Raw genomic sequence first — 105,340 nt, 5'->3', positions numbered from 1 at the left:
GCCTTGGGCGGCGTGCGCGTGACATGCTGCATGGGCGGCTTGGGCGGCGGCGGCGTCTCGATTTTGGGCGGCGGAATATAGGGCGGGGGCGGCACCGTCATAACCGGCGGGGGTGGTGGCGGCGGCGGGGGCGGGGGCGGTGGAGGGGGCGGCGGTAGAATGCGCGTCTCAATCGGAGCATGGTGCTGCGGCGGCAGCGAACTGCCCCGCATGCCATACATCAGCCCCATAACTGCAAAAATGTGCAAAAGCACCACCACCAGCCCGGCTACCAGCAGCAGCACAAGCCCGGGACGCAAACCCTTTACCGCGCGCCCACCAAAAGGCACGCGCCATCCATCACGGGTATCGCCCGGTGCAGCGTCAATACTGCTCACAGCCCGCTCCACCCCGACAGGGCATGCGACACAAGCACAGCAACGGACAGGACCGATCCTGTACTACCCGGCCCATGCGGCACAGAAACCGACCACGAAACCGCATGCCGCACCCATGCGGCCTGCCCCGGCTGAACCCCCATGTCTGGCGCTCTCCCTTTTACACTACCAACGGATGGTCGCGCTCCGTGGATCGCGCGCCACCGGAGCGAAGTCGCTCCAAATTATACGTTTTAATTTGGTTGTTTATGCAGCAACCATCAGCGCACTGTATATTTTATACGTCAATTAACAAGTGATATTTTTTTATATAACAGATTGACATCGCATATAATGTTCCAACCACAGCGATGCCGGGGCCAATAATGCCCACCCCGTTCTGATCCGGCATGTGAGAAAAGACAGCCTGACGGCGGCGCACAGGCCGCCGTGCGCAGTCCCTAGACCTGTGGCGTGCGTCGCAGCACAATGATCATCAGAAGGTTCGCAACGTTGCGTGCCAGCATGCTCAGGCTCTGCAGCGGCTTGTCATTGGAATAATTGCTCCAGTGCAACCATGCGTCACTGCGGCCAAAAATCATCTCGATAATCGCGGTTTCATCCTGCGTGTCGCGGCATGCCCATTCAAGCCTGACAAGACCATCGCGCAGGTTGATGATCCGTGCTGGCACATTCATGCTGATCTTGTCACGCCGGTTGGTATAATGCACCTCCACCAGCTTCAGATCAGCCGGTAGGGGGGCGGTCGCCTTGACCGACAATCCACCCTTTGAAAGATCCTGTGTCTGCGCGGGATAACGCTGTTTTCCTTCCGGATCGTACAGGACAATATCAAGCTGCGCCGCAATACGGGGGGCGCGGCGCACCTGCTTGCGTTCATACCCGACTGTAATGGCCGCCAGCACGATCAGGAGATTGCCCGATGTCCACAGCAGGTTCATGCAGTAGGTCTGGAACAGAACCGGGTGGGCGCGCGTCTCGATCATGCCGGTCACCCCGGTAACTGTGGCAAGGATCAGCAGAATGCCCATAATAATATTGGGCCTGACCATGCGGGTATCGAGATAGTCCTTTGTAATAAGGCCACCTTTTGCCGTCACGTTGAACGTACCCCGTTTGGGTGCGAAAAACGCCACCACCACGACAGGTGCTAGAAAAATCGCGATAGCGGTTTCATAAACATAGTTCCAGACCGAGTAACGCCAGCGACCCTGCATACGCGACTGGGTAAGAACAGACTGCAACAGGTGAGGGATAACATAGGTCATGACCGCCAGCGGCGTGGCGTAGATGATATTCTGCCCAAGGAACAAAAACGCCATGGGTGCAAGCAGGAAGATAATACGCGGTATGGGAAAAAAGAAATGCAGCATGGCCGACAGGTAGCAAAACCGCTGCCCCAGGCTGAGCCCGCGCCCTATCAGGGGGTTATCGGTTCTGAAGATCTGCACCATGCCACGCGCCCAACGAATACGCTGACCGACATGCAGCGCCAGACTTTCGGTCGCTAAGCCGCCTGCAAGAGTTTCGCGCAGATAGGCAGATTCCCACCCTTTGCGCTGCATCTTGAGAGAGGTGTGAGCATCTTCTGTCACGGTTTCAATGGCAAACCCATCGATACTGTCCAGAGCCGTGCGACGCAGCACAGCGCAGGAACCACAGAACAATGTAGCATTCCAAAAATCGTTGCCCGGCTGCACCAGACCGTAGAACAGGTTACTTTCCGGCGGGATATGCCCCGATATATCAAGGTTACGCTGGAACGGATCGAGCGAATAGAAATGCTGCGGGGTCTGGATCAGGGATATATTGCGGTTCTGCACCATCCACCCGACAGTGCGGGTCAGGAAACTTTTGACCGGGATATGATCGCAGTCAAAAACAGCCACCAGTTCGCTGCTTGTATGCGCCAGCGCATGATTGAGATTACCCGCCTTGGCGTGCAGGTTGTTCGCGCGAACAATGTAATTGACACCGACTGCATCGGCAAAAACACGAAACTCCTCGCGCCGGCCATCATCAAGTAGGTGGACATGTAGCTTATCGGCAGGCCAGTCCATGGCCTTGGCGGCCAGAACGGTATTCCTGACCACGGACAGATCCTCGTTATACGTCGGGATGAAAACATCAATGCTGGGCCAGAGGCTTTCATCTTTGGGTAGAGGATACTCCTTGCGATTAAGCGGCCATGCCAGCTGCATGTACCCAAGGAACAGAATGATCCATGAATACACCTCGGCAAAAAGCAGCGTCAGCATAAGGAATGCCTGAAACCAGCCATCGAACTCCAGTGTATGGAGCAGGCGCCAGAAAATATAACGCAGCGATATGAAGGTGGATAACCCCATCATCAGCAGCCGCCCCACATGCCCGGACTTGCCACGAACCGCGAGTGTACAGACCAGAATGACAATACTCAGACAGATCTGAGCCGCAGGCGAGATAATGGCCTGACTGGCAAGAAGCAGGAGCAGAATCCCAAGCAGGATCAGGACGTACGGCACCAGACTGCTTATTCTTTCCGGGGCGGGCGGGGACTGTTGCATGGGCTTTCTTCCGCGGGCTGGTAACAGTTTACGGCCGTAAGCCTGATAACATTGCCTGCACGCTTAGGGGTTAAAGCTGTCAAAGGTGTAATGCGCCATAAGGAAAGCTGTCAGCTCAGACCAGTCGCCCGCGCGGCTGTAACCCACCTGCATACCCAGACGCAGCGAAGGCGTTGCCTGATAGACAACCTTACCCATGACATTGCCCGCAATGCCGCTGTCCGACTGACGTCCCTCCGTGGAAGGCGCAACCGCGCTCGCCTGAAGTCCGTCATGCAGGGGATAGTATTCAGACCCATTGCTGGAATAATGCTGGAACCCGCCTTCACCCCGCAGCAGCCATGTCCACATACCCCGATGGCCCGACCACTCAAGCGGGAACATGATGGCGTAGTATTCCTGCGGGGAGAAGTATCCGCCCTGCCCCCAGGTAAACAGATCGCTGTTACGCCGGTAGCCGTAATAGGAAAAATCAACGCCTGCGCGCACACGCTGGCGCTCCTGATCATTCCATAGGGTTGCGATACCCCCGGCATGGGCATCCACCTCCGTGTTGGAGATGACATGCGTGCCATCAAGATAGGCAAAGCCCGCCCCGGCATACAGGCTCCAGAGCTGGCGCACCCATTCGAACATGCCCTGGCCGTATTCACGTGTAACACCGCCCCATGTCCGGCCTGATACCGGGTCTTTTACCCCGGCGTAGGACAGTTCGCTGTTGGTCACCATCTCTCGCCCGCCACGCAGGCGCAGCACCAGATCTTTGGTCAGGTGGGGAGCGAACTCGATATCGCCCAGTATGTTGGCGATAGGGAAACCTAGTGGAGAAGACCCGATATCGGCGCTGAACCAGCGATTGACGTAATTAATGTTCAGCCCCACGCCCTGAGCGTAGTAGTGCCGCCCGCTACCGCCGCAAAGGCCATTCTCGCCGATGGTCGCGCACTGGCCGAACTGATGGTTAGCCGCATTGCTGTTATACGGGTTGCCCGTAAACAGGAAGGTGGGCGCAATCGAGAACGACAGCCGGTGGTTCCATGATTCAAACGGCAATGTACCCGTGATCGGCACCGCCAACTCGGTAAGCTGCCCCAGACCATCAACCCCGGTGCGGTTACGCACATAAAGATTGCCATCAAGCTGGGGGGAGAGGGAATCATGCAGATAAACGATGGAGCGACTATTGGCAGCGGATGCCGTATCTTCGGGCAGGTTGTGATAGGCGGCAGGCAGGGTGGCCCCGCGCAGATCATGATACCCGGCCTCTATAAGCGGCCAGCGGTAATCCGGCTTCAAGACATCATGGCGGTCGCAGGTATCGCTGTCGTCGCTATCGCACTCAAGGCTCTGGATATGCTCCATGGCCGCAAGCTGGCCGCGTGTATCGTCATGGGCTTGTGCGTTTTCCGCAACGGCGGACCATGTGTCACGCTCATCGGGGGCCAAGACCTGTAGCTTCTGTGTCAGGGCGGAGGCTGTCGCGCTGTCATCGGCCATCGTGGCGGCATGGATGGAAGCACGCAGCACGCGGGTGTCATCAGGCTTGCTTTTCAGCACCTCCAGATTTTCGGCCAGAGCCTTTGCGGGCATATTCTTGGATTCATACACGCGCGCCAGAGCCAGCCGGGACTGTATGGCATCGGGGTGTGTTGCGGTAAACTGGCGCAACTGACGCAACGCATCATCCGGCCAACCCTGTTTGACAAGAGCATCCGCCTGAATGGCGGCAAAGCCGTCCTCAACCTGTGCGCGGGTCTGCGTTTCGTGCTCGGTCGGTTCCTGCCCCGGCTCCTGTATTTGGGTGTCATAGGCATTCAGGTTCGCAAGCACACCCTGTTGCGCCCGTCTTTGCAACGAAACAGCGTCCGACATGGCCATGATATGCAGGTAAAGCCCCGCATAGCTCAGCCTTTGCGAAGAAGAGACCTTACCGGCCTGTTCTTCGCCTTTCTTGAGCACATCATAGGCGGCCTGTGGCTCATCATGCCGGAGCAGGGCGCTCGCGACCAGCAATGCCCTCTGCCCTGAAGGATCGGGGCGGTCGGCCAGAGCCTTCAGCCCATTCACGGCCGAGGCGCCAAGGTGCTCGGCGGCACTAATATCGGCCTGTGCCTGCGCGCGTTCCATCACCCGGTGCATGTCGGGGGTTACGGCTGCGGGGGGCATGCGCCTGATCAGGGCTTCGGATGTTGCAAAGTCATTCTGCCCATCGGCATACAGAGCCGCCGCCGCCAGCGCTTCCTGCGAGGGGTGGGGCTGGTCGGTCAGAGCGGCCATAACCGCCTGCCCCTGCGCCGCGCGATGGGTCGCGGCAAGAGCCTGCGCCAGTTTCAGCCGCACCCAAGGGTCGTTGGGCGTGGCCTGTACGGCATCGTTCAGCAGGGAGATACGTTCATCATCATCGGCGGCCTCGCCCGCCTGCTGGATCAGTCTGGCGCTGTGCACGCGTGCGGCAAGGGCGGAGTGCGCATAGCCATTGTTCTGGATAAGGCTTTCGGCGTCCTCTAGGCGGCCATCCTGTAGCAGCATGGTCACGAGCATGGCCACCGCCCCGGCATTGCCCGGTGTGCGCGACACCACACCGCGATAGGCTTCCTCGGCCTCCGCACGGTGGCCTTGCTTCATTTCAAGCTGGGCACGAAACAGCAGCGCAACTGTCTGCTGCCCCGGAACCTGCGCCAGCCGTGCAATATCGCGCCGGGCATCTTCATACCGACCGGCAGCAAGAGCGCGGGCAATCTGCCCGGGCAGCGGGCTGTTACCCGCCATGCTTTTGCGCACGCCCGCCAGAGCCGCATTCCACTGCTCAGCCGTTGCGGGGTCCGCCTCCATGGCCATCCTGAAGTGCTGCTCGGCGCGCTGCCAGTCATGCTGGCGTTCCGCAACAAGTCCAACACCCCCCAGCGCCGCCGCATCCTTGGCGTTATAGGACAGCGCCTGCTGGAAGCCCTTTTCGGCTTCATCCACATGCCCGGTATTAAGCTGGCTGTAACCGTCGATACGAGCAGCATCGGCATCAATCCGCTTTTGCTCCTCCCGCGCTTTCGCCAGCCTGTCCGCTATCTCGGCATCCTTGGGGTGCTGGGAAAGCCACTCGTAATACAGCGGAACAGAGGAACCACGGATGGCTGTCCACAACAGTGCCTGACGCCATGCATCATAAGCCTGACGGCGGATACGCGGCGAGACATCGGCCTGCGCCAGCTTTTTCAGACCATCCAGACCGACAATGCGCGAAGTCTCGCGGTAGGTCAGGATACGGTAGTAGAGAAGTTGCGCGTCCAGATCTGCGGGGTTGCGCTTGAGCCATTCCTGCAGGCGGGCCACGGCCTCCTGATAACCAAGGATGGTCGAACCCAGAACGGTATAATATTCCAGCGCCAGATCCTGCGGAGGCGGACCGTTGCCAAACAGTGCCTTATACGCCATGGCCGCAGGGAGCATCTTGCCCGAAACAGCCAGTGCACGCGCTTGGGCAAGCCGTTCGGGGTCCACCGGGTTGGCCGCGATGACATCACGCAAGGCCGCGCGAATATCTTGCGAAACACCGATACTTTCCATCCGCTCAAGCGTGTTTTCAGCCCCGGCCACATCGCCCTGCCCTTTCTGGGCGGTGCCGAGCAGAAGCAGAGCCTGAGCGTTTTGCGGCTCTATATCCAGCGCACGGTTGGCTGTGTCCTGCGCGTGCTTGAACTGATGCTGGGCTAGCCAGTATTCTGTTTCGGTCACAAGGCGGTAGAAAAGAGCCTTGTCCTGCGTGCCCTCACCTGTAACGGATTGAAGGGCTGTCCTGACAGGGGCTGCCGGAGCAAAAGCACTTGAGGAAAGGGCGGTCGAACCCGCAAGCCCACTGGGATCATCCGCCAGCGCCTGAGCCATGCCCGAGGAAAGCGTGCCGCCCCAGAGCGTTCCGAGCGCGCCCAGCAGCGCCAACCGCTTACCCGCACGCAAAGCCGTATGCTGGTGCGTTGCTTTCAGAACAAGCAGTCTGGGGTATTCCATGATGGGGCCAGGCACGATTTTTACCATTGGACGTATCAATGCACACGCGAGACGGCAGAAAGGCCCGCCAGCGACAGGGCGACCATAGCACACATCATTATCAGAATGATAACACCACGTTGGGCCGCAGCCGGTAGAGCGCGATTTTCGTAATCGAGCATGGGGCGCTCCACGCCAGCATAACTCAGCACCGCAGCAAAGGCACCCCCCAGGAGCACCAGCGCCATGCTCAGCCCCTGTGCGGGAAACGGCAGCAGATAGGCTGCCAGTACAATGGCGGGCCAGTGCCACAGATAGAGCGAGTAGGAAATGACCCCCACCGGCGAGAGGGGTTCGATCAGACGGCGGCTGGCGGCCTGCGGCAGCATGATGATCAGCATGGTGGCCACACACGGCACCAGCGCCATGGCCGATGGGCAGGCATCCGTCAGATCATAAAACACCGCACAGAGCAGCAGCGCCGCAACAGACGCCCCATAGCACAGAGCCGAAAACAGGCGCGATACCGGCAAAGCGGGAAGTACCCATATGACCGTACCCAGCGAGAACTCCCACAGGCGCGAGAGAATACTGTAATAGGCGGCGTGGTTTCCCGCATGGGCCGCATAAAGACTGCACCCGAACGACGCCACCAGCATGGCGTAAAGCAGAACCTGCCTGTAGCGAAGCAGCGGCAGCAACAGCGCAATCAGAAAAATAATGCAGTAGAACTGCATTTCAAGCGAAAGAGACCATGTGTGCAAGAAGGGGTAGGCAATGCTCTGCCCCTCGAAATACCCCACATGGTGACTGGCCCAGATATTGGAAAGATACACCAGAGCATACGCGCCATTCTGGGCAATATCAGAGCGATCACTTTGCAGTACCCACCACAACATGCCCGCAGAAACGACACAGATCATGACCAGCAGGGCTGGCACCAACCGGTAGAGACGCCGCAGCACAAAGCGTTCAGGCTGAAACGGATGCTGCATGAAGGCCGAACGCCCCATGAAGTAACCCGAAATAACGATAAAAATATCGACCCCGATAAACCCGCCGCTGATCCAGCCCGCATGAAAAAACATGACAAGCAGGACAGCCAGACCACGCAGCCCATCAATATCACGCCGCCGACCCGCAGGAAAAAACAGGGCCTGAAGGCTATTCTTCCCTGTTTGTGGCACCGAGAAAGACTGCATGACCCTGATCACCGCGCTATAATGGCCGATACAGCCACAATAAAAAAAGGCGTTACTGCTTACGCAGTTTTTCCAGAACTGGCATGGTCTGCTGTACAATGCCAGCGCCCCACACCCGGTAGCTTTCTCCTGTCAGATGCACACCATCAATCGTCTTGGGGCTGCCAGGCGTCATAAGCTGTGTGCCGTCGATATACGTACAGGGTGCGACTTCACTTTTAAGGAAAGAGGCCATTTCCTGAGCCCGCTTATCGGTTTTTCCATAACGGGGGCTGTATTCCCCCCATGTTGGCCCGATCCATATGCAGGCCGTATTGCCCAGAGTCATGGTCAAGGTCTTGACCTGCTCATCCGCCCAGTTGGTTGAAATTTCCTTCTGCCCATAGGCCGCCATGGTATCGCCCAGCACCACCAGCACAACATCGGGGTGCCATTGCGCGATCAGCGACGTAATAGGGGGCGGTGCTGTCGGCGTCATCGTGGCGGGGCCAATCGGTGCCGTACCCACACGCTGATACGCGCCACAGCCATTATTGCTATTGGGAACAACCCAGTCCGCCGCGGTGGAGGAGCACACGCCATACGTCACAACCTTCGCCCCTGCCTGAGCATAGGCCTCGGGCAGGATCGAAAGCAGCGAATCTTTAAAGGTAACGTGGCTGTCTCCAATAATCAGCAGGGTCAATCCGGCCAGTAGCGCACTCATAAATCAGTTTCCTGTATTCCATTTATCAATCATCGGGCGTTTGAAAATCCCGCCCCCCGCACACATCCAGAGTTCTGGCGGTGTGCGGGGTGTCCTTCCGGCAGCAAACCTCAGCTATCGAGCGGCTTGTTTTCTTTGGCGGCATCGCGCTGCTGCAACCGGCGGCGTGCATGATTGCGCAGCCATTTTGTCGCGCCAATCACCAGCAGCACCGTGCCAAGCAGACCGGCGATAATGAGAAGGGGCACATATTTCTCAAGCACCATTTCAATATGGATCCACTTCGGCAGCGTACCCAGCGTATAGCGATGTGCGTTCCTGTAGTTGGTTATGGAATCGCCATTTTTAATGACCAGATCGCCCTGCACGGCCGGGATACTCTGCCGGTCACGCAGGCTCGCCACCATCTGCTGGAGCTGCGCCGGGTGGTCACCCAGAATAGCTACAACGGAACGGTGCGCGGTATAGGGCGATTCACCGCCTATAAGCAGCGATGCGTTGGCAATCGGGGCATTGAGTACGGGCTGCGCCTTGTTGTGCTGGCCTGCGTCATCCTGATCCTGAAAGAGATACCAAAAGCCATCCAGGAAAGTTCTCTGGCCCAGACGGATGGTCTGCCCGTTGATTTCATACGCGCTGCGGGCCAGAAGCCCCTTGGCTGCGCCAAGCTGGTCAAGCGTGGAAAGCACCACGATATCCTTTGCCTGAGACAGACCAGCCAGACTGGAGCTGGAGGCAAGGTCTATCCCCACGACCGGATACTGGGTTGCGGATCCAAAGAAACCCATCAGATCCAGATACGCGCTGGTCACACCCAGATCTGGCTGCGGAGGCAGCACAATGGCTGTCTGCGAATAGTCCGCCATTCTGGAAAAGGGGAAGGCAGACTCTGCGAAATACGCAAGATTGGGCAACGTCGTGAAATGATAGCTCTTGCGGAAATCGAAGGTGGAGTTCGCATCTACCTCGGCAATGAACAGATCATTCACGCGGCGGCAGGCTCCACGGTCGATAGGCAGCACATTGAAATTGAAGGAAAGCAGGTTACGCCCGCCAAACAGCAGCCAAGGCGGTAGCGTGGCGTTGAACGACAGAGCGCTGTTCTGCCCGCCGGACAGATAGGTTTCAGCTTTCTGCCATATCGGGTTGGAGGCCAGAGGCAGGCTCTGCACGTAATTGCTGTTGAGCAGCAGATCCAGCCGCGCACCCTCGCGCTCGAACGCCACAGCCGCAGGCGTTCTAACCTGCAATTTGAGCGGAAATGCGCGCTGCCGCCAGGTAAACAGATCGGGGGGCAGGCGGAAGGGCAGGTCAATGCTTAGCGGCACGCCACCCTGATGTTGCAGGTCCACCGAGGACACAAGATCACCAAATCGCACGACACGATCTGTCGGCACAAAAGCCGGTGCATCATAAAGCTTGCGCGGATCAAGCGTGATATCCCCCACAACGCGGGCAGGCACATCGCCCAACGTGTCGGAAGAAAACGCCAGAACGCGGGCGGCTACTTCAACATCCTGCGGGTTGCGTCCCGTCACGACCAGAATAGTGCCCCAGCGGTCGTTGGGGTTGGGCATTTCAAACAGTGTCGGCCCGAACGGGGGGCTACCGTTGCGATCTACGGGGATGTTTTCGCCAATTTCGATTGCGTTACCCGTAGCCGGAAACGCAATGGACGCAGGGAAAGACGTACCCCTGAAATCAGCCAGCTTGCCGAACCACGAGGCGACAATGCCCGCAGCTTTCAAGTTGTTCTGCCCGCTGTAATGCGGGAAAACAAACGGCACACGCACGATATCGCGCATGTTCGCATCGAAAAACGGGGCGGGAAGGCGGGAAAGCCGCCGCACAGGCGGTAGCTTGATGGTGGTGATGATGACCTTTGACAGGTCTGAAACACGCGCCCACAGCACACCATTATGAAGGTCGTTACAGTCGCGCCGGTACTCCCCGGCAAACTGGAAGTTCAGATGATTGAGCCGGGTGAAAAACACCGGATCAATATCAAAAACCAGCGGACCGAAATGCGCGTTCTGCGGATCAACCTTGATCGTGCCGACATACTGCTCGTTCAGTGCCACCGTCAGGCTGCTGGCCTCGGGCAGCAGCGAAGGCGACATTGCACCATCAAGCACAATCTGCGCACGGGTTACGACCTCATCGGCCGGGATGGTAATATCCACCCCCTGCAAGGGCGAAAAACCACGCAATGTCATCGGGCCAGTCAGCCCGAGATCACGCAGGCTGAGTGTGCGCGTAATTTCCGGCTGGCTTACACCGACAGACGGCAGAGGAGCGGCCACGCCCGGCTGCGGCATGGGCGCAGCATATCCCGCAGGAGCCGCGTACCCGGCGGGGTATGCCCCCTGCACTGGCTGGGCAGGAGCCGGGATACCGGGAATACCCGGAGCAGCCCCCGGAAACGCCTGCCCCAACGGGGCTGGCGGCATGGGCGGGGGCGTAGGGGCCTGCACGGTATCGGCGGCGGGAATACTGGGCGGCGGCAGATCTGAAGGCGGCAGCCCAGCCACCGGCTGCGCCGGGTACAGGGCCGATGATGGCGCAGGAGACGGCGGCGCAACGGGAGCCGCCACAGGCGGGGGCGGAGGGGCTGGCACAGCCTCGGGCATGGTCGGGAAAACACCATCGCTCTGCCCGGCGGGCTGTGGCTGAACCGGAGCCGCCGCGGCAGGCTGCTGCCTTCTGGCGTTGACCGAAACATCCGTAGGGGCCAGAGGCGCACTCGCCTGCTCTGGCACCTCATACGGAGCAGATTCCTGCGCGGATGCCCCCCATGCAACGGAAACACTTGAAAGCGCCAGCGAACTTGCTGCACCATAAACGCCAGCAAGCCGGATCAGACGGGAACCTGCTTTGAGCACGAACGGTTTTTCCCTTGAATTTGACAAACAAAAAACCCGGCTGATACGCGTAATTTCACGCATAAACTGTTCAGCGGGCCATTATAGTGTACGAGGCTGAAAACACGCGCAAATCCTCTGGACGGAACACAAGCCAGACTACGCCTTCTATAACGACACCCTATTCATAACAATCGCACAACGATACAGCCTGATAGCGTATCACACCCCGAAATCAAAATAATTAAAATATTTTAATAGGAAACCCGGCCCATATTCCACGCCCCAGCGCCACTGCCCAACCCAAAACGGCCCAGATGCAAGCTATAATGCGGCACACACATAGCACCACAATGCCTCCAATACCGATTCGGTATCAGCATTATTATGTGTTTGCAGATATTCTTAATTCTATTAAAATAAGATGAACGCTTAATATAAGTTTTACTTTTTCTTATCCGATTAAACCGCACAGACATCACAAATATGTGATGACAACAGCGGAAGACGCCCCGGATACCAGTGCCCAGACGATGCCTGCCCGAGGCTTTCCGCCTCGGTAAAATACCCTATAAGAAAATCCACCATATTACAGAGCGAGAATTGCGTTGTTTTCTTCTGAAAAAGCAAGAGCAACCTGGTCAGAAGTGCACCTTGACGCACTGCGCGGCCTTGCTGCGTTAATCGTTGTGTTCGGGCATGCACGGGGGCTATTTTTTTCCAGCCTGACCGCCATAGACAACGCCCCACACCCGAAAACTGACGCTTTTGGGCCTTCCATCGTATCAATCAATATCGGCAATGAAGCCGTGATGGTTTTCTTTGCCCTCAGCGGCTATCTCGTCGGGGGCAGCGTTTTGCGGCAGATGAAGCAAAACCGCTGGGAATGGAAAAACTATCTGGTCAGCCGCTTAACCAGATTATGGATTGTGCTCATTCCCGCCATCCTGATCGGCGCGGCCATTGATTATACGGGCTTTGCTTTTTTCTCTCACGCCCACAGCATTTACACAGCCCCGCCCGGACAGGACTACGTTTCGGACAACACGTTCCCCTCCCTTGGAAACGTTTTTGTTTATTTAGGGAACTTTCTTTTTCTCCAGACCATTTTCGTCCCGATTATCGGCACGAACGTACCACTCTGGAGCCTGTCGAACGAGTTTTGGTACTATCTTCTTTTCCCTATGCTACTTTCCACCTTCATGCTGAAAAACAATGTGCTGAAATCATTGTTTTATCTCCTGCTGTGCAGCGCCATCCTTTACTGCAACAATCAGTACAGCAACTTCCTGTTTTCCATCTGGCTCATGGGAGCCGCCGTCTCGCTGCTCCCCATGGTCATCCCCCCGGCTCTTGCTTCGCGCATCGCCATGCTCTGCGCTGTGATGTTTTTCATTTTTTTCGCAGGACTGAAAAAACTCCACCTCCCGCTTTATACGAGCGACCTGCTGATGGGTGTTGCAACCTGCCTTCTGCTCTATTGCCTGACAGGCCATACCGCAAAATGCCAGCCTTCCCTTTACGGCCATGTTTCACGCTATCTGTCAGAAATTTCCTACACACTTTATTTGACACATCTGCCGGTGCTGGTCTTTGTCTGTGCGCTGATCAGCAGCCCGTGGAACATGCACGCCATCAATGCGGCCTCACTGGCAAAGCTCTTTGTCGCGTGTTTTCTTGCCATAGCATGGGCATCGGTTCTGTATAAACTCTTTGAGTCCAGAACAGACGTGCTCCGAAAAAAGCTGCTCGTTCTACTGAATACGAAAAAAGCCCAGAGCACGTCAGAGACAACCGCCCCCCGCACTCCTTCTCCCTGAGCACACGGCACGGCCTCGCGCATTTGCACAAGCACCCGGCACTCTGGTGCTTGGCCTCGGTGCGGGGCCAGGGAGCAAACCCCGCACGCCAACGCCGCCCAGAATAGGGCATCATGTTAGCTTACGGGCCGTGGTTTGCGCGCATCCAAAGCCGCCCCGGCTCGCCGGGGTGCCTGCACGCGTTGCACGCGCCATGCTATATTTAAATGAAAATTGGTGAGCCGGGAGGGACTCGAACCCTCGACCATTCGATTACGTACCACTTCGGCTTTCGCCGCCCCGTAGGTTCGTGGTCTGGACTTTACCTTCACCGTGGGCCGAAGCCTTTAGGTGGACCCTGTCAAGTCTCTACACGTTCCATCTTGCGATGGCTTCGCTCGGTATTGGCACGGCCAACCCAAGGGGTATGACCAGAGCGTTCACCGAATTTAAGGCCTGTTCCACAACCGGTTTCCCGACTGGGCTCCCATTGAAAGTCGAATGCTCTACCGACTGAGCTACCGGCTCTCACCAATGCGGCCCCTCTTACATCAAAGCCCTACACAGGGCAACCCCTCTCTCAACAGCTTATTTCCTGTGCGGGGTCACATCTGCATCCCACCGCCGTACCCGCACACGCAGGTTTTATTTTATGCTATAACAAGAGTGTGGCTCCGCACCGGCCGACTACGGCCCCCTGCCCTGCGGGTCAGCTTTCCCTGTTTGTTTTCACAACCCTGCCCGAGCCCATGAAAAGCCCCTCCCGCTCCCTGCTCCGCCTGAGCCGCAGGCTGCTGACTTTCCTGCCAGCCAACCTCCTGCCAACCGCCCTGCTGCACTGGTTGGGTGCGCGAGCTATTGCGGTCGCACCGGAGCAGATTGCTATCCGCGAGGGCATGCGGGCGGGCGTGGCGGTCGGGTCGGTCATGCTGGTAGCCTGGCGGCTGGATGCCCCGCTTATGGCCTGGGCAGCCTTTGCCGCATTCTGGACCTGTCTGGTTGACCCCGGCGGGCCACTACGCCAGCGCATACAGGCCCTGCTGCGCTTCAGCCTGTCTGGCACGCTCATAACCGGGCTGATTTCCGCCGCAGCCGGGTGGGGGCTGATACCGGGTTTTATTGCACTCGGCCTGTGTATCGCGCTGTGTGGCCTGTCCCGCATGGGGGGAGCCATCGCAACACAGATCAGTGTTCTGGCGGCCATTGTCGCGGTTGTCGCCGTCTGTTACCCGCAGGCGCCGATGGGGGCTTTGCACCTTGCAGGCCTGTTTGCCGCAGGCGCGGTCTGGGCCATCCTGATCTGTATTTTTGCCTGGCCGGTTGATCCTTTTGCACCACAAAAACAGGCCTGTGCCGCCATTTTCCGCGAACTGGCCCATATGGCAGGCAGGTTGCCCCGTGCCACCATGGCGCAAACACGCCTACCCGCTTCGGGCGCGCACCATATTATAAGTGCTTACCGGCGCGACATCCGCACCCGCATTGGGCAGGCCCGCGCAGCACTGGCCCTCCTACCCGCCAATGCCGAGCCACGCCTTACCCTTTCCGCTGCCCTTGATACGGCTGACCGGCTTTTTGCCGCCGTCATGGCGCTGGAACACGCAGCGTTTTCCCATCAGCCCACCCAGACAGGTCGCCGGGTTATCCGCCTGCTGACGCTCACCCTGCACCGTGTTGCGCGGGAAATTCTTACCACCCCACCCCGGCCCGAGCGGTTGGCACGCGATATCGCCCTGCTACGCCGCGCCAGCATGGGCGAGGATGACATCCATACCCGTGCCGCCACATTCTGTACCGATGCCTTGCAGGCTCTACAGGAAGCATGGGCGCTCTCCACCCAGACACCCACCGCACCAGCTGAGGTGGAGCAAACCACGCGCACCAGTTCCCCGGCAGGCCACAGCAAAGAACCCGAAGCCACCTCTCCACCGGCCTCACGCTGGCCGGACATGCTGTTCATCCGCCATGCCGCGCGGCTGGCTGTAGCGGTGCTGGTGGCCTACGCTATTTCTCTCGCACTGAACCTGCCTTACGCCTACTGGGCCATGATGGCCGTTGTGGTGGTGACACAGCCTAGCGTGACCTCCACCCTACCCCGCGCAATCGAACGCGTGGCAGGCAGCATAGCCGGGGGGCTGGTTGCTGCACTCATGGGGGTTTTTCTGCCTCAGGCGGCTATTCTGCTCCTGATCTTTCCGCTAGCAGCGGCCACCATTGCGCTACGCAGCGTCAATTATGCGCTCTGTGTCATGTTCATGTCCCAACTGTTTGTGCTGGTTACAGACCTTGTCAGCACCACGCATGGATGGGACGTGGCCCTATCGCGCGCTGCCAACAACACCATTGGCAGTCTTGTCGGGCTGGTGGCCTGCGTATCGCTCTGGCCCGGCAGGCGGCCACCCCCTCTGGCGGAACTGGTTTCCAGCGCCTTTACCGCCAACCTGCGTTACGCGGCACTGGCAGCCTGCCCGCCCCGTGCCCCCTGGCGCACGCTCGAACCTGCCCGCCGGGCAGCAGGCACCGCTTCCAGCCGTGCTGAAATTCTCTACCAGCAGAAACGTCTGGAAGGGCTGCACGAATCAGACAATGTAAGAGCCTGCGGCGAAATTCTGTTTCTTTTACGCCAGCTTGCCGGGGCCGCCAGCGTATGGTGGCTCGAACAAGCCCAAACCGACACACACAGCACCCCTCCACAGCCACGCGCCGCCATTCTGGCCGCTCTGGCTGGCCGTTACGCACAGCCACACACCCTGCCACCACAGGAAATGCTGGCGGCACTCCGCCAGCCCGCCCTGACAGAAACACAGGATAACACCTAGAAAAAACCGTTAGCGCGAAGGACTATTCTCCGCAGGCAGCCACAGCCTGCGGCTCTACCTCAAAAAGCCGCCACCCCTCGCGCTCATGCCTGAGGCGGACACACAGCGCCGCACCACCAACCCGTACCTGCACCAGTGCTCGGTTGGCAGTCTGCACAATGGTTGTGACCTCAAAAGGCACCTGCCCTACGACATCATCCGCCTTGGCATGCAGAAAATAAGCTGAAAGAGCCATGTTCTTTTGTGAGCAGCCCGCCGGCCCCACACCCTGAAAGCTCGCAAGAAGGGCCGGGCTGACAAACCGGCGCATGGCGGGATCATTCAACATTGTGCTTTGCGCACCTGCGGCACAAAGCCGGGCAGTATGCGCAGCCGCTGAAGCATACCACTGATAGAAAAGGGCTGTTTGCTGCTCCGGCTCACCCTGCGCGGCCGCAGCCGCTTGTGCCAGAACCGGGCGGGAAGCGCCGCACGGAAAACCCCCGCACGGCACAAGGACAATGGCCAGCCATAAAAACATTCGGCGGGCCATGACCTTACTCCCGATTAGCGACCTGTCAGGATCCGTTCGACCAACTGACCAACAGTCGGCACAAAACTATTCGAGTAGAACGGATCAGCCGCAAAACGCCATGCGTTGGTGCCACCAAACATCAGCGTATTGTCCATGACTTTGGTCTCATCAGGCCCGCTGGCATGGGCTGCGGCCTGTAGCGTCTTCTGGATACAGAAGGAGCGCGGGTCTGCTTTATGACCGTTGCTGTAATTCGGCCCGCGCTGGCTCCAGTTGGAGAAACGGCATTCAGACAGACAGCCCATGCAATCAGCCTGATCAGCCAGAATTTCACGTGCACTATCTGGAGTGACAAAAATCAGCGTTGAATCCGGCGTACGCATCGCCTCGACAAAACCCTGATTTTCCCATTCCTGTACATGGGCCAGATCATCCGCCGCCAGAAAAACCTGACGCTTACGCGCACCAACACCATACGGCACGGTCAAGGCACCCAGCGGCTCTGTCGAAAAGGCCACCTGCCTTTCGGAACGCGCCTGCAGGTCTTGCAAAAAGCTGTTATTGACAGCAGAGGAATAAAAACCCGTAGGCGAGAAACGGTTCAGATGCACATCGCCCTTTTTCAGGGTCATCAGCCGCTCTTTCCACGCCTGCGGAATAGGGCTTTCACGCGTAAGCAGCGGACGAGTGCCAAACTGGAAAACAATCGGCCCCAGCTCGGGATTGTCGATCCAGTCTTCCCATTCCTCAAGCCACCACACGCCACCTGCCATGATAATGGGCGTATCGTGCAGGCCAAAACCACGCATGGTCTGGCGCAGGGCCAGCACGCGGGGGTAGGGATCTTCTGGCTTAAGCGGATCTTCCGTGTTGGACAGGCCATTATGCCCGCCCGCACGCCACGGATCTTCATACACCACACCGCCCAGCAGATCGGCGGCCTTGTGGTACGAGCGCTTCCACAGCGCGTTGAACGCCCGCGCGGAACTGACGATGGGATAATAATGCACGCCAAACTGTATGGCGATATCCGCCAGCTTGTACGGCATACCCGCGCCACAGGTCAGGCCATGGATCAGACCCTTCGTGCCTTCGAGCACGCCGGTAATAACCCGTTCGGCCGAACCCATTTCCCACAGGATATTGGCATGAATACGCCCATGCCCACCTGAAACCTCATGCGCGATGCGGGTCTGGGCAATGCCGCCATCAATAGCGTACTGCACCAGTTCCTCATGCCGTTCGCGCCGGGTGCGGCCTTTATAGACCTGCGGTACGGGCTGGCCGTTTTCATCATAACTATCTGCATTAACGATGGACACGGTGCCCGCACCGCCCGCCGCTGCCCACGCGCCAGCCGAGGCTCCGTTGGAAACGGAAATCCCCTTGCCGCCTTCGACCAGAGGCAGAACATCCACCCCTCCCATGCGCAGCGTGTTGATCGCCTTCATGATCGTCCTATCGTTCCTGCAACTGCTCACAGACAGTACGGGCGGGCTTGCCCGCCCGAAAAGGGTGGGCCGTTATGGCCCGGCTTTTTTATACCGAAAAACCCGACACCGGAGCAGGCATGCGCCCGCTCCTGCCCAGCCGGATGTTACTCAGCGTCCCGACGAGGGGCGCGCGCAGGCTTTTCGCCCACGGTTTCGGTAATGTCGGCACCAGTCGCCTGATCCACAACGCGCATGGACAGCTTGACCTTGCCGCGGTCATCGAAGCCGATAACCTTTACCTTCACGGTATCGCCGTCCTTCACCACATCGCTGGTGCGGCCAACGCGACCCTGAGCCAGTTCGGAAATATGAACCAGCCCGTCACGTGCGCCAAGGAAGTTCACGAACGCGCCGAAATCGGCGGTCTTCACAACCTTACCGTCGTAAATCCGGCCCAGTTCCGGCTCGGCCACAATGCCGTTGATCCGGTCCATGGCCTTCTTGGTCTGCTCTTCAGAGGTGGAGGCGATGGTGATCGTGCCATCATCACCGATATCCACCTTGGCGCCGGAATATTCGACGATTTCGCGAATAACCTTACCGCCTGAACCAATGACGTCACGGATCTTTTCACGCGGCACCTTCATGGTGGTGATACGCGGCGCGGTGGAGGAAACATCCGTACGGGTTTCCGTCAGCGCACGGGACATTTCGCCCAGAATGTGCATCCGGCCTTCACGGGCCTGACCCAGCGCGATCTTCATGATCTCGGGGGTGATCGAGGTGATCTTGATGTCCATCTGCAGGGCGGTCACGCCGGATTCCGTGCCAGCCACCTTGAAGTCCATGTCGCCCAGGTGATCTTCATCACCAAGGATGTCGGACAGAACGGCGAACTTTTCGCCTTCCTTGATCAGGCCCATGGCAATACCGGCCACGGGGCGCTTGAGCGGCACGCCCGCATCCATCAGCGCCAGCGAACCGCCGCACACGCTTGCCATGGAGGAGGAGCCGTTGCTTTCCGTGATTTCGGACACAACGCGCACGGTGTAGGGGAAATCCTTGCGCGAGGGCATCAGCGGGTGAATGGCGCGCCATGCCAGCTTGCCATGACCCACTTCACGACGACCGGGGGAACCGATACGCCCGCACTCACCCACCGAGTAGGGAGGGAAGTTGTAGTGCAGCATGAAGTTGGTGCGGTATTCGCCTTCAAGCGCGTCGATCACCTGCTCGTCCTGACCGGTGCCCAGCGTGGTCACAACCAGCGCCTGGGTTTCGCCACGGGTAAACAGGGCGGAACCATGCACGCGGGGCAGCACGCCCACTTCCGGCACGATCGGGCGCACCGTTACCAGATCACGACCATCAATACGCTTGCCGGTCTTGAGCACGGAGGTGCGCACCACGTCGGCTTCGAGATCCTTGATGAAGGGCTTGGCAGCGGAGGCATCGGCTTCGGCTGCAACCAGCTTCTCGACAATGGCAGCGCGGGCGGCTTCGAGCTTTTCGTAGCGGACCTGCTTCTGCTTTTCCTTGTAGGCATCGGCAATCAGCTTGCGGCCCAGCTTGTCCACCTGCTTGCGCAGAGCGGCTTCTTCCTTGCTTTCTTCCGGCAGCGCCCAAGGTTCCTTGGCGGCGTGTTCGGCCAGAGAAATGATGGCGTCCAGCACGGGCTGGAAAGCGTTGTGGCCAAAGGTCACGGCATCGAGCATCACGTCTTCGGACAGCTCGGAGGCTTCGGATTCAACCATCAGCACGCCTTCGGCGGTGCCAGCCACAACCAGATCCAGAGCCGCATCGGTCATCTGCTCACGGGTGGGGTTGAGGATGAACGCGCCATCCTGAAAACCAACGCGAGCAGCACCCACGGGGCCAAAGAACGGAATGCCCGACAGCGTCAGCGCGGCGGAGCAGCCGATCAGCGCGGCGATATCGGGGCTGTTTTCCATATCGTGGGTCAGCACCGTGGCGATGACCTGCACTTCGTTACGGAAACCCTCGGGGAACAGCGGGCGGATGGGGCGATCAATCAGGCGCGAAACCAGCGTTTCGTTCTCGGAAGGACGGCCTTCACGCTTGAAGAAGCCACCGGGGATCTTACCCGCAGCGTAGGCTTTTTCCTGATAGTTAACGGTCAGGGGAAAGAAGTCCTGCCCGGCCTTGACGTTGCGCGCACCTACGGCGGTACACAGCACAACGGTTTCGCCATAGGTCACCAGCACGGCGCCATCGGCCTGACGGGCGATCTTGCCGGTTTCGAGAACCAGCGGGCGGCCGCCCCATTCGATTTCTTTACGGTAATAATTGAACATTCTGTTACTGCCTCATCAAAAACAAAAAACGCCAAGGCAGACAGAACGGAACCGGCGGGCGGACAGCGCCTCGGACGGCATGGAGACTGACGGCAACACCGCCCAGACGCCATGTGGTCGGAAACGCCGTGGCCGAACCGGCGCGCATGGCATCCGCGCCTGACCTGTGGCTAGCCCAGCATAAGGGGTTGTCGCACGCTTGACCAGTCCATCCGCTCAGGGCGGGGGCCTATGGCCGGCCAGCCAGCACGTGCACCGATCATAATCGCGCCAGAGCGGGGCTGCCTGCCCCACCCGCCCATTTGGCCGGGAAAAGGCAGGACAGCCCCGTCGAGCCAGAAGACTCAGCGGCGCGTAAAAATCAGCGACGCAGGCCCAGACGGGCGATCAGGCTTTCATAGCGCGTCTGGCTCTTGCCACGCAGGTAGTCCAGCAGGCTGCGGCGGCGGCCAACCAGAATGAGCAGACCACGGCGGGAGTGGAAGTCCTTCGCGTGGGTCTTGAGGTGCTCGGTCAGGTTGTTGATGCGCTCGGTCAGGATCGCGACCTGCACTTCCGGCGAACCGGTGTCCGTCGGGGTGGTCTGGTATTCAGCAATCAGCGCCGTACGGCGTTCAGCGGTAATCGACATCACATGTCTCCATAAACAGATTAATATTTAGAGAATCCGTACCGGCTTCAGCCATCCGTCTTCCAGACGGCCTATGCCCAGCACGCGCTCCCCTTCCATGACACGGAGCGTTCCCTGGTCATCGGTCGGGGGTATGCGCCCCTCAAGCCCGAAAAGTCCCAGTTTCTGCCCGTGCCGCAGAAGAACCGCCTCATCCGTGGTCAGGGCCAGCGCCGGGATGTCGGCCAGCGCGGTCTCAACCGGACAGAGAAGGTCTGCGGAAGCAGGGGCGTTGTCGTCGTTTGGCGCCAGTTTGTCCAGCATAATCGCATCGGACTCAAGAAAAGGCCCGACCCGCAGACGGCGCAATACGGTGATATGCCCAACCGTGCCCGCCGCCAGCGCCACATCACGCGCGAGGGCACGCATATACACCCCCTTGCCGGACTCCACCTCAAACACCGCCGTATCGGCATCCGGGCGGTCGATCAGCTCAAAACGATCCACTCGGGCCGGGCGGGGCGGCAGTTCGGGCGGGCGGCCATCACGCGCCATATCATAGGCGCGTTCACCAGCAACCTTGAGCGCCGAAAACACCGGGGGCACCTGCATGATATTGCCTGTCAGCGCAGGCAGGGCCGCGCGCAACTGGTCATCGGTCGGGCGCACATCGGATGTGGCGATGGGCGTTCCGTCCGCATCGTCGCTATCACGCGCCTCGCCCAACCGCAGGGTAAAGCGGTAAACCTTGGTGCCGTCCATAACATAAGGCACGGTTTTGGTGGCGGTGCCGAACGCCAGCGGCAGAAGCCCTGTCGCCAGCGGGTCGAGCGTGCCGCCATGACCCACTTTCTGGGCATCGAACACCCGACGCGCATACCCTACCACCTGCGTGGAGGTCATGCCCGAGGGCTTGTCCACAATAAGCCAGCCATTCAGCGGCCGACCGCGTCTGCGTCGCATACGGAGCTTCCTTTTGATCAGGCTGTGCGTCTAGCCGTTCACGCGCGCGGGGGCAATGCTCCACCACCCGGCATACGCCCCCGCGCGCGCAAACCGGAAAACCGCAAGCCCACACGCGCAACTCCGCCCCACCCCCGCAGGTCTGGGCTACCAAAACGGTCTGCCTCGCCCCCATCGGGGCCATGAAAGCCGGTTTTCCGCCGCGCTCACCCCCACCCACCCCTTCGCGCATGCGTGGCGGACGGGTCTAGCCAGTGCGGTCAGCTTGCCTTAGTGTTGCCATCACTTATGACAGAAGCCCTCTCCCCTTCCGCCGCGCCACCGGACGCGGGCACCCAGGCCCCGGTCTGGTCCATTGTCCCCACCGAGCAGGGCGGGCGCCTTGTGCTGGAAGGCACATGGACCGTACCCAAAGGGGGCGTTCCCACCTTTGACGCCAACGCGCTGAAAAACCTGCAAAACGGGCAAAGCCTACAGGTGGACGCCAAGGGCGTAGGCGAGTGGGATTCGGCTCTGATCTCCTTCCTGTGGAATGTGGAACAGGCCAGCACCGCTGCCGGGCTGACCTTTGATACCTCCATCCTGCCCGACCCCACCCAGCGGCTGCTTGCCCTGCTGCCCCCGACACCGCCTGCGGCCACGCCTTCGCAGTTTGTGCGGCAGAACCTGTTTGCCCGCACCGGACAGGCAACACTGGACGTGCTGGAAGAAACCGGGGTTCTGACAGACATGATGGCGCAGAGCTCCTTGGGGGCTGTGCGCGCCATCACCACCAAAAGCTTCATGCGCGGCAAAGACCTGCTGAGCGACATCTGGCGCGCTGGCCCCAATGCGCTGCTGATCGTGGGGGTGGTGAACTTCCTGCTGGGCGCCATTCTGGCCTTTGTGGGGCTGGTGGAACTGCGCCGCTTCGCCGCTGAAATCTATGTAACCGACCTTGTGGGCATTGCCTGCGCACGCGAGATTTCGGCCATTATGACCGCCATCATCATGGCGGGTCGTACGGGCGGAGCCTATGCCGCACGCATTTCCACCATGCTGGGCAATGAGGAAATAGACGCCCTTCAGGTGTTTGGCATTCCCATTTCCAGCTATATCCTGCTGCCTTCCATCATCTCGCTCTCGGTCATGATGCCGCTGCTGTATCTCTACGGCACGCTTATCGGCATTTTTGGCGGGTTCGTGGTGGCCATGAGCATGATGGACGTTTCCGCCACCGGGTACTGGATTGCCACCTTCAATGGGGTGGAGCTGAAAGAGTTCATTTTCGGCTTCATCAAATCCTATTTCTTCGCCAGCTTCATCGCTCTGGCTGCCTGCCGCGTAGGGCTTAAGGCTGGCCGGAGTGCGGCAGATGTGGGTGTGGCCGCCACCCGCGCCGTGGTGATCGGCATTGTTGGCATTATCGCCATGGATGCGGTGTTTGCCGTGCTGGCCAACGCGCTGGGGATCTGAACATGAGCGAACCCACAGCCCAGCTTACGGATGACACGCTGATTGCCGTGCGCGATCTCACCCTGTCCTTTGGCCCCAAGATCATCCAGCAAAGGGTGTCTTTCGACGTCAAACGCGGCTCTGTCTTTGCCGTCATGGGCGGGTCGGGCTGCGGCAAAAGCACCATGCTCAAGAGCATGATCGGACTTTTGCGCCCCACCACCGGCCAGATTCTGGTGGGTGGAGAAGACTACTGGGCACAGAACGAGCGCCGCCGCACCGACATCAACCACCGCTTTGGCGTGCTGTTCCAGAGCGGTGCTCTGTGGTCTTCCATGACGGTGGGCGAAAACGTGGCGCTGCCCATGGAAATGTTTACCGACCTCAAGCCCGCTGTCATCCGCCGCCTGGTGGAACTCAAGCTCGGGCTTGTGGGCATGGAACATGCCATAGACCTGTATCCGTCAGAAATTTCAGGTGGAATGCGCAAGCGTGCGGGCCTTGCCCGCGCCATGGCGCTCGACCCCGATATCCTGTTTTTTGACGAACCCTCCGCCGGTCTCGACCCCATTACCTCCGCCCGGCTGGATGACCTGATCCTGACCCTGCGCGATGGGCTTGGGGCTACGGTCATTATCGTCAGCCACGAACTGCCGAGCCTGTTCGCCATTGCGGATGACGGCATTTTCCTTGACGCCACGACCCATACCGCCATCGCACATGGCGCACCGCGCTCCCTGCGCGACAACAGCGATATTCCAGAGGTGCGGGCCTTTATGAACCGCGTCTCCTCTCTTTCATCCCCCACCACGACGGAAGGCTGAACGGCAATGTCTGAAAGCACAAACCGCAAGACAGTGCTGGGTGCCTTCGTCATTTTTGGCGGGGTGCTGGCGCTGGCCATTGTCATGGCCTTCGGGCACATGCGGCTCTTTACCCCCTCGCGCGAGGCGGCGGTGGTGTTCCAGAACTCCATCACCGGGCTGGCCGTGGGCGCACCCGTCAACTTCCGTGGCGTGAAGGTGGGCACGGTCAAAAGCATTACCCTGCGTTTCGACCCCATGGACCATAAGGCCTATATCCCTGTGGTGCTGACCCTCGACCCCGACCAGATTCATGTGGTGCGTGACGGGCCGGGCGGCACCAATATCAGCATCCAGCAGCTCATTTCCAGCGGGCTGCGGGCGGAGCTGAACCTGCAAAGCTTTGTAACCGGGCAGTCGAACATCGAACTCGATTTCGACAAGGCCGTGCCGCCGGAACTACACCCGCGCATTACCGACCTGCCCGAAATTCCCGTGCGCCTGTCCGCCATGGAAAAGCTCAAGGATTCGCTGGGCCAGATTCCGGTCAAGGATATCAGCCGCCATGTGGATACGGCCCTGCTGTCCATTACCGACCTGAGCAACAGCCTCCAGCATGACCTGCCGCCACTGGTGGCCAGCATGAAGGCGACCTCGGACCAGTCGCGTGAAGCGGTGGATGCCGCGGCCCAAGCCATTCATACCCTTCAGGAAAAGCTGGTGGTAACGCTCAACAAGATGGACACCATGCTTGATTCGGGCACCAACCAGCTTAACGCCCGTGGGGCAGACCTGCACGCCACTCTGGCCTCCACCACCAAAACGCTGGATTCGTTGCAGGGTATCCTGTCGCCACGTTCCACCGACCGCGCCAATCTGGACGCCGCCCTGCGCGACATCGCGGCCACCGCCGCAGCCCTGCGCGGCTTTGCCAACGATGTTGAACGCAACCCGCAACTGCTGCTGATGGGACGCCGCCCATGATCCGCCTGCCTCTGCCCCGCCTCTCCGCTTTTGCGGAACGCGCCCGCCACCCGGTACTGCGCGCCCTGCTGCTTACGGGCCTGACGGCTGGCACGGCCTTTGGCCTTGTCGGGTGTGCTGCCCCGCCCCTGCGCCTGTACACGCTGGGCATGCCCTCGGATGAAAACATCCGCCCCACCAACCAGCCCAGCCTGTCCAGCCGGGCAGCCACGGTGGCGGTCAGCACGGTGGTTATTCCTGACTATCTGGATTCGCAGGACATGGTGGTGCGCCGGGGCGAAGAAATCGTCCGTAGCCCGCGCTCACGCTGGGCCACGCGCCTGTCTATCGGCATTACCGATCTGATGACCAATGAAATGGCCAGCTTCCACCCCTCCATGCTGATTACGGATCAGCCACTGGCTGATGCCGCCATGCTGCGCGTGCAGGTGGATATTTCGCGCTTTGATGTGGATATGAACGGTCAGGCCACACTGGATGCTCACTGGGCCATCCTGCCCGCCGACCCCAATAAGCCTCTGATCCGCAACCGCGTACACCTGACCATGACCGGCCCCGTTACAACCGATGCGGATGTAGCAGCCCTTATGCGTAAAATGGTGATCATGCTGGCAGACAAGGTCAATGCCGACCTGCCGGTTGTCAGTGCCACCCCGAAATAAGCTCAGACCTGCCTGAGTGAACGCTTACGGCGGCGCTTGCGCCGCCGTTTTTTTGTGCCCACCCCCATACCCAACCCACGCGCATACGGCGCAAAGGGGGCATGGAGAACGTGGGCACCTCCTAAAAGTTGCGACTGATTTGCAACACCTACCCGCTCATCCTCCCGGTCATTTCATCCCACCCGTTGGCAAAAAGGCGCGAAAAACCGTGGTGTGGCCTGCCATCAGGGATCTCCAAAAAAATTTACTAATTCTTATTCGCATTGACGCATCCTTAATGCACCCAGTAGTTGCGATTAACTCTCACTCCTATCGCACTCCGAGGTTTCATGTCTTCGCGTTCCCCACACCGCAGAACCTACTCTGCGCTGCTCATGGCATCCGCCGTTTCCTTTGTGGGGTCTTCGACCGCTCTCGCCGCAGCCGCCAGCACAGGCCCCAAACAGGGCGTGGCCAGCCCGGCCAAAACTGCTCCCGACACCAGCGCAGCCCCCCACGCACAGGCCGCAAAACCCGCGCCAGCCGACACCACCCACGCCACCGCCGTAAACAGCGCCACCACCAGTGGCGCCAATAATGTGGAGAAGGTGACAGTCGTGGGGGAACGTTCAGCGATCATCACCAAATCGCTCAATCCGAAAATGACCGCATCCCTGCTCGATACACCACGCTCCATTACGATGGTAACGCAGGAGCAGATGAAGCTGGTCAACGCGACCTCGTTTGAAGATGCGGTGCGCACTGTGCCGGGCATCAGCTTTCGCGGGGGGGATGCCTATGCCGTGCCGGGGGGAAACTACCCGGTTATTCGCGGCTTTGGCTCCTACAGCAATATGTATATCGACGGCATGCGCGACAGCGGCATTTCCTCGCGCGAAGTGTTCGATGTGGAAGACATTGAAATTCTCAAAGGCCCCGGCTCCGTCTATGGCGGGCGCGGCGGACTGGGTGGGCAGATCAATATCACCACCAAAAAGGCCAAGCTGGGCAACTTTCTCAACGCGCAGCTTGGTTTTGGCACGGCCGATTACAAGCGCGGCACGGTGGACATCAACCGCCAGATCGGCAGCCATACGGCATTTCGTATGAACGCCATGGGGGATGACGCCAGCGTGGCCGGGCGTGGCCCCATCGGGGGCTATAAATGGGGTGTAGCCCCCTCGCTGTCTTTCGGTCTGGGCACTCCCACCCGCCTGACACTGGGCTATTACCATATGTATTCGTCCGATCTGCCGGACTATTCCGCTCCGTACAGCGCGACCACGCATCAGCCGTTGGCCATTCCGCGCAATACGGTGTTTGCGTTGCAGAACCGTGATTTCGAGCACAGCACAACGGATATGGGGCAGGTTATTCTGGAGCGCGATCTGTGGAAGAGCTTTGTCTTCCGCAACACGCTGCAATGGACGTCCACCCAGTACAACTTCATCGCCACCAACCCGCAATGGAAGAGTGGCAGCACCGACACCATTCTGATGGAGGCAAAATCCGGCCTGTTCCACACGGATAACTTTCAGGAACAGGCGATGGTTTCGGGCAAGTTCAATACCCCCTTCATCCACCACAGCGTCAATTTCGGCATCGAGCTCTCGCGGGAGCGTTCGACCCGCAACGAATATTATGTGCGTGACGCGCAGGGCAACAACCTGCGTAACGGTGGCCCCTGCTCAGTGGCCTATAACTGCGTTTCCACCGGCAATCTGGGTGCGTGGTCGCCTTACGCGCCGTGGAATGGCTCCATTAGCATTGGCGAGCCGGGTATCCCCAACCTCAACACCAACCTGACCACTGGCTCGGCCTATGCGTTTGACACCATGAGCATGCTGAACGACCGCGTGCTGATTAATGGCGGCGTGCGCTTTGACCGCTTCATGAACTCCACCGTGCAGGGCGATTACGGCATTTCCAACAACCAGAGCTTCATTAACTATCAGGCGGGGATCGTGTACAAGCCCATCCACCCGGTGAGCCTGTATTTTTCCTATGCCACGGCCTCCAACCCGGTTGGGGTAAACGGCGTTGCCAATGGTCTGGGCTCGGTTTCGAGCAAGAACTACAACACCGCCCCCGAAAACGGCCAGAATATCGAAGTCGGCGCCAAGGCCGATCTGCTGCATGAGCGGCTGTCCGTTACCGGAGCGCTCTTCATGGGCCGCCTGACCAACGCGCAGGTTTCAGACGGGTTTGGCAATACGGTTAATGCGGGTACGCAGCGCGTGCGCGGGGCTGAAATCAACATTGCCGGTGCGCTGACCAAAAAATGGGACGTGTTCGGCGGCTGGACCTATCTGGACAGCACCATCACCAATGGTGGCCCCACCAATGCCAATGTGGGCAAGCGCTTTCCCTATACTCCGGCCAACTCCGTCACGCTGTGGACAACCTACCGCATTCTGCCGCAATTGCGCGTGGGTGGGGGGCTGACCTTCATGAGCCAGCGCTATGTCAACGCAGCCAACACGGCATGGGTGCCGAGCTATACCCGCTTTGATCTGGTGGCCAATTACCAGATTACCCCTTCGCTTGACCTCCAGGCCAATCTGCAAAACCTGACTGACAAGCTCTATTACGACCGCATCTACACCAATTATTCACGCATTGCGGCAGGCCGTACGCTCACCTTCCAGCTCTCTTTGCATATGTAAGAGCGCACCCTTTCAAACCGGGGCGGGTTCCAGACTGTAAAAGGCCGCAAGCAGGCCGGAACCCTGCACCAGACCGCGCACCGGCTCCGCCATGCCCGCCGGGCACAGCACTACAAGGGCATGAAAAGCCGGGCCGGTGCCACGTACATGCTCCTGTGCGCGGGCCAGAAGAAAACGATCCAGCCCGCCCACACCCACACAACAGGCACAGCCGGGCGGGTTTGCCGCCAAAGCGCTGCCCTGAACGCCCCCGGCCTGAGGCGGCAGGCTTTCAGCCACCAGCCCGCGTGACAAGGCCCGGCCTGCATCGCGCCTGCGGCCTGTGGCCAATGCGCCCACAGCCGCCGATGTCGCGGCGGCGGGTGGGGCAAAATCAGTCTGCAACGGGGCGTGCCATGTCCATACCCCCGCCCAGCCGGGGGGCGTTTCATCACAGACCTGCCCCCCATAGGGTAGCACGCGCACCAGTGCTACGCCGCTCTCTGGCAGTAAGGAGGCAGCGGGCTGATCCGTCACGCACAGGGACAGGCGGCCATCCCGCCGGGGGTGCGGGGGAACATAAACGCTTTTTGTCATTCCCGGATGCTGGCCCCGCGGGTGCGGGCTGTCCAGCCCCACCGCCACACACCCCGCCCCCTGTTTGTGCCGCGCGAATGCTGGACAGCCCTGCGTGTCTCTGAAATAAGAAGCGAGCGTGACCCGGCAGGCCGCCAAGGCCAGCCCGGCGTCCGGCCCTTTCAACGCCCTTTACCTCAGGGCGTGTCCTTCTTCTTTCCTTCTGTCTGGCTGCATGGTGCCCATGTCCTCTCGTCCGCCCCTTCTCGACGCCCTGCGTGAACACGTTCTGCTCTGTGACGGGGGCATGGGCTCACGTATCCAGATGCTCGATCTGGATGTGCAGCGCGACTACTGGGGACAGGAAAACTGCACCGAAGTGCTGACCCTCTCCCGCCCGGAGCTGATCCGCGAGATCCATCGCGGGTATTACGAGGCCGGGGCCGACATGGTGGAAACCAACACCTTCGGCGCTTCGCCCATTACGCTGGCGGAATTCGGCCTGACCGACCGCACGCGCGAGATCAACCGCGCCTCCGCCATTCTGGCGCGCGAAGCGGCTGAAAGCTTTGCCGATGGTCGCCACCGCTATGTGGTGGGCTCCATGGGGCCGGGCACCAAGCTGCCGTCTTTGGGCAATATTGATTACGACACGCTGGAAGACGCCCTGACCGAGCAGACACGCGGCCTGATCGAAGGTGGGGTAGACGCGGTTCTGATCGAAACCTGTCAGGACACGCTCCAGATCAAGGCGGCGGTCAACGGTGTCAAACGCGCCCGTGCCGAAGCAGGCGTGGTGCTGCCCGTTTTCGTGCAGGTTACGGTCGAAACCACCGGCACCCTGCTGGTTGGCCCCGATATTGCGGCGGCCGCCACGGTCATTCACGCGCTTGAAGCCGATCTGATCGGCCTGAACTGCGCCACCGGCCCGCAGGAAATGGCCGAGCATGTCAAATGGCTGGCCGAAAACTGGCCGCGCCTGATTTCGGCCCAGCCCAATGCGGGCCTGCCCGAACTGGTGGACGGCAAGACCCATTACCCCCTTTCCCCGCAGGAAATGGCCACATGGGTCGAGCGCTTCATTACCGAAGACGGGCTTAATCTCATTGGCGGGTGCTGCGGTACCTCCACCCCCCATATTCAGGCACTCGACGCCATGCTGCGCCGCCGGGCGGAAGGCACGGGCTACCATCGCCCGGCCCCCGTACGGCGCATTGCGCACTGGGTGCCTTCGGTGGCCAGCCTGTACGGTCAGGTGCCGCTGCGGCAGGAAAATGCCTATTTCTCCATTGGCGAACGCTGCAACGCCAACGGTTCCAAGAAATGGCGCGAACTGCAAGAAAGCCACGACTGGGATGGCTGCGTGGCCCTTGGCCGCGACCAGCTGCGTGAAGGCTCGAACGCGCTCGACATCTGCACCGCCTTTGTAGGCCGCAACGAACGCGCGGAAATGGATGAGGTGATCACGCGCTTCACCTCCTCCGTCAACGCCCCGCTGGTGATCGATTCGACCGAAACCCCGGTGATCGAAGCCGCCCTTAAGCTGCATGGCGGCAAGCCCATTATCAACTCGATCAACTTCGAGGATGGTGAAGGCCCGGCCAACGACCGTCTGGTTCTGGCCCGGCGCTTTGGCGCCGCCGTGGTGGCGCTGACCATTGATGAAGTGGGCATGGCCCGCAAACCCGAAGACAAGCTGCGGATTGCGGCGCGGCTGGTGGACTATGCGTGCAACACGCACGGCCTGCCCCAGTCTGACCTGATGATCGATCCGCTGACCTTCACGATTGCCACAGGCGCGGAAGACGACCGCAAGCTGGGCCAGTGGACACTTGAAGGCATTCGCATGATCCGCGATGCCTTCCCCGATATCCAGATCGTGCTGGGGCTGTCGAACATCTCCTTCGGGCTGAACCCGGCCGCACGCGCGGTGCTGAACTCGGTCTATCTCGATCACGCCGTGCGCGCGGGCATGACGGCGGCCATTGTGCATGTCTCCAAAATCCGCCCGCTGCACCTGATCGCCCCAGAGGAAGTCAAGGTTGCGGAAGACCTGATCTTCGACCGCCGCAGCGAAGGCTATGACCCGCTGGCCACCATGCTGGCCATGTTTGCTGACCGCAAAGCCTCCGAGGCCGTGGTGCGCCAGCGCGCCGAAACCGCCACCGGCCGCCTGAAAGACCGCATTGTGGACGGCGACCGCAAGGGACTGGAAGCTGATCTGGAAGAAGCCATGCAGACCATGGCGCCGCTGGACATCATCAACACCGTGCTGCTGGACGGCATGAAGGTGGTGGGCGAGCTGTTCGGCTCGGGCAAGATGCAGCTCCCCTTCGTGCTGCAATCGGCTGAAACCATGAAAGCCGCCGTTGCCTGGCTGGAGCCGCACATGGAGCGGACAGAAGGCCAGAGCCGTGGCACCATCGTGCTGGCAACGGTCAAGGGCGATGTGCACGATATCGGCAAGAACCTTGTGGACATCATCCTGACCAATAACGGTTACCGGGTGGTCAATCTGGGGATCAAGGTGCCGGTGGCCGACATGATCGAGGCCGCGCGCATGCAAAAGGCCGATGCCATTGGCATGTCCGGCCTTTTGGTGAAATCCACCGTGATCATGCGCGAAAACCTTGAGGAAATTGCCCGCTCCGGGCTTGAAACCCCCGTGCTGCTGGGCGGTGCCGCCCTGACCCGCAACTATGTCGAAGAAGACTGCGTGGCCGCCTACGCCCCCACCGGGCGCGTGGCCTATGCGCGGGACGCCTTTGACGGGCTGACCCTGATGGATCAGATCGCCAGCGGCGGGTTTGAAGGCTATCTGGCCGCCATACAGACACGCCGTGCCGGCAAGGCCACCCGCACCCGCGCACCCGAAACCGCCGAAACACGCGGCTACGGCCCGGTGGATGCCCAAGCCGCGCGCGAACGCCGTGCACGCCTGTGCGCCGACGAGCCACGCAGTGCGCCGCCTTTCTGGGGCGCACGCGTGGTAGAAGCCACACCCGAGGCGGTGCTGCCGTTCCTGAACGAGCGTGCGCTGTATCAGTTCCAGTGGGGCTTTCGTAAACAGGGCCGCTCGCTGGATGAGTTCCTTATCTGGGCGCGGCAGGAACTGCGGCCTATCCTGCGCCGTATGCTCGACCTTGCCGCAAAGGATAACATCCTGCGCCCGCAGGCCTGCTACGGCTATTGGAAAGCAGCGGGCGACGGCAATGATCTGGTGCTGTTCGAGGAAGACGGCACCACCGAGGCCGCCCGCTTCAGCCTGCCCCGCCAGCCCCGCTCGGATGGCGAATGCATTGCCGATTTCGTGCGTGACATTGCCGACCCCGAGCGCGATGTCGTGGGCCTTCAGGTTGTTACCGTAGGGCAGAAAGCCTCGGACATCGCCCGCGACTGGTTCGAGGAAAACCGCTATCAGGACTACCTGTACCTGCACGGCCTGTCGGTAGAAATGGCAGAAGCCATGGCCGAATACACGCACAAGCGTATCCGCGCGGAGCTGGGCTTCTCGGCTGAAGATTCGCGCGAAATGGATACCCTGCTGCAACAGGGCTATCGGGGTTCGCGCTATTCCTTCGGGTATCCGGCCTGCCCACGGCTGGAAGATCAGGCGCCGCTGCTGCGCCTGCTGGGAGCCGAGCGCATTGGTGTCTCCCTGACCGATGGCGATCAGCTCCACCCTGAACAGTCCACCTCGGCGCTGGTGGTTCTCAACCGCCACGCCAAGTATTTTACGGTCTGAAGCCCACCCCCGCACGGCGGGTCACACACAGGTTACGGGGGCAGATTTGCCTTTGGCGGCAAATTTGCCCACCATGCTCCCTCAGCAAACGCCGAGAAGGAGCTGTGGACATGACCACTCCCCCCATCCCGAACGTCGCTCTCAATGACGGCGCTACCATGCCCGCCATTGGTTTTGGCACCTATCTTCTGAACGGCTCACAGGGTGTGAGCGACATGGTCAGCGCGCTGCATGTTGGCTACACCCTGCTCGATTCCGCTTTCAATTACGAAAACGAAGGGGCCGTAGGCGAGGCCATCCGCAAGGCGGGCCTGCCACGCGAGACCCTGCGCGTGACCTCCAAGCTGCCGGGGCGGCACCACCATTACAAGGAAGCCATCGCCACGGTGGAGGAATCGCTCTACCGCGCGCAGCTTGACTATTACGACCAGTATCTCATCCACTGGCCCAACCCCTCCAAGGGGCTGTATGTCGAGGCATGGACCGCACTGGTGGAAGCCCAGAAACGCGGCCTGATCCGCTCCATCGGGGTGTGCAACTTCCTGCCTGAGCATCTTGAGGCCATCATCAGCGCCACAGGGGTTACGCCTGCGGTCAACCAGATCGAACTGCACCCCTATTTTCCGCAGGACGCCCAGCGCGCCTTCAATGCCAAACAGGGCATTGCCACCCAGTCATGGAGTCCGCTGGGCCGCGCCAGCCACATGCTGCAAGACCCTGTGCTGCAGGAAATCGCCACCCGCATCGGGCGCAGCATCGTACAGGTTATCCTGCGCTGGCATGTGCAGCTTGGCGCAGTGCCGTTGCCCAAGGCCTCCAGCCCGGAACGGCAGGCGCAGAACCTCAATATCTTCGATTTCGAACTGGCGGCGGATGACATGGCCAAAATCGCCACGCTGGCCCGCCCCGATGGCCGCACCTTCGATCAGGACCCCGCCCGTTACGAGGAGTTCTGAACCGTGCGGCAAATGCCGCCAACAGCCCGCGCCCGTGCGCCACGTCCGGACAAAACCGGCGTGCGGGCAGCGCAGGCCCGACAAACCCGCATGAAAGGTGCCTCCCCTCTCATTTGAGTGATTGACCCACCGGCTCAATAAGACGCATCATGAGATAATGGTACCAACCCGACCCGCGCAGCCCTCCACCGCCCCCGGCGGTAGCCCCAAACCCGCCACCATGCGGGTGTGCCAGAAGGCAGGACTGCACGCCACCAACTGCACGGCGGCCTTTATTGCAGGGCGGCGGCAGGACATCATCCGTGAAAGCGCTCAGTTCCTGCTCGCTCTTGAAGAAATCTGGCGTACACAGGACATGCCACCCGGCGAGGTCTGGACTGAATTGCTGCGCAGGCTGGAAGTCTCTGAACTCCTGCACCGGCTCAACCAGCCCCCGCACCGCCGCAAATCTGTCGGGCGGCGGGCGCGGGCGTGGCGTATCACCACCAGCAAGCTGCCCTGACCCATTTGGGGCGGATACAGGCAGACAGCCCGACCGCAGACAGGCCAGATCTGCCCTGCGCACGGCAGGCCACAAGCCCGCCGCCTTGACAGGCTCCCTGCGGCCCGCCACCAGAGTATCCACCCTCCAGAACACGGTAGTCCTATGGCGGCCATAGACGGTATCGCGCTTGCTCTCATCACCCTGTCAGTCCTGCATGGTCTGTGGCGCGGGCTGACGCGCGCGGCACTGGGCATTGTGGTGTGGACACTCGCCGGGCTTGCCGCACTCCGGTTCAACCCGCCCCTAACCCACTGGGCGCAGACCTATATCAGCTCACCCACAGGTGCGCGGGCTGCGGCTTTTCTGGGTGTGCTGCTGGTTGCGGCCCTTGCGGGGGGGCTGTTATCCGCCCGGATCGTGCAGGTGGTGCGCGCAACCCCGCTCGATGGCCCCGACCGCCTGCTGGGCGGGGTGTTCGGGCTTGTGCGCGGCGGGCTTATTGTCGTGGTCGGCTACATGCTCGCGCACTGGCTTTTGCAACCACAGGACATGCGGGCACTGGAAAAAGACAGCAGGCTCACCCCATATATACAGGCAGCCGCTCATGGCCTGCAGACCTATATGGCCGATTTCAGCGCAAAAGGGGTTGCGCCTTCGTCACCAACAGGTCATGACGCGAACTTGTAATCCCCTACCGGCTCCTGCCAGCCCATTGCGGAGGCCCTGCGCGTTCCATGCCCGTCCGTTCCTGCCTGTCTGATCCTTCCTGTGCTACCCTACCCGAGCCCGGCCCCGCCCGGCCCGTCCTGACCGCAGACCCGAGCACCTCCGCCTGTGGCCTGGAAGACGACCACCTGCATGAGGAATGCGCGGTCTTTGGTATCTGGAATGCCCGCGACGCCGCGCCGCTGACCACCCTTGGCCTGCATGCGCTCCAGCATCGTGGGCAGGAAGCGGCAGGCATTGTCTCCTTCGACCCCACGACCGAGCGTTTTCACTCGCATCGCGGGCTGGGCCTTGTGGGCGATGTCTTTGCAGACTCGCGCGTTCTGGCCACGCTGGAAGGCACACGCGCCATCGGCCATAACCGCTACGCGACATCCGGCGCGACCCTGCTGCGCAACGTGCAGCCGCTGTTCGCCGAATTCGCCTTTGGCGGGCTGGCGGTGGCCCATAACGGCAACCTGACCAACGCCAACATGCTGCGCCGCGAGCTGATCCGCCGGGGTTGCCTGTTCCAGTCCACTACGGACTCGGAAGTGTTTGTCCACCTGATTGCCATTTCGCTCTACGCCACGGTGGAAGACAGGCTGATTGACGCACTCAAGCGGGTTGAAGGCGCTTACTCGCTGGTGGTGCTGTCGCAGGATGCGCTCATTGGCGTGCGCGACCCCATGGGCGTGCGCCCGCTGGTTCTGGGCCGTATGCCCAAGGACGAAAGCGGCTCTGGCGATGCCAATGGCGGCGCATGGGTGCTGGCCTCCGAAACCTGCGGTCTGGACATTATTGGCGCGGAATTCGTGCGCGATGTAGAGCCGGGCGAGCTGGTCATCATCGACGATTCCGGCGTGCGTTCGCTCCGCCCCTTCGGCCAGACACAGCCGCATTTTTGCGTGTTTGAATATATCTACTTCGCCCGCCCTGATTCCGTGCTGGAAGGGCTGCCGGTTTACGGCGTGCGTAAGCAGATCGGGCGCGAACTCGCCCATGAAAGCGGCGTGGAAGCCGATGTAGTCGTACCCGTACCCGATTCCGGCGTGCCATCGGCCATTGGTTATGCGGAGGCCAGCGGCATTCCGTTTGAACTCGGGATCATCCGCAACCATTATGTGGGCCGTACCTTTATCGAACCCACCGACCAGGTGCGGCATCTGGGCGTTAAAATGAAGCATTCGCCCAACCGGCAGATGCTCGATGGCAAGCGCGTGGTGCTGGTGGACGATTCGATCGTGCGCGGCACAACCTCACGCAAGATCGTGGATATGGTGCGCGCCGCCGGGGCCAAGGAAGTGCATATGCGCATTTCCTCTCCGCCCACCCAGCATTCGTGCTTTTACGGGATTGATACGCCCGAACGCAGCAAGCTGCTGGCCGCCCAGCACGACCTGAAAACCATGGCCGAGCTGATCGGGGTGGATAGTCTGGCCTTTATCTCGCTTGATGGGCTGTATCGCGCCATGGGCCATGAAAGCCGCACCGCCAGCCCCAGCCGCTACTGCGATGCCTGCTTTACCGGCGACTACCCCATACCGCTGACGGATAACGACGCCGAAAACGGCCCCGGCAGCGCCTGAGCACCAGCCCTGTGGCGGCAAAGGCAAGCCCCTGCCGCCACAGGACATTTTTTCTCCGATTTGCGGTTGCGCCCACCGGGCCTGCGTGATAGTCACCGCTTCGGAAATATTCCAAGCCCGCTTAGCTCAGTTGGTAGAGCACGTCATTCGTAATGATGGGGCCGGTGGTTCGAATCCGCCAGCGGGCACCATTTTCCTCTCCCCTTCCATCGCTATCAAACAGACACCCTGAGCACAGGGCTGTTTCGCCATGCCCTGTCAGGACGGCCGCATATCCTCTCCCTCCAGCGGGGAGCGCCCGGCCATGCGTGAGACGATAGTGCGCGTCATAAGCGAAGCCGCCGTGCCTTCTGGCGTGTCCGTGCGGGTGATCATGTAAATGGAATAGCGTGGCAGCAGATCATCCGGCAGCAGCGGCACCAGCCGCCCTGCCGCTACGTCCGGCCGGGCAAAATCAACGGGCAGAAAACCGATCCCTACCCCCAGCAACACCAGACGCCGGGCCTCGCTCAACGTATCGACCTGACCGGATACGGTCTCACCCAGCCCGTAGCGGGCGCGCAGGTCGCGCAGTTCACGCGGCTCGTCACTCCCTGTCAGGATAAAGCTCTCGCCCGTCAGGCGACCGGGTTCAAAACGGGTCTGCCCTTCCAATGCTCCCGGCCCACAGGCAGCCAGCCGGGAGAGCACGGGCGCCCTCTCCGCACAGTAAAGCTGCTGTGTCTCCTGCCCTATGCCCACATAGCGCAGGCTCCTGCGCCGGATGTCGTCGCAGGTAATGCCAATATCCGCATCGCCCCGCTCCACCGCCTCAATGGTCTGCCGCCATGGAGCGATGTCGATATGCAGCGAAACCGCCGGATAGGCGCTGTTAAACTGCATGATGGCCTCATCCACCGCTGGCACCGCCACATCGGGGATCATGCACAGCCGCAGCGTGCCTTCCACCCGCCCGGCAGCGGCGGCGGCATGGAGCGGAATGGCCATGGCGCTGCCCGCCATATCACGGCACAGGGCCAGAACCGCCACCCCCATAGGGGTCAGCACCACGCCCTTGCTGGAACGATCGCAGAGTGTGTAGCCCACATGCGCCTCAAACCGGCGCAGGGCGGCACTCAGGCTGGGTTGCCGCCGCCCGGTGGCACGGGCCGCAGCACCCACGCCGCCATGCTGGGCAATAGCCAGAAAGTCGCGGCACAGGTTCCAGTCCACCTTGCGCACAAAGGCATGCAGGTTCTGATCGGTCCACTCAGGGGCTGTCTCCCTTTTCATGAACCGTCCCCCCGTGCCTGCGTCTATGGCCCCTGCCTTGCGGAGCCTACTCCTTCAAAGCGGATAGCAACCCGCCATCAAGATATTTGGACACAGGCTGGGGCGTTTTGTAAACGCCTTCCCTGACATTGAAAGCATCCGCCAGCCGTGTCGATTCATACAAAGACATAATATCGTGCGAATCCACAAAGCTCCTGCGGTTGTCTGCCAGCGTCATAAGCCGTGTGCCATCGAGCAGCTTTCTGTAGGTCGCCACATCAACGCCCACCCGTGCTGACATGATCCGCAGGGCGTCATCCTGTGTTGCGGGGTCGTTTATGTAGCGCACGACACGTTCCCAGATTCGCATAATATCGAGCCATTGCGCCCGGTGTGCCGCAAGGCTTTCCGGCCCCACGGCAATCACATCGCAGAGCAGGCCGGGGGCTGCACGCGAGGTAAAGACAGGGTGCGCCCCTACCGCAAGCCGGAGTACCTGTCCTGCCGTAGGCTGCCACACACTGACGGCATCCACCCCGCCCGAAGCCAGCACCTGCGGGGCTTCGTTGGTTTTGATATTAACGAGCGTGACATCATTTTCGCTCAGCCCCACACCCTTGAGGGCGTAATCGAGCATGAAATCGTCCACCAGACCTTTTTCCACCGCCACCTTACGGCCCTTGAGGTCTTTAAGGTCATGCACATCGGCCGTGGCAATAATCATGTCATTGCCGTTGGAATAGTCGCTTTGCAGGATGATAGCGCTCTTGCGCCCCGTTGCCCCGATTGTCAGGACATCCCCTGCCGCAGCGGCAATGGCATCAAGCCTGCCCGCCGCGAACGCATCAAGCGACGCGCCGTAATCAAACCACTGGAACGCGACATCAAGCCCAGCCTCGCGAAACCAATTTTTGTCGATCGCCACCTGCCAGGCCACATAGCCGGGGTAGTCGCTATAGCCGATCCGCAGCGGCTCGGCCCGCACCCGCGCGCTGCCCCCCACGCTCAGAAACACCGCAAAAAGCATAAAGGACAGCAAAAACGCGGCAAAAGACGCACACCGCGATGCGGCTCGCATGACATGGTTCATGATGTTTCCTTCCAGAGCTATGCGGCCCCGGCACGAACCGAGGCCTGCGGGTTGCCTCAGTCCTGCAGGGCAGCGCCCCTGCGCCCATGCCGGGCCTCCTGCCCGAAAACCGACAGGCCGACATGACTTTCAGGCAGGCTGATACGGCCTTCAGCCACGCGCTGCTTGAGATAGGTGAAGGTCTGCATGGTCTGGGCGGCCAGATGCTCGCCCGCCACAAGGCTTTGCGCGGGCAGGCCATCGGCCATCGGCACGACAGGCTGCACCCGCACATGATAATCGAGCGAGAAAAACAGCGGGAAGGAATAGCGCTCCTCTGCCACCTTACGTACCCGGTGCGATGTGGCGACAAAGCGCCCGCCGCTTAACAATTCGAGCATATCGCCCGTATTCACCACAAAGGCGTTTTCAACCGGGGGCGCATCCACCCACACACCTTTCTGGTTCATGACCTCCAGCCCCGGCGCTGTGGAGCGCAGCAGGGTAAAGCACTCGTAATCGGTATGCGCGCCAATACCCGCCACGTCATGCGCATCCGGGTCGAACGGGTAATGGATGAGCCGGAGCTGGCTGGGGGGGCGTGTCAGGCTGGATTCGAAGGCATTTTCCTCCAACCCGAGGGCAAGGGCAAAAGCCCCCATAAGCCTGCACCCGATCTGAAAGGCGGCATCGTAATACTGGTTCACGACCTGCCTGAACGTCTCATTATCCGGCCACTGGTTAGGCCCAAGCAAAGGATTGCCCGCAAGGTATTCGGGATCGTTGGCGGGCAGGTCGCGCGACAGATCGTAGGCTTCCTTAAGATCCTTGCTGCCGGCGCTGAACACTTCCTCCCCCTGAGGCACGTAGCCACGATGGTTGGTGGAATTGCCGATATAAACTTTCATTTTCTCGTCCAGAGACTGTGCGAAAAAATGCTTTGTCTGCGCCAGCAGAGCATCGAACAGGGCCGGATCAAGCCCATGCCCTGTTATATGCATGAAGCCTACATCCTGTGCTGCGGTCGCCAGAGCTTTTACCACAGCGGCTTTTTCTTCCGCCGTACCAGAAAGACCCGCGATATCGACAACGGGGATGGAGGTAAAATCCGTGTTCATGAACGCAGTCCTTCTGTTGACCGTCATACCCTGTGCAGATCAGGCGGCGTGGGGAAGTGAGGGACATATGTCCCATAGTTGGGTGCAGGGGCGGCCATCTGCCTCCTGCCCCGGTGTTGCCAGCGCACCATCAGCCATCGCAGACAGATGAAAGGAACACCCCACCCGCCACGGCAGGGTGGAACGCATGATAACGGGCAACCCGTCAGGCCCATGCAGATGCCCAAAGGAAATTTCGCACGCGACCAGCGCACGCGCCGCAGCCAGTGTATCGGCCCGGGCTACGGCTTCGGCCAGTGTCTGGGGCAAAGCAGGCGTTATGGGCAGCTCCGCCATCGCTCCGGGCGTGAAAGAAGCAGCCTGTGCAAACATGAAATACGGCCCCACGCGCAGGGCCATGCCACCGCCCCTGACGCCCCGCTCACGCAGGCGCAACAGCACCCCATCGGGGGCCTGCCAGCCACGCGGCGGCACAATACCTGTGGCGGGCTGGGTGGTCTCGCGGTGCCAGTGTTCCACATAGGGCTGATGCCGCCCTGTCTCCACCAGCATGCCGTCCTTCCAGGCCAGAAACCCGGAATCCGGCGTGGGTTCAGCAGGCTGGTAGTCCAGCTCACGCTCCCACACAAAAGCCGCGCCATCGCTCTGCAGCGTACCGGCAAACCCCTGCTGTTGCGCCAGCGCCTTACAGTTGTCCCATGTCAGATCATTCAGGCAGCGTACGGTGGCAAAACCCGGCAGATCGGCTGGTTGGCGCAGGTCTATATACCCGCCCGCCCCCTGCAGCCAGACAACGCGGGTTGTCGTATCCTGCCGTCCGTCAGGCCATGCAATGAGAGAGCGTGTCCACAACCCCTGCAGATCGGCCAGAGCGGGCGTTGCCTGTTCAGGCGCCAGAGCCACGCTGGGGGCGGGTGCAAAACCTGTCATGTCCCTGACTTTCCATTCGTCCTGTTACAGAACGAACTGTCTCACAGACCATAACGGATACGGAACGTCTAAAAAAGCGATGGAGAGCATAGATATAATCTATGGGCCGCACAGAAAAGCGGCTCACTCAGGGCGTGCCGGTTGCCGCCGGTGATGGTGATGACGATGCCGGTGCCGCGGCTTCGGGGGCCAGCGTGTACAGGCTGATATCGAGCGTGCGCCCGTTAGAGTAATTCATGCCCTGTACCTGCCCATGTGCGCGCAAGCGATTTTTCTGCGCGCCCAGTGCATCAAGCAGCAAAGGCCGATCCCGCGTGGCCAGCAGCACGGCCGCGCAGGCAGGATCAGTCAGCAACCCGCCAGCCGCGCCCACCGGAGAAGACAGGACAACCTGCCCACCAAGCAGAAAAACCAGACTGGGTTCGGAAAAAGACACGGAATAAACCCGCGTAACCGGGCAGGGTTTTTCCTGCTCCACCAAAGCCGCCAGCCGGGGGGCAAGCCAGATGGTGTTCAGGTTGGGTATGACAAACGTAAACAGCTCAACATAAAGTAATCCCGCCGCCACAAGCACGCAAAGCAGCGCCCGCTGTAGTTCCAGCCGCCAGATCAGCACCATCGACAGACCTATCAGCGGCAGGGCACCACCAGCCAGCACCAGCGCCTGCGCCGAAATCTGGTGCTCCAGCCGCCAGAGCAGCACGGGGCCCGCCAGCACCAGCAGACACCCCACCAGACACCACGCAACGCCATAGCCCCCCAGCAGCACCCGGCCCCAGCGACTTTGTGGCCCATTGCGCCATGTCGCCCCACCACGGAACAGCAGCCCCGCAATCAGTATGGCGATGGCAGGATAGGTAGGCAGCACATAATGTGGCAGTTTGGTTGCAATGGCCTCAAACACCAGCCAGTGCGGGATAATCCAGCACAGCAGGTAACGCACGGCCGGTGCGGTGCGCTGCCGCCAGACCTGCGAGGCGACCGCTGCCGCAAAATACGAACCCGGCCAGAATGCCAGCACAAACACCAAAAGATGGTAGCCCGGCGGCAAGCCATGCGCTTCCTGCCCGGACGCAACCTTGCCCAGAAAATTATGCCCCACCGCACGGCGGAAAAATTCACCGTGGCTGACAATACCAATGGCAATGAACCAGGGCATCGCCACGGCTATGGCCACAAGCCAGCCCCAGGCGGGGCGCATCCTGCGCCACAGATCAGCCCGGCGTTCCACCAGCGCCAGCGCCAGTGGCGTGCCTAATGCCGGAACCAGCACCACCGGCCCCTTGAGCATCAGCCCACACCCTATAGCGCCCCAGTACAGCAGGGCCACACGCAGCGCGGTCGGGCGGTCAGCCTCACGATCCTTCAGTGCGCGGGTCAGGGCAAGCTGGGTCAGCAGAATGCTGAGCAACAAACACGAATCAATGGTGGCCATGCGGCCTTCGGCCATAACCAGCACGCTGGCCAGCAGGATCGCCCCCGCCCAGAGCCCCGCCAGTTCACCAAACAACGCTCCGCCAATAACGGCGGTCAGCACCACGGAGGCTGTCATGGCCAGCAGCGACGGAATACGATACGGCCAGACCGCACGCTCCTGAGACTGCCCCGTTAGGGCAGAAGCCAGTGCGGTGGAGGCGGATTCCAGCCAGTAAATTCCTGCGGGCTGAAGATAGCGCGGCGCATCCTGAAAGCGCACATCTATGAAATCATGCGACCGCAGCATTTGTGCGGACGCTTCCATATAACGGGGTTCATCCCGGTCAAACGGTGGAATGGAAGCCCGGCCAAACAGCAGCATGACAAAAGCTGCAAGCCCGAGAAAACTCAGCCTGAGCAAACGCGCGTGTTTTTTCAGCATTCCCGAACCGAGGCAGGCAGGCGCGTACGGTTTCGCAGCCACATGACGCCCAGCAGATCACGCACGCCTACAACCGCACGGTTGAAGTTGGTGTATTTGGAATACCCATGCAGCCGGGGCCGGTGCGAAACCGGATGGCAGACCAGTGGCACACCATAAGAGGCCAGCAGGGCGGGCAAAAATCGATGCAGCCCTTCAAACTGGGGCAGAGCCAAAAAATCAGCCCGCTGGAAAATCTTGATCGGCGCACCCGTATCCGGGCAGTGATCCTGCAACAGACGCTGGCGCAGACCATTGGCAAACCGGGTTGCAAACCGGCGCGACCAGCCATCCTTGCGGCGTGTGCGCACCCCTACAACCAGCGGTGGCCTGCCATTGGCCGTACGGGCCAGCTCAAACAGAGGGGCAAGCTCACGCGGGTCATCCTGCCCATCGCCATCAATCGTGGCGATCCAGACACCCCGTGCGGCCGTAATACCGGTGCGCAGGGCGGCCGATTTACCGCATCGCCGGTCGTGCCGCAGAACACGCAGATTTAACCCGCTTTCCGTACGGATGCGTTGCAGCACCTCCACGGTTGAATCCGTGCTGCCATCATCAACAAACACGATTTCCACGGATGGCAGGGCCGCGCTGGCCTCGGCCAGTTCACGACAGACCTGCGGGAGATTGTCCTGCTCATTCAAAACGGCAATGACGATACTCAGCAGAGGCGGAGTATCGTCATCAGAAACCAGAGATGTCTGTTCTACCTGCGTCATGCTCAGGCAGGCCTTGGGGCGCGCGCTATCAGGCCGCGTGCGCCGCCAGAGCCTTGGGCAGGTTGACCAGAGCCTGATCAACCAGAGCAGAGGCGGAATTGGTATCCAGCGTCTGCGGAATAACATCGTGGGCTGCTTCAACCGCCACATCGATGGCGAGCTGGCGCACTTCCTTAAGGGCGGCGCGTTCGACAGCGGCAATCCGGTCACGCGCCATCTGCTCGTGACGCTTGACGGCGTCTTCCGCATCCTGACGGGCCTTCAGGGCGATATCCTGCGCCTGCTTGCGGGACTGCTCGATCAGGCTGCGAGCTTCTGCCAGAGCGTGTTCACGCTCACGCGTGGCGTCTTCAAGCATCTGCTCGGCTTCACGACGCAGGTCGGCTGCTTCGTCCAGTTCCTTGCGGATACGATCCGCGCGGTTATCCAGAATAGCCGCGAGCGGTGTCCAGATCTTCTTGCCAACGAGCACGAAGAACAGAACAAACGAAACCGCGACCCAGAAACCCGCTTCGTGAAAAATGCCGGACATGACGTATATTCTCCCCGAACCGGATCAGACAGCGCGGCGCGCGGAGGCGCCTTCGACCTTTTGCGCCACAAGCTGGGCATCAGGCGCGAGACCTGTCAGGCGCTGCACGAGAGCCTGTGTGGTATCGAGCGCGATTTCCCTGAGCGCACCCAGCGCACGGGCTTTTTCAGCCGCGATACGCTCTTCGGCGTCCGCGATTTCCTTGTCCAGACGGGAGCTGATGTCCTGCATCTGCTTTTCAGCAGCCTGACGTTCTTCGTCGAGGGCTTTCTGCAGGTTGGCCTGAGCCTCCGCCATGGCATCCTTACGGGCCTGCTGGAGTTCGGCCACAGCCCTGTCCGCATCGTGCTTGGCGGCGCGAGCAATTTCGAGATCACCCGAAATGCGGTGCGCGCGGTCTTCCAGCACACGGGACACACGCGGCAACATGGCGCGTGAAAGGACAAGATAGAATACAAGAAAGATCACCGCCCCCCACATGACCTGACCGGTCACGAGAGGGTTGGCGAAATCAAGCTGAGGCATTCCCGAGGCGTATGCACCAGGTGCGGTGGCGGCCAGCAGGGAAACACCGCAAGCCGACATAAGCAGTCCAGCGCGAACTGTCTTTGTCATCATACGCACGGAAATGTCTCCTCCCTAAGTACTGATCTATCTCAGACGAAGAGGATCAGGAATGCGATCAGCAGCGCGAACAGAGCGATAGCTTCCGTCAGCGCGAAGCCGAGCATGCCCAGGCCGAACACATGCGGGCGCGAAGCGGGGTTGCGCGCGATGCTGCTGACCAGCGTTGAAAAGATGTTGCCGAGGCCGATACCAACGCCGGCGAGGGCGATCACGGCGATACCTGCACCGATTTCCCGGGCTGCAGCGATGTCCATATCAGTCACTTCCTTGTTGCAAGACAGTTTGAAAAGAAACGGGCAAAGCAGCTCCTCAGTGAGCCACGGCCTCCCGCAGGTAGATGCACGTCAGAATGGCAAACACATAGGCCTGCAACACACCGACAAGCAACTCAAGAGCCATGAGCGCCACGTTAATGGCGATAGGCCCAATCGCGAACACGTCACCCACCACGCCAAAGCTGGCGAGCATGATAACGAAGCTTGCGAAAATATCGAACATGACATGCCCCGCCACCATATTGGCGAACAGTCGGATGGACAGGCTCACCGGACGGGACAGAAAGGACAGGATTTCGATCGGAATCAGCAGCGGCGCAAGGAACGGGCTGGCACCATCGGGCATGAAGTGCGCGAAGAAACGCAGCCCCTGCGACTTGAGCGACACCACCACGCTCAGCACGAACACCATCAGCGCCAGTGCAAACGTAACCGCAATATGGCTGGTGAAGGTGAAGGAGAAAGGCAGAAGCCCGATGTAGTTACCCGCCAGAATGAAGAAGAACAGCGTAAACACGAAGGGGAAGAACGCTGCCCCTTCGGCGCCGATCGTATCAACCGCCATGGTGTGGATAAACTCGTAGCACACTTCCGCCGCCGCCTGCAGGCGACCGGGAACCACAGCAGCAGGCTTCATGCCCAGATACAGGAATGCCAGAACCAGACAGACCGCCACCACCATGTAAATCGGAGACTGGCTCAGACGCAGTGCTTCGCCCAGACTCCCGAGAATGGGATGAAGCTCAAACTGCTCAAGTACGTTGATGCTGGAACCGCCCGCCACAACCGCTCTCCCAAACCCGGCCCCGAATCCCCCGCGCCCACGCGCATGGCTGATACCGGGCCTTCAGCTTCCTATGTTCTGTCCATCGGCCTGACAAGCCGCCAGACATTGAGTACGCCTGCACCACCGCCAAGCAGGGCGAAGATGACAAGAAAAACCGCACGCGTTCCAAGCCAGTGATCCAGCCCCCACCCGATCGCAACCCCCACGACAAGCGCCGAGAGCATTTCGGTGCCAGCCCGCAGGGCTAGCGAGGACAGGGCCTTGTCTGCCCCTTCAAGGGCAACCTGATCCGCTGTTTTTTCCTCCACCACCAAGCCGTTGCGGCGTTCTGCCGCATTCAGCCGACTGGAAAAGGAATCGTCTTTTTTCCCATTCATTCTCCGCACCTCCCAAGGGGTGCAGGCGCTTGCTAACGGGGCGGGCATATCCTGTCAAGAAAGCATGACAGACCAGAACACCAAAATATTGCCTTATCCCCGACTACGCCGCATTCCGCGTCATTTCCGCCACGGGCGCACCATGCGCCGCAGCCGCTTATTCCGCCGTGTTTTCCGCCGCAGCAGGCAGCACGCCCACCAGACCACGCGCGTAATCTGCCGCCTCGAACGGGCGCAGATCCTCCGCCTGCTCGCCCACACCCACGGCATGCACCGGCAGGCCGAACGTATCGGCCAGCGCCACAACAATGCCGCCACGGGCCGAGCCGTCGAGCTTGGTCACCACAAGACCGGTCACATTCACAAGTTCGCGAAACACCCGCACCTGCTCCACCGCGTTCTGCCCTGTGGTGGCATCGAGCACCAGCAGCACGGAATGGGGGGCCGTTTCATCGAACTTACGCATGACGCGGATAATCTTGGCCAACTCTTCCATCAGCGCGCTTTTGTTGTGCAGCCGCCCCGCCGTATCCACAAACAACAGGTCCGCCCCTTCCGTTGTGGCGCGTTGCAGCCCCTCGAACGCCAGCCCTGCGGCATCGGCTCCCGGCGGCCCGGCCATGACAGGACAGCCCGTGCGCTGGCCCCAGACCTGCAACTGCTCCACCGCCGCAGCACGGAACGTATCGCCCGCAACCAGCATGACCTTGCGGCCCTGATCGGTAAAGAAACGCGCCATTTTGCCGATGGTTGTGGTTTTACCCACACCGTTCACCCCGACAACCAGCACCACATGCGGGCGGTGGGCAGGGTCAGGCTCGAACGGTTTGGCCACGGGTTCGAGAATCCGGGCTATTTCATCCGCCAGCGTGGTGCGGATTTCCTCATCCGTCACTTCCGCGCCAAAACGGCTGGCACGGAAGGACTCAATCACCCGCTCCGCCACCGCCGGGCCAAGATCCGCCGTAATCAGCAGCTCTTCCAGCTCTTCCAGCGCCGCGTCATCCAGCTTGCGGCGCGTAAACAGGCCGCTTAGCCCGCCGCCCAGCTTCTGGGTGGAGCGCGAAAGCCCCTGTTTGAGACGAGAGAAAAAACCAAGCGCCATCTCAGATCCTTTCGGCCACCAGCCCCACGCCGTCCACCGCCACGGGCATGAGGGTCACAATCTCTCCCACGCTGGCCTCACCTTGGGCCAACCGCACAGGCGCGAACTGTTCGCTATGCCCTGTGGTGGGGGTTTCCATCAGCACGCGCAGAGGCTGCCCCAGCAGCCCGGCATGGTAGCGGGCCGCAGCCTGCGCTCCCACATCGCGCAGGATAGCAGCGCGGGCGCGGCGCTCAGGCACCGGCACAGCCCGCATACGGGCCGCAGGCGTGCCCGGCCGCTCGCTATAGGGAAATACATGCAGGTAGGGCAGCGCCTGCTCAGCCAGAAACTGCCGCGTTTCTTCAAACAGGGTCTCGTCCTCGGTCGGGAAACCCGCGATCACGTCCGCCCCGATCCCGATATCGGGCCGCAGGCGGCGCGCACGGGCTACAACCGCCGCTGCATCCTGCGCCAGATGGCGGCGCTTCATACGCTTGAGAATCATATCCGACCCGGCCTGTAGCGACAGATGCAGATACGGCATGAAACGCGGCTCCAGTTCCAGAAGCTGCCAGACGTCCTCGTCAATCTCCACCGGGTCAACCGAGGACAGGCGCAGGCGCTCAAGCTCGGGCACCAGCCGCAGCACCCGGCGGCAAAGCTGCCCCAGAGCGGGCCGCCCCGGCAGGTCAGCCCCCCATGAGGTCATGTCCACGCCGGTCAGCACCACCTCGCGGTAGCCCGAGCGCACGAGAGCGCGCACCTGCTCCACCACCGCCCCCACCGGCACCGAGCGCGATGGCCCACGCCCGAAGGGAATGATGCAGAACGTGCAGCGATGGTCGCACCCCTGCTGCACCTGCACGAAAGCGCGCGTGCGCCCGGCAAATTCCGTTACCAGATGCGCCGCTGTCTCGCGCGCGGCCATAATGTCGGACACCGCGCGCGGCTCCGCCATGGCGGCGGGCGACCAGCTTTCCGCCTTGAGTTTTTCCTCGTTCCCCAGAACGCGGGTCACGCCCGGCAGAGCCGCCCAGCGATCAGGATCGATCTGGGCCGCGCAGCCGGTTACGACAATACGCGCCTCGGGGTTACGACGGTGCGCACGCCGGATGGCCTGACGTGCCTGCCGCTCGGCCTCGCCCGTAACCGCGCAGGTATTGACGATAATCACATCGTTCCCGCCATCCGCCGTCTCGCCCAGCCCTTGGGCATGGGTACGCATGACTTCGCTTTCCCATGTATTCAGGCGGCAGCCGAAGGTCAGGATTTCCGGCCCGGCGGCGGCGTTCTCGGCCACAGGCCCGGCACCCTCGACCGGGTTTTCAGCGGGTGCCGAATCGGGAATCTGGGTCATGACGCGTAAGCGGCCAGATCGACCACCCCTTCAAAACTGGCCGTGGCCGTGCCGGTCATTAGCACATGGTTGTTGGCGGCCCATTCTATGCGCAGCACGCCGCCATCAAGCTCCACTGTGCACAGGCGCGCGCCAAGCCCGCGCCGGGCGGCATTGACCACCGCCGCACAGGCACCCGAGCCACAGGCCTCGGTTACACCCGCGCCCCGCTCATGCACTTTCAGGCGCATGCGGTCAGGAGCGAGCATGATGGCCAGCCCGATATTGGCCCGCTCGGGAAAAAGCGGATCATGCTCTAGGGCGGCACCCTGATCGAGCAGGCTGAAATCCTCGACAAAAAAGGTCGCATGCGGGTTGCCCATGGACAGGGCCGCCGGTGCGCCCGGCAGGGGCAGGCTGAGCGTATCCACAGCCTTTGCCAGCGGCACGGCCTGCCAGTCCAGACGGGGTTCGCCCATATCCACCGTCACCAGCCCTGTAGCCGTATCCACCGTGGCGGGCAGCAGGCCCGCGCGGGTCTGGAGCACGGGGGCTGCCAGCCCCTGCTGGCGGTGCAGCAGATCCGCCACACAGCGTGAGGCATTGCCGCAGGCACCGGCCTCTGAACCATCGGGGTTGAAAAAGCGCACGAACACATCCGCCCCCGGCAGGGTGGGCGGAGCCAGTGTTACAAGCTGGTCGCACCCGATGCCGCGCCTGCGATGCGCCAGCGCCGCCACGCGGGCGGGAGTCAGCGGCAGGGGGGCGGGGCGCTCATCGAGAATGACAAAGTCATTCCCGAGCCCGTGCATTTTATGGAAGGCTGTCAGCATGGGCGCAGATATAAGCGAATTTGCACGCCAGCACCATGCCCGCGTGCAGGGCGTTACGCGAAAGGCTCAGGCAAAGCGGCCCGGCTCACCCCGCTCAAGCACCTCGATCCGGTAGCCATCGGGGTCTGTCAGGAAAAAGAACACCCCCACCACGCGCGGGTTTTCGCCGCCGCCATGTGTCATGGTCTTGACCGGTGTCACCGGGTGGCCAGCCGCACTCAGGCGCTCATGTTCGGCTCGTGCATCAGCCACGCTGACCGCCAGATGCCCATAAGCCGTACCCAGATCATATGGCTCGGTACGGTCGTGATTGATGGTCAGTTCCAGCTCGAAGGGGCCGCCCTCGCCCGCCATGTACACCAGCGTGAAGCTGTCAAAGACCAGTTTTTCGACCACATGCAGGCCTAATGTTTCTCTATAAAAACGAACTGACCGTTCTTCTTCCAGAACACGCAGCATGCTGTGGATGAGCCGTGCCATGATTGATATCCTTCCCCCGTAAGCGAAATATTAAACCTTTTCGTGTCCTTAAAGCATAACCCCAAGTGCTGAAATTATTTTTTAAGGAGCTTTCCCTTTACGAGCCGCCCGCGAAAATGGTTCAAACTCACTATTAAGTTCCGCCACCCCAATACTTGAAACACCGAGCGAATGCGCCCTTTAAGTCCTCAGTCGCCCTCCATGACCCTGTTTGTGAAAATCGGCCTGTTCGCAGGGACGGTTCTGGCAACAGCGCCCGCGCTGAGCGCCCTGCCCGGCCTGACGGGGCAAGCCCATGCGGCTGATCTGGACGCGCTGGAAGAACAGATCGCCAATATTCAGGCGCAGCAGCGCGCACTCCAAAAGGCGCTGGTTTCGGTGCAGCAGCAGATTGCAGCCCACCGCGCGGCTACCGGCGGCACAAGCCATGCCGCCCATGCCGCAAGCGGCGCGGCAGCACACCACGCCGCCCTACAGGGTATTTCAGGTGTTGCGGATACCTCCGACGGGATCGGGCTGGCCGCACCGGAACCGGCTGTCAGCCACCACCGCTACGCATCCGGCCCGGATGCGCAGCCCGTCTTCTCCGGTGCGCGTGATGTGCCTGAGGTCGAATCCGTTATCGGCCACAGGGCGGAAGACGTTGTCTCGCGTCTGGCGGAAAACAACGTTGGCCCCCACTCGCGTGAAACAGCGGGCGCGCAGGCCGCTGGCGCTCTGGGCGACCACGGCGTGTTCCATATGGGGCCTGTCACCCTTATTCTCGGTGGCTTTCTGGATGCGGCGGCGGTGGAAGAAAACCGCCACACCGCAACCGGCACCTTCAACTTCTGGCAGGATATCCCCTTCCAGAACCAGTCGCGCTACCACACGAATAATTTCGAAGGCAGCGCGCGCTACAGCCGCATTTCGCTCATGGCTCGTGGCAATGTGGACGCCCATTCCACCATTTCGGGCTTTTTCGAAATGGATTTTGGCGCGGGCGCTTCCACCACCGATGCGTATGAGAGCAATAGCTACGCGCTGCGTATGCGCCAGGCCTATCTGGCCTATGATAACAGCGAATATAATTTCCACTTTCTGGCCGGTCAGGCGTGGAGCATGCTCACACCCGGTCGTGTCGGCATTACGCCACGCCAGGAAAGCCTGCCCGAAACCATTGAATCCTCCATGCTGGCGGGCCAGACATGGGCGCGGCAGTTGCAGTTCCGTTTCGTCAAGGACTTCCTCAGCCACCGGCTGTGGGCGGGTCTTTCGATCGAAAACTCCGCAACCCTGTACAACACCAGCAGCTTTGACGGCACGGGCTGCGTAACCAATCAGGGCAGCGGTCAGGTCTGCATGCCGGGCGGGCAGACCGTGACAGTGGGTTACAACGGCACGGGCCTGACCAACCCGGCCCTGTTCTCGAACGAAATCGCGCCCGACATCATCGGCAAGCTCGCATGGGACCCGCACTGGGGCCATTACGAAGTGGAGGGCATCCTGCACTTCCCGCATGATCGCGTTTCCACGCCGGGCGGCGGCCATAACAACACCGCCGTTGCCGGGGGCGGCGGTGGCTCCATGATCCTGCCCGTCATTCCCCACAAGCTGGAAGTGCGCCTGAACGGTCTTGCTGGCTACGGTATTGGCCGCTACGGCTCGGTTCTGCTGCCGGATGCAACACTTAACGCCAATGGTGCGCCCTCTCCGCTGCTGTCGGTGCAGGCCACAGGCGGCATTGTAGCGCACCCCACGCCACGGCTCGATGTATATGGTTTCTTTGGCTACCAGTCCTCTGGCCGCAGCTATTTCAGCAGCGGCGGCAAAAACTACGGCTACGGCAACCCCAACTACAATACCTTTGGCTGTAGTGTTGAACTGTCCACCGACTGCACGGCCAACATCCACAGCGTGATGGAAGCCACCGCAGGGGCGTGGTACCGCTTCTTCAAAGGCAAATACGGCACCGTACAGGGCGGCCTTCAGCTTGCCTACTCGCGTGTAAATGCCTGGAGCGGCAATGGCGGCGCACCCAACACAAGCCTGAGCGAAGTGTTCATGGATTTCCGCTACCTGCCTTTCCAATAAGACTTTATTGCCGCCCGTGTTCGCCCGCTTACCCCCCGCGGGCCTTGCACGGGCGCAACACAGGCTTCACTGAAAAAGCATGAAGAGAGACAAGATGCTGGTCTTTCAAGGCCAGAGGCTATAATGGCCTTGTTCTTCTGCTGTTGCCTGGACTTAACGAATGCCCTTTCAGAACGCTCCCGCCCCACTAGCACGTGCCCTGTCGGCGCGCGGGTTTGAAGCCCCCACCCCCGTGCAGGCCGCCGTTGTGGCCCCGGAGGCGCTGGGGCGTGACCTGCTCGTGTCGGCCCGCACCGGCTCGGGCAAGACGGTAGCGTTCGGCCTGGCGCTGGCGGATACCCTGCTGGCCGGGGCAGAGCGCTGCCCCCCCGCCCCCACGCCGCTCGCGCTGGTGATTGCCCCCACGCGTGAACTGGCCCTGCAGGTCAAGAACGAACTGGAATGGCTGTACGCCGAAACCGGTGCGCGTATCGTCTCTTGCGTAGGGGGCATGGAACCCCGGCGCGAGGCCAGCGCACTGGCCCGGGGCTGCCACATTGTGGTGGGGACACCTGGCCGCCTGTGCGACCATCTGCGCCGTGGCAACCTTGATCTGAGCGAACTGCGCGCCGTCGTGCTGGACGAAGCCGACGAAATGCTTGATCTGGGCTTTCGCGAAGAGCTGGAAACCCTGCTCGATGCCGCGCCAAAAACTCGCCGCACGCTGCTGTTTTCCGCCACCATCGCACGCGAAATCGTAGCTCTTGCCCGCCGCTACCAGAACGATGCCCTGCGTCTGGACACGATGGGCGGCAACGCACCCCATAGCGACATCACCTACCGCGCCGTGCTGGCCAACCAGCCCGATATGGCGGCGGCAGTGGTGAACGTGCTGCGCCTTGAAGAAGCCCGCACGGCCATCGTGTTCTGCCACACGCGTGAAGCGGTGCGCCAGTTGCAGGCGATTCTGACCGAGCGCGGCTTTTCCTCCGTGGCCATTTCGGGCGATCTGGGCCAGAACGAACGCAGCCGCGCCATTGAAAGCCTGCGCCACGGTCAGGCCCGCGTCTGCGTGGCAACCGACGTGGCCGCCCGTGGTATCGACATTCCCGAACTCGGGCTTGTTATCCATGCCAGCCTGCCGTCCAGCCCGGCCACCCTGCTGCACCGCTCGGGCCGCACGGGCCGTGCGGGCCGCAAAGGCACCTGTGTGCTGCTGGTGCCGCCCGCACGCAAGCGCATGGCCGAACGCCTGCTGCAAGCCGCGAAAGTGGAAGCAGACTGGGCCGGGGTGCCTGATCGCGCCGCCATTAATCAGGCCGATGCCGAGCGCCTGCTGAACGCGCCGTTCCTCAATACCACCCCCAAAGACCAGACCCCGGACGATGAAGCCGCCGTGACGGACGAGGCCGCAACGCCCGCACCCCGCCACGACCCGTCTCTGCCGCTGGTTGATCGTCTGGTCGCCACCCACGCGCCGGAGCAACTGGCGCAAGCGCTGGTCGGACTGTGGCAGAAAAGCCTGCCCGAACCCATGCCTGTGCGGGTGATTACGCCCGATACCCCCCGCACCCGCCCGGCCCGCGACGATGCCGGGTTTGAGCGCGGCGAGCGCACCCCGCGCGAGCGTGGCCCCGCCATGCAGGGAAGCTGGTTCCGCCTGTCTGTTGGCCGGGCTGACCGGGCCGACCCCAAGTGGCTGGTGCCGATGCTGTGCAAGCTGGGCGGTATCCGCAAGCAGGATATTGGTGCGATCCGCATCGCAGGCGATCATACGCTGGTGGAAATCGCACAGGACAAGGCTGAGCGCTTTGCAAGCTGCGCCTCCGCTACCGACCCGGATGAAATCAGCATCGAACCCGCACGTGCCCCCGCTGGCGGCGGTGGATCGCATGGTGGTGGTGGCGGTCGTGGCGGCGCAGGTGGCCGTCCCCCGCGCGGCCCCAACCGTGGTTTCGAACGCAAGCGTGAAGAAGCCCCATGGGGCAACGCCGAACGCGGCGGCGCCGAGGGAGGTGAGCGCAAGCCCTCAAAGCCCCGCGCCGCTGGCAAGCCTTCAAAAGGCCCGTCCTCACGCAAGCGCAAGTCTCCCTGATTTTACTCACGGCCCGCAGGACACTCTCCTGCGGGCCGTTTTCTGACAAACAGGCGCCCACCCATGGCCAGTGACGGCGCCAGTGGAGGAAAGAGCCTGTCATGACCCACCCTGCCCCCGCAAAAACGCTCCGCCATACCGCTGCGCCACAGGCACGGCACCGGGTATGGGCGTGCCTGCCACGGCCTGCCCGCATGCGCCCTGTGGTGGCTGCGGCCCTGCTGCTATGCGGCACGGCCTTGCAGGCCAGCGGGGCATTGGGCGGGCTGACAGGCCAAGCCTGGGCAGGGCCTTCCCCTGCGGCCCTACCAGCCGCACCAGCCACCCCGGCCGTTAGTGTAAAACCACATGACAGCACCGAAAAAAGCGATGCGGACAATTTTACCAATGCCGCAGCCCTGCTGCCTGCCGACTCCACCACCCGCCATACCGGCCAGTTCGATGGCCACAAGATTGCCTATACCGCCCATGCAGGCACACTGACCCTGCGCGACGATAGCGGCAAACCCACTGCGCGGGTGTTCTACACCGCTTATACGCAGGATGACGCCGCCCCGGATCATCGCCCGGTGGCCTATTTTTTCAATGGCGGGCCGGGTGCGGCCACGGCCTATCTGCATCTGGGTGCCGCCGGGCCGGATATTCTGGCTTTCCCGGCGGGCAACCCGGCCGATGGCGCCAGCGCCAAGCTGCAACCCAACCCCGATAGCTGGCTTGCCGCAGCCGATCTCGTCTTTATCGACGCGCCGGGCACCGGCTGGTCCACCCCAACAGACCCCGCCCATGCAGCGGAAACCTTCTATGGCGTCAAAAAAGATGCCAGCGCTTTTGCCAAGGCCATCCAGCTCTGGGCCAGCAGCAACGGACGCCTTGAAGCCCCGCGCTACCTCGTAGGGGAAAGTTATGGCGGGATCCGCGCCATTGAAGTGGCGGATGCGCTGGCGCAGGAGCAGAATTTTCTGGTGAACGGGATTATCATGATCTCGCCCGCACTGGACATGACCCTGCTGGACACCGCCAACGACACGCTGGCACAGACTTTTGTGCTGCCCTCGCTTGAGATGGCCAGCCTGTCGCTTCAGCATAAACTGACGCCCGAAAACACGGCCTCGCACCTCGAAAACGCCTATGCCTATGCCCTAGGCCCTTATGCCAGCACGCTGATTGCAGCCCCCCCGCAGGGCGAGGCCCGCTCGGATTTTTACGACAGCGTTACCGCCCATACCGGCCTGCCGCATGACGTGGTGGAGCGTGAACGTGGCCGAATCCAGCCCGAAGCGCATGACGTGCGTAGCCGCGATGGACGGCTGTACTCACTTTATGACGCGACCCTGTCTATTGCCGACCCGTTCCCCGAAGGTGTGGATAACGGCGCCAGCCCCGACCCCGCACTGGATGGCTTTACCCGCGCCTATGGCAGCGCCATGGAGCATTACGCGGCCACAACGCTCAACTTCCGCACCCCGCTCAGCTACGACCTGCTGAACCTGAAGGTAAATGCCGCATGGGATTACCGTGACGGGCAGGAGCCGCTGGTGCGCCCCATCCCTACCCTGCGCCGCCTGCTGGCACTTAACCCAACGCTGCGGGTGTTTATTGCCAACGGCTATTACGATCTGGTGTGCCCGTATGCCTCATCCCGCTGGGTGGCTGAGCAGATGCCTGTAGGCCGCAACCGGATTGGCCTGCATACCTATGCGGGTGGGCACATGCTCTATACCCGCGCGGACAGCCGCACCGCTCTCTCGCGCGATGTTAGGGCTTTCCTGACCCCCTGAAACCACACGCCCCACCGGCGCGCACCAGTGCCGCCGGTGAGGAGCTTGGGCATAAGCCCGCAGGCAAGCCCATGCTCCGAACAACAAAAAAGGCGGATGGGCCATTGGCCATCCGCCTTTTTTGATCTCTGCGAAAACGATCTGCTTCTGGCAGCCGTTCCACGGGGCCATACGGCCCCGCCAGACTCAGCGCTTGCTGAACTGGAAGGAACGACGAGCCTTGGCGCGACCGTATTTCTTACGTTCAACCTGACGCGAATCGCGGGTCAGGAAGCCAGCAGCCTTAAGGATGCTGCGCAGTTCGGGTTCGTAGTTGGTCAGCGCGCGGCTGATACCGTGACGAACCGCACCAGCCTGACCGGACAGACCACCACCGGTAACCGTGCAGACCACGTCAAACTGGTTGTAGCGGTCGGACACGAGGAAGGGCTGGGTCAGCAGCATGCGCAGCACGGGGCGCGCGAAATACTGCACAACCGGACGACCGTTAACCGTGATCTCGCCTTTGCCGGGCTTGATCCACACGCGGGCAACCGCGTCCTTACGGCGACCCGTAGCATAAGAGCGGCCCTGGGCATCGCGCTTGACTTCGTAAACCGGCCCACCGGAAACCGCCACCGGAGCTACGGTCTTCAGATCGGCCAGCGTGCCTGTACGTTCCTGAGTTTCAGACATAAGACTCAGCCTTTCTGAGCGTTAACGACGTTCTTGCGGTTCAGCGCCGCAACATCCAGAACCTGCGGAGTCTGGCCACCATGCGGGTGCTCGGTGCCGGCATAGACATGCAGGCTGCGCATCTGCTGGCGCTGGAGCGGCCCGCGGGTAATCATGCGCTCGACAGCCTTTTCGACCAGATGGCCGGGGTGCTTGCCCGTCAGGCGCTGGCGCACGGTGCGGGTCTTGATGCCGCCCGGATAGCCGGTGTGGTAGTGGAACAGCTTCTGCTCAGCCTTGCGGCCGCTCAGGGCAACCTTTTCCGCGTTGATGACGACAACGTGGTCGCCGCAATCAACATGCGGGGTGAACTGGGGCTTGTGCTTGCCGCGCAGGCGCTGTGCGATGATGACGGCAAGACGACCCAGAGCGAGGCCTTCGGCATCGATCAGGATCCAGTTCTTCGTCACCTCCGCGGGCTTCAGCGAGAGGGTGGTCTTCATGGGACTGATTCCATATTTGGACAGTTACGCAATTTGGTGGTGCCTTATGGGAGCGGCGCGGGGTGCGCGTCAAGTATTTTTGCGTCAGGCGCGTTATTTTCAGGCATTTTTTACAAGGTAACATGTTACCGTGCGCCGACTTGCCCCCTGCCCCCATCAGGGCTAGAACTTGCCGCCTGAGCTAGAACTGTCAGGACGTTCCCACGTGAAGAAACATCTTCTTCTTATGGCTGGCGGCGCCGCCATACTGGGCAGCGTGGGCTGGTTTGCCACACGGCATGCCGAACACGTCATGCTGGAAACCAGCATAGACCATTTCAGGCAGGCACTCGGGCCGGATGCCAGTTTTACCTTTGCCACGGCAAAGCCCGGTATCCTTGGCCGCAGCGTCAACTTTACAAACCTGACCCTGCGGCAAGGGCCGGAAACCATCACCGCTGACAGGGCCGAACTCGAACGCCCCGGCCAGAGCGACGGCGACATAACCCAGATCGGGCGGCTGTCCTTTCATGGCTTTCAACTGACCGACCCGGCCATCAGCCTACAGATGGACCAGCTCGATATTGAAGACCTGACCCTGCCCATCCATGCCGATGCACCGGGCGATACGGCACAGACACTGGGTATCGGCCATGCCCATGCCGTGCGCCTGCGCGCCTTTGTCAGCCCCGTGCAGACAGACCTTGCGGCATCGGATGCGACACTGGATAATTTTGGCGATGGTCTGGCCTCCCGCCTGGAAACGCGTGACCTCGCACTCAATACCGATTCGCCCCCCGATGCCGGGCCGGGCGGTGGCCAGCGCCACCTGCACGCACAGGCTGTAAGCGTGGACGGCATGGATCTGTCCGGCTTTTATACCAGCCTCGCAACCGGAGCCCCCTACCTGCCCCGCCCCGGTGGGCATGACATCAACATCACCAATCTGGACATTGCCACCACAGCCCCCCTGATGCGCGCAGGCCGGGTTCTGGCCCATACCAACCGCACCGACAGCACGGAACAGGATGTTATCAGCATCCGCGGGCTGGAACTCTGGCCCGATGCCCCCAATCTGGGCTGGCTGCCGACACTGGGCTATTCGCATTTTGCCGGTGGGTTGGTACTGAACGAAACCCGCGACCTGCAAACCAATACCCTGCATGTTGAAGAACTGGCGCTGGATGCCCCCGATATGGGCCGCCTGCACATGAACGGCACATTCGCACGCGCCGGTTCCGCCCCGCTGCTCTCTGCCCCCCGCCCGGATATGCCGGTTATCGCGCTGGATCTGACCTATCTCGATCACGGTATGGTACCCCGCGCCCTTCAGGCCATCGGGCAGGCACGCGGCATGAGCCCCGCCATGCTGCTGAACACGCTGGCCACCCAGCAGCCCGGCACGCCTGAAGGCCGCGCCATTGTCGGGTTTCTGGCGCATCCGGGTGTAAAACCGCTCCATCTTGTCCTGCAACCACCCCAGCCGCAGCCACTCGTGGCCGTGCTGGCCGGGCTTGCGACACTGGGCGCCATACCGCAGGTCAACCAGCAACTGGGCCTGCACGTCAAAACGCCCTGACGGCGCAGCAAAAACGTCACTTTACAGAGAACGAACCCCCCGCCCACAGTGCCCGCGCAGACCGTCCGGCCTGCCCGGCGCTGGCCAGACAAGACAGGTCAGCCCCTATCCCTTCTGGCACAGGGCACCCCCGCAGGGTTGTCCTGACCTTTCGCGCGTATTGCCCGAAAAGGATTTTTCATGCGGTTCGTCCATACTTTTGACCTTCACAGCTTTGGCGACAGTGCAGCCAGCCTGCTCTCGGCTTTTGTTTTTGGCGTGCTGATCGGAGCGGAACGCCAGTACCGCCAGCGCACGGCGGGTATCCGCACCAATGCTCTGGTGGCGCTGGGTGGGGCCGCCTTTGTGGATCTGGCGCAAAGGCTGGCGGGGGATGTCGAATCCCTGCGGGTGATTGCCTATGTGGTCTCGGGAATCGGCTTTCTGGGGGCCGGGGCCATTATCAAGGAAGGCGTGAGTGTGCGGGGCATGAACACGGCGGCCACGCTGTGGTGCTCGGCTGCTGTCGGGGCATGCTGCGGCAGCGATATGCTGGCCGAAGGCACGCTGCTGACCTTTTTTGTGATTGCAGGCAACACAATGCTGCGCCCGCTGGTACGCGCCGTAGACAGCCTGCCTGTCAGGAGCGAGGCGATCGAAGCCACCTATGCGCTTGATCTCGAAATCCGTTCCGATGCCACGGGCGAAGCTCTGGCCGATGCCGAGGATGCCCTGTCCGATTCTGGTTATACGATCCGCCGCATGACGGTGCTGAAAACCTCTGACAGCACAACCCGCGTCAGCTTTGCGCTCCTGCCGGGCGAACACGACCCAGACACACTGCACAGGATCGCCAGCATTCTCGCCGCAAAATCCGCGATCCTGTCAGTAAGCTGGTATCTCAACGGCGAGAACTGAAAGCCCCCGTATCTCTCGCGCCGCACAATCAATAAACAGAACGGGGCGCGCCATGACAGCGCGCCCCGTTCTGGTTGGGCTACCGGATTGTGCTCCGGGTTTCAGCCCGGAATGGCCTTGGCGGCGTCGCCCCCGCGCGGACGTTCCGCAGGCAGCATGTCACCGGTTACGGCGTAGTAAATCCGCTCGGCAATATTGGTGGCGTGATCGCCGATCCGCTCCAGATTCTTGGCCATGAACAGCAGATGGATACACGGCCCGATATTGCGGGGGTCTTCCATCATGTATGTTACCAGTTCACGGAACATGGAGGTGTAGATTTCATCCACCTCGGTATCCGCGTTCCAGACTTCCTTCGCACGGGTGGCGTCGTTTTCCACCATGGCTTCCACCGCTTTATGCAGGTTTTCCTGTACAAGACGGCCCATAGCCCGCAGAGCGGAAAAAGACAGTGCCCCTTCAAGCTGCTCGACCTTGAGCGCACGGCGGGCGATGGACGAGGCGTAATCGCCAATACGCTCCAGATCGCCGCTCATTTTCAGCACGGCCACGATCTGGCGCAGGTCAACCGCCATAGGGGCGCGCAGGGCAAGAATACGGATGGCAAGCTGCTCGGCTTCACGCTCAAGCTGGTCCACCTCGGCATCAAGCCGCGGGGGTTCGCGGGCGGCTTCCTCGTTCTGGTCCACGACAGCGGCAATGGCCTGTGCGGTCTGCCGTTCAACCAGCCCACCCATGCGCGCCACAATGCCGCGCAGGCTTTCAAGCTCTTGGTCGTAACGGGTTACTGTATGCGTAGGTTCGTTCACCATGATGCGGTATCCTGATCAAGACCGAGGCAGAAAATCAGCCAAAACGGCCGGTAATGTAATCCTGCGTCTGCTTTTCACGCGGGGCGGTGAACATGCGCGGCGTGCTGTCCACTTCCACCAGACGGCCCATATAGAAAAAGGCCACCTGATCCGCGCAGCGCGCTGCCTGCTGCATGTTATGCGTCACAATAGCGATGGTGAACTCACCTTTAAGCTCATCGAGCAGCTCCTCGATACGCGCGGTGGACACCGGATCGAGCGCACTGGTCGGCTCATCAAGCAGAATGACTTCAGGCCGCACGGCAATAGTACGTGCAATGCACAGACGCTGCTGCTGGCCACCGGACAGGGCGGTGGCAGAGCTGTTCAGTCGGTCCTGCACTTCGGGCCACAAGGCCACGCGGCGCAGGGAGTCCTCTACCCGGCCATCCATTTCCGAACGCGAGACGCGCTCATGCAGGCGGATACCAAAGGCAATGTTGTCGTAAATCGACATGGGAAAGGGTGTGGGTTTCTGGAACACCATCCCCACGCGTGAGCGCAGCACGTTCAGGTTTACACCCGGCGCGAGAATATTCTGGTTATCGAACAGCACCTCGCCCGTGGCGCGCTGACCGGGATACAGGTCGTACATCCGGTTGAGCACACGCAGCAGCGTGGATTTGCCACAGCCCGAAGGCCCGATCATGCCCGTAACGCTCCGCTCGGGAAAGCGGATGGAAATATCGTGCAGCGCGTGGGACGTGCCATAATAGAAGTTCAGTCCGCGCACTTCCATCGCGGCAGGACGCGCCAGATGCTCGTCCTGCTCGGTCAGGGGCGTGGCCGAAGCCTGCACAGGGCTGACAGTGCCACCAAAGCGGGCCTCTGCCTGCGTGCTCTCCTGAGAACCGTTGGGGGAAGCCTGCGTGCCCCCCGTGGCCTGGACGCCTGTATTCATGTCCGTCCTCCGCGGGTTCCGACCCGCACAACAATATTGATAATCAGAACCCCGAAAGTCACCAGCAACGCGCCGCTCCAGGCCTGCTGCATCCAGTCCTGATAGGCCGAGCCAGCGTACTGGTAGATCGCAACCGGCAAGCTGGCCATGGGCCGCGACATGTCCAAAGACCATTCGGAGTTGCCAAGAGAGGTAAACAGCAGGGGTGCGGTTTCACCCGCCACACGCGCCACCGCCAGCAGAACCCCGGTCATGACCCCGGCACGCACGGCGCGCAGGCAGATGAACAGGATAACCCGCCATTTGGGCGCACCCAGCGCAATGCCCGCCTCACGCATGGAAACCGGCACAAGGCGCAGCATGTCCTCGGTCGTACGCACCACGATAGGCATGGCCAGAATGGCCAGCGCCACACCACCCGAGAAACCCGAGAAATGCCCGAACGGCGCCACCATGATCATATAGATGAACAGGCCGATCAGGATTGATGGCGCAGACAGCAGCATGTCCGAAACAAAGCGCACCATGCGCGCCAGCTTGCTGTTGGCACCGTATTCCGCAAGGAAAATGCCCGTCAGCAGGCCTGCGGGCGCACCCAGCAGCACACCCAGACCGGTTTGCAGGATATCGCCCACAATCGCGTTGGCCAGACCACCATCCTGACCGGGAGGGGCCATGGAGCGGGTGAACAGATGCACGCTCAGGCCCGGCAGGCCATTACGCAGCAGCGTCCACAAAATGGAGGCGAGCATCCACACCACAACGGCCATGGCCACCCAGCCAAACCCTGTGGCCAGCCTGTCGGATAACTGGCGGCGCACCAGCAGCGAGCGCGAGCGATCCGCCCGCATGAGAGAAGGAGAGGTGGTGCTCATGCCCGGCGTCCCGTGTTTTCGCCCCGTGACAGCAGCCAGCGGGAGAACCAGAGGGTTACGAAGGAAATCGCCATCAGAATAGCCCCGAGCGCCAGCAGCGAGGCCAGCTTGAGGCTACCTGCGGGGCTTTCGGGAAATTCGAGCGCAATCAGCGAGGCAATGGTATTGGCGGGCGCGAAAAGCGACCAGCCGATATGGTTGCTGTCCCCAATCACGAAGGTGACGGCCATGGTCTCACCCATGGCGCGGCCCATGCCCAGCACGATACCGCCTACCAGCCCCTCGCGCGACCAGGGCAGCACCACGTTACGCATGACCTCCCAGCGGGTGGCCCCAAGCCCGTAGCCGCTCTCACGCAGCACGGCGGGCATGGAGGCAAACACATCGCGCATGACGGCGGTGATGGAAGGCGTGATCATGACGGCAAGGATAAAGCCCGCCGTCAGCAGCCCGGTGCCGAACGGCGCACCCGCCACCAGCACCGACAGCACCGGCACATGGCCGAATGTGTGGTGCAGGAAGGGCTGTACGTAATGGGCGATAACCGGCACCACCACAAAAAAGCCCCACATACCGAAAATGATCGAGGGCACCGCCGCGAGGAGCTGCACCGCCATGCCAATGACCGAAGCCACCGTGGGCGGGGCCAGCGCCGTCAGCCAGAACGCCGTGCCAAAGGCCAGCGGCACCGCCAGCAACAGCGCCAGCGCACTGCTGACAACCGTGCCAAAAACAGGGGCCGCCGCCCCGAAATGCTGTGTAACCGGGTTCCAGGCATCAGAAATCAGAAACCCCGGCCCGAAAGTGGCAAAAGCATGCCACCCACCGTTGACCATGACGGCAATGATAGCCCCCAGCACGACCAGAACAGCCATGCCGGTTATGGTCACAAGCAGGCGGAACGCAGGGTCTGCCGTACGGCGCCCACTCCGTGCGGCGCCAGCCTGATCCGGGCTGGCAGGCGCGTTTTGCCTTGCAGGTATATCCATGTTCACTCCGTTCCGAGCATTCTGTCGGACTTGAGTCCGAGCAATACTGAACGCCCTGCGCTCCTGCAACCGGCAGAAGCCGCCGCCATGACGCAAACCGCCGCTTATCATAAAACTGTAGCATGCGGGCCAAACGCCCCAGCGGGCCGTTCGGATGCCGGGCTTATGGGCCGCACGCGGTTAATGAATGCCCGGCGTTACCCCCGCGCCACACCACGCCACCCTTGCTGTGTTACACTGGCCTGACAGCCGCACACATATGGCGTATGGTGCCGCGCGCGGTGCCACACCGCCTTGATCCACGCCCCTTCATCCCAGCATGGAACCAGAACAGAGAGACCCCCGAATGCCCGGTTATAGATCCCGCACCACCACCCACGGGCGCAACATGGCAGGCGCACGCAGCCTGTGGCGCGCAACAGGCATGAAAGACAGCGATTTTGGCAAGCCCATTATCGCGGTAGCCAACTCTTTCACCCAGTTTGTACCGGGGCATGTCCACCTCAAGGATCTGGGCCAACTTGTCTGTAGCGCCATTGAGGAAGCAGGCGGGATCGGGCGCGAATTCAACACCATCGCGGTGGATGACGGGATCGCCATGGGGCATGGCGGCATGCTGTACAGCCTGCCCTCGCGCGAGCTGATTGCCGATGCAGTGGAATACATGGTGAACGCCCACTGCGCGGATGCGCTGGTGTGTATTTCCAACTGCGACAAAATCACCCCCGGTATGCTGATGGCCGCCATGCGGCTGAACATTCCGGTTATTTTCGTCTCTGGCGGGCCGATGGAAGCCGGGCGTGTCACGCTGGCGGATATCGAACAGAAGGTGGATCTGGTCACCTCCATGGTGTCCGCTGCCAATCCGGGCGTGAGCGATGCGGATTCGCTGGCGATCGAACGCTCGGCCTGCCCCACCTGCGGCTCGTGCTCGGGCATGTTCACCGCCAACTCCATGAACTGCCTGACCGAAGCCCTTGGCCTGTCGCTGCCGGGCAACGGTAGCCTTGTAGCCACCCATGCCGGACGGCGTGAGCTATTCGTGCAGGCAGGCAAGCGGATTGTGGAACTGGCCCGGCGCTATTACGAGCAGGACGATGCCTCGGTGCTGCCGCGCGCCATTGCCTCGTTTGCCGCGTTTGAAAACGCCATGTCGGTCGATATCGCCATGGGTGGCTCCACCAACACGGTGCTGCACCTGCTGGCCGCCGCCCATGAGGGCGAGGTGCCTTTCACCATGAAGGACATCGACCGCCTCTCGCGCATGGTGCCGCATCTGTGCAAGGTCTCTCCCTCCCGCGCGGATGTGCATATGGAAGATGTGCATCGCGCCGGTGGCGTGCCCGCCATCATGGGCGAGCTTGACCGGCTGGGCCTGCTGCACCGCGCTGTGCAGATGGTACACGCCCCCAGCCTGCCCGAAGCGCTGGCGCAGTGGGATATTCGCGGGGCAAGCCCCACCGAGCAGGCGCAGGCCTTCTTCCGTGCATCCCCCGGCGGGGTGCGCACCACGGAAGCGTTCTCGCAGTCCAGCCAGTACCATACGCTAGATACAGACGCGCAGGCCGGGGCCATCCGCGATGGCGCACATGCCTATAATCAGGATGGCGGTCTGGCCGTTCTGTACGGCAATCTAGCCGAAGACGGCGCGATTGTGAAAACCGCAGGCGTTGCCGCCGGGCTGGAGCTGTTCCGTGGCCCCGCGCGTATTTTTGAAAGCCAGGATGCCGCCGTGTCCGCCATTCTGGGCGACCGTATCAAGGCGGGTGATGTGGTGCTGATCCGCTACGAAGGGCCGCGCGGCGGGCCGGGCATGCAGGAAATGCTCTACCCCACCAGCTACCTGAAATCCAAAGGTCTGGCCGAGCATTGCGCCCTGATTACCGATGGCCGCTTTTCGGGCGGGAGCGCTGGCCTGTCCATCGGCCATATCTCGCCTGAAGCAGCGGAAGGCGGCGTGATCGGTCTGGTGGAAGAAGGCGATATGATCGAAATCGACATTCCCGCCCGCAGGCTGGCTGTCGCACTCAGCGATGCCGAGCTTTCAGACCGCCGTGCGCGTATGGAAGACAAGGGAAGTGCTGCATGGCAGCCCCAGCGCGAGCGTGTTGTTTCCAACGCGCTGCGGGCTTACGCGGCCCTGACCACCAGTGCGGCACGCGGCGCCGTGCGCGATGTTGACCAACTGACCCGCCGCCCCCGTTAAGCGGCACGGGCGGGCCTTGCCACCAGCACAGGCCCGCCCCACACCTCTGCCCCGGATGTCATAATGTCATTTGGCACGGGGTTACACAGGGCGTTTGATAGCCAGTCCGGCGGCTCTGCCCCGCCACCTTGAGGACTGCCCCATGCCCCGCCTGCCATCTGCCCGCCCTGCCCCGCTCTCCACGCGTAGCCTTACAGCCCTTGTTGTGGCGCTAATGGCGGCACTCACACCCGTATACGCCGGGGCCGAAGGCGCCACTGCCCCCACCGGCATGGCCTCTCCTGCTTTTTTGCCACCACCACCCGCCCCCGGCTCCGCGCCCGATCTGGCCGACCGCCAGATATTCGCCACCACCCGCGCCCTGCGCGACAGCCCGCGCTGGCGCATGGCCACCGAGGATGCAGACCTCGCCTTTCCCGCCATGCTGCATGATTTTTCCTGTGCCGCGGGCTTCACGCTTGAGGCCAAAGCCCTGCCCCATGTGGTGGCGGCCCTCGCGGCCCTTCAGGCTGTAACCAAGCCTGCCGTCAAAGCGCAGAAAGAACACTATGCCCGCCCCCGCCCGTTCGAGGGCAATACGCTGCCTGTCTGCACGCCCAGTCAGGGGTTGGGTTATGCCTATCCATCCGGCCATACCGTGGCGGGATGGACAACCGGCCTGCTGCTAGGCCGCCTGATGCCCGAGCGGGAAGAAGCCCTGATGCAGCGTGCGCGGGTCTTTGGCGAAAGCCGCGTGATCTGCGGCGTGCATTGGGCGTCCGATGTCTGGGCAGGCTATATGGATGGCAGCGTGCTGTTCGAGCAGTTTGAAAACACCCCCGAGCACAAAGCCCTGCTGGACGAAGCCGGGCGCGAACTGGCTACCGCCGCCCGCCATGCAACCCCGCCCGATGCCGCGCGCTGCACACTTGAAACCGAAGCGGCGCAGCATTCGGTACTGGCTGGCGCACCCTAACTTTTCCTTCTGATTCAGGCGCTCAAAAAGACATCGGTTTTTCCGATGGCGTGCATTGGCATTATCTATTGGTTTGGCACCGAAACATATGTCAGGCTCGTGACAGATCGGAAAAACGGGGTTTGTCCCGCGCTGCGTCAGTGAGGTTTGCCAATAATGTTCACAAAGATGCTATCGGGTGGCGGTTTTGTCGAAGGGGTCGGAGAAAGCGAAATCATCTTCGCGCCCGCCACAGGTGAAGTCATTATGGAACTGCCCGAGGCCTCGGCCGGGCAGGTCAATGATGCCGTGGCGGCAGCCGTAAAGGCTTTCCCCGCATGGGCGCTGGCTACTCCGGCGGAACGCTCCGGCATGCTGCTGAAAGTGGCCGATGCAATCGAAGCCGAGGCCGACACTCTGGCCCGCATCGAATCCCTGAACACCGGCAAGCCCTATCACCTTGTTCTGGCGGATGAAATTCCCGCCATTGCAGACTGTTTCCGCTACTTTGCCGCCGCCGCGCGCAACCTGCATGGCCCCGTGGCGGGCGAGTATCTGGCAGGCCACACCTCCATGCTGCGCCGCGACCCGGTGGGCGTGGTGGCGGGAATCGCACCGTGGAACTACCCGCTGATGATGGGCGCATGGAAACTCGGCCCCGCACTGGCGGCCGGTAACACCTGCGTTATCAAACCTTCGGAAAACACGCCGCTCAGCCTGCTCGCACTCGGGCGGATCATGGGCGATATTTTCCCTGCCGGTGTGGTCAACATCGTACTGGGCCGGGGTGCTACCGTGGGCCAGCAACTGCTCGACCACCCCGATATTGCCATGGTGTCGCTCACGGGTGACATCGCCACGGGCCGCAAGGTCATTGCGGCAGCAGCCCGCTCGGTCAAGCGCACGCATCTGGAACTGGGCGGCAAAGCCCCGGTTATTGTCTATGACGATGCCGATATTGACGCCGTAGTGGAAGGCGTGCGCGGCTTTGGCTACTACAATGCCGGGCAGGACTGCACGGCAGCGTGCCGGATTTACGCGCACGAGAAAATCTACGACCGTCTGGTGGCCGACCTGAGTGCCGCAGTCTCCACCATCCGTTTTGGCAACGCGGATGACGCACAGAACGAAATGCCGCCCCTGATTTCCGCCCGCCAGCGCTCCCGCGTTGCGGCTTTTGTGGAGCGCGCCGCCGAACTCAAACATATCGAAATCACCACTGGCGGCAAAATGGGGCCGGGCAACGGCTATTTTTACGAACCCACGGTGGTGGCGGGCGCACTGGCCACAGATGAAATCGTCGAGCGCGAAGTGTTTGGCCCCGTTGTTTCCATCACGCGCTGTACCGACATGGACAATGTTATTGAAACCGTAAACGCCTCTGCCTACGGTCTGGCCTCCTCCGTATGGACTGGCAACATCCAGCGCGGCATGGCCGCAGCCGCCCGGCTACGCTACGGCTGCACATGGGTGAACACCCATTTCATGCTCACCAATGAAATGCCGCATGGTGGTTTCCGCCAGTCGGGCTACGGCAAGGACCTGAGCCTTGGCGCGGTGGAAGATTACACCGTGGCGCGGCATGTCATGGTCAAATGGGGCTGAGGGCCGCACCATGACCGACCTTTCCCCCACCCCGGCCGTACGCCTGCATGGGCTGACCAAATCCTATGGCCGTGGGGCCACGGTACTCCGGGGGATTGACCTTGAAATCGCCCAAGGGGAGTTTTTTACGCTCCTCGGGCCTTCGGGGTCTGGCAAAACCACCACCCTGCGGCTTATCGGCGGGTTTGAACTGCCCGATACCGGGCAGATTCATCTGGGTGAGGCCGATGTCACCACCCTGCCGCCCTACCGCCGCAACGTAAACACCATGTTTCAGGACTACGCGCTGTTCCCGCACATGACGCTGCTGGACAACGTAGCCTACGGCATGAAGGTGCGCGGCGTGGCGCGGGCCGAGCGGATGGAACGTGCGCGTGCAGCGCTGGACATGGTGCATCTGGCGGCTGTAGCCGACCGCAAGCCCACCCAGCTTTCCGGCGGGCAGCGCCAGCGCGTGGCTCTGGCGCGCGCTCTGGTGAACAAGCCTGCACTCATCTTGCTGGATGAGCCACTGGGGGCGCTCGACCTCAAGCTGCGGCGCGAAATGCAGGTCGAACTCAAGCGTATCCAGAAACAGACCGGCATCACATTCGTTTACGTCACGCATGATCAGGAAGAAGCCCTGAGCATGAGCGATCGTATCGCCGTGTTTTCTGAAGGGGTGATCGAACAGGTGGGCACACCGGCGGATCTGTACGAACGCCCGGCCAGCGCCTTTGTGGCGCGGTTTATCGGCTCGTCCAGCATTCTGCATGAAAACGGGCGCGACATCCTGCTCCGGCCTGAAGATGTGCGGCTGGAAGCACCGGACTATACCCCCGCCCCACATGAGCGGAGCATGGCCGGTACGATTGCCGAAGTTTCCTATCTGGGGCCGGTCACGCGCGTCACACTCTGCGGGCCGGACGAACAGGACGGCGTGACGGCAATCGTGCCCTCACGCCATGCGCGAGGCTGGCGCGAGCGCATGGCCGTTGTGGCCGTCTGGCCGGAAGAGGCCGCCTACCCCCTGCCACACAGGCAGGGTTAAGCGCCGGGCTGTCTGTTTTCAACATGGAAAAGGCGATGAACATGAAGGCTTACGGCACACTGCTTCTGGCGACCTGTAGCGCCATCCTGACAACACAGTTCAGCACGGCAGCGCACGCGCAGGCTCCGCTTTCCGCAATCGGCAAAAGCGAAGGCGACCTGAACGTGGTCGCATGGGAAGGCTACGCGGACGATGCGTGGGTCAAACCGTTTGAAGAAAAGACAGGCTGCAAGGTTCACCGCAAATATGTCGGCTCGTCCGATGAAATGGTGGCCCTGACCCGCATGGGCGGCGGCAAGGGTTTTGACGTGGTTTCCGCCTCGGGCGATGCCTCGCTGCGGCTGATCTTCGGCAAAACGGTACAGCCGGTGAACACCGCCCTTATTCCCGCTTTTGACGACATCATGCCCGAACTCAAGGCGCCGGGGTTCAACACCGTCAAGGACGTGCATTACGGCGTGTCCTATGAATGGGGCCCCAATGTGCTGATGTGGAACACCAAAGACATCACCACCGCCCCCACGAGCTGGTCGATCATTTACGACAAGGCCTATGCGGGCGTGATTACCGTGCCTGACAACCCGATCCAGATCGCGGATGCGGCCCTGTACCTGTCGCACACCAAGCCGGAACTGGGCATTACCGACCCCTACGAGCTCACCCAGCCACAGATGGACGCCGTGGTGGCGCTGCTCAAGGAACAGCGCGCACTGGTCAAAAAATACTGGGCGCTGGCCTCTGACGAGGTGGATCTGTTCAAGAGTGGCGATGCCCATGTAGGCGCTGCATGGCCGTATCAGGCCAATACGCTACGCGCGGCGGGTGTGCCTGTGCAGGACACCATCCCCACCGAGGGTGCTACCGGCTGGGCCGATTCATGGATGATCAGCGCCCACGCCCAGCACCCCAACTGCGCCTATCTGTGGATCAACCATGTAATGACGCCCAAGGTGCAGGCGCAGCAGGCGCTCTCTTTTGGCGAAACCCCGGCCAACACCAAGGCCTGTGCTGAAATGGACGCTTTGCAGCCCGGCTCGTGCAAGCAGTACCATGCCGATGCCTCGCCTGCTTATTTCTCGTCCATCAAGTTCTGGAAAACCCCCGTGCGCCAGTGCGGCAATGGCCAGAACACCTGTCTTGACTACTCGGCCTGGCAGCGCGCCTGGCAGCAGGTCAAACAGTAATGACGCAGGGCCGGAAGCTTCTGGGGCATATAGCCCTGCTGGTGCCGCCTTTCGGGTGGCTTGGCGTGTTCTATCTGGGCAGCCTGTCTGTCCTGCTGCTTTCGGCCTTCTGGCAGGTTGATGCGATGTCAGGAGAGATCGTGCGGGACTGGACGCTGGATAATTTCCGCATCCTGTTTTCTGACACGACCTATTCCATCATCGCCCGCCGCACGACGGGTATCGCCCTGCTGGTTACGGTCACGGACATCATTCTGGCCTGGCCACTGGCCTGGGTGATCGCCCGCAAGGTTGGCCCGCGCCTGAAGCTGACACTGCTGGTGCTGGTGGCACTCCCGCTCTGGTCGAGCATGCTCGCACGCATTTATGCGTGGCGGCTGATCCTCGGCCATGACGGCGTGCTCAACTGGGGCCTGCGGCTTGTAGGCCTGCCTGACCAGAACGTGGCGTTTACCAATATCGCGCTGTGGATCGTCTTTTCATATCTGTGGCTGCCGTTCATGCTCATGCCTATGGTGGCGGCCCTTGAGCGTATTCCTGCCTCCCTTCTGGATGCGGCGGGCGATCAGGGGGCGACACCGTGGCAGGTATTCCGCACGGTTGTTTTCCCGCTGGCCATACCGGGCATGGCGGCAGGGTCGGTCTTTACCTTTGCCGTCACGCAGGGGGATTACGTCGCCCCCATGCTGGTGGGGGGGGCTGGCTCCGAGTTTATCGGCAATGTGGTGTATTCCAATGTCGGGGTTTCGGGCAACGTGCCCTTTGCGGCCGCTTTTTCACTGGTTCTGCTAGGTATGGTCGCGGCTTACATGCTGCTGGCCCGCCGGTTTGGCGCGTTCGATGCCCAGTAGCCAGCGCCCTCAGCCCGGCCCGGCAGGCCGCGCGGCCTGCCGGAGCCGCCGTTTTTCATGGGGCCTGCATGCGCCCGCCCGCACCCGCTGCATCATGGCCGAAAGGACAACCGCATGAAACACGCGCGCAACCCTGCCGCGGACATGACCATATGGGCCGCCGCCATAGCGGTGCTGGGCTTTTTGCTGCTCCCGCTTGTTATTGTGCTGTTATACGCCTTTGATGCCTCCTCCGTGCAGGTCTGGCCCATCCGCGCCCTGTCGCTGCGCTGGTTCGCCGCCACATGGGCGGATGAGGAAGTGCGCAGCGCCCTGCTGGTTTCGCTGGAAGTAGCAGGGCTTGCGACGCTGCTCGCCACGGTGCTGGGCACACTCGCCGCACTGGGCATGAATGGGCTGTCCACACGCAGTATGCAGGCAGGCTCGTTCCTGCTGACCCTGCCCATTGCCCTGCCCGGCGTGCTGACGGGTATCGCCATGAACAGCTTCTTCAGCCTGCTGGATATTCCTTTCAACTTCATCACGCTGGTGATCGCGCACACCACGTTCTGCATGGTGATTATCTTCAACAACGTCATGGCCCGGCTGCGCAGGCTCCCGCCCTCGTTGCGTGAGGCCGCGCAGGATATGGGGGCCACGCCGTGGCATGGTTTCATCACCATCACTCTGCCGCTGCTGGCGGGGTCGGTCATGTCGGGCATGCTGCTGGCTTTTGCCCTGTCGTTTGACGAAGTGATTGTCTCGACCTTTACCGCAGGGAGCGAGACCACGCTGCCGCTATGGATTTTTGGCGCGATCCGCCTTGGCCAGCACATGCCCGAAGTCAATGTGGTGGTGTTCGCGGTAATTGCCATTACCATCCTGCCCATTATCGCGGGGCAGAAACTCGCAGCCAGCGCCTCACGCGAGCATTAGGCCCGCAATAGACACCCTGCCCCCAAAGATGCGACAAACAGCCCGGTGGCCTGCAAACCAGCAGACCACCGGCCAGTAACAGCAACGAGGAACAGCACGGCGTGGCGCTAACCCTGCGACAGTTGCGGTATTTTGCCTCCGTAGCCGAAGTGGGTACCATTTCCGGTGCGGCCATGGTGCTGCTGGTTTCGCAATCGACCGTAACCGAAGCCCTGCATGAACTTGAAGCCGAGCTGGGTTTTCGCCTGTTCGACCGCCACGCACGCGGCGTAATGCTGACACGGCAGGGCCAGCAGTTTTTCCAGCGCACGCAGCGCATCCTTAATGACGTGGCCAACCTTGGCCGCATGAAAAACGAAGAAACCGAAGCCCTGCGCGGCACGCTGGTGCTGGGGGTTACGCCGGTTGTGGCCGGTTATGTCATTCCCGATCTGCTCACGCGCTTTCGCGCGGCTTTTCCAAGCATAAGCGTGACACTGGTGGAAGATCAGACCGATTATCTCGACCACATGCTCATAGGGGGCGAGCTTGACCTGAGCATTATCCTGCGCCCGGCCAGCACTGTGCCACATGCCTGCGGGGCGCGGGTTATGGGGGTTTCGCCGCACTCTGTCTGGCTGCCGCAAGGCCACCCGCTAACGGAACAGCCACAGATCAGCCTGCGCCAGCTTGAAAAAGAGCCTTTCATCACGCTGGTTTCAGATGTGCTGGAAAGCCGGATGCTCGCGGCATGGGAGCGGCTCTCTTTTCGCCCGTCCACCTATTTCCGCACAAGCTCGATTGAAGCGGTGCGTAGCCTTGTAGCGGCAGGGCACGGCATTGCGGTGCTCCCACAACTGATTTACCGCCCGTGGTCGCTGGAAGGCGAAAAAATAGAACGCCGCCCTGTACAGGAAGAACTGCCCACAGCCGACCTGCTGCTGATGTGGCGGCGCGGCCTCTCACTGGGGGTGCCGGCGCAGTATTTCATGGATATGGCGCTGCAACGCAGCAACCGGCTGGCCCGCCCACCCGGCGGCCCAACAGCCCGGCAGGCCGAAACACGCCCGCCCCCCAGAAAGGGCGCCGGGCTGAAAGAAGGGGAGCCGTAGCCGCCCCTTCCCTGATTTTTACGACAGAATGTCGAGCGCGCCAGAAGCCTGATCATTCGCGTTCTGGCTATTGCCGGACGCGGATTTGGTGCTGCCCGTGGTGGTTTCGGACACGACGTTACCACTCGAATCCTTGACGATGATCGTGACCGACCCATCCGCATTATAAACGGTCGTGGTGGTGGTGGATGACGACGATGAGGAAGAAGACCCCGAGGACGACCCCGAAGAGGAAGCCCCCGAAGCCGAAGAGGATGAAGACGTGTTGAACAGGCTTTCAACCACGCCCGAGGTGGCGGAACCGGAAACCGAGGAAGACATGCGCAATCCCTTGCCTAATGATTATGTAAGCTCAAAAATATAAACCAGTGTGCAAACGAGCCGATGGCTTGCCATGAGGCCCGTAAGAAATTTACCTTTTTAAAACTATTTGACCATAAAATGTTTGCGGTTAAATTTTAATTCATCATTCGTTCCCGTTTTTTCCGCTTTACCCCGCGACAATGGCTTCCTGTGCCGTGGCGGCCTGAACACGCGCCACCAGCCAGTTAATCAGAAGCTGCCCGCTCTCCGTTACCTCGCGCCCGTGGCACAGGTTTTCGGCCCAGTGCCATACGGGCTGACCCTGTTCGCCCTGCTGCACCAGCCACTGAGCCAGAGCGCAATCGTCCATATTGCCTGTGCCTTTGTACTGCCCGCCACGCAGCGCCAGCCAGACAAACGCCAGCGCCCCCAGATCACTCCTGATCTTGTGCAGGCCCGGACACTCGCCGTTAAAGCCGGACTGAAACTGCGTGTGCCAGTCAAACAGCGCCTCGGGGGCCATAGGCCGGGCAATGCCGTAACCCTGCCCGTACTGGCAGCCAAGCTGGCGCATGGCCTCGATAATATCTGCCGTTTCCAGCCCTTCCACCACCACGACATCATGAAAATCCGCACCGATATCGAGCAAGGAGCGCACAACCGAGAAAATCTGGAGCGGCATCGCACGGATATGGCGCAGCAGACCCTGATCAACCTTGATCACGTCAAACGGCAGCGAAGACAGGCGCAGCAGGCTGCTATGGCCCGAGCCAAGGTCGTCAATCGCCATGCCGACACCCATCGCCTTGAACCGCTCGATCGCCTCGTTCTGTGCGGCGGAATCAATTTCGTGGGTTTCGAGTATTTCCACCGTCAGGCGCTCGGGGGCGACACCATGCTTTTTCAGCAGTGCTTCCACCTGTGCAGGGCCACGGGCATTGTGCAGATACGTGGTGGGCATATTGACCGACAGGCCAATGACCAGCCCCTGCTCATCCCACCGGCGGAGCCATTTCAGCCCGTCTTCCAGCCCCATATGGAACAGCCGGTCCATTTCATCCTGCCCAAGCAGGGGCAGGAACACCCGTGGCGGCACGATCTCGCCATTGACATCGCGCAGGCGGGCCAGCGCCTCGGCCTTGAACAGCCGCCCGGTGTTAAGGTCCATGACAGGCTGGAAATACATAATCAGCCCACCACTGAACAGGCGCTCACGCAGCTTGCGCGAACGCGCATCCGTAACCCCCTGTGTCTCGCGGGAATGGCAGCGCTGCCAGACCTGCTCCATACGCTGCTGCAACCCACCGGCGAACTGCTGCATAAGCAGGGATTCGAACTGGTTGGGATAAGCCCCCAGCACGGTCAGGGCGGCGGCGGTCTGCCCGCCGGGCTGGCGGATCGGCACGCTAAGAACCGAGCGGACATCAAAGGCCTCGGCAATCTCGTGCCAGACATGGGTTTGCGGATCGAGTGCGTAGGAGGGGCAGCTCTGCCGCTCACGCGTGCGCCATGCCTTGGCGGTAATGGTCTGACCCAGAGGTGAGAACACATCCATACAGGGCTGCACACCCGCCTGCCTGACGGCCTGCGTAAACGCCTGCGCGACATCGCCCGCGCAATACGCCACCTCCAGTTCGCCATCGCAGCCCAGACGGTAAAGCACCGCGCCGCGCACACCGGGCAGGCCCGCCAGCACATCGACCTCGGCCGAACTGACAAGGCTCCATGTCCGCTCTGTCGGACGCGGGGCGGACAGGCGCGCCAGATAGGCGCGCTGCACCCCCTGACTGGCCTGCAACTGTGCGCGGCGGTCGTCCTGAATGCGTATTTCAGCAATCAGCAGGATGCGGTGGCGCTCGTCATTGCGGATAATCGTGCTTTCCAGCAGGTCGATCAGCCGCCGCAGATAAATGCTGTACGCCTCGGTCAGTTGCAGGGGGTCCACCCCGCACAGGGCATGGACAACACCGAGCCGTTCAGCCGTTTTCAGCACATCGGCCTGACTGGTCTGCGCGGCCAGCAGAAAATCGAGATGCTCGGCCTGAACAGTTTTCAGCCGCGCCTGTTCGGCAGGGGTCAGGGTATCCAGAATGAGGGCGCTGTCATTGACCTCCTCCAGCCCGGCGTAAAACCGGTCGATGAAGTCGCGCCTGATCCGGCCCAGCACATCCGTTACCCGCGACATCAGCGCTCCGGCTTCGGGGCTGTAGGCGTCGAAATGGGTTGTTTCGGAGGCATCTTCCACCATGCGCCACCAGCGGCTGCGCGTGTTGCGCACCTGCTTGGCCTGATACATGGCCTCGTCCGCGCGGCGCAGCAGCAGGCGGGGCTTTTCGCCATCAGACGGGTAGAGCGCCACCCCCATGGTCATACCCACGGCGACTGAAATATCGGCCCGCACATGAAAGGGTTTTTCAACGGCCTTGTGCAGCCGCTCAAGCGATTTGGTAATCTGCACCACAGGCTGGCGGGCATCCAGCCCTTCCAGCACCACCACGAACTCATCGCCCCCCAACCGCACGACATAGCCGTTAGCGGGCAGTTCGGCCCGCAGGCGGCGGCCGAGTTCCTTGAGCAGCACATCCCCCGCCGCATGGCCATGAATGTCGTTAACGGATTTGAATCCGTCCAGATCCATCATGCACACGGCCACGGCCTTGTCCCGCACCCGCGCACGCGCCAGTGCGCCGGGCAGGAACTCGCCCAGCGCCAGACGGTTTGGCAGGCTGGTCAGCGAATCCTCACGCGCGCGGCGGGCTTCCTCCTTCTGGAGCGTTTCCAGACGGTAGTGAATATCCATGCGCTCAAGGTCTTGCCCCAAGGACCCGGCAATACGCTCGCACAGCGTAACGCTTTCGGCATCGAACACATTCATATAGGGCGAGATAAAGCTCATGACCGCCCAGAGCGTCTCGCCCCGCCAGACCGGCGTGGCCAGCACGGCACGCCAGCGCCGCGCGCGCATGGCCTCGCGCCTTGGCGCATCCTCACACCCGGCCAGCAGATCGTTTTCATAAACGCTTGCGCGCGCGTCCCATGCCCGCCGCGCCAGCGAACTGTTGCGCTGATCATCGGGCACATGGAGTGCACTGACCTCCAGCCCATCCGCCCCCGAGCCAGCATGGGTTACAATTTGCAGGCGATTTTCTTCATCCACCCGTGTCACCACGACGGCATGATAAAAGGTATCGCGCACCAGCGCCTCGCACACGCCGCGCACCTTATCCATTTCGCCCCGGCCCTGACGCATGGCGTCACCCGCGCTCAGCATGCCACGGTACAGCCGCTGGTTCATATCGCGGCGGGTCACGTCCTCCACCGTCCAGACCGAAACGCGCTCCGCCTCGCGCCCCAGCGGCACGCCGGTCATATCCGCGATCATCAGCACGCCTTCATCGCGGGCTACGCGCACGCCGAGCACACTCACCCGCCCGTCCTGCCACAGATGCAGGGAGGCGGTGCGCACGCGCTCATAATCCTCGATGGTGGCGTAAAACTCGTGGCTTTGCCGCCCGACCATCTCGCCCTTGCCCACGCCGCAAAGCTGTTCAAGGCAGATGTTATTCTTCTCAACCGCGCCCTTGCACAGCACCGCAATCCCGACTGTGGCCTTGTCCAGCAGAGCTTTGCTCATACGGCGGCTGTCGAGCCGTTCCAGCCCGCGCGAGATGGTCTGGGCGGCTTCTTCCAGAACCACCTGCAGGCGTGAATCGAAGGTTCCGCGTTCGGCATCGCACACGCTCAGCACCGCCCATACCTTGCCATCGCGGAAAATGGGCAGGGAGGCATTGGCCCGCAGGCCCTGCTTGCGCGCCAGTTCGCGCCACGGAGCCAGATAGGGTGTCTGATCGAAAGACAGGCTGAAAACCGGCTTACCGCTATGCCATGCTCTGCCGGCCGTACCCTGCCAGTGCGGCTTGTCCGCGGCCACTGTGGGGGCGTTACTGTCGCCCCACCAGCACGGGCCGCTCAGGGCGAGCCTGACAAAACGCTGGTCTTCCCCCGGCTGGAGGATATGGGCTACCCGCAGATGCGCGTAGCGCACGGCCATGTCACACACGGCCTGCATGAGCACGGTTTCATCCCGCGCGGTATCCACGCACTGATAAATCTTGACGAGAAACGTATTGAAATCGGCCAGCCGCCGCAGCCGGGCGGCCTGATCGTTCTGGCCCCGTCCTGTCACGGCCCGTACGGCGCGCCATGCCGGGTGCTTCCGGTCTTTCAGAAGTAAGCGGAGAATACGCATGATCGTGGGCCCGGAACATTCGCACTACCGGACAACCGGCATGCCGTACACTTTTACGTGTCTATCATAATCAAATCATTTTGCGCGCTAAAACAGCGGTCCACACCCCACATGCCCGGCAGGGCCGCAGCCGCACCGGACACAGGTGTAATGGCGCAGACCCTACAGGGAAAATCAAACCTGTTAAGCCCCCTACAGGCCACACAGGCTAAAAATTGAACAAATGTCCGATGCCACCCGTTACCAGCATGGCAGCCACCCCCCAGAATGTTACCCGCAGCGTTGCCCGCAGGGGAGAGGCTCCGCCCGCCACAGCCCCCACACACCCCAGCACGGCCAATAGCACGACCGACACCACCGAAACCGCCCACGACACCTGCTGCTCGGGCAGCAGCGCCGCTACCATGACAGGAAAGAACGCTCCGGCGGAAAACGCCACGGCCGAGGCCAGCGCCGCCTCCAGCGGGCGGGCGGCGCTGGCCTCGGACAGGCCTAGCTCGTCCCGCGCATGGGCACCCAGCGCGTCATGCTGCATCAGCGCCACAGCCACCTCACGCGCGAGGGGTTCATCCAGCCCGCGCTGGCGGTACAGCCCCGCCAGTTCGGCCACTTCCGCATCCCAATCCGTCGCCAGTTCCTTTTTTTCGCGCTCAAGGTCTGCCTGTTCGGAATCCGCCTGCGAACTAACCGACACATATTCACCCGCCGCCATGGACAATGCCCCGGCCAGCAGGGCCGACAGCCCCGCCACCAGTATGCTCCCGCGCGAGGCATGAGAGCTGGCCACCCCCACAATCAGGCTACCGGTTGAAAGCGTGCCATCATTGGCCCCCAGAACGGCGGCACGTAGCCAGCCCAGCTTTTCCACCGCATGGCGTTCGGAATGTAATGGATGGCGTGACACGCGCTTACCCCTTTTTGACCCTTTGATGTCGTGCATTATGCACGGAAAAAGAGACAGGCAAGATGTAATTTTTCCTTACTGTGAAAGTGGTTTTCATTATCAATACCATGCGCTCAAGGGCATGGCCCGCATTCAGGTTTGTGTCAGCAAACCCTGTCAGGCTATGGATTTTAATCCACCCCGGCCCCGAACCCCCGAGCCACGCCATGCCCAACGCACACCCCACCGCCACACGCTATGACAGCCCGAGCATTATCCTGCACTGGCTCAGCGCTTTTCTGATCGTATTGCAGTTTGTGCTGGGAGAAACCTGGCACTGGCCACCCCGCCCGATCCATCACCTGATGGTCGTGGCGCATCTGAGCATTGGCGTGATTCTGAGCGTGCTGATCCCGCTACGCCTGTGGTGGCGCATAACGCGCGGGCGCCATTTTGCCGCGCAGCTTGCGCCTGTGGATCGCTTTTTCACCCTTGGTATGGAAAGCAGCCTGTATGGTCTGCTCTGTGCTGAAATCGTGCTGGGTTACGCATGGCGCTGGGGAGCGGGGCAGGCCATCAGCTTTTTCGGGCTGCTGATCCATGCTCCTTTTGCCCCACTCCCCCATGAAACCGTGGTGATTTTCAAAACCCTGCATTCATGGACCGCATGGCTGATTATCGGGCTGGCCTGCGGCCATGCTCTGGCAGCACTGGTGCATCAGTATCTTCTCAAAGACGGTGTTCTGGCCCGCATGCTGCCCCACCGCACGCCAACCACCCCCTAAACCTTGCGGGCTGTCAGCCCCGTGGGGGGAAAGCCAGCGTAACCAGTACGCCCCGCACGCCCCCCGGCACGGGCGAGACCAGCGTCATATCGGCATGAAGCAGTCTGGAAATCTGCCGGGCAATAGCAAGACCAAGGCCGCTGCCCTGTGCCTCGGTCTGCCCCCGCACGAAGGGTTTTTCCAGCATGACCAGCAGGGCCGGGTCAATGGCCGCACAGTCATTGGCAATCAGCACCCTGCGGTCATGCGTAACCGTAACCCGCACCGGCTGGCCTGCGGCACCATGCACCAGCGCATTTTCCAGCAGGTTCCGCAGCATGATGCCCGCCGTATCCATATCGCCTTCCACCAGCAGGCTTTCAGCCCCCTCCACCACCACCCGTTGGCCTTTTTCGCGCTCAAGCTCACGGGCCAGAAAGCTGATGACCGGCACCAGATCCACCGTGCCGCCACACAGCGCCATGCCCGAACCAATACGGGAAAGCTGGAGCAGTTTTTCAACCGTGCGGCCCATGCGCCGGGCCTGCTCCACAATAACGCCCGCACGCGGGGCGTAGTCGGTCTCGCCCAGTTGTCTTTGCAAAAGCTGTGCCTGCGCCAGCAAGGCCCCCGCAGGGTTGCGCAGTTCATGCGCGGCGTTGGCGGCAAAGGCCCGCTCGGTTGACAGGGCCAGATTCAGCCGCTCCAGCAGCAGATTGACCGCAGAATGGATGGTGACAAGCTCATCAGGCAGGTCAAGCGGGGGGACAGGGGCAAGATTGGCCCCACCACGGCTCCTGATTTCGTTCTGAAGATCCGTCAGCGGCCGCAGGGCACGCCGCACGCTCCAGCGCACCATGAACCAGATTGCCGGAAAAAACGCCACAACCGGCAGAACCGAAATCAGCATGGCGTGGCGTACGGCCTCGCGCCGATGGAAAGTCGGCTCCCCCACCAGAATGATATGGCGGCCTGAGGCCGAGGGTGTCACATATACCCGAAAAGACGGAACATTATAAAAACCCGTTTTCATATCAGGAACAAACAGGGTTTGTGGCGCGTTCTGCGAGCGCAGCTCCAGCCGCCCCTCCGGCGTTGCGATCTGATAAGCCAGTGTGCGCCTTTCATCCGTACCGGGCAGACGCGCCACCTGCCCCGCCGGTGTGGCGGGGCCTGCGCGATCCAGAGCGCTGAGCATGAACTCAAGACGCTCCGCAACTTCCTGCAAGGAGTTATCGAGCCGCTCCGTCACCTCAAACCGGGTAAAGCCCGCCACCAGCACCACCAGCAGCACCAAAGCCCCCAGCACCGCCACCAACGTGCCGGAAACCAACCGCGAGGCCAGACTCCAGTGCCGGTTATGCGGCGGCTTTGGCGCTGGAGCCGGTTGCGGCACCGCTATCATGCCGTCTCGGCCCCGCCCAGCCGGTAGCCCCGGCCTCGCATGGTGGTAATCAGCCCTGCTCCCGCCTTTTTGCGAATACGGCTGATGAACACCTCCACCGCGTTACTGTCCACATCCTCGCTCAGGCCGTACAGAACATCCTCGATCAGATCCCGGCTGCACACCGCACCGGGCCTGCGGGCCAGCAGTTCCACAATGGCCCATTCCCGCGCGGACAGATCCACCACCCGCCCCGCACGGGCAAGCTGGCGGCGTGCAATGTCGATCACCACATCGCCCACAGTCACCGAGTTATCCGGCAGTGCGGCGTAGCGCCGGGCCACAGCCTCTATGCGTGCAACCAGTTCGTTCAGGTCATAGGGTTTGACAAGGTAATCATCCGCCCCTTCGGACAGGCCCGCAATCCGCTCGCTAATCTGGTCACGCGCGGTAGCGATCAGCACCGCCACGGGTGAGCCTGTGCGGCGGATTTCGCGCAGGAAGGCCCGGCCATCGCCATCGGGCAGGCCCAAATCGAGCAGCACAAAATCATAAAGCGAAGCCGCCAGAGCCGCCCGCGCATCATCCAGCGTGGTAAACCAGTCCGCCACATGCCCCGCCTCGCGCACACGCTCACGCACGGCAGACCCCAGAGCGGATTCGTCCTCCACGATCAGGATTTTCATGTCGCGCGCCTTTTCATCAACCGGGCATAGAGTGCGGGCAGCACCAGAAGTGTCAGCAGGGTAGACGATACCAGCCCCCCTATGACAACCGTAGCCAGCGGGCGCTCCACCTCCGCCCCGGCCGAGGCTGAAAACGCCATAGGCAGAAAGCCCAGACTGGCCACCAGCGCCGTGGCCACAACCGGGCGAAAACGCTCTTCCGCCGCCAGCCGCGCACTGTGCGCAGCATCAAACCCACGGCTCCTGAGCGCCTGAATGGCGCTGACCAGCACCACCCCGTTCAGCACCGCCACACCAAACAGCGCAATAAACCCGATCCCTGCCGAAACGCTGAACGGCAGCCCCCGCGCACTCAGGGCGAAAATACCGCCCGTGGCCGCCACCGGCAGGTTAACAAACACCAGCCCCGCCAGCCGCACAGACCCAAAAGCCGCCACCAGCAGCCCGAAAATAAGGGCCAGCGCCACCGGCACCACCATTTCCAGCCGCGCCATGGCGGAATGCAGGTTCTGGAACTGTCCGGCCCACACCATACTGTAGCCCGGCGGCAGGGGTACACCCCGCGCCACCGCCCCCTGTGCCGCCGCCACAAAGGAGCTGAGGTCGCGCCCACGCACATTGGCCTGAACCACCAGACGGCGGCGTATACCATCACGGCTGATACGCGGCGGCCCGTTTTCCACGGTAATATGCGCCACCTCGGACAGCAGCACCGCGCCACGCCCATCGGCCCGCCGCACGCGCAGCCGCGCAATCTGCTCGCGCGTGCCAGCCTGCGCCGGATCAAACCGCACCTGTGTGCTAATCAGCGCGTTCTCCACCGTAACGGCCCGGCCAACATGCCCGCCCACGGCCTCCACCACATCCAGCACTTCCTGCTGGGTCACACCAAGGCGGGCGGCCTGTGCGCGGTCTATATCGACATGAATGAACGGCACCGTGCCATCCCCCTGCACCGCCACATCCGCAGCGCCTTCCACCCCTTGCAGGATGCTGGCAATCCGCGCACCGAGTTTGGCAAGGGTTTGCAGGTCATCTCCATAAACCGACAGGGCTATCTGGGTTCTCACACCTGAGAGCAGGTCATCCATACGCATCTGCACCGGCTGGCTCCAGGATTGCTGCACACCGGGGAAAGCCTCCTCCAGCGCGTGGCTCATGGCCATGACAAGCCCTTCCTGCGTTCTGGCTGTTTTCCATTCCGAAGGGGGTTTGAGAAAAATGAAACTGTCGGTTTCATTCACCCCCATCGGGTCAGTCGGAATGGCCGCAGTGCCCGTGCTGCTGACAATACGCACCACCTCGGGAAAACGGAGCAAAAGCCGCTCCTGCAAAGCCACTTCGCGCAGGGTTTCAGGCAGAGAGATACTGGGCAGGCGGGTCGCACTCAACGTAAGCGTGCCTTCGCCCAGCGAGGGAATGAACTCCCCACCCAAATGCGCCCCCACCCACAGCGAAAGCGCGAACACCACCGCCACCATGCCAAATACGCCGCGCGCATGCTGCTCGCTCCAGTCCAGCAGCCTGACATACACACGCCGCAGAACCGCGATCAGCCACGTATCCTCGTGCCGTCCGCGCACTTTCATGATCAGGGTGGCCAGAACCGGAATCCCCACCACGCAGTAAACAAGCGAGGCCAGCAGCGCCATGATAACCGTCTGCGCCATGGGGCGGAACATTTTGCCCTCGATCCCCTGCAACGTCAGGATGGGCAGATACACCATGACAATCACCACGATGCCAAACCCCACCGGGCGCAGCACCTCCGCCGCCGAGGATACGGCCAGCCGGGCAAAGGGCGTCTCCTCCCCGCTGGCCTGTGCGCGGGCGCGGTGGGTCATGAGATTTTCAACCACCACCAGCGTGCTGTCCACGATCATGCCAAAGTCGATCGCCCCCAGACTGAGCAGGTTGGCCGAAATACCGAACCAGCGCATGCCCATCATGGCGCAGACCAGCGCAAAGGGAATGACCGAAGCAATCACCACCGAGGCCCGCCAGTCGCCCGTCACCACAATCAGCACTGCGATCACCAGAAAAGCCCCCAGCACGAGGTTTTCGCGCACGGTGGCAATGGTGCTGTCCGTCAGGGTGGAGCGCAGGTAGAACGGCTCCAGCGTCACCCCTTTGGGTAAGGACTGGACAAGGCCGGGCATGGCTTCATGAATGGCCGCAAGTGTTGCATCCGAGCTGGCCCCCATACGCATCATGACAACGCCCGTTACGATCTCGCCCTGCCCGTTGCTGGTCACAGCCCCCAGCCGGGTGCGCATGCCCATGGACACATGCCCCACATCGCGCAGGAAAATAACGCTGCCGCCGGGGTTGAGCCTTACGGGTATGGCCCCGAAATCTGCCAGCGAGCCAATCAGCCCCCGCGCGGAGACAATCTGCTGTTCGGCATGGTGTTCGATCCACCCGCCCCCTGCGGCGGCATTATTGGCCTCCACCGCGCGATAGACATCGCCCACCGAAACACCCAGCGCCAGCAGCCGCGCCTGATCGAGTGCGACCTGAAAGGTCTGCTCACCCCCACCGCTGACATTGACCTCCACCACACCGGGCACCAGCTTGAGGGCCGGGGCCACGCGCCATGTCATGATCCGGTTCAGATCCATGAGCGAATACCCCGCACCATGAATCTGAAACTGCATGATCTCGCCCAGCCCCGTGGATAACGGGCCGATATTGACGCTGATCCCCGGCACCGTAATGAGGGCGCGCGCCTGCACGATACGCTCCTGCACGCGGGTGCGGTCGAGGTTGATGTCCGAGGCATCATCGAACTGCACATAAACAACCGAAACACCCGAACGCGAGACCGAGCGCAGGTCGGTCATGTCTGGCAGGCCCGCCATGCTGGTTTCGATCGGGAAGGTGATCAGCCGCTCGACTTCCTCGGTCGCCAGACCGGGGGCCACCACCGACACCAGCACCTGACGGGGCGAAATATCAGGCACGGCCTCCACCGGCAGGCCGCGCACCACAGCGCATCCCGCCACAAACACCGCGCACAGCACGCCCAGCACCAGCCAGCGGCGGGCCTGCAGAGCGCAGAGAAACGCCTGCATCACGCTCAGTCATCCCCCATGCTGGACTTGAGCAGAACCGATTTGAGGGTAAAGGCGCCCTGTGTCACCACCGGCTCGTCCACCGTCAGGCCGGACAGGATAACCGCCTTGCCATCCTGCTCCGCCCCAACCCGCACCGGCCGGGCCAGAAAATGCTCTGGCCCCTGTGCAACAAACACGGTGCTGACCCCATCAATATCCACCACCGCAGTAGCAGGCACCACCACGCCGGGCACCGGATCGCGCGTGGGCAGGCGCGTTGTCAGGAACATGCCCGGATGCAGGCGGCCATCGGCATTGTCCGCACGGCTGATAACATGCACCAGACCTGTCGAGGGGTCTGCCAGATAGCCGATAGACGTAATGGTGGAGCGCAGCACGGTACGGGCCTGCCCTTCAGGCACTGTTACCTGCACCCCGCCGGGCTGCACGCGCTGGGCATCCTGCGGCAGAATATCGGAAACAATCCACACCGTGGACAGATCAGCCAGAACGACAAGTTCGGTATTGGGGCTGATATCATCAGCCACCGCCACGCTGACCGTCTGCACCTCGCCCGCGCCGGGGGCGATAATGCGCGAGGTCTCATCATCCCGGCCGTGCTGGCCCGCATCGCTTTCGGTTACAGAGTTATATTCCTGCTCAAGCTGGTGGTTGAGCGTGTCCAGATCGGCCTGACGGGCCTGCACCTCATCCGTTGCCGCCTGCAACGCCGCAAACCGGCGGCGCGTCTCGCCCACGGCCACGGCCCCGCCCTCAAGCGCGCGCCCACGCTCATAGGTGGCGCGGGCATTCTGCAAGGCCGCCTGAGCGGTAGAAAGGGCCGCCCGCGCCTTGGAAACCTGCAATCGCACCATATGCAGCGTGTGGTTCTGATAGGTCAGCAGCACATCGCCCGCGCTAACATGCTGGCCCGGCACAACCGCCACCGTCAGCACCTTGCCAGACCCGGCAGGGTGAATCCGCACCAGATGGCTGGCCTCGGGCTGGATCATGGCCATGGCCTCGATCGTACCCGCAAGCGACCCCGCCTGCGCCTGCCCCACTACCAGCCCCGCATTACGCTGGGCCTCGGCACCAAGGCTGACCACGACCGGCTGTGTGGAGACGGGTGGCTCGGGATCAGCCGCCGCCGGAGCAGGCTCAGGAGCCAAAACAGGGCCTGCCGCCTGTTGCGCATGGCGTGGCATCTCAGCGCCGGAGTTCACCACAACTGGCAGAGGAGATGCCTGCGCGGGACTGGCCACGGGCGGCTGGACATTGGTGTCCACCGCACAGGCAGGCACCGGCGCAGCAACGCGGGCCAGCCCGACCGCCATGGCCAGCAGGCCCCACCATGGCACCCTGCCCCCCTCAACCGGCAGCCGTGCGTAAAGCTCCGGCTTTCGCTGCTTCATTAACATTCCCCACGCCCCGCGCCGCCTGACAGGCCAAACCACACCGGCAAGCCCGGATCATGTATTTTTTAACAAAGGAAGCTGACACAAGCCTGAACAGCCACCGCCACCCCGGAACAACCACCAGCCCCACGGGAAAAGACCCACCGGGCAAACCCACAGAGCCAGTGCGCAAACCAGTGCGCAAGCCGGAGCGGCAGGCCGCCTAGTGCTGCCCCATATCATCCTTGCTGGTGTCACCCGTGCCGAAATCATCCTTGCCGGGGTCATCCTGTGCAGGGCTACGCCGCTTGGTCAGCGGCACAAGGGGTGGGGGGGCGTTCTGGCTTATCTGCACCTTGAGGCAGTTTTCCAGCGCAACATAATCCTGCTTGCCGGTCGCACGGGTCTGGGCATCGCAGTCATCAGACAGAGCGGGGAGAATACTATCCCACGCCCGCCTGACCCGGTTGTACGCGTTACTCTGGGTCGCCAGACAGCTTGTTACGGAATCAGGGGAAAAACCATCGATCGAATTGGCGGTGCGAAAACACAGTCCATTCGTGTCATAGCGCGGCGGCAGCCCCTGCGCGCGCGGGGCGCCACCGCTCAGGCCGCAAAGCACCATAAAACCCACCAGCCCTCCGAGAGCGATCAGTTTCATGCACTCCTCCCCCGCCAGACCGAACGCAGGTGAGCCCCCAGCCAGTGCCAGACAGTCCGCAAGGCAAACAGCCCCAGAAGACGATGCGCCATCCATGCGGCGGCGACGGCGTTCACCGCTATGGCAAGCGATGTGGCAATGGCCGCCCCCACGCTACCGCCTGTTGGCACCAGCACCAGCAGCCCTACCAGCAGCACGCCAAGCGAGAAAAAATTGATCCGCCGCAAGGCCGTCATATGGCCCGTCATGCCCAGCAGATCGGGCATCCCGGCAAAACAGGCCGATACAAGCTGGCCAAGCGCCAGAATACGCAAGGTGGAGGCACCCTGACTGTAGCCCGGGCCAAACACCGCCAGCAGATACTCGGGAAAAAGCAGCATGCAGCCTGTTACGGGCAGCACCATGCACAGCACCAGCCCGATCGCCTGCGCAGCGCTACGGTTCAGGCTATGCTGGTCCCCACGCGCATGAAAGGCCGCGAATCTCGGCGCGGCCATGCCCGTAATGCCGTTGATAACCATCAGGTTGATCAGCGCGACACGCCACGCCAGTGCAAACAGCCCGGTCTGCTGAGGAGAGGAGGCAATGCCCAGCGCAATGGCCGGTACCGCCGCGATCATGAGCTGTGTCAGCTCAAGCGTGAAAAACGACAGACCGCGCCTCAAAAAATGTGGCTTTTCGGGCCGTGGCTCCTCGCGCCGCGCATAAGGCGACAGGGCGCGGTGGAGCAGAACAAACCCGACCGCGGCCGTTATGACAAAACTGAACGCCATCAACAGCATGGCATGGAGGACTGTAAACACCCCCCAATAAACCAGCGGTAACGCTGCAACGCAGAAAATGGTGGGCAACAGCCATGAATACACCATCTGGCTACGCCCCACATGGTGCAGCCCCGCCAACGCACCCGCCGCCACGGTGCTGAGATTTTGCGGAATAATGGACAACACCCCCACCATGAGCGGCAGGGCAAGGTCGGGCTTACGCATAACGAAATCGGTCAGGGGCACGGCGCTGAGCGCCAGCAGGACGGACACCACCAGCGAAACCAGCAGCACGATCCACCCGGCCCGGTGGGTATCGGCCCGCAGCGCCCCGTTACGCTCCGAAGCCATGTCCACAGCGAGCTGGCGGGTCAGGGCACGATCCACGCCCAACCGCCCGAACCCGGCAAGCATGCTGACAAGGCTGAAGACGATATAAAACCGCCCGCTCTGCACAACCCCGAGACTGGCCGCCACCAGCAGGTGCAACCCGTAGCGGCTGGGCAGGTCGAGCAGGCGCGCCCCCAGACTGGACAGCGCACCCCGCACGATCGAGCCATGTGTGCCAGAGGCAGGGGCAGGCGCACTCATGATCGCTTGCCGCCAGCCTTCTTGCTGCTGTTGCGGCGCAGGACAAGCATAAGCACACTCTGCTGTGGCAGCGTCACGTCGAGCACACCCTTGCTGTATTGGGTATCGGGCTTACGGGTCAGGGTATTATCGGCCAGCAGCCAGGATTCAACCCGCCCATGGTCGGGCAGGTTCGCCAGACTGATTTTGGCGGTGGCCGGGGCATCCAGCCGTTTGTTGATCACGACCACGGTGGTTGCGTCATCCTTACTCCGCTGGGCCGCGAAGGCTGAGACCTCATCGGGGTTCGGGGCATGCGTCAGCAGGCTGACATCGCCAAAGGCTCCGCCGTGGCTGTCGTAATTACGATAGAGCTTGATCGCCTTGTACACAGGCATATCCGGGTCCAGATCACCCCAGTGCGTGGCGATATCCATGCCTTCGCGCCCCAGAATACCCAGTACATCCGCCTGCGCTGTGGCGCCGTTCATCTGTTTGTCGCCGCCCCAGCTATACTCGGTCAGGGCGATAGGCGTGCCGGGATAGTAATACTGGTCCACCCACTGGCGCATCAGCGGCACCAGCGCCACCACGCTGTTGATCCATGACGGGTCTTTGTAAGTGGGGTCCCACAGGTCGCGGGTGGAGCGGTTACGGGCAAGCTGCACCTCGGGCTTATCTGAGTCCGAATACTCGCCCTCCTGCGGATAGAAATGCAGGCTGAACACATCCACCGGGTGCCCGGCCGCCTTCCATTGCGTCAGCAACCACGGCACATAGTCCATGCCGCCGGTTATGTTCTCGCGGTCGGGGGCGTGATCCAGCCCGTTCTTGATCGCGTATTGCTGGTCAAAACCGCTGTAATGGTAGCCCTGCCAGCCCCATTCTTCCGGAGCAACAACCTTGGTCGTGGGGCTGACGGCTTTGACCGCCGCTGAATAGTCGATAACTTTCTTGGCGATTTCATCCGCATGCGCCCCAACGGGGTGTACATCGCGGTGGATAAGCTGCCACAGGCTGGGCTCGTTATCGAGAATGACATAAGGCAGCGCACCAGACCCGAACTCCTTGAGCACATGGCGCAGCCTGTCCTGCTCGCTCTGCACGTCGCTCGGGGTCTGGGCGTCATGGGGGTCGTTATCGGTTATGGGCGTGCCATCGGGCTTGTAGCCATTGCCTGCATCGAACAGGCCATCGGCATCATTATCCTGCTGGGGGCCATATTTGGTAATGGCGAACGAGGCCAGGCGCGAGCGGTCGGGGGCAAGCTTTGCCTGCCAGCCCAGCATGGACAGGCTGGGCATGGGGGTGGCCCCGCCCTTGCGGGTCATGCTGATAAAATGCGGGCCAAACTGGTCGTGACTGACCTTGGGGTCGCAGGCCACGCTCTCGTAATACCAGTCCTTGCCCGCGTTGCGTGCATCAACCCGCCAGTTATAGGTGGAAGCACTGTCCCCCCCCGAGCGGTTGATGGGTACGCGCAGATCCTTGAGGGTTTCGGTCGAAGCGAAATTCACCCCATAGACCAGCGGGCTGATCGGGTGCCGGGTAGCCCCATCCACCGTGATTTCCTCAACAGACGCGGGAGCGGTCTGTGCATGACCCACGCCACAGGGAGCGACCAGCCCGCAGGCAATGCTACCTGCCAGACCATACCGGGCGACCGACATCCTGAAGTCCTTCAACACCATGTTCCGCAAAGCCCTGCCTGAAACCTTTTTTCAATGATGTGACGCTATCATACCTTTGCACACACAAGCATGTCAGAACCATGATACATTCCAGCCCGCATTTTTACGCCGCAGCCTTGGGGGAGTGTAACAGAACTCTTTTATTTTAACATGGTTATACGTTATTGAGTGTGGCAGACCCCGCTGATACAAAGGTAGCGGGTGGTATATCCTTCCCGAGAACGGCACAACTCTGGCTTTCGTAGTGTCCGGGCTACCTATGCACTCCAGGGGTCTAGAATCAGGAACAATGGTTATTTCCACCAGAGCACGACCGGCCCGCAAAGAAGGCGTTGTCTATACCCATATTACAACCCGTGATTACCTCAATACCCTATTTTTCTACCGCAAGATCGCCCTTATGGTCTTTGTCTGGACGGTTGCGGTCGGGGTTATCATCGGGCTGATGCAAAAACCCGCCTACCGGGCGGAAGCGCGGCTGCTTACGCTGCTGGCTGGCTATTACAACCAGTCCAGCGTGAATGACGGCCCTGCGGCACAGCCGGTCGAAGGCCAGCTTGTCAGCATTGAAGCGCAGATTCTCAACAGTTCGGAACTGCACCGCGCGGTGCTCAAGACCATGCTCGGCCCCGATGCCAGCCGCAAGCAGATCGATGACGCGCTACAGTCCTTCGAGAAGCATTTCCGTCTCCAGCAGGATGATCTGGCGAGCACGATCAGCCTTTTTTATACTGACACAAACCCCAAGCACGCGGCGGACATGCTCAACCGCATTCTGGCTGAGTATTTTCTCGAACGTGCGGCCATTTTCACCTCCGGGCGGGTTTCCTCTCTGGCCGCACGGCGCGATCTGGTGCGCACCCAGCTGGACAAGCTCAACGCCAACATGGTCGCGTTCCAGACCAAATACGGCATTGTCAGCATTGAAGACCAGATTGCCCATGCCGTGGCGCTGCAAGGCCTGATCCGCCAGCGTAAGCTCGAAAACAACGGCGTTCTGGCGCAGGACCGCAGCACTCTCGCATCGCTCCTCGTCTCGGCCAAGGATGTTCCTGCAACCATCCTGCTGTACAGCGACAACGGCGAAGCCGCACGCACGCTCGACACCATGCAGCTCTCGCAACTCCAGCTTGAGGCCCGCCGGGCGGATCTGGCCTCGCGCTATATGCCGGGCTCGCCCTTCGTCAAGCAGATCGACCGCCAGATCAAGGCGCTACGCGTTTCCATAACGCAGCAGAAAGAAAAGCTTATCGGCGTTGAGCGCTACGGCCACAACGCCTATTACGATACGGTGCAGGACAGGCTTTCTGTTGTCAGCTCCAACATCAAAGGCGAGATCGCCCGGCAGAAGGAGCTGGAAGACCAGATCAAGACAGCCGATGCCGGCCTGCAATCCCTGATCGGGGCTGCCAACGAACTCAGCCAGATGCAGACCGACCGCAATATCCTGACCGAAAGCCTGCGCAGCCTTTCGCGTCAGGTCGAGCTGGCGAGCATAGACCGTATTCAGGCCGATTCCGCCAGCAGCACCAACGTGCGCGTTATTCAGGCGCCTTTCCCGCCCTCGCAGCCCATCAACCCGCTGAACATGTTTATCGGTGCGAGCATTGCTGCAGGCATCGTCCTGCCTGCGCTCACCATCCTCATTCTGGTCAGCCTGCGCGAGACCTTTCTCAGCCCTGAACAGGTCGAGCGTGTTATCGGGCTGCCCGTGCTCAGCGCGCCCGTTACCCCGCGCACCAAAATCCGCAAACGCTGGTTCAGGCGGGCCAAGCCGAAGACAGGCGCGGGAGGCGCCCCAGCGCTCCCACCCTCCTACCCGTCACGCATCCTGTACGGGCGCACCATTACCGCTATCGACACCAGTTCCGATGCCCTGACCAAACTGGTGATGATGATCTCTTTCAATGATAGCGAAGGGCTGCTGGAAATCGTGCAGGGGCTGGCATCGGAACTTGAGCGCCGCTCATCGCGCCCCATTCTGGTTCTGGACATGGCCTCCCTACCCGATGCCCCGCCCCTTTACGGCGCACCGGACCAGAACGGCGAACTGGCGTGGCCTTTCGGTGAGGGCGAAAGCCGCTCGGATACCGCCGCGCCGGAAGAAGATACACTGAAGCTCCTCGAATTCCTGCCCGTAGCCGGGCACGATATTCTGGTGGCCCGCCCGCGCGAAGGCACGCTGACCCTTACCCCCCATGAAACGGTCTCCCTGTTTGACACCCTGCGCGCCCGGCATGATTATGTGGTCGTGCATGCGCCGCCGGTCAGCCGTTCTTTTATCGGGGTGGAAAACGCCCGCCTTGCCGATGCCACCATTCTGGCTGTGCGGGCAGAAAAGACACGCAAGCCAGTAGTGCTGGGCCTGAAGGAACAGATACAGGAAGCCGGTGGCTGGATTGTCGGGGTCGTGCTGACACACCGCAAAAGCTACATTCCTGCCATTATCTACCGCTTCCTGTGAAGATATCGTAGGGAACTTCAGGTACATGACAAAAATAAGCGCGATCCTGCCTATCAAAACACGCGGCCGCCATTACGCGGACAATATCGGCCGGTGCGATATTCTGTTTTCATCCCTGCGTCATTTCACCACGCCCGAAACCTTTGAACGCTTTGTGCTGATTGTCCCCCATGATGAGGTCGAATCTGTACGGGGCTATGCCAAAGCATGGTCTGATTTTCCGATAGAAATCGTAGACGAATCTGAACATTTTGCCATTTTCAAAGACTTTTCACAGCGGCATCAGATCAGGGGCTGGCACCGCCAGCAGATTATCAAACTCTACGCCCCAGCCCTGATCGATACGGAATACTTCCTGATTTTCGACCCGGACTGCTTTGCGACACACCCCTTTAATGTTGATTCGCTGATTATCGACGGCAAGGCCCTGACCCATTACCGCCCCCGCGTGGATGAGGAACGCTACTGGCTCGCCTCTGGCCAGATTTTGGGCGTACCCCCCCATATCGAGCGCGATGCCCTGTGGTGGACCCCCACAATCCTGTCACGCACGCTGTGTCTGGACCTGCAAAAAAGCCTTGAGGAAAAATATCAGATCGACGACTGGCGGCGGGTTTTGCTGCAAAACTACACGCTCGACTGGACGGAATATACGCTCTACTGGCTCAACGCCGAGCATAAGAACCTGCTTGATCGCTATCATACCCGAGCACGCCCCGGCCAGCGCACCCTGCACGCAGCCCAGAGCGTGTGGTTTGCCGATATGATGGACGGATGGGATGCACACAAGCATTTCATGATCGAAAGCGATGGGCTTTTTGCCGTCATACAAAGCAACACCCTGATTTCGCCCCAACAGGTGAAAGAAAAGCTCGCCCCCTATTTCCCGATTACGATACAGCCTTACAAGCGTGACAGGGCGATCCTGCTCCGTATTGCGGAGATCTACTCCGCCGTCACGCGGCGTCTGCTCAAATACGCCCGCGATTTTTTCAAACGCTAGGCCGCGCGAACATGCGCCCATTGCAACACAAGCTATCAGGGCTTGCTTTGGCAGCCCTCGTTCTGGCCCCCGTTGCCACACCTGTAGCAACACGGGCGCAGGAAGCCATTACACGGCAGAAACTCAATATTTACGCAGGCCCTCTTTTTCGCGATTTTCTGGGCTGTATTAACTGCGATATGTATGAGCCGACCTCAGTCTGGAACGACTATTCCTCCTTCGGGTGGGGGAACAGCTATACCGACATGAGCCATTTCCATATCTATTACGAAAGCCACGGCATTTATTCCGCCTGCGACCCTTTCGCCACCAAGCCGCCCCATATTCTGGACCCTCAGAACAGGCTGCACAACACGCTGAATGTCTCAAAAACTCAGACACTCAGCGTTTGCGGGCCGCATGGCGACAAAGCCCTGTGCAACAAGCTGAGCAGCATGTGTGAGCAACGGCATAACCCGACACTCGAATAAGACTCCGCGTGCTGCCGTTTTTTACAGAGCTGCGTCCGGCGGTTTACGCGCAGGCCGGGGCGAGCGCGAACGGCTGCGGTCATAAACCAGCGCCACGGGCCGGTCGAACCCGCCAGAACGCCATACATAGGCGAAAATCGCCAGAATAATGGCGCTTTCCCCCGGCGTAAGGGTGGGCGGATAAAAGAACGAAATCACCAGCACATAGATCAGATAATCTGACAGGCCATTCAGGAAATCGTCTTCCACATGCTGGCGCAGGCGGGCATGGAAAATAATGCCACGCAGTTCAAACAGCACAAAAATCGCGGCGCCAATCAGACCGTATTCGAAAACGATACCAAGCCACGTAATATCGGCCAGAAAAAAGAAATGATGGAAATAGGCGATCAGCGTATCCTTGCTGGTCGGGCTGAGGGTGCCTACGCCAAAAATCCAGCGCATTGGGGAATCGCCCAGAAAATTGCTCGCTTTTTCAGCCGTAATATAGCGCACATCAAAGCCCGTGCTGCGGCTGGTATTGAAGGTGCTCGCGAGATACCCGGTCGAAAACATGGCCACAAAGGCAAAGGGTGCGCTGAGTGCAAGCACCACCCGCAGCAGCGGGCGCGCCCACAGGATACTGTTGAGCACACAAACAACCGTAACCCCCACCACCATAGCGCGGGTTCGTACGATCAGCAGAATGACGGCAAAGGCAATCATCGCCCCGGCCAGACAAGTCAAGCTCTTTTCAAAAACTGCTCGGCGGTAGAAAAAGAATAGAGCGATAATGGGAAAATACATCTGCATACGGATGCGATGCCCACGGGCATCGTCGCTGAACAGAGGCGCTGTGCCGACAACATAATGGCCTTTATACCAGCTTGCCGGAACAACCAGCCAGAGCCCAATCAGGATGCCGACCGTTATCAGGCCCAAAAGCAGGAAGCTCTGCCTGATTTCCTTGAGCGTTGGCCGCAGGATCTGCAACAGCGCCAGAAAGGAAAAGAAGTAGAGCACAGGCAGCAGTTTGACCTGTGCCGCAACCCCTGTGAAAAACCCTTCCTGAAAATAGAAGATCGACGCGATGCTGGGCGAAAGCACCAGCCACGCGAAGCTGAGCAGCACCTGCCGTGTCATGGGAAAGCGCGCATAGGACGTAAGCCCGAGCACCAGCGGTAAAGACAGGATGGGAAACGCCTTGGACAGCATCCATAACGGGCGGATGCTTGTCATATAGTGGAATGTTTCACCAAAAATAGGCAGCGCAGCCAGCAGGGCAATTATGACTTTCAAGCGTACTGGCGCATCGGAAAAAAAACCGGCGGAGGAGACAGTCAGAGTATCCGCGCGGGAAGACGATGCCAAGGCGTCATGGTGCTCGGTCATGACTAACGGAAAAAACCTCCTGAGCCGACATTGTAATTGATGCTCTGGTTGAACGGCACAAGCCGGGTAATGTAACGATCCACCCACTGGTCGGCCTCGACCGCAGTGGCTTCAGGCACGAAAATGGTATCCGAGGGCTGAAGCGCTATGGATTCCTGCGGATCGGCCTTGCGGATCAGCGCCGTCAGGTTGACCGCACGCAGCATAGGCCTGCCATCGGGGCTGCGGCGGATGACCACCACCTGCCCCGAGCGGGCGGTGTCCATCATCCCGCCCGCAGCGGTAATGGCCTGAAGCACATCCATATCGCTCTGCATGGGAACCGCACCGGGTTTCTTGACCTGCCCGCCCACATAAATGCGTCCGGCATAGGTGCGGATACTAACCGAGGCATAGGCATCTTCCGTAATGCCTTTGACCGCCAGCATGTGATTTATATCGCGCCCGGCCTGATCAACCGTCTGCCCCCCGGCCTGAATTGTGCCGACCAGCGGCAGGGTCAGCCCGCCTTTCGGGTCTACCACGGCCTCGTAGTTCAGTTCCGGGTTAAACGGCATGACAACCGAGACATCGTCTCCCGGTTCGATCTTATAGGGGGTCTTGGGGGTATCCACCCATGCGGCGATGGTGCTCACCTTCGCGGCCTGAGGCGAGACCCATTTGCCCGTACAGGCGGCACAGACAACAAGCGCCAACAGGGGCAGGCGGCGCAGAATGCGTGAGAGTATCATGTAGGCGCGGTGCAAGACGGCAGTGCTCCCGAATCCATTCCAGTCGAAATCACACTGCAATGCGGCACGTCTCGCTGCCCATGGGGGCAATAACGGGCCGTAACTGGCTATACTATTTGCCTTTATGGGCTTATCAAGCCAAACTCAAGCCAATATACCGCAACAGCTCAAAAAAAACAGGTTCACGCGGCCTCGCCCCCTGCGTCTGACCGGCCTCTGGCCTGACGCCTATCGGTTTATCTGGGATCATTCATGGAATTTATGACCGATTTCGCGGATGAGGCCGTCATCCTTCCACTGTCCCTGTGCGTAACCATCCTGTTCTATGTCATGGGCTGGCAGCGGGGCTGGCGAATCTGGTGCACCGGTGTTGTCGCCATTCTGGGCTGTCTGGTGCTGATCAAGATACTGGGGTTGTACTGGGGCCAGTTCTTCGGCTTTACGCAGCGCCCTTTCAGCATCAGCGGGCACGTTACCGCCAGCACCGCGGTTTATGGCGCCCTGCTTACTCTGGTGCTGCATTCGCGCCAGACACAATGGCAGTGGGGCCGGGCCTTGCTACCCCCACTCTTGATCGCCGCGGTCATTGGCTATACGCGCCTGCGGCTCCATGCCCACACTCAGGCGGAAGTCCTGTGGGGTACCCTGCTCGGCACTGTGGGCGCCTTGTGGCTGGCGCGCTCGCTGCTTCCCATGCCTGCCAAGGCCACGCGCTATATCATGCTGGTTCCCGCCTGTGTGGCGCTGCTTTTCCACGGTTATATCTTCCGTGGCGAATTCCTGCTGCAAAGCCTGTTCTACAATTCCTACCATTGGGCACGCCATGCGCTCATCTGGTAACGGACAGAAATGAATGAATTTTTTTATGCACGGCAGAATTCTTGCAAGAGGAAATATCATTTCGTTCAAGGATATGCCAAACGTGGGACACTACCCCTCGGTAACGGATGCGTTCCTGTGTTTTATGCCGCGCACACACACCTGATAAGAACGACACATGCCACAGCCCACCGCTGAGCGCAGCCCGCAGACGTTCACGCTGTTCGGGCTGGAGTTTTCCACGCTATCGGAACAGGACATCGCAACCGAAGTGGCATCGACCCTGCGCACCCCGGCACAGGGTGTGGGGCAGATCATCACCCCCAACATCCAGCATATCAGCCTTATGCGCCACAACCCGGCGCTGCGGCAGGCCTGCCAGCACGCGGCCTTGCTGACCTGCGATGGCTTTCCCCTGTATTACTACGCAAAATGGCGCGGCAAGCCCACACACGGGCGCGTAACAGGCCGGGGGATCGTGGCGGAACTGGTGGCCCAGCCTGCACGCCTGACCCACCACCGTATCTTCATGGTGCTGGATAGCGCCCGAACCGTAGACATCGCCCGCGATTGGGCCGCCCGGCACGGGCTGGCAGAGCAGCTTGACTGTGCCGTGCCCGCCATGGGTTTTGACAAGCGCCCGGCCGAAATGCAGGCTCTGGCGGAGCAGATCGCCCGACATGGCACAACGTTGCTGCTCATGGGCGTGGGCGCACCCCGCAGCGAAATTTTTGTCGATCAGTACCGCGCAAGCCTGCCCCCCTGCTGGGCGCTGTGCATTGGTCAGGGTCTGCTGATCGCCCTTGGCTGCGTGCCCAAGCCCCCCCGTCTGGTCGAATATTTCAATATTGAATGGCTGTGGCGTATTATATTGGAGCCACGGCGTATGGTCGGACGTTACGCCTGCTCGGCGGTCGGCTTCATGCTGGCGGTTTTCAAGGACCTCCTGCATCATGGCTGACACACTCGCTCCCGGCCTGAAGGAAGCCTGCTTCCATCTGGCGCTACCCCTCTCTCCACTGCACCGGGTTCTGACGAACCCGACCAGACGGAAAGGATCTTCTGGTGCCATTTAATCATAAAAAAAGATATGGCCACAGACGTAAGGTTATCGTTCTGGGGGGCGCACCTGATGGGGATCTCGTAGCCAGCAAGCTGCTACAGATGCCTGACCGTTACGAGGTGATCGGCATTTTTGACGATCGCTGGCGGCGGCTCAAAAATCAGAACATGGAGCACTGCGTACCCATTCTGGGTTCGGTGGACGACATGATAACCCTGTGCCGGCAAGACCTGCCGGACATGATTGTTATCGCCATATTCGATGCCCGCCGCGAAAGACTGCGCGACATCCTGCACAAGGTTATCGTGCTGCCGGTGGACATCTATCTGGCGGCCGATATTTTTCCGCCCGGTTTTTCCAGCGGTATCCTTCAGGATGATGATCTGGGCCTGTGCCTGATCCCCATCAGCAAGGTATTGCTCTCGGGTGGGCGCTACTGGGTCAAATGGGCGGAAGACAAAATTCTGGCGCTGTTTTTCATCATCGCCCTCTCACCGCTCTATCTGCTCATCGCCCTGCTGATCAAACTCGACAGCCGTGGGCCGATTTTTTTCGTACAGAACCGCTACGGATTTAACGACAAGGTTATCAAGGTGCTGAAGTTCCGCACCATGTACGTGGAAAAAGGCGATGCCACCGGCGCGGACAGAACCGTTCGCAACGACCCGCGCGTGACGCGCATTGGCCGTTATCTGCGCAATTTCAGCCTTGATGAACTGCCGCAGTTCTTCAACGTCCTGCGCGGCGAAATGTCGGTGGTTGGCCCGCGCGCCCACGCCACGGCCATGCGCGTGGATGACGAACTGTATGAAAAGGCGGTGGACTGCTACTCTGCCCGCCACCGGGTGCGGCCGGGCATGACAGGGCTGGCGCAGGTGCGGGGCTACCGGGGCGAGATCACCTCACGCGCGGCCGCCCAGAAACGGATCGACAGCGACCTGTACTACATCAACCACTGGACATTGGGGCTGGACCTCAAAATCATTCTGCGGAGCATCTATATCGTGCTGTTCAACCGCGAGAACGCATTCTGAACACGACACGCCGCGCTGCGAATTTTCTGGCCCGCACCAGCACAGCCCCGTAAACTCGGGGCTGTTACCAGCAGGCACGAACCATGACCCCCGACAGGACGCCAGAACACACCCACCCCATGGAAGAAGACCGGGCCACATGGCTCACCATCATGGACAAGATGGATGAGACATGGAGCCAGCTTGTCGGCCAGCAGGTGGAGCTGGAGCAGAAAAACAGCGCACTGGAAGAAGCCCACGCCCTGATTGCCAGCGTGTTCGATTCCATGTCCGACCTGCTGATCGCCTGCGACACCACGCTGCGTATCGTGCGCTGCAACCGCGCGGCACAGGAGGCGCTGGCCAGTGGCAAAAGCCTGATCGGCCAGCCGCTCTCCGCCCTGATAGCACCGGACTCGCCTATCAGTATCGAAACACTCTCGCGCAGGCTGACAGACCGCCAGCGGCTTGAAGATCAGGGCATTACCCTCAAAACCCCCAGCGGCGCCCAGCCGTTTTCCGTCAACAGCGCCATCCTGCGCGACAGCCACCACCGCGTGTCGGGCATGGTGCTGGCCGCCCGCCCCCTTGGCGAACTGCGCCGCGCCTATGATGAACTCGACCGCGCCCATAAAAGCCTGCAACAGGCCCAGACCCAGCTTGTTCAGGCCGAAAAAATGGCCTCGCTGGGGCGGCTGGTCGCAGGGGTTGCCCATGAGCTGAACAACCCGATTTCCTTTGTTTACGGCAATGCCCTGACCCTGCGCCGCTTTACCCGGCGGATTGAAACCTACCTGTCCGCCCTGCATGCGGGCCACACGCCCGAGCAGCTTGCCACCATCCGGCGCGAACAGAACATAGACATCGTACTGAACGAACTGGACGGCAGCCTTGCCGGCATTACCGAAGGAGCCGAGCGCGTACGCGATATTGTGGCCGACCTGCGCCGCTTTTCCTCCGAGCGCCGCGCGCATGATGCCCCCTGCGATCTGGGGCAGATTGCCCGCAAGGCGGTCAACTGGGTGCTGTCCACCTGTGGGCGCGATATTGCCACCACACTCGACATTACCTCAGCACTGGAAGTAGAGGGCCATTCAGGCCAGCTCCAGCAGGTGATCATGAACCTTGTGCAAAACGCGGTGGACGCCATGGACACAACGCCCGAGCCGCATTTACGCATAAGCGCACACCAGCAGAACGGGCAGGTCATTCTGGAAGTGGCCGATAACGGGCCGGGTTTTACCGAAGACATAGCGCCTCGGATTTTTGATCCGTTCTTTACCACCAAACCCGTGGGCAAAGGCACCGGGCTGGGGCTGGCCATCTGTTACCGCACCGTGCATGAACATGGCGGCACGCTACAGGCACGCTCCATACCGGAACAGGGTGCGTGCATGACCATAACCCTGCCCGCGCACGCACCGGGGGAGACCGCGCCATGACATTTCAGGTTCTCTGGCTCCAGTCAGGCGGGTGTGGGGGCTGCACCATGTCGCTGCTCTGCGCGGAATCTCCGGGCCTGCTCAGCGCACTCCAAGGTGCCGGGGTCTCGTTCCTGTGGCACCCCAGCCTGTCCGAACAGTCAGGTGCTGATGTACAGGCCCTGCTGGATTCGATCGTGGCGGGCGAAATCACACTGGATGCCCTGTGTGTGGAAGGCGCGCTGCTGCGCGGCCCCGAAGGCACGGGGCGGTTTCATATCATGGGGGGTACGGGCCAGCCCATGCTGACATGGGTGCAGGCCCTTGCCAGTGTCGCTCGCCATGTGGTGGCGGTCGGGAGTTGTGCGGCCTATGGGGGCATAACCGCCGCATCGCCCAATATTCTCGATGCCTGCGGGCTACAGTATGACGGCCGCTACCCCGGCGGCGCTCTGGGGGCGTCATTCCGCGATGCCACGGGCCTGCCGGTCATCAACATCGCGGGCTGTCCTACCCACCCTGACTGGGTAACCGGCACACTGGCCCTGCTTGCCCGCGGCCAGCTTGGCGCCTCCGACCTCGACCCGCTGGGTCGCCCGCGTTTTTATGCCGATACCCTTGTCCACCACGGCTGCACCCGCAACGAGTTTTACGAATACAAGGCCAGCGCCCGCCACCCCTCCGACCTTGGATGCCTGATGGAAAACATGGGCTGTATCGGCACGCAGGCGCATGGAGACTGCAATACCCGACTGTGGAATGGCGGCGGCTCATGCACGCGCGGCGGCTATGCCTGCATCAACTGCACAGCCCCCGAGTTCGAGGAACCGGGCCACCCGTTTGAAACCACGCCCAAGATTGCGGGCATTCCCGTGGGCCTGCCCACCGACATGCCCAAGGCATGGTATGTGGCGCTGTCCTCGCTGGCGCGCGCGGCCACACCCGAGCGGCTGGCGCGCAACGCCACACAGGATCATATTGTCGTGCCGCCCACCAGCCGCCCGCTGCGGCGCTAGGGCGCAAGACAGGAAAGCGCATGTCCGATACCCCGCCCGTACGCCGCATTGCCGGGCCGTTCAACCGCATTGAAGGCGATCTGGAAGTCCTGCTCGACATTGCAGGAGACCGCGTGCATGAGGCGCGGGTGAACGCAACGCTGTTCCGGGGGATCGAGCGTATTCTGGAAGGCCGCGCCCCTATGGACGCGCTGGTTATCGCCCCGCGTATCTGCGGCATCTGCTCCGTCTCGCAGTCTCGCGCGGCGGCTCTCGCGCTGGCGGGGCTCTCGCGTATCAATCCGCCCGCCAATGGCCGCCTTGCCAGCAACATTATTCTGGCCACGGAAAATCTGGCCGACCTCATTACGCATTTCTACCTGTTTTTCATGCCGGATTTTGCCCGCCCGGACTACGCCCACCACCGCTGGCACGGGCAGGCACTACGCCGTTTTGCCGCCGGGCGCGGGCAGGCCGTGGCAGCGGCCCTGCGCACCCGTGCGGAGCTGCTGCATGTCATGGGTATACTGGCGGGGCACTGGCCGCATACGCTCGCCATCCAGCCCGGCGGTGTTTCACGCGGGGTCGATGCCGAAGCCTGCCAGCGCCTGAGCGGCATACTGGCCAGTGTCCGCGCCGATCTTGAAAACAACCTGTTTGGCGCCTCGCTCGAAACCGTGGTGGAGCTGGCAGACGGCCCGGCCCTGCACGTCTGGCGCCAGCAGGACGGGACGAGTGATTTCGGGCTGTTTCTCGACATTGCCGAAACACTCGAACTCTCCACGCTGGGCCGGGCGTACGACCAGTTTCTGACCTGCGGCGCATGGCCGGGCGGGCGCGACCCGCACAGCACGGCTCCGCTCTGGCCCGCCGGAATCGTGGCGGATGGCGCGGTACTGCCCTTTACCCCGCAGGCCATCACCGAAGACCACGCTTTCGCGCATCTGCGCGACCACGAGCGCGTACACCCCCCCACCGAAGGCACCACAGTGCCGCACCTGCGCGATGGCACGGCCTATACATGGTGCAAAGCACCGCGTCTGGACGGAAGGCCGTTTGAAACCGGGGCTATCGCCCGCCAGCTTGTGCGGGGGCAACCCCTGATCCGCGCCCTTGTCGCACGCGAAGGTGGCACCGTTTTCTCGCGCGTGATGGCACGCCTGATCGAACTGGCCACCCTGCCCCTACTGATGGAGCGCTGGGTGCGCGCCCTTGAGCCGGGTGCGCCGTGGCACACCCCCCACGGCCCACTGGCCGATGGCCAGTCCACCGGGTTTACCGAAGCCGCACGCGGCACGCTCGGGCACTGGCTGCGCGTGGAAAACGGGCATATTGCCGGGTATCAGATCATCGCTCCGACAACATGGAACTTCTCCCCGCGTGATGCGGCTGGCGTACCCGGCCCGCTGGAGCGCGCGCTGGAGGGTGCCCCTGTCAGACCCGGCGAGCATACGCCGCTTTCCGTGCAGCATATCGTACGCTCGTTCGACCCCTGCATGGCCTGCACGGTTCACTAATGCGCGCCACCGAGCGAATGACCGTAACCGGCAGCGTGCAGGGTGTTGGGTTTCGTCCCTTTGTGTGGCGCACAGCGCACGCACTGTGCATAGCGGGAGAAGTGCGCAACCGGGGCGATCATGTTGAAATACTGGCCACCGGCACACAGGCCCAGCGCGATAGTCTGGCCGAAGCCCTCCGGCGGGGGCCGCGCCATGCCCGGGTGGAAAACGTCACCCGCACCCCCGAGGCGCTGCTGTTTACCGGGGCATTCACCATTGCCACAAGCGAGGCCGGGGCGCTGCAAAGCGGGATCGTGCCTGATCTGGCACTCTGCCCCGCCTGCCACACGGAGATACGCACACCATCATCGCGGCGGTGGCGCTACGCCCTGACCTGCTGTGCGGATTGTGGTCCACGTTTTTCAATCGTAACCGGCTTTCCGTATGACCGGGCCAACACCACCATGGCCCCGTTTACCCTGTGCGCCGCCTGCCGGGCCGACTATGAAAACCCGGCCGACCGCCGCTTTCATGCCGAGCCTGTGGCCTGCCCCACCTGCGGCCCCCGCCTGCGCTACACCGGCCCCGCCACGCCGGGGGAAGACCCGCTGGATAGTGCAGCCAGCCTGCTACGCGCGGGCGGAATTCTCGCCATCAAGGGAACAGGGGGCTACCATCTGGCCTGTCTGGCCACGGATACCACGGCCATTGCCACCCTGCGCGCCCGCAAGCACCGCCCCACCAAACCGCTGGCCGTCATGGTGGCCGATACGGCGGCAGCCTGCGCTTTTGCCGCCCCCAATGCGGCGGAACTGCACCTTTTACAGCAGGCCTCGGCCCCCATCGTTACCGTACGCGCAACCCCGGCCCTGCCCGCAAACCTTGCCCCCGGTCTGGATCGGATTGGCCTCATGCTGGCCTATACACCCCTGCATGCCCTGCTGATCGAACAGGTCGGCCAACCACTGGTCATGACCAGTGGCAACCGCAGCGGCGCACCACAGGCAATAGAAGACGAAACCGCCCTGCGCGACCTCGCAGGCATAGCCGATGGCTGGCTTTACCATGACCGCCGCATCGCCCGGCGGCTGGATGACAGCGTGTGCGCCATGATAGCAGGCCAGAGCATGACCCTGCGCCGCGGGCGCGGTCTGGCGCCGCGCCGCCTGCCCCTGCCTGCGGGCTTTGAAACCCTGCCGCCCGTGCTGGCCTTGGGGGGAGACCTGAAAGCCGCTTTCTGCCTGACACAGAACGGGCAGGCCCTTCTGTCACACCATCTGGGCGACCTGCCTGCCGAGGGCGTGGAAAACACCGCCCGGCAGGCGCTGGCGGACTATCAAACCCTGTTCGGCCTGACCCCCGCCCTTGTCGCGGTGGATGCCCACCCCGATTACATCAGCCACCGCCTTGGCACAGCCCTCAGCCAGCAGCGCGGATTACCCCTGCACCCGATCTGGCACCACCATGCCCATATTGCCGCCTGCATGGCCGAGCACGGGCTGGCGGCGGACACTGCGCCGGTAATCGGGCTGGCGCTCGACGGCACGGGGCTGGGGCCAGATGGCACGGCATGGGGCTGCGAAGCCCTGCTGTGCGACTACCGCACCGCCCACCACGCCGGGCGGCTGGCCCGCACCCCCATGCCCGGCGCAGACCGCGCCGCCCGCGAGCCGTGGCGAATGCTGCTGGCCCATCTGGATACCGCCCTTGGGCCAGACGCCACCACGCACGCACTGGCGCTGGGCCTGCTGCCCGCTCTGCATAACCGCCCTCTAGACACCCTGCGCGCGATGATGCGCAAGGGCGTAAACGCCCCACCCTGTAGTTCCGCCGGACGCCTGTTCGATGCCATGGCCGCCCTGCTGGACATCGCCTCCGAACGCCTGACCCATGAGGGCGAAGCCGCAATGAGGCTGGAAGCCCTGGCCCGGCAAGCCCCCGCCCTGCGGGAAACCCTACCAAAATCCCTGACCGACAGCGGGCCGGACGAACCGACAAACGGGCAACCAGACGGACAACCAGATGGCCGTGCGCACAGCCATCCCGGTCGCCGCCCCGACAGCCCAACCGACAGCCCAACCGCCGCTAACACCACACTCCCCCACGCCGCAACCCTGCCCGCCCCCGTACCCGGCATGGTTTTTGGCCTTGCCTGCACACCCGATGGCGTGTGGGAACTCGACCCCGCGCCACTCTGGGCGGCGGCACTGGCTGCCAAAGGGCGAGGCGTTCCGGCCTGCACTCTTGCCGCAGGTTTTCATGCAGCCCTTGCGGCGGGGCTGACTGATCTGGTCATGAACCTGCTGCCGCCACAGGCACCCTGCCCGCCCGGTTTCACACAACCGCTCCTGCGTACCGTGGTGCTGGGCGGCGGGGTAATGGCCAATGACCTGCTGGTAAGCGCACTCGTTGCCCGACTGGAGGCGGTGGGCCTGCGCGTGCTGCGGCCCGCCTTTGCGCCCCCCGGCGATGGCGGGCTGGCACTCGGTCAGGCGGTGATAACCGCCGCACGCGCCAGAATGGAAACACGCTGACCAGCCAGCCGGTCAGCCGCTTTCCCCCTTATGGGACACAACAGGGGCTTTCCTGCCCATTTTAATCCATCGCCACGGATGGCACGGTTTCTGCTTCCTCCATCATCGGGATGCACCCTCTGGCGGTGCGCGTTTGATGACCCACGGGAGGATGCCTTTCACCGATGGCTGTTCTGGAAACTTTTTATGACGTCATGCGGCGGCAGGGGATTACCCGCCGCTCTTTCGTCAAATACTGCTCCCTTACCGCAGCAGCACTGGGCCTTGGCCCCGAATTTGTGCCGCAGATCGCCCATGCCATGGAAACCAAGCCACGCACGCCCGTGCTGTGGCTGCATGGGCTGGAATGCACCTGCTGTTCGGAAAGTTTCATCCGTTCGGCGCATCCGCTGGTCAAGGACGTGATCCTGTCGATGATTTCGCTGGATTACGACGATACGCTCATGGCCTCCGCCGGGCATCAGGCCGAGGCCATTCTTGACGAGGTCATGGAAAAATACCACGGCAACTACATTCTGGCCGTGGAGGGCAACCCCCCGCTGAATGAAGACGGCATGTACTGCATCATCGG

The 105,340-nt window shown here is 61.6% G+C and carries 84 protein-coding genes, 1 tRNA gene and 1 pseudogene (1 of these 86 running past the window's edge); 40 read left to right on the top strand and 46 right to left on the bottom strand.

Going from position 1 to position 105,340, the window contains the following annotated elements; translation table 11 throughout:
* The 7 genes and pseudogenes from J2D75_RS07200 to J2D75_RS07170 form a co-directional block, all read right to left on the bottom strand.
* A pseudogene (locus J2D75_RS07200) lies at positions 1 to 377 on the bottom strand (hypothetical protein); the annotation flags it as partial.
* Positions 374 to 520: a hypothetical protein gene (locus J2D75_RS07195; RefSeq protein WP_207854091.1), complete on the bottom strand. Its 147-nt coding sequence runs from the start codon at positions 518 to 520 to the stop codon at positions 374 to 376. The gene J2D75_RS07195 and the pseudogene J2D75_RS07200, both read right to left, overlap by 4 nt.
* 297 nt (positions 521 to 817) lie before the next feature.
* Positions 818 to 2,923: a UDP-forming cellulose synthase catalytic subunit gene (gene bcsA, locus J2D75_RS07190; protein ID WP_207854090.1), complete on the bottom strand. Its 2,106-nt coding sequence runs from the start codon at positions 2,921 to 2,923 to the stop codon at positions 818 to 820.
* 63 nt (positions 2,924 to 2,986) lie between these two features.
* Positions 2,987 to 6,925, bottom strand: coding sequence for a cellulose biosynthesis protein BcsC (locus J2D75_RS07185; RefSeq protein ID WP_207854089.1), 3,939 nt, complete (start codon positions 6,923 to 6,925; stop codon positions 2,987 to 2,989).
* Between the two features lie 35 nt (positions 6,926 to 6,960).
* Positions 6,961 to 8,106: an acyltransferase family protein gene (locus J2D75_RS07180; RefSeq protein ID WP_207854088.1), complete on the bottom strand. Its 1,146-nt coding sequence runs from the start codon at positions 8,104 to 8,106 to the stop codon at positions 6,961 to 6,963.
* Between the two features lie 52 nt (positions 8,107 to 8,158).
* Positions 8,159 to 8,812, bottom strand: a complete 654-nt coding sequence (locus J2D75_RS07175; protein ID WP_207854087.1) for an SGNH/GDSL hydrolase family protein — start codon at positions 8,810 to 8,812, stop codon at positions 8,159 to 8,161.
* Positions 8,813 to 8,922: 110 nt separating this feature from the next.
* Complete coding sequence (locus tag J2D75_RS07170) at positions 8,923 to 11,694, bottom strand: cellulose biosynthesis cyclic di-GMP-binding regulatory protein BcsB (RefSeq protein WP_207854086.1); 2,772 nt, start codon at positions 11,692 to 11,694, stop codon at positions 8,923 to 8,925.
* Between the two features lie 626 nt (positions 11,695 to 12,320).
* Between J2D75_RS07170 and J2D75_RS07165 the strand changes: the two genes are divergently transcribed.
* Both J2D75_RS07165 and J2D75_RS07160 read left to right on the top strand, forming a co-directional pair.
* On the top strand, positions 12,321 to 13,493 hold the full coding sequence (locus tag J2D75_RS07165; protein WP_207854085.1) for an acyltransferase family protein: 1,173 nt from the start codon (positions 12,321 to 12,323) through the stop codon (positions 13,491 to 13,493).
* A 647-nt stretch (positions 13,494 to 14,140) separates the two neighbouring features.
* The gene (locus tag J2D75_RS07160) at positions 14,141 to 16,291 is read left to right on the top strand and encodes an FUSC family protein (RefSeq protein WP_265782947.1); all 2,151 of its coding nucleotides are present in this window, start codon (positions 14,141 to 14,143) and stop codon (positions 16,289 to 16,291) included.
* A gap of 22 nt (positions 16,292 to 16,313) precedes the next feature.
* Here the strand turns inward: J2D75_RS07160 and J2D75_RS07155 are convergent, their stop codons facing one another.
* The 5 genes from J2D75_RS07155 to truB all read right to left on the bottom strand — a co-directional run bounded on the left by J2D75_RS07155 (position 16,314) and on the right by truB (position 22,126).
* A complete protein-coding gene (locus J2D75_RS07155; protein WP_207854084.1) occupies positions 16,314 to 16,823 on the bottom strand; it encodes a hypothetical protein in 510 nt (169 codons plus the stop codon).
* A gap of 14 nt (positions 16,824 to 16,837) precedes the next feature.
* The gene (locus J2D75_RS07150; protein ID WP_207854083.1) at positions 16,838 to 18,256 is read right to left on the bottom strand and encodes an NAD(P)H-dependent flavin oxidoreductase; all 1,419 of its coding nucleotides are present in this window, start codon (positions 18,254 to 18,256) and stop codon (positions 16,838 to 16,840) included.
* A gap of 146 nt (positions 18,257 to 18,402) precedes the next feature.
* Positions 18,403 to 20,553, bottom strand: a complete 2,151-nt coding sequence (gene pnp, locus J2D75_RS07145) for a polyribonucleotide nucleotidyltransferase (protein ID WP_207854082.1) — start codon at positions 20,551 to 20,553, stop codon at positions 18,403 to 18,405.
* A gap of 361 nt (positions 20,554 to 20,914) precedes the next feature.
* Entirely contained in the window at positions 20,915 to 21,184 is a 270-nt protein-coding gene (rpsO, locus tag J2D75_RS07140; protein WP_207854081.1) for a 30S ribosomal protein S15, read from the bottom strand.
* 27 nt (positions 21,185 to 21,211) lie between these two features.
* Entirely contained in the window at positions 21,212 to 22,126 is a 915-nt protein-coding gene (truB, locus tag J2D75_RS07135) for a tRNA pseudouridine(55) synthase TruB (RefSeq protein ID WP_207854080.1), read from the bottom strand.
* Between the two features lie 288 nt (positions 22,127 to 22,414).
* On the opposite strand from truB, the gene J2D75_RS07130 reads away from it, so the two are divergent.
* The 5 genes from J2D75_RS07130 to J2D75_RS07110 all read left to right on the top strand — a co-directional run bounded on the left by J2D75_RS07130 (position 22,415) and on the right by J2D75_RS07110 (position 28,654).
* On the top strand, positions 22,415 to 23,581 hold the full coding sequence (locus J2D75_RS07130; protein WP_207854079.1) for an ABC transporter permease: 1,167 nt from the start codon (positions 22,415 to 22,417) through the stop codon (positions 23,579 to 23,581).
* A gap of 2 nt (positions 23,582 to 23,583) precedes the next feature.
* The gene (locus J2D75_RS07125; RefSeq protein ID WP_207854078.1) at positions 23,584 to 24,384 is read left to right on the top strand and encodes an ABC transporter ATP-binding protein; all 801 of its coding nucleotides are present in this window, start codon (positions 23,584 to 23,586) and stop codon (positions 24,382 to 24,384) included.
* A 6-nt stretch (positions 24,385 to 24,390) separates the two neighbouring features.
* Positions 24,391 to 25,347 carry an MlaD family protein gene (locus J2D75_RS07120; RefSeq protein WP_207854077.1) on the top strand — a complete coding sequence of 319 codons (957 nt, stop codon included), beginning with the start codon at positions 24,391 to 24,393 and terminating at the stop codon, positions 25,345 to 25,347.
* On the top strand, positions 25,344 to 26,009 hold the full coding sequence (locus tag J2D75_RS07115) for a PqiC family protein (protein WP_207854076.1): 666 nt from the start codon (positions 25,344 to 25,346) through the stop codon (positions 26,007 to 26,009). Before J2D75_RS07120 ends, J2D75_RS07115 begins: the two co-directional genes overlap by 4 nt.
* A gap of 329 nt (positions 26,010 to 26,338) precedes the next feature.
* Entirely contained in the window at positions 26,339 to 28,654 is a 2,316-nt protein-coding gene (locus J2D75_RS07110) for a TonB-dependent receptor (protein ID WP_207854075.1), read from the top strand.
* Between the two features lie 12 nt (positions 28,655 to 28,666).
* On the opposite strand, the gene J2D75_RS07105 is transcribed toward J2D75_RS07110, so the two are convergent.
* Positions 28,667 to 29,230 (bottom strand): hypothetical protein, encoded by a 564-nt coding sequence (locus tag J2D75_RS07105; RefSeq protein WP_207854074.1) that lies wholly within the window; start codon positions 29,228 to 29,230, stop codon positions 28,667 to 28,669.
* A 223-nt stretch (positions 29,231 to 29,453) separates the two neighbouring features.
* Here J2D75_RS07105 and metH point away from each other — a divergent pair, with 223 nt between their 5' ends.
* The 6 genes from metH (at position 29,454) to J2D75_RS07075 (ending at position 36,879) form a co-directional block, all read left to right on the top strand.
* Positions 29,454 to 32,954 (top strand): methionine synthase, encoded by a 3,501-nt coding sequence (gene metH / locus J2D75_RS07100; protein ID WP_207854102.1) that lies wholly within the window; start codon positions 29,454 to 29,456, stop codon positions 32,952 to 32,954.
* Between the two features lie 110 nt (positions 32,955 to 33,064).
* Complete coding sequence (locus tag J2D75_RS07095; RefSeq protein WP_207854073.1) at positions 33,065 to 33,910, top strand: aldo/keto reductase; 846 nt, start codon at positions 33,065 to 33,067, stop codon at positions 33,908 to 33,910.
* Positions 33,911 to 34,067: 157 nt separating this feature from the next.
* A complete protein-coding gene (locus J2D75_RS07090) occupies positions 34,068 to 34,412 on the top strand; it encodes a phosphoribosyl-ATP pyrophosphatase (RefSeq protein WP_207854072.1) in 345 nt (114 codons plus the stop codon).
* 144 nt (positions 34,413 to 34,556) lie between these two features.
* Positions 34,557 to 35,081 (top strand): CvpA family protein, encoded by a 525-nt coding sequence (locus J2D75_RS07085; protein ID WP_207854071.1) that lies wholly within the window; start codon positions 34,557 to 34,559, stop codon positions 35,079 to 35,081.
* A 47-nt stretch (positions 35,082 to 35,128) separates the two neighbouring features.
* Entirely contained in the window at positions 35,129 to 36,688 is a 1,560-nt protein-coding gene (gene purF / locus J2D75_RS07080) for an amidophosphoribosyltransferase (protein WP_207854070.1), read from the top strand.
* 115 nt (positions 36,689 to 36,803) lie between these two features.
* Positions 36,804 to 36,879, top strand: a tRNA-Thr gene (locus J2D75_RS07075).
* A gap of 67 nt (positions 36,880 to 36,946) precedes the next feature.
* Here J2D75_RS07075 and J2D75_RS07070 read toward each other — a convergent pair.
* The 15 genes from J2D75_RS07070 to J2D75_RS07000 all read right to left on the bottom strand — a co-directional run bounded on the left by J2D75_RS07070 (position 36,947) and on the right by J2D75_RS07000 (position 50,009).
* On the bottom strand, positions 36,947 to 37,960 hold the full coding sequence (locus tag J2D75_RS07070; protein ID WP_207854069.1) for a LysR family transcriptional regulator: 1,014 nt from the start codon (positions 37,958 to 37,960) through the stop codon (positions 36,947 to 36,949).
* A 46-nt stretch (positions 37,961 to 38,006) separates the two neighbouring features.
* The gene (locus tag J2D75_RS07065; protein WP_243428572.1) at positions 38,007 to 39,029 is read right to left on the bottom strand and encodes an ABC transporter substrate-binding protein; all 1,023 of its coding nucleotides are present in this window, start codon (positions 39,027 to 39,029) and stop codon (positions 38,007 to 38,009) included.
* 56 nt (positions 39,030 to 39,085) lie between these two features.
* Positions 39,086 to 40,126: an isopenicillin N synthase family dioxygenase gene (locus tag J2D75_RS07060; RefSeq protein WP_207854068.1), complete on the bottom strand. Its 1,041-nt coding sequence runs from the start codon at positions 40,124 to 40,126 to the stop codon at positions 39,086 to 39,088.
* A gap of 39 nt (positions 40,127 to 40,165) precedes the next feature.
* Entirely contained in the window at positions 40,166 to 41,056 is an 891-nt protein-coding gene (locus J2D75_RS07055) for a hypothetical protein (RefSeq protein ID WP_207854067.1), read from the bottom strand.
* A gap of 127 nt (positions 41,057 to 41,183) precedes the next feature.
* Entirely contained in the window at positions 41,184 to 42,914 is a 1,731-nt protein-coding gene (locus tag J2D75_RS07050) for an ArnT family glycosyltransferase (RefSeq protein WP_207854066.1), read from the bottom strand.
* A complete protein-coding gene (locus J2D75_RS07045; RefSeq protein ID WP_207854065.1) occupies positions 42,908 to 43,675 on the bottom strand; it encodes a glycosyltransferase family 2 protein in 768 nt (255 codons plus the stop codon). Before J2D75_RS07045 ends, J2D75_RS07050 begins: the two co-directional genes overlap by 7 nt.
* Positions 43,676 to 43,703: 28 nt before the next feature.
* The gene (gene atpF / locus J2D75_RS07040; protein ID WP_207854100.1) at positions 43,704 to 44,198 is read right to left on the bottom strand and encodes a F0F1 ATP synthase subunit B; all 495 of its coding nucleotides are present in this window, start codon (positions 44,196 to 44,198) and stop codon (positions 43,704 to 43,706) included.
* A gap of 33 nt (positions 44,199 to 44,231) precedes the next feature.
* Positions 44,232 to 44,825, bottom strand: a complete 594-nt coding sequence (locus tag J2D75_RS07035; RefSeq protein ID WP_207854099.1) for a F0F1 ATP synthase subunit B family protein — start codon at positions 44,823 to 44,825, stop codon at positions 44,232 to 44,234.
* A gap of 38 nt (positions 44,826 to 44,863) precedes the next feature.
* The gene (locus J2D75_RS07030) at positions 44,864 to 45,088 is read right to left on the bottom strand and encodes an ATP synthase subunit C family protein (RefSeq protein WP_003624142.1); all 225 of its coding nucleotides are present in this window, start codon (positions 45,086 to 45,088) and stop codon (positions 44,864 to 44,866) included.
* A 55-nt stretch (positions 45,089 to 45,143) separates the two neighbouring features.
* Positions 45,144 to 45,893 (bottom strand): F0F1 ATP synthase subunit A, encoded by a 750-nt coding sequence (locus J2D75_RS07025; protein ID WP_207854064.1) that lies wholly within the window; start codon positions 45,891 to 45,893, stop codon positions 45,144 to 45,146.
* 71 nt (positions 45,894 to 45,964) lie between these two features.
* On the bottom strand, positions 45,965 to 46,273 hold the full coding sequence (locus J2D75_RS07020; protein ID WP_207854063.1) for an AtpZ/AtpI family protein: 309 nt from the start codon (positions 46,271 to 46,273) through the stop codon (positions 45,965 to 45,967).
* Positions 46,274 to 46,430: 157 nt separating this feature from the next.
* Positions 46,431 to 47,378 (bottom strand): signal recognition particle-docking protein FtsY, encoded by a 948-nt coding sequence (ftsY, locus tag J2D75_RS07015; protein ID WP_207854062.1) that lies wholly within the window; start codon positions 47,376 to 47,378, stop codon positions 46,431 to 46,433.
* A 1-nt stretch (position 47,379) separates the two neighbouring features.
* Entirely contained in the window at positions 47,380 to 48,717 is a 1,338-nt protein-coding gene (gene mtaB / locus J2D75_RS07010; RefSeq protein ID WP_207854061.1) for a tRNA (N(6)-L-threonylcarbamoyladenosine(37)-C(2))-methylthiotransferase MtaB, read from the bottom strand.
* Positions 48,714 to 49,529 (bottom strand): diaminopimelate epimerase, encoded by an 816-nt coding sequence (gene dapF / locus J2D75_RS07005; protein WP_207854060.1) that lies wholly within the window; start codon positions 49,527 to 49,529, stop codon positions 48,714 to 48,716. The genes mtaB and dapF overlap by 4 nt, the downstream gene beginning before the upstream one ends.
* A 66-nt stretch (positions 49,530 to 49,595) precedes the next feature.
* Positions 49,596 to 50,009: a VOC family protein gene (locus J2D75_RS07000; protein WP_207854059.1), complete on the bottom strand. Its 414-nt coding sequence runs from the start codon at positions 50,007 to 50,009 to the stop codon at positions 49,596 to 49,598.
* A 201-nt stretch (positions 50,010 to 50,210) separates the two neighbouring features.
* Here J2D75_RS07000 and J2D75_RS06995 point away from each other — a divergent pair, with 201 nt between their 5' ends.
* The 3 genes from J2D75_RS06995 to J2D75_RS06985 all read left to right on the top strand — a co-directional run bounded on the left by J2D75_RS06995 (position 50,211) and on the right by J2D75_RS06985 (position 55,934).
* Positions 50,211 to 52,082: a hypothetical protein gene (locus tag J2D75_RS06995; protein ID WP_243428570.1), complete on the top strand. Its 1,872-nt coding sequence runs from the start codon at positions 50,211 to 50,213 to the stop codon at positions 52,080 to 52,082.
* Positions 52,083 to 52,242: 160 nt separating this feature from the next.
* Positions 52,243 to 54,156 carry a DEAD/DEAH box helicase gene (locus J2D75_RS06990; protein WP_207854058.1) on the top strand — a complete coding sequence of 638 codons (1,914 nt, stop codon included), beginning with the start codon at positions 52,243 to 52,245 and terminating at the stop codon, positions 54,154 to 54,156.
* A 194-nt stretch (positions 54,157 to 54,350) separates the two neighbouring features.
* Positions 54,351 to 55,934, top strand: coding sequence for a S10 family peptidase (locus J2D75_RS06985; RefSeq protein WP_207854098.1), 1,584 nt, complete (start codon positions 54,351 to 54,353; stop codon positions 55,932 to 55,934).
* Positions 55,935 to 56,120: 186 nt separating this feature from the next.
* On the opposite strand, the gene rpsI is transcribed toward J2D75_RS06985, so the two are convergent.
* Both rpsI and rplM read right to left on the bottom strand, forming a co-directional pair.
* Positions 56,121 to 56,609: a 30S ribosomal protein S9 gene (rpsI, locus tag J2D75_RS06980; protein ID WP_207854057.1), complete on the bottom strand. Its 489-nt coding sequence runs from the start codon at positions 56,607 to 56,609 to the stop codon at positions 56,121 to 56,123.
* A 5-nt stretch (positions 56,610 to 56,614) separates the two neighbouring features.
* The gene (rplM, locus tag J2D75_RS06975) at positions 56,615 to 57,091 is read right to left on the bottom strand and encodes a 50S ribosomal protein L13 (RefSeq protein ID WP_207854056.1); all 477 of its coding nucleotides are present in this window, start codon (positions 57,089 to 57,091) and stop codon (positions 56,615 to 56,617) included.
* 205 nt (positions 57,092 to 57,296) lie between these two features.
* Here rplM and J2D75_RS06970 point away from each other — a divergent pair, with 205 nt between their 5' ends.
* Both J2D75_RS06970 and J2D75_RS06965 read left to right on the top strand, forming a co-directional pair.
* Positions 57,297 to 58,649 (top strand): hypothetical protein, encoded by a 1,353-nt coding sequence (locus J2D75_RS06970; RefSeq protein WP_207854055.1) that lies wholly within the window; start codon positions 57,297 to 57,299, stop codon positions 58,647 to 58,649.
* A 180-nt stretch (positions 58,650 to 58,829) separates the two neighbouring features.
* Positions 58,830 to 59,546 carry an MgtC/SapB family protein gene (locus J2D75_RS06965; RefSeq protein ID WP_207854054.1) on the top strand — a complete coding sequence of 239 codons (717 nt, stop codon included), beginning with the start codon at positions 58,830 to 58,832 and terminating at the stop codon, positions 59,544 to 59,546.
* A gap of 101 nt (positions 59,547 to 59,647) precedes the next feature.
* On the opposite strand, the gene phoU is transcribed toward J2D75_RS06965, so the two are convergent.
* From phoU to pstC, 4 genes are all read right to left on the bottom strand, one after another.
* Entirely contained in the window at positions 59,648 to 60,358 is a 711-nt protein-coding gene (phoU, locus tag J2D75_RS06960) for a phosphate signaling complex protein PhoU (protein WP_207854053.1), read from the bottom strand.
* Positions 60,359 to 60,392: 34 nt separating this feature from the next.
* A complete protein-coding gene (pstB, locus tag J2D75_RS06955) occupies positions 60,393 to 61,136 on the bottom strand; it encodes a phosphate ABC transporter ATP-binding protein PstB (RefSeq protein ID WP_243428580.1) in 744 nt (247 codons plus the stop codon).
* Positions 61,137 to 61,294: 158 nt separating this feature from the next.
* Positions 61,295 to 62,173, bottom strand: coding sequence for a phosphate ABC transporter permease PstA (gene pstA / locus J2D75_RS06950; RefSeq protein ID WP_207854052.1), 879 nt, complete (start codon positions 62,171 to 62,173; stop codon positions 61,295 to 61,297).
* Positions 62,170 to 63,162, bottom strand: coding sequence for a phosphate ABC transporter permease subunit PstC (gene pstC / locus J2D75_RS06945; RefSeq protein ID WP_207854051.1), 993 nt, complete (start codon positions 63,160 to 63,162; stop codon positions 62,170 to 62,172). Before pstC ends, pstA begins: the two co-directional genes overlap by 4 nt.
* A 346-nt stretch (positions 63,163 to 63,508) precedes the next feature.
* Between pstC and ilvD the strand changes: the two genes are divergently transcribed.
* The 8 genes from ilvD to J2D75_RS06905 all read left to right on the top strand — a co-directional run bounded on the left by ilvD (position 63,509) and on the right by J2D75_RS06905 (position 72,978).
* Positions 63,509 to 65,368, top strand: coding sequence for a dihydroxy-acid dehydratase (gene ilvD / locus J2D75_RS06940; RefSeq protein ID WP_207854050.1), 1,860 nt, complete (start codon positions 63,509 to 63,511; stop codon positions 65,366 to 65,368).
* Between the two features lie 94 nt (positions 65,369 to 65,462).
* Complete coding sequence (locus tag J2D75_RS06935) at positions 65,463 to 66,323, top strand: acid phosphatase (protein ID WP_207854049.1); 861 nt, start codon at positions 65,463 to 65,465, stop codon at positions 66,321 to 66,323.
* Between the two features lie 156 nt (positions 66,324 to 66,479).
* Positions 66,480 to 67,907, top strand: coding sequence for a gamma-aminobutyraldehyde dehydrogenase (locus J2D75_RS06930; RefSeq protein WP_207854048.1), 1,428 nt, complete (start codon positions 66,480 to 66,482; stop codon positions 67,905 to 67,907).
* Positions 67,908 to 67,917: 10 nt separating this feature from the next.
* Positions 67,918 to 68,937, top strand: coding sequence for an ABC transporter ATP-binding protein (locus J2D75_RS06925; protein ID WP_207854047.1), 1,020 nt, complete (start codon positions 67,918 to 67,920; stop codon positions 68,935 to 68,937).
* 35 nt (positions 68,938 to 68,972) lie between these two features.
* Positions 68,973 to 70,121: an ABC transporter substrate-binding protein gene (locus tag J2D75_RS06920; protein WP_243428568.1), complete on the top strand. Its 1,149-nt coding sequence runs from the start codon at positions 68,973 to 68,975 to the stop codon at positions 70,119 to 70,121.
* On the top strand, positions 70,121 to 70,972 hold the full coding sequence (locus J2D75_RS06915; RefSeq protein ID WP_207854046.1) for an ABC transporter permease: 852 nt from the start codon (positions 70,121 to 70,123) through the stop codon (positions 70,970 to 70,972). The genes J2D75_RS06920 and J2D75_RS06915 overlap by 1 nt, the downstream gene beginning before the upstream one ends.
* 114 nt (positions 70,973 to 71,086) lie before the next feature.
* On the top strand, positions 71,087 to 71,887 hold the full coding sequence (locus J2D75_RS06910) for an ABC transporter permease (protein ID WP_207854045.1): 801 nt from the start codon (positions 71,087 to 71,089) through the stop codon (positions 71,885 to 71,887).
* 101 nt (positions 71,888 to 71,988) lie between these two features.
* Positions 71,989 to 72,978: a LysR substrate-binding domain-containing protein gene (locus J2D75_RS06905; RefSeq protein WP_207854044.1), complete on the top strand. Its 990-nt coding sequence runs from the start codon at positions 71,989 to 71,991 to the stop codon at positions 72,976 to 72,978.
* Positions 72,979 to 72,996: 18 nt separating this feature from the next.
* Here the strand turns inward: J2D75_RS06905 and J2D75_RS06900 are convergent, their stop codons facing one another.
* From J2D75_RS06900 to J2D75_RS06890, 3 genes are all read right to left on the bottom strand, one after another.
* Positions 72,997 to 73,299: a hypothetical protein gene (locus J2D75_RS06900; protein WP_207854043.1), complete on the bottom strand. Its 303-nt coding sequence runs from the start codon at positions 73,297 to 73,299 to the stop codon at positions 72,997 to 72,999.
* Between the two features lie 169 nt (positions 73,300 to 73,468).
* Entirely contained in the window at positions 73,469 to 77,530 is a 4,062-nt protein-coding gene (locus J2D75_RS06895) for an EAL domain-containing protein (RefSeq protein WP_207854042.1), read from the bottom strand.
* Positions 77,531 to 77,738: 208 nt separating this feature from the next.
* Entirely contained in the window at positions 77,739 to 78,470 is a 732-nt protein-coding gene (locus J2D75_RS06890; RefSeq protein ID WP_408736747.1) for a VIT1/CCC1 transporter family protein, read from the bottom strand.
* A 104-nt stretch (positions 78,471 to 78,574) separates the two neighbouring features.
* Here J2D75_RS06890 and J2D75_RS06885 point away from each other — a divergent pair, with 104 nt between their 5' ends.
* Positions 78,575 to 79,198, top strand: coding sequence for a cytochrome b (locus J2D75_RS06885; RefSeq protein ID WP_265782942.1), 624 nt, complete (start codon positions 78,575 to 78,577; stop codon positions 79,196 to 79,198).
* A gap of 13 nt (positions 79,199 to 79,211) precedes the next feature.
* On the opposite strand, the gene J2D75_RS06880 is transcribed toward J2D75_RS06885, so the two are convergent.
* From J2D75_RS06880 to J2D75_RS06865, 4 genes are read right to left on the bottom strand one after another with little or no spacing between them, the layout of a single operon-like run.
* A complete protein-coding gene (locus J2D75_RS06880; RefSeq protein ID WP_207854040.1) occupies positions 79,212 to 80,582 on the bottom strand; it encodes a sensor histidine kinase in 1,371 nt (456 codons plus the stop codon).
* On the bottom strand, positions 80,579 to 81,247 hold the full coding sequence (locus J2D75_RS06875; RefSeq protein ID WP_207854039.1) for a response regulator: 669 nt from the start codon (positions 81,245 to 81,247) through the stop codon (positions 80,579 to 80,581). The genes J2D75_RS06880 and J2D75_RS06875 overlap by 4 nt, the downstream gene beginning before the upstream one ends.
* The gene (locus J2D75_RS06870) at positions 81,244 to 84,321 is read right to left on the bottom strand and encodes an efflux RND transporter permease subunit (protein WP_207854094.1); all 3,078 of its coding nucleotides are present in this window, start codon (positions 84,319 to 84,321) and stop codon (positions 81,244 to 81,246) included. Before J2D75_RS06870 ends, J2D75_RS06875 begins: the two co-directional genes overlap by 4 nt.
* A 5-nt stretch (positions 84,322 to 84,326) precedes the next feature.
* Positions 84,327 to 85,718: an efflux RND transporter periplasmic adaptor subunit gene (locus J2D75_RS06865; RefSeq protein WP_243428567.1), complete on the bottom strand. Its 1,392-nt coding sequence runs from the start codon at positions 85,716 to 85,718 to the stop codon at positions 84,327 to 84,329.
* A 59-nt stretch (positions 85,719 to 85,777) separates the two neighbouring features.
* Here J2D75_RS06865 and J2D75_RS06860 point away from each other — a divergent pair, with 59 nt between their 5' ends.
* On the top strand, positions 85,778 to 85,927 hold the full coding sequence (locus tag J2D75_RS06860; protein WP_207854038.1) for a hypothetical protein: 150 nt from the start codon (positions 85,778 to 85,780) through the stop codon (positions 85,925 to 85,927).
* Here the strand turns inward: J2D75_RS06860 and J2D75_RS06855 are convergent.
* From J2D75_RS06855 to J2D75_RS06845, 3 genes are read right to left on the bottom strand one after another with little or no spacing between them, the layout of a single operon-like run.
* On the bottom strand, positions 85,924 to 86,361 hold the full coding sequence (locus J2D75_RS06855; protein WP_207854037.1) for a hypothetical protein: 438 nt from the start codon (positions 86,359 to 86,361) through the stop codon (positions 85,924 to 85,926). The genes J2D75_RS06860 and J2D75_RS06855 overlap by 4 nt on opposite strands.
* The gene (locus tag J2D75_RS06850; protein ID WP_207854036.1) at positions 86,358 to 87,716 is read right to left on the bottom strand and encodes a lipopolysaccharide biosynthesis protein; all 1,359 of its coding nucleotides are present in this window, start codon (positions 87,714 to 87,716) and stop codon (positions 86,358 to 86,360) included. The genes J2D75_RS06855 and J2D75_RS06850 overlap by 4 nt, the downstream gene beginning before the upstream one ends.
* Positions 87,713 to 89,365 carry a glycoside hydrolase family 44 protein gene (locus tag J2D75_RS06845; RefSeq protein ID WP_207854035.1) on the bottom strand — a complete coding sequence of 551 codons (1,653 nt, stop codon included), beginning with the start codon at positions 89,363 to 89,365 and terminating at the stop codon, positions 87,713 to 87,715. Before J2D75_RS06845 ends, J2D75_RS06850 begins: the two co-directional genes overlap by 4 nt.
* Positions 89,366 to 89,675: 310 nt before the next feature.
* Between J2D75_RS06845 and J2D75_RS06840 the strand changes: the two genes are divergently transcribed.
* Genes J2D75_RS06840 through J2D75_RS06830 form a run of 3 tightly spaced genes read left to right on the top strand, consistent with a single transcriptional unit; the run spans position 89,676 to position 93,323 of the window.
* Positions 89,676 to 91,850: a GumC family protein gene (locus tag J2D75_RS06840; protein ID WP_207854034.1), complete on the top strand. Its 2,175-nt coding sequence runs from the start codon at positions 89,676 to 89,678 to the stop codon at positions 91,848 to 91,850.
* A gap of 25 nt (positions 91,851 to 91,875) precedes the next feature.
* Positions 91,876 to 92,853: a DUF6492 family protein gene (locus tag J2D75_RS06835; protein ID WP_207854033.1), complete on the top strand. Its 978-nt coding sequence runs from the start codon at positions 91,876 to 91,878 to the stop codon at positions 92,851 to 92,853.
* Between the two features lie 11 nt (positions 92,854 to 92,864).
* Positions 92,865 to 93,323, top strand: a complete 459-nt coding sequence (locus J2D75_RS06830; RefSeq protein ID WP_207854032.1) for a hypothetical protein — start codon at positions 92,865 to 92,867, stop codon at positions 93,321 to 93,323.
* Between the two features lie 21 nt (positions 93,324 to 93,344).
* Here J2D75_RS06830 and J2D75_RS06825 read toward each other — a convergent pair whose 3' ends face one another.
* Both J2D75_RS06825 and J2D75_RS06820 read right to left on the bottom strand, forming a co-directional pair.
* Positions 93,345 to 94,694 carry a hypothetical protein gene (locus J2D75_RS06825; protein WP_207854031.1) on the bottom strand — a complete coding sequence of 450 codons (1,350 nt, stop codon included), beginning with the start codon at positions 94,692 to 94,694 and terminating at the stop codon, positions 93,345 to 93,347.
* A 2-nt stretch (positions 94,695 to 94,696) separates the two neighbouring features.
* Complete coding sequence (locus tag J2D75_RS06820) at positions 94,697 to 95,440, bottom strand: polysaccharide biosynthesis/export family protein (protein ID WP_207854030.1); 744 nt, start codon at positions 95,438 to 95,440, stop codon at positions 94,697 to 94,699.
* Between the two features lie 237 nt (positions 95,441 to 95,677).
* Here J2D75_RS06820 and J2D75_RS06815 point away from each other — a divergent pair, with 237 nt between their 5' ends.
* The 9 genes from J2D75_RS06815 to J2D75_RS06780 form a co-directional block, all read left to right on the top strand.
* Positions 95,678 to 96,265 (top strand): phosphatase PAP2 family protein, encoded by a 588-nt coding sequence (locus J2D75_RS06815; RefSeq protein WP_207854029.1) that lies wholly within the window; start codon positions 95,678 to 95,680, stop codon positions 96,263 to 96,265.
* A 157-nt stretch (positions 96,266 to 96,422) separates the two neighbouring features.
* On the top strand, positions 96,423 to 97,205 hold the full coding sequence (locus J2D75_RS06810) for a WecB/TagA/CpsF family glycosyltransferase (RefSeq protein ID WP_207854028.1): 783 nt from the start codon (positions 96,423 to 96,425) through the stop codon (positions 97,203 to 97,205).
* A complete protein-coding gene (locus J2D75_RS14555) occupies positions 97,198 to 97,320 on the top strand; it encodes a hypothetical protein (RefSeq protein ID WP_265782941.1) in 123 nt (40 codons plus the stop codon). The genes J2D75_RS06810 and J2D75_RS14555 overlap by 8 nt, the downstream gene beginning before the upstream one ends.
* Complete coding sequence (locus tag J2D75_RS06805; protein ID WP_207854027.1) at positions 97,310 to 98,341, top strand: exopolysaccharide biosynthesis polyprenyl glycosylphosphotransferase; 1,032 nt, start codon at positions 97,310 to 97,312, stop codon at positions 98,339 to 98,341. Before J2D75_RS14555 ends, J2D75_RS06805 begins: the two co-directional genes overlap by 11 nt.
* Before the next feature lie 83 nt (positions 98,342 to 98,424).
* Complete coding sequence (locus J2D75_RS06800; protein ID WP_207854026.1) at positions 98,425 to 99,762, top strand: ATP-binding protein; 1,338 nt, start codon at positions 98,425 to 98,427, stop codon at positions 99,760 to 99,762.
* Positions 99,759 to 100,757, top strand: a complete 999-nt coding sequence (locus J2D75_RS06795) for an NADH-quinone oxidoreductase subunit B family protein (RefSeq protein ID WP_207854025.1) — start codon at positions 99,759 to 99,761, stop codon at positions 100,755 to 100,757. Before J2D75_RS06800 ends, J2D75_RS06795 begins: the two co-directional genes overlap by 4 nt.
* Before the next feature lie 20 nt (positions 100,758 to 100,777).
* Complete coding sequence (locus J2D75_RS06790; protein ID WP_207854024.1) at positions 100,778 to 102,253, top strand: nickel-dependent hydrogenase large subunit; 1,476 nt, start codon at positions 100,778 to 100,780, stop codon at positions 102,251 to 102,253.
* Entirely contained in the window at positions 102,253 to 104,769 is a 2,517-nt protein-coding gene (gene hypF, locus J2D75_RS06785; protein WP_207854023.1) for a carbamoyltransferase HypF, read from the top strand. Before J2D75_RS06790 ends, hypF begins: the two co-directional genes overlap by 1 nt.
* Positions 104,770 to 104,933: 164 nt before the next feature.
* Positions 104,934 to 105,340, top strand: partial view of a hydrogenase small subunit gene (locus J2D75_RS06780; protein WP_207854022.1) — the 5' portion only. It continues 673 nt past the right edge of the window; only the first 407 of its 1,080 coding nucleotides appear in the window; the start codon lies at positions 104,934 to 104,936; its stop codon lies beyond the right edge, outside the window.

This window comes from Acetobacter suratthaniensis (assembly GCF_017377745.1).
Taxonomy (GTDB): domain Bacteria; phylum Pseudomonadota; class Alphaproteobacteria; order Acetobacterales; family Acetobacteraceae; genus Acetobacter; species Acetobacter suratthaniensis.
The sequence above is the reverse complement of the archived record's forward strand: the minus strand, read 5'-3'. Positions and strand labels throughout refer to the sequence as shown.

Excerpts from the sequence above, each read along its gene's own strand:
- J2D75_RS07195 (WP_207854091.1), bottom strand. The coding sequence starts at position 520 with ATGGGGGTTCAGCCGGGGCAGGCCGCATGGGTGCGGCATGCGGTTTCG.
- bcsA (WP_207854090.1), bottom strand. The coding sequence starts at position 2,923 with ATGCAACAGTCCCCGCCCGCCCCGGAAAGAATAAGCAGTCTGGTGCCG.
- J2D75_RS07185 (WP_207854089.1), bottom strand. The coding sequence starts at position 6,925 with ATGGAATACCCCAGACTGCTTGTTCTGAAAGCAACGCACCAGCATACG.
- J2D75_RS07180 (WP_207854088.1), bottom strand. The coding sequence starts at position 8,106 with ATGCAGTCTTTCTCGGTGCCACAAACAGGGAAGAATAGCCTTCAGGCC.
- J2D75_RS07175 (WP_207854087.1), bottom strand. The coding sequence starts at position 8,812 with ATGAGTGCGCTACTGGCCGGATTGACCCTGCTGATTATTGGAGACAGC.
- J2D75_RS07155 (WP_207854084.1), bottom strand. The coding sequence starts at position 16,823 with ATGGCCCGCCGAATGTTTTTATGGCTGGCCATTGTCCTTGTGCCGTGC.
- J2D75_RS07150 (WP_207854083.1), bottom strand. The coding sequence starts at position 18,256 with ATGAAGGCGATCAACACGCTGCGCATGGGAGGGGTGGATGTTCTGCCT.
- pnp (WP_207854082.1), bottom strand. The coding sequence starts at position 20,553 with ATGTTCAATTATTACCGTAAAGAAATCGAATGGGGCGGCCGCCCGCTG.
- rpsO (WP_207854081.1), bottom strand. The coding sequence starts at position 21,184 with ATGTCGATTACCGCTGAACGCCGTACGGCGCTGATTGCTGAATACCAG.
- truB (WP_207854080.1), bottom strand. The coding sequence starts at position 22,126 with ATGCGACGCAGACGCGGTCGGCCGCTGAATGGCTGGCTTATTGTGGAC.
- J2D75_RS07130 (WP_207854079.1), top strand. The coding sequence starts at position 22,415 with ATGACAGAAGCCCTCTCCCCTTCCGCCGCGCCACCGGACGCGGGCACC.
- J2D75_RS07125 (WP_207854078.1), top strand. The coding sequence starts at position 23,584 with ATGAGCGAACCCACAGCCCAGCTTACGGATGACACGCTGATTGCCGTG.
- J2D75_RS07120 (WP_207854077.1), top strand. The coding sequence starts at position 24,391 with ATGTCTGAAAGCACAAACCGCAAGACAGTGCTGGGTGCCTTCGTCATT.
- J2D75_RS07115 (WP_207854076.1), top strand. The coding sequence starts at position 25,344 with ATGATCCGCCTGCCTCTGCCCCGCCTCTCCGCTTTTGCGGAACGCGCC.
- J2D75_RS07110 (WP_207854075.1), top strand. The coding sequence starts at position 26,339 with ATGTCTTCGCGTTCCCCACACCGCAGAACCTACTCTGCGCTGCTCATG.
- J2D75_RS07105 (WP_207854074.1), bottom strand. The coding sequence starts at position 29,230 with ATGACAAAAAGCGTTTATGTTCCCCCGCACCCCCGGCGGGATGGCCGC.
- metH (WP_207854102.1), top strand. The coding sequence starts at position 29,454 with ATGTCCTCTCGTCCGCCCCTTCTCGACGCCCTGCGTGAACACGTTCTG.
- J2D75_RS07095 (WP_207854073.1), top strand. The coding sequence starts at position 33,065 with ATGACCACTCCCCCCATCCCGAACGTCGCTCTCAATGACGGCGCTACC.
- J2D75_RS07090 (WP_207854072.1), top strand. The coding sequence starts at position 34,068 with ATGGTACCAACCCGACCCGCGCAGCCCTCCACCGCCCCCGGCGGTAGC.
- J2D75_RS07085 (WP_207854071.1), top strand. The coding sequence starts at position 34,557 with ATGGCGGCCATAGACGGTATCGCGCTTGCTCTCATCACCCTGTCAGTC.
- purF (WP_207854070.1), top strand. The coding sequence starts at position 35,129 with ATGCCCGTCCGTTCCTGCCTGTCTGATCCTTCCTGTGCTACCCTACCC.
- J2D75_RS07070 (WP_207854069.1), bottom strand. The coding sequence starts at position 37,960 with ATGAAAAGGGAGACAGCCCCTGAGTGGACCGATCAGAACCTGCATGCC.
- J2D75_RS07065 (WP_243428572.1), bottom strand. The coding sequence starts at position 39,029 with ATGAACCATGTCATGCGAGCCGCATCGCGGTGTGCGTCTTTTGCCGCG.
- J2D75_RS07060 (WP_207854068.1), bottom strand. The coding sequence starts at position 40,126 with ATGAACACGGATTTTACCTCCATCCCCGTTGTCGATATCGCGGGTCTT.
- J2D75_RS07055 (WP_207854067.1), bottom strand. The coding sequence starts at position 41,056 with ATGACAGGTTTTGCACCCGCCCCCAGCGTGGCTCTGGCGCCTGAACAG.
- J2D75_RS07050 (WP_207854066.1), bottom strand. The coding sequence starts at position 42,914 with ATGCTGAAAAAACACGCGCGTTTGCTCAGGCTGAGTTTTCTCGGGCTT.
- J2D75_RS07045 (WP_207854065.1), bottom strand. The coding sequence starts at position 43,675 with ATGACGCAGGTAGAACAGACATCTCTGGTTTCTGATGACGATACTCCG.
- J2D75_RS07035 (WP_207854099.1), bottom strand. The coding sequence starts at position 44,825 with ATGATGACAAAGACAGTTCGCGCTGGACTGCTTATGTCGGCTTGCGGT.
- J2D75_RS07030 (WP_003624142.1), bottom strand. The coding sequence starts at position 45,088 with ATGGACATCGCTGCAGCCCGGGAAATCGGTGCAGGTATCGCCGTGATC.
- J2D75_RS07020 (WP_207854063.1), bottom strand. The coding sequence starts at position 46,273 with ATGAATGGGAAAAAAGACGATTCCTTTTCCAGTCGGCTGAATGCGGCA.
- ftsY (WP_207854062.1), bottom strand. The coding sequence starts at position 47,378 with ATGGCGCTTGGTTTTTTCTCTCGTCTCAAACAGGGGCTTTCGCGCTCC.
- mtaB (WP_207854061.1), bottom strand. The coding sequence starts at position 48,717 with ATGACCCAGATTCCCGATTCGGCACCCGCTGAAAACCCGGTCGAGGGT.
- dapF (WP_207854060.1), bottom strand. The coding sequence starts at position 49,529 with ATGCTGACAGCCTTCCATAAAATGCACGGGCTCGGGAATGACTTTGTC.
- J2D75_RS07000 (WP_207854059.1), bottom strand. The coding sequence starts at position 50,009 with ATGGCACGGCTCATCCACAGCATGCTGCGTGTTCTGGAAGAAGAACGG.
- J2D75_RS06995 (WP_243428570.1), top strand. The coding sequence starts at position 50,211 with ATGACCCTGTTTGTGAAAATCGGCCTGTTCGCAGGGACGGTTCTGGCA.
- J2D75_RS06990 (WP_207854058.1), top strand. The coding sequence starts at position 52,243 with ATGCCCTTTCAGAACGCTCCCGCCCCACTAGCACGTGCCCTGTCGGCG.
- J2D75_RS06985 (WP_207854098.1), top strand. The coding sequence starts at position 54,351 with ATGCGCCCTGTGGTGGCTGCGGCCCTGCTGCTATGCGGCACGGCCTTG.
- rpsI (WP_207854057.1), bottom strand. The coding sequence starts at position 56,609 with ATGTCTGAAACTCAGGAACGTACAGGCACGCTGGCCGATCTGAAGACC.
- rplM (WP_207854056.1), bottom strand. The coding sequence starts at position 57,091 with ATGAAGACCACCCTCTCGCTGAAGCCCGCGGAGGTGACGAAGAACTGG.
- J2D75_RS06965 (WP_207854054.1), top strand. The coding sequence starts at position 58,830 with ATGCGGTTCGTCCATACTTTTGACCTTCACAGCTTTGGCGACAGTGCA.
- phoU (WP_207854053.1), bottom strand. The coding sequence starts at position 60,358 with ATGGTGAACGAACCTACGCATACAGTAACCCGTTACGACCAAGAGCTT.
- pstB (WP_243428580.1), bottom strand. The coding sequence starts at position 61,136 with ATGGAAGTGCGCGGACTGAACTTCTATTATGGCACGTCCCACGCGCTG.
- pstA (WP_207854052.1), bottom strand. The coding sequence starts at position 62,173 with ATGAGCACCACCTCTCCTTCTCTCATGCGGGCGGATCGCTCGCGCTCG.
- pstC (WP_207854051.1), bottom strand. The coding sequence starts at position 63,162 with ATGGATATACCTGCAAGGCAAAACGCGCCTGCCAGCCCGGATCAGGCT.
- ilvD (WP_207854050.1), top strand. The coding sequence starts at position 63,509 with ATGCCCGGTTATAGATCCCGCACCACCACCCACGGGCGCAACATGGCA.
- J2D75_RS06930 (WP_207854048.1), top strand. The coding sequence starts at position 66,480 with ATGTTCACAAAGATGCTATCGGGTGGCGGTTTTGTCGAAGGGGTCGGA.
- J2D75_RS06925 (WP_207854047.1), top strand. The coding sequence starts at position 67,918 with ATGACCGACCTTTCCCCCACCCCGGCCGTACGCCTGCATGGGCTGACC.
- J2D75_RS06920 (WP_243428568.1), top strand. The coding sequence starts at position 68,973 with ATGAACATGAAGGCTTACGGCACACTGCTTCTGGCGACCTGTAGCGCC.
- J2D75_RS06915 (WP_207854046.1), top strand. The coding sequence starts at position 70,121 with ATGACGCAGGGCCGGAAGCTTCTGGGGCATATAGCCCTGCTGGTGCCG.
- J2D75_RS06910 (WP_207854045.1), top strand. The coding sequence starts at position 71,087 with ATGAAACACGCGCGCAACCCTGCCGCGGACATGACCATATGGGCCGCC.
- J2D75_RS06900 (WP_207854043.1), bottom strand. The coding sequence starts at position 73,299 with ATGTCTTCCTCGGTTTCCGGTTCCGCCACCTCGGGCGTGGTTGAAAGC.
- J2D75_RS06895 (WP_207854042.1), bottom strand. The coding sequence starts at position 77,530 with ATGCGTATTCTCCGCTTACTTCTGAAAGACCGGAAGCACCCGGCATGG.
- J2D75_RS06890 (WP_408736747.1), bottom strand. The coding sequence starts at position 78,470 with ATGCACGACATCAAAGGGTCAAAAAGGGGTAAGCGCGTGTCACGCCAT.
- J2D75_RS06880 (WP_207854040.1), bottom strand. The coding sequence starts at position 80,582 with ATGATAGCGGTGCCGCAACCGGCTCCAGCGCCAAAGCCGCCGCATAAC.
- J2D75_RS06875 (WP_207854039.1), bottom strand. The coding sequence starts at position 81,247 with ATGAAAATCCTGATCGTGGAGGACGAATCCGCTCTGGGGTCTGCCGTG.
- J2D75_RS06870 (WP_207854094.1), bottom strand. The coding sequence starts at position 84,321 with ATGCAGGCGTTTCTCTGCGCTCTGCAGGCCCGCCGCTGGCTGGTGCTG.
- J2D75_RS06865 (WP_243428567.1), bottom strand. The coding sequence starts at position 85,718 with ATGAAGCAGCGAAAGCCGGAGCTTTACGCACGGCTGCCGGTTGAGGGG.
- J2D75_RS06860 (WP_207854038.1), top strand. The coding sequence starts at position 85,778 with ATGTATTTTTTAACAAAGGAAGCTGACACAAGCCTGAACAGCCACCGC.
- J2D75_RS06855 (WP_207854037.1), bottom strand. The coding sequence starts at position 86,361 with ATGAAACTGATCGCTCTCGGAGGGCTGGTGGGTTTTATGGTGCTTTGC.
- J2D75_RS06850 (WP_207854036.1), bottom strand. The coding sequence starts at position 87,716 with ATGAGTGCGCCTGCCCCTGCCTCTGGCACACATGGCTCGATCGTGCGG.
- J2D75_RS06845 (WP_207854035.1), bottom strand. The coding sequence starts at position 89,365 with ATGTCGGTCGCCCGGTATGGTCTGGCAGGTAGCATTGCCTGCGGGCTG.
- J2D75_RS06840 (WP_207854034.1), top strand. The coding sequence starts at position 89,676 with ATGGTTATTTCCACCAGAGCACGACCGGCCCGCAAAGAAGGCGTTGTC.
- J2D75_RS06835 (WP_207854033.1), top strand. The coding sequence starts at position 91,876 with ATGACAAAAATAAGCGCGATCCTGCCTATCAAAACACGCGGCCGCCAT.
- J2D75_RS06830 (WP_207854032.1), top strand. The coding sequence starts at position 92,865 with ATGCGCCCATTGCAACACAAGCTATCAGGGCTTGCTTTGGCAGCCCTC.
- J2D75_RS06825 (WP_207854031.1), bottom strand. The coding sequence starts at position 94,694 with ATGACCGAGCACCATGACGCCTTGGCATCGTCTTCCCGCGCGGATACT.
- J2D75_RS06815 (WP_207854029.1), top strand. The coding sequence starts at position 95,678 with ATGGAATTTATGACCGATTTCGCGGATGAGGCCGTCATCCTTCCACTG.
- J2D75_RS06810 (WP_207854028.1), top strand. The coding sequence starts at position 96,423 with ATGCCACAGCCCACCGCTGAGCGCAGCCCGCAGACGTTCACGCTGTTC.
- J2D75_RS14555 (WP_265782941.1), top strand. The coding sequence starts at position 97,198 with ATGGCTGACACACTCGCTCCCGGCCTGAAGGAAGCCTGCTTCCATCTG.
- J2D75_RS06800 (WP_207854026.1), top strand. The coding sequence starts at position 98,425 with ATGACCCCCGACAGGACGCCAGAACACACCCACCCCATGGAAGAAGAC.
- J2D75_RS06795 (WP_207854025.1), top strand. The coding sequence starts at position 99,759 with ATGACATTTCAGGTTCTCTGGCTCCAGTCAGGCGGGTGTGGGGGCTGC.
- J2D75_RS06790 (WP_207854024.1), top strand. The coding sequence starts at position 100,778 with ATGTCCGATACCCCGCCCGTACGCCGCATTGCCGGGCCGTTCAACCGC.
- hypF (WP_207854023.1), top strand. The coding sequence starts at position 102,253 with ATGCGCGCCACCGAGCGAATGACCGTAACCGGCAGCGTGCAGGGTGTT.